Source organism: Phaeovibrio sulfidiphilus (assembly GCF_014861485.1).
GTDB classification, from domain to species: Bacteria; Pseudomonadota; Alphaproteobacteria; order Rhodospirillales; family Rhodospirillaceae; genus Phaeovibrio; species Phaeovibrio sulfidiphilus.
In genome coordinates this window covers 288,357-403,699 of record NZ_JACZHT010000002.1, presented here as the reverse complement: position 1 = coordinate 403,699, position 115,343 = coordinate 288,357, and the positions used below count along the sequence as shown (strand labels likewise).

81 protein-coding genes, 2 tRNA genes and 1 riboswitch (1 of these 84 only partly in view) are annotated in these 115,343 nt (G+C 67.0%); of the genes, 45 read left to right on the top strand and 38 right to left on the bottom strand.

From position 1 onward, the window contains the following. Window positions 1-104: 104 nt before the first annotated feature. From IHV25_RS04655 to IHV25_RS04645, 3 genes are all read right to left on the bottom strand, one after another. Window positions 105-4,841, bottom strand: a complete 4,737-nt coding sequence (locus IHV25_RS04655) for a translocation/assembly module TamB domain-containing protein (RefSeq protein WP_192533935.1) — start codon at window positions 4,839-4,841, stop codon at window positions 105-107. Window positions 4,842-5,024: 183 nt separating this feature from the next. After that, window positions 5,025-7,022 carry an autotransporter assembly complex protein TamA gene (locus tag IHV25_RS04650; protein WP_192533934.1) on the bottom strand — a complete coding sequence of 666 codons (1,998 nt, stop codon included), beginning with the start codon at window positions 7,020-7,022 and terminating at the stop codon, window positions 5,025-5,027. 11 nt (window positions 7,023-7,033) lie between these two features. Beyond that, a complete protein-coding gene (locus IHV25_RS04645) occupies window positions 7,034-7,954 on the bottom strand; it encodes a TSUP family transporter (protein WP_192533933.1) in 921 nt (306 codons plus the stop codon). 941 nt (window positions 7,955-8,895) lie between these two features. Between IHV25_RS04645 and IHV25_RS04640 the strand changes: the two genes are divergently transcribed. Then, entirely contained in the window at window positions 8,896-9,399 is a 504-nt protein-coding gene (locus tag IHV25_RS04640; protein ID WP_192533932.1) for a GNAT family N-acetyltransferase, read from the top strand. Then, window positions 9,396-9,869, top strand: a complete 474-nt coding sequence (locus IHV25_RS04635; RefSeq protein WP_192533931.1) for an Rrf2 family transcriptional regulator — start codon at window positions 9,396-9,398, stop codon at window positions 9,867-9,869. Before IHV25_RS04640 ends, IHV25_RS04635 begins: the two co-directional genes overlap by 4 nt. Window positions 9,870-10,192: 323 nt before the next feature. Here the strand turns inward: IHV25_RS04635 and IHV25_RS04630 are convergent, their stop codons facing one another. Beyond that, window positions 10,193-11,590, bottom strand: coding sequence for a flagellin N-terminal helical domain-containing protein (locus tag IHV25_RS04630; RefSeq protein ID WP_192533930.1), 1,398 nt, complete (start codon window positions 11,588-11,590; stop codon window positions 10,193-10,195). Window positions 11,591-12,210: 620 nt separating this feature from the next. Between IHV25_RS04630 and IHV25_RS04625 the strand changes: the two genes are divergently transcribed. Beyond that, window positions 12,211-13,404: a hypothetical protein gene (locus IHV25_RS04625; protein WP_192533929.1), complete on the top strand. Its 1,194-nt coding sequence runs from the start codon at window positions 12,211-12,213 to the stop codon at window positions 13,402-13,404. Between the two features lie 627 nt (window positions 13,405-14,031). Here the strand turns inward: IHV25_RS04625 and IHV25_RS04620 are convergent. Then, a complete protein-coding gene (locus tag IHV25_RS04620; protein ID WP_192533928.1) occupies window positions 14,032-14,874 on the bottom strand; it encodes an ABC transporter permease in 843 nt (280 codons plus the stop codon). Beyond that, entirely contained in the window at window positions 14,871-15,857 is a 987-nt protein-coding gene (locus IHV25_RS04615) for an ABC transporter ATP-binding protein (RefSeq protein WP_192533927.1), read from the bottom strand. The genes IHV25_RS04620 and IHV25_RS04615 overlap by 4 nt, the downstream gene beginning before the upstream one ends. A 198-nt stretch (window positions 15,858-16,055) precedes the next feature. On the opposite strand from IHV25_RS04615, the gene IHV25_RS04610 reads away from it, so the two are divergent. Continuing rightward, on the top strand, window positions 16,056-17,651 hold the full coding sequence (locus tag IHV25_RS04610; RefSeq protein ID WP_192533926.1) for a peptide chain release factor 3: 1,596 nt from the start codon (window positions 16,056-16,058) through the stop codon (window positions 17,649-17,651). 327 nt (window positions 17,652-17,978) lie between these two features. Here IHV25_RS04610 and IHV25_RS04605 read toward each other — a convergent pair whose 3' ends face one another. Together IHV25_RS04605 and IHV25_RS04600 are read right to left on the bottom strand one after the other, a co-directional pair. After that, complete coding sequence (locus IHV25_RS04605) at window positions 17,979-18,779, bottom strand: hypothetical protein (protein WP_192533925.1); 801 nt, start codon at window positions 18,777-18,779, stop codon at window positions 17,979-17,981. After that, complete coding sequence (locus IHV25_RS04600) at window positions 18,776-19,582, bottom strand: VPLPA-CTERM sorting domain-containing protein (protein ID WP_192533924.1); 807 nt, start codon at window positions 19,580-19,582, stop codon at window positions 18,776-18,778. The genes IHV25_RS04605 and IHV25_RS04600 overlap by 4 nt, the downstream gene beginning before the upstream one ends. Window positions 19,583-20,051: 469 nt before the next feature. Here IHV25_RS04600 and IHV25_RS04595 point away from each other — a divergent pair, with 469 nt between their 5' ends. Next, complete coding sequence (locus IHV25_RS04595; RefSeq protein ID WP_192533923.1) at window positions 20,052-21,059, top strand: NAD(P)H-dependent glycerol-3-phosphate dehydrogenase; 1,008 nt, start codon at window positions 20,052-20,054, stop codon at window positions 21,057-21,059. Between the two features lie 3 nt (window positions 21,060-21,062). Next, window positions 21,063-22,373, top strand: coding sequence for an RsmB/NOP family class I SAM-dependent RNA methyltransferase (locus tag IHV25_RS04590; protein WP_192533922.1), 1,311 nt, complete (start codon window positions 21,063-21,065; stop codon window positions 22,371-22,373). An 11-nt stretch (window positions 22,374-22,384) separates the two neighbouring features. Here the strand turns inward: IHV25_RS04590 and IHV25_RS04585 are convergent, their stop codons facing one another. Beyond that, on the bottom strand, window positions 22,385-22,840 hold the full coding sequence (locus IHV25_RS04585) for an OmpA family protein (RefSeq protein WP_192533921.1): 456 nt from the start codon (window positions 22,838-22,840) through the stop codon (window positions 22,385-22,387). Between the two features lie 384 nt (window positions 22,841-23,224). Between IHV25_RS04585 and pyrH the strand changes: the two genes are divergently transcribed. The 14 genes from pyrH (at window position 23,225) to IHV25_RS04515 (ending at window position 38,600) form a co-directional block, all read left to right on the top strand. After that, complete coding sequence (pyrH, locus tag IHV25_RS04580; protein ID WP_192533920.1) at window positions 23,225-23,977, top strand: UMP kinase; 753 nt, start codon at window positions 23,225-23,227, stop codon at window positions 23,975-23,977. A 38-nt stretch (window positions 23,978-24,015) separates the two neighbouring features. Continuing rightward, window positions 24,016-24,561, top strand: coding sequence for a ribosome recycling factor (gene frr / locus IHV25_RS04575; RefSeq protein ID WP_242018810.1), 546 nt, complete (start codon window positions 24,016-24,018; stop codon window positions 24,559-24,561). A gap of 2 nt (window positions 24,562-24,563) precedes the next feature. Beyond that, window positions 24,564-25,304, top strand: coding sequence for an isoprenyl transferase (locus IHV25_RS04570; protein ID WP_192533993.1), 741 nt, complete (start codon window positions 24,564-24,566; stop codon window positions 25,302-25,304). Between the two features lie 305 nt (window positions 25,305-25,609). Next, window positions 25,610-26,728, top strand: coding sequence for a phosphatidate cytidylyltransferase (locus tag IHV25_RS04565; protein ID WP_192533918.1), 1,119 nt, complete (start codon window positions 25,610-25,612; stop codon window positions 26,726-26,728). 83 nt (window positions 26,729-26,811) lie between these two features. Beyond that, window positions 26,812-28,002, top strand: a complete 1,191-nt coding sequence (dxr, locus tag IHV25_RS04560) for a 1-deoxy-D-xylulose-5-phosphate reductoisomerase (RefSeq protein WP_192533917.1) — start codon at window positions 26,812-26,814, stop codon at window positions 28,000-28,002. 140 nt (window positions 28,003-28,142) lie between these two features. Then, window positions 28,143-29,375 (top strand): RIP metalloprotease RseP, encoded by a 1,233-nt coding sequence (gene rseP / locus IHV25_RS04555; RefSeq protein ID WP_192533916.1) that lies wholly within the window; start codon window positions 28,143-28,145, stop codon window positions 29,373-29,375. Between the two features lie 136 nt (window positions 29,376-29,511). Further along, entirely contained in the window at window positions 29,512-31,839 is a 2,328-nt protein-coding gene (bamA, locus tag IHV25_RS04550; RefSeq protein WP_242018785.1) for an outer membrane protein assembly factor BamA, read from the top strand. Between the two features lies 1 nt (window position 31,840). After that, window positions 31,841-32,431 (top strand): OmpH/Skp family outer membrane protein, encoded by a 591-nt coding sequence (locus tag IHV25_RS04545; protein WP_192533914.1) that lies wholly within the window; start codon window positions 31,841-31,843, stop codon window positions 32,429-32,431. A gap of 117 nt (window positions 32,432-32,548) precedes the next feature. After that, on the top strand, window positions 32,549-33,019 hold the full coding sequence (gene fabZ / locus IHV25_RS04540) for a 3-hydroxyacyl-ACP dehydratase FabZ (RefSeq protein WP_242018784.1): 471 nt from the start codon (window positions 32,549-32,551) through the stop codon (window positions 33,017-33,019). A 194-nt stretch (window positions 33,020-33,213) separates the two neighbouring features. Next, a complete protein-coding gene (lpxA, locus tag IHV25_RS04535) occupies window positions 33,214-34,023 on the top strand; it encodes an acyl-ACP--UDP-N-acetylglucosamine O-acyltransferase (RefSeq protein ID WP_192533912.1) in 810 nt (269 codons plus the stop codon). Further along, window positions 34,020-35,021, top strand: a complete 1,002-nt coding sequence (locus tag IHV25_RS04530) for an LpxI family protein (protein ID WP_192533911.1) — start codon at window positions 34,020-34,022, stop codon at window positions 35,019-35,021. Before lpxA ends, IHV25_RS04530 begins: the two co-directional genes overlap by 4 nt. A 50-nt stretch (window positions 35,022-35,071) precedes the next feature. Continuing rightward, window positions 35,072-36,304: a lipid-A-disaccharide synthase gene (gene lpxB / locus IHV25_RS04525; protein ID WP_192533910.1), complete on the top strand. Its 1,233-nt coding sequence runs from the start codon at window positions 35,072-35,074 to the stop codon at window positions 36,302-36,304. Next, window positions 36,301-37,179: a hypothetical protein gene (locus tag IHV25_RS04520; RefSeq protein WP_192533909.1), complete on the top strand. Its 879-nt coding sequence runs from the start codon at window positions 36,301-36,303 to the stop codon at window positions 37,177-37,179. Before lpxB ends, IHV25_RS04520 begins: the two co-directional genes overlap by 4 nt. A gap of 47 nt (window positions 37,180-37,226) precedes the next feature. After that, window positions 37,227-38,600 carry a phosphohexomutase domain-containing protein gene (locus tag IHV25_RS04515; protein WP_192533908.1) on the top strand — a complete coding sequence of 458 codons (1,374 nt, stop codon included), beginning with the start codon at window positions 37,227-37,229 and terminating at the stop codon, window positions 38,598-38,600. Window positions 38,601-38,932: 332 nt separating this feature from the next. On the opposite strand, the gene IHV25_RS04510 is transcribed toward IHV25_RS04515, so the two are convergent. After that, entirely contained in the window at window positions 38,933-40,390 is a 1,458-nt protein-coding gene (locus tag IHV25_RS04510) for a flagellin N-terminal helical domain-containing protein (protein ID WP_192533907.1), read from the bottom strand. Between the two features lie 688 nt (window positions 40,391-41,078). On the opposite strand from IHV25_RS04510, the gene IHV25_RS04505 reads away from it, so the two are divergent. The 7 genes from IHV25_RS04505 (at window position 41,079) to IHV25_RS04475 (ending at window position 54,203) form a co-directional block, all read left to right on the top strand. Next, a complete protein-coding gene (locus IHV25_RS04505) occupies window positions 41,079-42,308 on the top strand; it encodes a hypothetical protein (protein ID WP_192533906.1) in 1,230 nt (409 codons plus the stop codon). Between the two features lie 1,084 nt (window positions 42,309-43,392). Continuing rightward, entirely contained in the window at window positions 43,393-45,333 is a 1,941-nt protein-coding gene (gene acs / locus IHV25_RS04500) for an acetate--CoA ligase (RefSeq protein WP_192533905.1), read from the top strand. A gap of 56 nt (window positions 45,334-45,389) precedes the next feature. Further along, window positions 45,390-46,397 carry an NAD-dependent epimerase/dehydratase family protein gene (locus IHV25_RS04495; RefSeq protein ID WP_192533904.1) on the top strand — a complete coding sequence of 336 codons (1,008 nt, stop codon included), beginning with the start codon at window positions 45,390-45,392 and terminating at the stop codon, window positions 46,395-46,397. An 829-nt stretch (window positions 46,398-47,226) separates the two neighbouring features. Continuing rightward, window positions 47,227-49,179, top strand: a complete 1,953-nt coding sequence (locus tag IHV25_RS04490; protein WP_192533903.1) for a cation:proton antiporter domain-containing protein — start codon at window positions 47,227-47,229, stop codon at window positions 49,177-49,179. Window positions 49,180-49,463: 284 nt separating this feature from the next. Further along, on the top strand, window positions 49,464-51,617 hold the full coding sequence (locus IHV25_RS04485) for a hypothetical protein (protein WP_192533902.1): 2,154 nt from the start codon (window positions 49,464-49,466) through the stop codon (window positions 51,615-51,617). 817 nt (window positions 51,618-52,434) lie between these two features. Next, entirely contained in the window at window positions 52,435-53,148 is a 714-nt protein-coding gene (locus tag IHV25_RS04480) for a hypothetical protein (RefSeq protein ID WP_192533901.1), read from the top strand. A gap of 344 nt (window positions 53,149-53,492) precedes the next feature. After that, complete coding sequence (locus IHV25_RS04475) at window positions 53,493-54,203, top strand: hypothetical protein (RefSeq protein WP_192533900.1); 711 nt, start codon at window positions 53,493-53,495, stop codon at window positions 54,201-54,203. 424 nt (window positions 54,204-54,627) lie between these two features. Here the strand turns inward: IHV25_RS04475 and IHV25_RS04470 are convergent, their stop codons facing one another. Further along, a complete protein-coding gene (locus tag IHV25_RS04470) occupies window positions 54,628-56,004 on the bottom strand; it encodes a M48 family metalloprotease (RefSeq protein WP_192533899.1) in 1,377 nt (458 codons plus the stop codon). On the opposite strand from IHV25_RS04470, the gene IHV25_RS04465 reads away from it, so the two are divergent. The 4 genes from IHV25_RS04465 to tig all read left to right on the top strand — a co-directional run bounded on the left by IHV25_RS04465 (window position 56,003) and on the right by tig (window position 62,381). Next, window positions 56,003-57,373, top strand: a complete 1,371-nt coding sequence (locus IHV25_RS04465; RefSeq protein ID WP_192533898.1) for a gamma-glutamyltransferase — start codon at window positions 56,003-56,005, stop codon at window positions 57,371-57,373. The genes IHV25_RS04470 and IHV25_RS04465 overlap by 2 nt on opposite strands. 49 nt (window positions 57,374-57,422) lie before the next feature. After that, a complete protein-coding gene (locus IHV25_RS04460) occupies window positions 57,423-58,568 on the top strand; it encodes a pyridoxal phosphate-dependent aminotransferase (protein ID WP_192533897.1) in 1,146 nt (381 codons plus the stop codon). A 959-nt stretch (window positions 58,569-59,527) separates the two neighbouring features. Beyond that, on the top strand, window positions 59,528-60,262 hold the full coding sequence (locus IHV25_RS04455; RefSeq protein ID WP_192533896.1) for an arginyltransferase: 735 nt from the start codon (window positions 59,528-59,530) through the stop codon (window positions 60,260-60,262). A gap of 718 nt (window positions 60,263-60,980) precedes the next feature. Further along, window positions 60,981-62,381, top strand: a complete 1,401-nt coding sequence (gene tig, locus IHV25_RS04450; RefSeq protein ID WP_192533895.1) for a trigger factor — start codon at window positions 60,981-60,983, stop codon at window positions 62,379-62,381. 351 nt (window positions 62,382-62,732) lie between these two features. Here the strand turns inward: tig and IHV25_RS04445 are convergent, their stop codons facing one another. The 10 genes from IHV25_RS04445 to yajC all read right to left on the bottom strand — a co-directional run bounded on the left by IHV25_RS04445 (window position 62,733) and on the right by yajC (window position 76,320). Next, window positions 62,733-63,542: an ABC transporter ATP-binding protein gene (locus tag IHV25_RS04445; RefSeq protein WP_192533894.1), complete on the bottom strand. Its 810-nt coding sequence runs from the start codon at window positions 63,540-63,542 to the stop codon at window positions 62,733-62,735. After that, window positions 63,539-64,585: a FecCD family ABC transporter permease gene (locus IHV25_RS04440; protein WP_192533893.1), complete on the bottom strand. Its 1,047-nt coding sequence runs from the start codon at window positions 64,583-64,585 to the stop codon at window positions 63,539-63,541. Before IHV25_RS04440 ends, IHV25_RS04445 begins: the two co-directional genes overlap by 4 nt. Before the next feature lie 11 nt (window positions 64,586-64,596). Next, on the bottom strand, window positions 64,597-65,454 hold the full coding sequence (locus tag IHV25_RS04435) for an ABC transporter substrate-binding protein (RefSeq protein WP_192533892.1): 858 nt from the start codon (window positions 65,452-65,454) through the stop codon (window positions 64,597-64,599). Between the two features lie 381 nt (window positions 65,455-65,835). Then, window positions 65,836-67,683: a TonB-dependent receptor domain-containing protein gene (locus tag IHV25_RS04430; RefSeq protein WP_192533891.1), complete on the bottom strand. Its 1,848-nt coding sequence runs from the start codon at window positions 67,681-67,683 to the stop codon at window positions 65,836-65,838. 323 nt (window positions 67,684-68,006) lie between these two features. Continuing rightward, window positions 68,007-68,259, bottom strand: a riboswitch (cobalamin riboswitch). A 472-nt stretch (window positions 68,260-68,731) separates the two neighbouring features. Continuing rightward, on the bottom strand, window positions 68,732-70,696 hold the full coding sequence (locus IHV25_RS04425) for an aminopeptidase P family protein (protein WP_192533890.1): 1,965 nt from the start codon (window positions 70,694-70,696) through the stop codon (window positions 68,732-68,734). Next, a complete protein-coding gene (locus IHV25_RS04420; protein WP_192533889.1) occupies window positions 70,686-71,609 on the bottom strand; it encodes a 50S ribosomal protein L11 methyltransferase in 924 nt (307 codons plus the stop codon). The genes IHV25_RS04425 and IHV25_RS04420 overlap by 11 nt, the downstream gene beginning before the upstream one ends. 143 nt (window positions 71,610-71,752) lie before the next feature. Next, window positions 71,753-72,124: an Mth938-like domain-containing protein gene (locus tag IHV25_RS04415; RefSeq protein ID WP_192533888.1), complete on the bottom strand. Its 372-nt coding sequence runs from the start codon at window positions 72,122-72,124 to the stop codon at window positions 71,753-71,755. A gap of 264 nt (window positions 72,125-72,388) precedes the next feature. Continuing rightward, window positions 72,389-73,504 carry a protein translocase subunit SecF gene (secF, locus tag IHV25_RS04410; protein WP_192533887.1) on the bottom strand — a complete coding sequence of 372 codons (1,116 nt, stop codon included), beginning with the start codon at window positions 73,502-73,504 and terminating at the stop codon, window positions 72,389-72,391. 10 nt (window positions 73,505-73,514) lie between these two features. Then, window positions 73,515-75,086, bottom strand: coding sequence for a protein translocase subunit SecD (gene secD, locus IHV25_RS04405; RefSeq protein ID WP_192533886.1), 1,572 nt, complete (start codon window positions 75,084-75,086; stop codon window positions 73,515-73,517). Window positions 75,087-75,873: 787 nt separating this feature from the next. After that, on the bottom strand, window positions 75,874-76,320 hold the full coding sequence (gene yajC, locus IHV25_RS04400) for a preprotein translocase subunit YajC (protein ID WP_192533885.1): 447 nt from the start codon (window positions 76,318-76,320) through the stop codon (window positions 75,874-75,876). A gap of 162 nt (window positions 76,321-76,482) precedes the next feature. Between yajC and IHV25_RS04395 the strand changes: the two genes are divergently transcribed. The 4 genes from IHV25_RS04395 to IHV25_RS04380 all read left to right on the top strand — a co-directional run bounded on the left by IHV25_RS04395 (window position 76,483) and on the right by IHV25_RS04380 (window position 78,571). Next, window positions 76,483-77,382 (top strand): ATP-binding protein, encoded by a 900-nt coding sequence (locus IHV25_RS04395; protein ID WP_192533884.1) that lies wholly within the window; start codon window positions 76,483-76,485, stop codon window positions 77,380-77,382. A 366-nt stretch (window positions 77,383-77,748) separates the two neighbouring features. Then, entirely contained in the window at window positions 77,749-78,285 is a 537-nt protein-coding gene (locus IHV25_RS04390; protein ID WP_192533883.1) for a hypothetical protein, read from the top strand. A 102-nt stretch (window positions 78,286-78,387) separates the two neighbouring features. Next, window positions 78,388-78,464: transfer RNA gene (locus IHV25_RS04385), tRNA-Asp, on the top strand. Between the two features lie 30 nt (window positions 78,465-78,494). Next, window positions 78,495-78,571, top strand: a tRNA-Asp gene (locus tag IHV25_RS04380). 1,336 nt (window positions 78,572-79,907) lie between these two features. On the opposite strand, the gene mltG is transcribed toward IHV25_RS04380, so the two are convergent. The 8 genes from mltG to ssb form a co-directional block, all read right to left on the bottom strand. Further along, window positions 79,908-80,930 (bottom strand): endolytic transglycosylase MltG, encoded by a 1,023-nt coding sequence (gene mltG / locus IHV25_RS04375; RefSeq protein WP_192533882.1) that lies wholly within the window; start codon window positions 80,928-80,930, stop codon window positions 79,908-79,910. Between the two features lie 29 nt (window positions 80,931-80,959). Then, window positions 80,960-82,222 (bottom strand): beta-ketoacyl-ACP synthase II, encoded by a 1,263-nt coding sequence (gene fabF, locus IHV25_RS04370; protein ID WP_192533881.1) that lies wholly within the window; start codon window positions 82,220-82,222, stop codon window positions 80,960-80,962. Window positions 82,223-82,488: 266 nt separating this feature from the next. Next, the gene (locus IHV25_RS04365) at window positions 82,489-82,725 is read right to left on the bottom strand and encodes an acyl carrier protein (RefSeq protein ID WP_192533880.1); all 237 of its coding nucleotides are present in this window, start codon (window positions 82,723-82,725) and stop codon (window positions 82,489-82,491) included. Window positions 82,726-82,879: 154 nt separating this feature from the next. Continuing rightward, a complete protein-coding gene (gene fabG, locus IHV25_RS04360) occupies window positions 82,880-83,617 on the bottom strand; it encodes a 3-oxoacyl-[acyl-carrier-protein] reductase (protein ID WP_192533879.1) in 738 nt (245 codons plus the stop codon). A 26-nt stretch (window positions 83,618-83,643) separates the two neighbouring features. Beyond that, window positions 83,644-84,591 carry an ACP S-malonyltransferase gene (gene fabD / locus IHV25_RS04355; RefSeq protein ID WP_192533878.1) on the bottom strand — a complete coding sequence of 316 codons (948 nt, stop codon included), beginning with the start codon at window positions 84,589-84,591 and terminating at the stop codon, window positions 83,644-83,646. 132 nt (window positions 84,592-84,723) lie between these two features. Continuing rightward, the gene (locus IHV25_RS04350; RefSeq protein ID WP_192533877.1) at window positions 84,724-87,483 is read right to left on the bottom strand and encodes a bifunctional acetate--CoA ligase family protein/GNAT family N-acetyltransferase; all 2,760 of its coding nucleotides are present in this window, start codon (window positions 87,481-87,483) and stop codon (window positions 84,724-84,726) included. Between the two features lie 120 nt (window positions 87,484-87,603). Continuing rightward, the gene (locus tag IHV25_RS04345) at window positions 87,604-87,948 is read right to left on the bottom strand and encodes a zinc ribbon domain-containing protein YjdM (protein WP_192533876.1); all 345 of its coding nucleotides are present in this window, start codon (window positions 87,946-87,948) and stop codon (window positions 87,604-87,606) included. Window positions 87,949-88,047: 99 nt separating this feature from the next. Next, the gene (gene ssb / locus IHV25_RS04340; RefSeq protein ID WP_192533875.1) at window positions 88,048-88,572 is read right to left on the bottom strand and encodes a single-stranded DNA-binding protein; all 525 of its coding nucleotides are present in this window, start codon (window positions 88,570-88,572) and stop codon (window positions 88,048-88,050) included. Window positions 88,573-88,957: 385 nt separating this feature from the next. Here ssb and nifJ point away from each other — a divergent pair, with 385 nt between their 5' ends. The 4 genes from nifJ to IHV25_RS04320 all read left to right on the top strand — a co-directional run bounded on the left by nifJ (window position 88,958) and on the right by IHV25_RS04320 (window position 96,518). Continuing rightward, window positions 88,958-92,536: a pyruvate:ferredoxin (flavodoxin) oxidoreductase gene (nifJ, locus tag IHV25_RS04335; RefSeq protein WP_192533874.1), complete on the top strand. Its 3,579-nt coding sequence runs from the start codon at window positions 88,958-88,960 to the stop codon at window positions 92,534-92,536. A gap of 78 nt (window positions 92,537-92,614) precedes the next feature. Next, complete coding sequence (locus IHV25_RS04330; RefSeq protein WP_192533873.1) at window positions 92,615-93,493, top strand: carbonic anhydrase family protein; 879 nt, start codon at window positions 92,615-92,617, stop codon at window positions 93,491-93,493. Between the two features lie 530 nt (window positions 93,494-94,023). Continuing rightward, a complete protein-coding gene (locus IHV25_RS04325; protein WP_192533872.1) occupies window positions 94,024-95,409 on the top strand; it encodes a hypothetical protein in 1,386 nt (461 codons plus the stop codon). A 308-nt stretch (window positions 95,410-95,717) separates the two neighbouring features. Further along, complete coding sequence (locus IHV25_RS04320) at window positions 95,718-96,518, top strand: VPLPA-CTERM sorting domain-containing protein (protein WP_192533871.1); 801 nt, start codon at window positions 95,718-95,720, stop codon at window positions 96,516-96,518. A gap of 598 nt (window positions 96,519-97,116) precedes the next feature. On the opposite strand, the gene IHV25_RS04315 is transcribed toward IHV25_RS04320, so the two are convergent. Both IHV25_RS04315 and IHV25_RS04310 read right to left on the bottom strand, forming a co-directional pair. Further along, the gene (locus IHV25_RS04315) at window positions 97,117-97,593 is read right to left on the bottom strand and encodes an NfeD family protein (RefSeq protein WP_192533870.1); all 477 of its coding nucleotides are present in this window, start codon (window positions 97,591-97,593) and stop codon (window positions 97,117-97,119) included. Beyond that, on the bottom strand, window positions 97,590-98,672 hold the full coding sequence (locus tag IHV25_RS04310; RefSeq protein WP_192533869.1) for an SPFH domain-containing protein: 1,083 nt from the start codon (window positions 98,670-98,672) through the stop codon (window positions 97,590-97,592). Before IHV25_RS04310 ends, IHV25_RS04315 begins: the two co-directional genes overlap by 4 nt. Before the next feature lie 142 nt (window positions 98,673-98,814). Between IHV25_RS04310 and lipA the strand changes: the two genes are divergently transcribed. After that, a complete protein-coding gene (lipA, locus tag IHV25_RS04305) occupies window positions 98,815-99,774 on the top strand; it encodes a lipoyl synthase (RefSeq protein ID WP_192533868.1) in 960 nt (319 codons plus the stop codon). Beyond that, a complete protein-coding gene (locus tag IHV25_RS04300; RefSeq protein ID WP_192533867.1) occupies window positions 99,775-100,227 on the top strand; it encodes a type II toxin-antitoxin system RatA family toxin in 453 nt (150 codons plus the stop codon). A gap of 93 nt (window positions 100,228-100,320) precedes the next feature. On the opposite strand, the gene IHV25_RS04295 is transcribed toward IHV25_RS04300, so the two are convergent. From IHV25_RS04295 to trmFO, 3 genes are all read right to left on the bottom strand, one after another. Next, window positions 100,321-101,469, bottom strand: a complete 1,149-nt coding sequence (locus IHV25_RS04295) for a ChaN family lipoprotein (RefSeq protein ID WP_192533866.1) — start codon at window positions 101,467-101,469, stop codon at window positions 100,321-100,323. A 121-nt stretch (window positions 101,470-101,590) separates the two neighbouring features. Further along, a complete protein-coding gene (gene thiD, locus IHV25_RS04290) occupies window positions 101,591-102,718 on the bottom strand; it encodes a bifunctional hydroxymethylpyrimidine kinase/phosphomethylpyrimidine kinase (protein ID WP_192533865.1) in 1,128 nt (375 codons plus the stop codon). 39 nt (window positions 102,719-102,757) lie between these two features. Further along, complete coding sequence (trmFO, locus tag IHV25_RS04285) at window positions 102,758-104,137, bottom strand: methylenetetrahydrofolate--tRNA-(uracil(54)-C(5))-methyltransferase (FADH(2)-oxidizing) TrmFO (protein ID WP_192533864.1); 1,380 nt, start codon at window positions 104,135-104,137, stop codon at window positions 102,758-102,760. A gap of 238 nt (window positions 104,138-104,375) precedes the next feature. On the opposite strand from trmFO, the gene IHV25_RS04280 reads away from it, so the two are divergent. The 4 genes from IHV25_RS04280 to IHV25_RS04265 all read left to right on the top strand — a co-directional run bounded on the left by IHV25_RS04280 (window position 104,376) and on the right by IHV25_RS04265 (window position 108,721). Then, entirely contained in the window at window positions 104,376-104,735 is a 360-nt protein-coding gene (locus IHV25_RS04280; protein WP_192533863.1) for a hypothetical protein, read from the top strand. 71 nt (window positions 104,736-104,806) lie between these two features. After that, window positions 104,807-106,327 carry a DnaJ domain-containing protein gene (locus IHV25_RS10420; RefSeq protein ID WP_242018782.1) on the top strand — a complete coding sequence of 507 codons (1,521 nt, stop codon included), beginning with the start codon at window positions 104,807-104,809 and terminating at the stop codon, window positions 106,325-106,327. A 181-nt stretch (window positions 106,328-106,508) separates the two neighbouring features. Then, window positions 106,509-107,624 carry a glycosyltransferase gene (locus tag IHV25_RS04270; RefSeq protein ID WP_192533862.1) on the top strand — a complete coding sequence of 372 codons (1,116 nt, stop codon included), beginning with the start codon at window positions 106,509-106,511 and terminating at the stop codon, window positions 107,622-107,624. Then, window positions 107,621-108,721, top strand: a complete 1,101-nt coding sequence (locus IHV25_RS04265) for a glycosyltransferase family 4 protein (protein WP_192533861.1) — start codon at window positions 107,621-107,623, stop codon at window positions 108,719-108,721. Before IHV25_RS04270 ends, IHV25_RS04265 begins: the two co-directional genes overlap by 4 nt. Before the next feature lie 292 nt (window positions 108,722-109,013). Here the strand turns inward: IHV25_RS04265 and IHV25_RS04260 are convergent, their stop codons facing one another. The 4 genes from IHV25_RS04260 to pgaB all read right to left on the bottom strand — a co-directional run. Beyond that, the gene (locus IHV25_RS04260; RefSeq protein ID WP_192533860.1) at window positions 109,014-110,672 is read right to left on the bottom strand and encodes a methyl-accepting chemotaxis protein; all 1,659 of its coding nucleotides are present in this window, start codon (window positions 110,670-110,672) and stop codon (window positions 109,014-109,016) included. Between the two features lie 457 nt (window positions 110,673-111,129). Then, the gene (pgaD, locus tag IHV25_RS04255) at window positions 111,130-112,407 is read right to left on the bottom strand and encodes a poly-beta-1,6-N-acetyl-D-glucosamine biosynthesis protein PgaD (protein WP_192533859.1); all 1,278 of its coding nucleotides are present in this window, start codon (window positions 112,405-112,407) and stop codon (window positions 111,130-111,132) included. Continuing rightward, window positions 112,404-113,747 carry a poly-beta-1,6-N-acetyl-D-glucosamine synthase gene (gene pgaC, locus IHV25_RS04250; protein ID WP_192533858.1) on the bottom strand — a complete coding sequence of 448 codons (1,344 nt, stop codon included), beginning with the start codon at window positions 113,745-113,747 and terminating at the stop codon, window positions 112,404-112,406. Before pgaC ends, pgaD begins: the two co-directional genes overlap by 4 nt. Next, window positions 113,744-115,343 carry the 3' portion of a poly-beta-1,6-N-acetyl-D-glucosamine N-deacetylase PgaB gene (gene pgaB, locus IHV25_RS04245; RefSeq protein ID WP_197974946.1) on the bottom strand. Its footprint extends 425 nt past the window's final position, so 1,600 of the gene's 2,025 nt are visible here — the last part of the coding sequence; its start codon lies off the right edge, out of view — the gene reads right to left on this strand; it ends in the stop codon at window positions 113,744-113,746. The genes pgaC and pgaB overlap by 4 nt, the downstream gene beginning before the upstream one ends.

The following is a 115,343-nucleotide window of genomic DNA, read 5'->3' as shown; positions in this document are numbered from 1 at the left end:
CACGTCCCGGTGGGACCGCGTCCTGCGCGGCAGCTCCCGGCCAGACGCCCCCCCCGTCCCGGCCGGCGCGCCCGCGGCCCGGCGGAACCGAGGGTCTCCCCGGCTCAGTAGTCCCATTTCCACAGGAGGCCCGCCGCACCGGTGCCCGACGCTCCCACCTGGCTCTCCACACTGATTTCGGGAGTCAGCTCCACCTCGACGTGGACCGCACTTTCGCCGGGCTCCATGCCCTGCACCACGCCGACATAGACGTTCTCGCGCAGATAGGCGCCGGCCTCCAGGGTACTGGAGCCATCCGCACTCTCGCCAAAACGCAGCACATCCAGGCCGAAGGCATCCCGGATCCGGCCCATGATGTCCGTGCCTCCGCTGCCGAAGTCCTTCAGCTGGGCCAGGGCCCGGGCCAGCTGGATCGCCTCCATGGCGGACAGTTCGCCAGAGCTTTTCCCGAACAGAACGTGCGCCACCACCTCGTCCTGGGGCAGGGGCGGATCGGCCTCGAACGCAATCGAGGGCGAGGTGGCGGTTCCCGTCACCCGAACCGTGGCGTCGATCTTGCCCGCCTTGTTGCTTGCCCGGATATCGAGGGCCGGATCAATGGTTTTGCCGCCATCAAAACGGACCACGCTGTTTTTCAGCGAGAAGACCCGGCCCACCAGCTCGATCTGTCCCCGGACGTTCGCGATGGATCCGACGATGGAGGGAGCCGAAGCGGTCCCGCCTACCTTGAGGTCGCCTTTCCATTCCGTATCAATACCCTGTCCGGTGACCTTGACGTGCCCGGGCAGGACCACATGCACATCGAGGGTCAGGGGCGTCTCCTGCGCAACCGCCTCCGCCGGGACCTCTGCCCCCGCCTTCCGGGTCGCGCCCGTGCCTGTTTTTTGCACCCGGCCCGCGCCTGATGCCGATGCGTTTGCGGGCGGCGTCCCTGCGCCTTTCTCCACCACAGGCAGATCTGGGATGGAGCCCCCCAGCGTGTTCATCAGCCGCACCAGAACCCGGGTCGTGGTCACGGTCCCGGTGACCGCTCCGCCGCCCCGGTGCAGCTCCACATGAATGTCCGCATTCGCCCCGGCCTCCACGTCGTCGCGCCGGACCAGCGCGGCGTTCCGGGCGAGAAGATCCACGGACCCGCGGGGACGGGCGAGATCGGCCAGAGCCAGGGTGCCGTCCACGCGCACCGTTCCGCTGTCACCGTCGCCAGCGCGCAGGGAAACGCTCACATTGCGTGCACGGTCCGTGCCCACATCCAGATCCACATCGGTGAGAAGGGTGCCAGTCAGCAGATTTTCATAGCGGGCCTTGCGAAGGGAAGCGGTCCCCTGAATGGACGGCGCACCCAGGGTTCCCCCGGCCTGCACATCGAGATCGAGAACGCCGGAGGCACGGTGCTCGATCAGCGGGGTGAATGCCAGGAGATCCGCAAGCTCAACACCGCCCTGGATGCGGGCCGTGAGCCGGGAGGCGCCCGACAGCGTGGCCCCGTCGCCACCGCCCCCAACCCGAACGGTGGCCACCAGAGGCCGGGCGCTCCCCTCCAGGGTCAGACGGGCGTCCAGCGCCCGGTCCAGGGTTCCCTCAAGGCGGGCGCCCAGGGCCCGGGACGCGGATGCGGTCGAGCGAAGCTCGGGAACAACCAGAGCCACCCGCACCACCGGGTGATCCGCCGTTCCGCTCACAGACGCCGTGCCCTCCAGACGCCCCCCGATCCCGAGACCGGGAGCAAACGTCTCCACCAGGGTCAGGGGAATGGCCGACAGGCGAACGGTCAAAGGCTTGGCCGCGCCCGCGCCCGCGCCCGCGCCAAACGAGCCCGAGCCCTCAATCCGGCCCGTGTCCAGAGCCAGGTTCAGGTTTTCAAGGCGCAGCCCGCCACCGGGCAGGAGATGGAGTGTGGCGTTCGAGGTCTGTTCAAGCCGGTGCGGCCCCACCTGCACACGCACCGGAGACACAACAATCCTCCGGTCCTCCCCGCCCGGGGTCAGCCCCGCGCCCACGCGAACGCTCAGGGGCAGTTCCCCCGTCGCCCCGGCCGCAAGGGCCCCGTCGATCTCGAGCCCGGTTTTCAGGGCGTCCAGGGGACCGGTGGCCGAAAGGGCGACACGGCTCCAACGGGCAATCCCGGCCTGACCGGCCCCAAGGGACAGCGTCGCGTCAAGACGGGCCGCGCCAAAGGGGTCGCGCAGCGTGGCCCGGCCGCCCAGATCCCCGGGCTTCAGGTCTCCCAGCGCCAGCCCGCCACCGGACAGGGACGCATCCAGGGCCGCCGCCGTCTTCCCCCGGGCGGGAACAAGGGCTGCATTCAGGCTCACATGCCCGCGCAGATCGGCGGGCGCACCGAAGGCGGACAGGACGGAGAGATCCGGCACCTCGGCCCGCAGCGTGGCTTTGGACGCCGGGAGAGATCCCAGATCCACGTCCGCCCCCAGGCGGGCGACAGCGTTCGCATAGCGGAGCACGCCCTCGGACACGGCAAGGCGCCCGAACTCCTGCGTAACCTCGAAGGGGATATGAACCTGAAGGGGGCGGCCGTCTATGGTTCCGCCCGCCTCCAGAAGACCGGAGGGACCGCCCTCGTGGCGCTGCACCCGGCCGCTGATGGACAGGCCCTCCAGGGTCAGGCCCGGGCCCTCAAGGCGGTTTGCATTCACGGCCAGGTCAAGGGCGGGATCGGACAGGGGCCCGGTGGCGGTCAGGTCCAGGGTGACCGGATCCCCCCGGAACCCGACGCCGAAACTGCCCGGATCGTCCACCGAGGCCTGGAGAACCGCCTCCAGGCGCCCGGCATCGCCGCCCAGGGCCATGTGCCCGGCCGCGCGGGCTCCGGCACCATTCAGCTCCAGATCCTCGATGCGCAGGGTGTCATGCCCGGGCTCGGTGGAGAACACGACCCGGAGCCGACCCGTCGGAGAGGCCCCGAACAGCCGCCACAGGGGCGGATCCAGGGGGGCCGTTGCTGTCTGGGCCTTCTGTCCCTGCGGTGCGTCCGGTGAAACAGCCGGTGTACCCGGGGCCTGCGCTGTCTTAAGGGTGTCGGGTGCCCCCGCGCCCCCAGCGGCCTCTGTGCCCCGGGATGGTGCGGGCCCCTCCGCCGCGTTTTCGCTTGCGGCCCCGGTTTCCCCGTTGTCCGGGGAGCCCCGGGCCAGATCACCCCGGGCCTCGAGCGCCAGGTCTCCGCTCAGGGGCCAGGCGGTGAACCCGTCCGTTCGGGCCTCCAGCCGGGCGGGTCCGTCCAGTCCGGGCGCCAGGGTGCCGACCTGGGGCACCTCCAGGGTCGCCCGGAAGGGTGCCAGCCGCAGATCCAGAATATCAAAGTCCCCCTGGCCCTCCAGGGACACATCCTTACCGTTCAGGGCCAGAGACACCCCATGCCAGACCAGGCGGCTCAGGTCCGGCGCGACCTCCAGCCCCCCGGCAGCGCGGAGCCGGGGCGTGCCCCCCAGGGCCGCCTCCACGAGGGATCCGGCCACGGGAAGGGCGAACCCGTCGGCGTCGGCCTCCAGGGACAGGTCCACCGCGGCCTTCCCCAGGGCCAGAAGCCCGGTCCGGGGCCGGAGTGTGGCCTTCAGATCCAGATGGTGGGCGCCGATAATGTCGCCAAGAACCGCATCCGTCGCACTCAGGTGCACATCCGCCGTCGCTTTCGCCACGGTTCCCGAGAGGCGCGCCGTCAGGTCCGCCTGTGTGAGCCCAAAATCATCCAGAAACAGGGACACCAGCGAGGGCCCCTTCAGGGCTGCCCGGGTCTCCAGATCGAAGGTCGGAGCGGAGCCGGACAGGTCCACCTGCCCCCCGGCCTCCAGGTCCAGACTGGCGGAGGCCACAGTCAGCTTCGAGAGCCGAACGACGTTCCCCTGCCCCCGGGCCGCCTCCACGTCCAGGCGGGCGCTGGTCCCCAGAAGGGCGCCGAACACCGCGGGCGCCCGGGTCAGGGGCGCGGCGGACAGGCTCAGGGCCCCGGTTTGCTCCCGGTCTCCCAGGGCCAGGGCCAAGGTGCCGCCCACATCCAGGACGTCCTCGATCCGGAAGCCGATGGTCGCATCCCAGCCGGACAGGGGGCCATGCCCGCTCATCTGAAAAGAGAACCCCGCGTGGTCCGGAAAGCCTGCAAGACCGCCCAGAACACCGCCCGCGGGCTCGCTCAGGGACACGGTGAGATCCAGGTTCGCGGGATCGGCCTGAAACAGGGAGGTGATGTCCGCCCTCAGCCCTGCGCCCGCCCCATCGGGCCCGGCCTCCAGGCGCACGCTGGTGCGCAGGCTCCGGCCCTGCCCCTCGGTCTGCCCCTCAAGGGACAGGGAAAGATCGTGCCCCAGAACGGGCGCACCAAGAAAAACCGGGCCAACCTTCAGGCTCCGGATGCTGACCCGCCCAAGAATCGACGGACTGACCCCGATCCCGGTGCCGCTGTCCTCCTTCGGGTCCGGGGGAGCCCCCGGAAGCTCGGGCAGGCGGGTCACGTGAAGCGTGTCGGCCTCCAGCGCGTCCACCGACAGGCGGCCCAGCAGAAGAGCAAGCGGCGTCCAGGACAACCGCGCACGCCCGAGGGACAGCCAGACGCCGTGCGGATCCTCAAGGGTCACGTCCCGCACCACAAGGTCGGACAGAAGGGAGCCCTCGACAGCGCCGATCCGCAACCGCAGGCCCGCGGGGTCGTCAACCGCCTGCTCCAGGGTCTGCCTCAGCCACTCCCTGCCCGAGCGGGTTTCCGAAAGCCAGAAACCGCCCGCCAGCACGCACACAAGAACCGCGCCCAGGACACCGGCAAGACCGCGCAGGACCACTGGGCGCACGCGCGCGATGCGGCTGCGTCCCCCGCCCTGCCCGTTTGCGGACATGATGTGTTCTCCCGGCATGGTTCTGTCACCTCTCCCGACCGCAAACCGGCCTGCACGACACTGGGATCCTCCGACACCCGACGCACCGCGCCACAGGATGCGAGGCCCCCGGGCCGGGCCGGAGCAGATCCGTTCGGGGCCCCGGACCCGTTCCGAAGTCCGGCACCCTTGTGTAATTACGATCTAGAACGCCTGCCCAAGACTTACGTAGATCTGCCATCTGTCGTCCTCGCGGCGGCGGTTGACCGGCACGCCGAAGTCCACCCGAACCGGACCGAAGTCCGTATAGTACCGGACCCCGAGCCCGGTTCCGACCCGCACGGTCTCCTGAAACGAGGGAAACGAGTCCTCACCCACGGCGCCCGCCTCGATGAACGGGACCACACCGATGGTGTCGGTGATCTTGATGCGGAACTCGACGCCGCCGTCCACCGCAGAGCGCCCGCCGATGGGATCCCCCGACGGCCCCAGGGGCCCGATCATCTGGAACCCGAACCCGCGGACCGACCCGCCCCCGCCCGCATAGAGACGCCGGTTCGGCGGAATGCGCGACAGACCGGCCCCGGTGATGGAGGCCACCCGCGCCCGCCCGGCCACCACAAGGCGCTTGTCGAAAAACGAAAGGTAGCCCGACCCGGATACGGCCATGGACAGGAAGCTCGTGTCGTCGTTCTCCACCTTGCCCGAATAGGGAGTCACAAGAAAGGACAGGCGCGTCCCCGTGGTGGGGTCCAGCAGATTGTCCGTGTCATCGCGGGCGAACTGCACCGGCGCGCCCACCAGAATGTGGTTGAAGGACTTCTTGTCCCCGTACTCGGGCCAGGTCAGGTGCCCCATGTCGAACAGGAACCCCGCCGACAGGCGCCAGTGGTCCAGAAACGTGCGCTCGATCCCCAGACCGGCACTGCTCTCGTACCCGGAGTAGGCCTCGTACTCCTTGCGCCCGAAGGAAAAGGTGCCGGTCAGGTTCTGGCGGGGGCTCATGAAATAGGGCTTGCGGAAGAACACGCTCCCGGTCTGCTCGATATAGCCCGCGACAATATTGAGCCGCAGAAGCTCGCCGCTGCCAAACAGGTTGCGGTGCTCCCAGCGCCCGGTGGCCCCGAAGCCGCTGTCCGTGGCCCAGGACAGCCCCCCGGACAGGGTCCTGGGCAGGGCCTCGGTCACCTTCAGGTCTATGGGAACCCGGCCCTCCCCGTCCACGGGCGGAACCGGCCCCAGCTCGATGGTGGCCAGAAGGCGGGTTTCGGAAAGACGCTTGCGGAAGGTCTGCACCTGGCGCTCGTCGTAGGGGGCTCCCGTCTCCCAGGGGCGCATTTTCTGGAAGAACCCGCTGTCCACCTCCCGGTTTCCGGACACCCCCAAGGTTCCGAACGTGGCCAGAGGCCCGGGACGCACAACGTAGGTGACCTCCATGGTCTTCGTGTCGTGATCGACCACCGCCTTGCGGTCCACCACCTCGGCAAAGGGGTATCCGGCCTCTTTCAGGGCGGTCTCGATTTTCCGGTTGCCCGCAAGGACCGGGGAGGCCTCGGCCGGCTCGCCGGTCTTGAGGCCCGAGGCCTCGGGTCCGCACGCCAGAGAGCCCGGGACCGCGTCCCCGCCCCCCTTTCCGTCCGCACCGCCGGCGGGCTCGAGGATCACGCGCGACAGGGTATAGCGGGGCCCGGGAACCACACGGACCGTCACCGCCGCGTTCTGCCCCGAACGCTCCGGCGGACGGATTGCCCCCTCCACCGTACCCGCATAGTAACCACGGGAGCGGAGCGCCTCGCGAAAACGCTCAAGGTCCACATCCAGGCGCTGGCGCAGGCCCTCGAGGGTGGCCGGGGGCTCGTCCTTCAGGGTCTCCATCCGCGAGACGGACCGCAGGAAGTCCTCAAGGTCGCCGCCGCCCTTACCCGCATTCAGGCTGAGATCATAGGGAACCGAGGCGCCGGATGACCCCGCCTTCCCCGGGCGCCCGCCCGTGGCCGAGGGCTCCGGATCCGAGGCGGAGGATGAGACGGGCGGAGGCTCGGACAGTGGTGCGGATCCGGCCGCAAGGGACGCGCTCGGGGCGCTCCACCAGGCGGCGGCCACGACGCCCGCCAGCAGGACGCCACACCCCGGGCGCCGGCTCTTTCGTGTCGATGTAGAGGGGAATGGAGCCGCGTCGGGCCGGGCATTCTCCACGGTCATGGTCCGTCGCTTTACTGAATGGCGGGTTCAAGAGAGAACAGAATCTCCGGGGTGGCCACAAGATCGTAGGCCAGTTTCCCACAAACCGCCAGAACAACAAGAGCGAGCAGAACCCGAAGCTGCTCGCCGCGAAGGCGGGTTCCCGCCCGTGCACCCCAGTTGACGCCGACAACGGCTCCGGCAATCAGGAGCAGCGCAAGAAAGATATCCACCGTGTGGTTGATGGCCGCGTGCAAGATCGCGGTGATGATCGTCACAAAAATGATCTGGAGAAGACTGGTGCCCACAACCGTGCGGGTCGGCATGCCAAGGATGTAGATCATGGCCGGGATCATCAGAAACCCGCCGCCTACGCCCAGCATGGCCGCAAAAGCCCCAACCACAAACCCCACCAGGAGCGGCACAAGGGCGCTGATGTAGAGCTTGGACTGGCGGAACCGCATCTTGAACGGAAGGCGGTGCATCCAGCGCCGCCGCGGCCCTGATGACCGCGCGGTGCCCCCGGAGCGGGCGCGGCGGAACCAGGACGCCAGGCTCTCGAAGAACATCAGCCCGCCCACAGACCCCAGAAACACCACGTAGCCAATGGAGATGAAGGTGTCCACCTGCCCCGCATGGCGCAGCAGGGAAAACAGCCAGACCCCGAGGGCCGCGCCAAACAGACCACCCACGCTGAGGACCAGCCCCATGCGCACGTCCACATTGCCTGCACGCATGTGGGCAATCACACCGGTGACCGACGAGGCCACGATCTGGTTCGCCTGGGTTCCGACCGCCACAGCCGGGGGCACGCCGTACAGGATCAGAAGGGGGGTGAGAAGGAAGCCGCCCCCCACGCCGAACAGGCCGGACAGATAGCCGACGAAAACCCCCATGCCGAGAACGGGAAAAACGTTAACGGCCATCTCGGCGATAGGAAGATACAGCTGCACCGCGCGCCATCCAGGGTGGAACCGGCAGACACCGGAAGGGAAGACGCCGCCCCCCCGAACGGGAGAACGGCCAGGACGGGAGCAAGGACCGGCGGTCCGGCTCGGGAAGGATCTGCCCGGGGAAACACCCAGGAAAAGCAGACCCTCCAAGTCTAGTACAAACAGGGCCTGCGAAAAAACCGCAAAAAGGGGCCCGAGGCCCCTTTTTTTCCATCGGACTGCACCGGGAAGACCCGGAAATCAGTACCTTTTTTCAAGCGCCGAAGCATAGCGCGCCCGATGAAAGGCGCCATCAAGACGGACCCGGCGCCTGCCAAGCCTCCCATCGACAATTCGCACAGCAACAGCGAACAAAAACACGACAAGAAGTATCTCGACCATGCCTCTGCATTCCACTCCTTTTGACCGGATTACAAGGACCAGAAAAAGTACACCAGATTTGGTAACAACAACTACATATGGTGAAAAATCCCGGTCCGTTAACTCAATATATACCTTTTCGGAGGCCGGGAAATCAAGGTCAGCACCATTACAAACAAGAAAAACAGACCAGCCCCTACACACACTGACCGGGAAAACGAGCACCAGGAACGCGCGTGACGCAAATCGTGTCGTTTTGATTATACTAAATACAGACTTAAGGCTTTACGACCTCGCTCCGGATCTCCAGTCCCGGGTGAAACGCCGCGCCCCGTCCACGCAGCCCCGCCCCGGCGCCGCCGAAATTGGCGGGACTCGGCCCACCTTTCCGGGGCCTGACCGATGAGTAGAAAAACATAACTTGCCCTCCCTGTTCAGTTGTGTATACATCGGTTCATGCGTAGCCCGAAACCGGGTGCCCCGCAGCCCCTGCGAACACCCACTTTCGGCATACATACCTTCAGACATGACGCCGTGTCAGTGCCGAAAACAAGTAAAGAAAAACAACGGACTGGAACACCATGTCGAATCTCACCCTGTGCCGGACCTCCGGCCCGCCGGCGTTTTCCGTTCGGCCGGCCCTTGTCAGCGACATCGAGGCGGTCTCCCGGCTTGACGCCACAAACGCCAACGCCCCCCTGCGCGAAACCTCCGAATTCGGGATGGACCGCTGGCGGGAGTACTTCAAGCGCTACGGCACCGGACGCCCGCGCCGGCACTTCCTGGTGGCCACCACCGAGGCAGGCTGCGTGGGCTTCGCCCTGGGCGAGGTCCGCACCCTGGACTACACCAGCGCCCCCTATGCCTGCGTGTCGGCCCTGTTTGTGTCGCCGTCGTGCCGGGGCAACGGCGTGGGCACTGCCCTGTTCGAGGCCCTGTGCGCCCGCTTTCTCGGCGACGGTGCCCGGAACGTGCGCATGATGGTGCCCTGCGTTGGCGGTGCCGAGACCCCCATGGCGTTTTGCCGCCAGCTGGGGATGAAAACCGGAGGGTACATCCAGTTCGAGAAGGGGCTGAGCGCGTGAAACTCCAGACCTCTACCCTGTATGCCCTCATCGCCATGCTGGAACTGACGGCCCGCCCGGATGAGTCCGTATCGGCCTCCGAGATCGCCCAACGGCACAACCTGCCCCTCAGCCACCTGGCCAAGGTGCTCCGGGAGCTGGGCAAGGCCCGGTTTGTCGAGGCCTCGCGCGGCATCGGCGGTGGCTACCGCCTGGCCTCCCCGGGCCGCAAGGTGACCTTGCATGACGTGATCTCGGTGTTCGAGCCGACACCGCGGGCGGGCACCAATGGAGCGGGGCAGCCGATCCTGGGCAGCACGGCGGAAAGCGCCGCCCTGGACGCCTTCTTCCAGGAACTGGGCAGCCTGCAAACCGCCCTTCTCGCCTCCATGACCTTCCACACGCTGGCACGGGCCGGAGCCCGAGGCAGCCGTGAGGAGGACAGCGCTCCGGGCGCCAGCCTGACGGCCTCCCTGCGGGCCCGGGCCTGACCCCTCCCGGGGCCTGAACCGGCGCCACAACCGGAGCCAAACGGCTGCGGATCCGGACTCCCGAACCGGGGGTTCCGGCACGCGATACCGGACGCGCGGGAACCGGCGACCGGGCCCCGCACCGGATCCACGCGCACCCCAGCCCCCACGCGCACCCCAGGCCCCCACGCTTACCCCAGGTCCCACGCTTACCCCACGCCCCGGGCAGTCCCCATCGCAGCCCTCCGCGCCCCGGGCACAAAAAAAGCGAGCGGGTTTCCCCGCTCGCCGGTCCGGCCCGAAAGCCGGTGTTCGTGAAAAGCCCCTCCGGGAGGGCGCGCGCCCTAGAAGAGACGCAGCACCGCCTGGTCGGACTGCTGCGAGATCGACAGGGCGATCACACCCAGCTGCTGTCTGGTCTGCAGGGCCAGCATGTTCGCGGATTCCTCGTTCATGTTCGCATTCACGAGGTCGGCCGCGCCGCCTTTCAGGGTGTTCACCGTGTTGTCGGTCCAGTCCTTGCGGATGGACATGATGGACGAGTAGTTACCCAGCTCGGCAGCGTAGGCGCGAACCTGGCTGCGGGCCGTATCGACCGTGGCAATAAAGTCGTCGATCTTGTTGGTATCCACCGTTCCGTCAGTGCGGACCCAGTCCTTGGCCGACACGGTTTTGGCCTTGGTACCGTCCACCAGACCGGTCAGGATCGAGCCAAGAGCCCGGGCCTGCACGTCGATCTTGCGGTTCTTGTCCTGCTCGGAGAAGATCACCGTCAGACGCTCCGGGGCGATGAAGCCCTGCTTGTCGGAGTACTTGTCCTGATTGGCGGCAACCTCGTCGTTGACGGCCGTCTGCCGGATCGTGTTGTAGGTGTCGGCGCCAAGAGCGTTCTTGGTCGGGTCCGTCAGATCCGTATCAGCCACCAGGGTCGTGGCATTGGCCTTGATGAAGTCATCACGCACCGCGGCCATGTCAATCTTGGCTGCGGAGGTGTCATCGGTCGCGAGGTAGTAGTTGTCGCCCGATTTGTAGACCTTGCCGGCGGTCAGGGTGGCTTCACCCAGGTCCGTTGCCGACTTGGTTTCCGAGGTGATGTACTTGCCACCACCCGATTTGGTAATGTCGGAGTCCGCCACACCGTAGTCCGTGTTCGCGGCGATCTTCAAGGTGGTGCCGTCGGGGGGGGTCGCGGTTCCGAAGAAGTCCGCGCCTTTTTCCTTCAGGGCCTTGTCGAAGGCGTCACCGGCATACTGGTTTCGGACATCGGCATTGACCACATTCAGGGCGGCCTTACCGGCATCCGAGTTCACATCGACGTTGTCAACGGCCTGTACCAGGTTGATACCGTCGTAGTTCGTATCACCGGCAAGCTGGACGATCTGCCCCAGGTTGTCGTTGATCTGCTTGATGTAGTTTTCGCGAACCTTTGCGTCTTTTTCGGCACGGGCCGACTGGGCGGCTGCCTTGGCGCTCTTCAGAAGGCTGTCGACCTGCTCCAGCGAGTCAACGGCCTCCTTGATCACGTTCACGCCGTTCTGGATATCGCTCTTGATATCCGAAAGGTCGGACGCCCGGTTGGTCAGGTTACGGTTCTTGAAGAAGGCCATCGCGTCGTCAAGAGCCGAGTTGACGGCCTTGCCGGTCGACAGCCGGTTCTGCGTGCGATCAACCAGCGATTGCGTATTTTGCAGCGCCAGAAGGTTCGACATTGCTGCAGAGGAAAGCGTTACTGAGCTTGCCATGGTTCAATCCCTTTCTAGGATCTGTGGTGTTTCATGGCGGGCCTCATTCAGAGCGCCCGTCTGCCCCCGGAGAGCCCGGGAGGCATGTCCGCAGTGCGCGGCTGGTCCGAGATGTGGTGGGGCAAAAACGCCGGCGCAACCCTTGAACCCGGTTCCAGAGCACGAAAACACCCAAAATCACCCACGCAACTCATTGATTTTGAATTGTTTTTCTTGAAACGTGTCTTTCTCGTAATCAAATACACACAGATCTATGGTATTTTATTGCGTGTAACGGCGGACAGGGGGCAGGCTTGCCCCGCCCGGAAACCGCACTCCCTGCACCCCGGCAGAACCCCGTCGGCGCAGGGGGGGGGGGGGCACAGGGAAAACCGGGCGCTCCCGGGCGCCGTTTCCGGCCCGTCCACGCCGCGCCCAACGCCCCGCACAGCCCCGGGCGGAGGAGACGGACCGCCCCGAAGCGGCTTCGGGCACTCAACCCTTGTGTGAATTCGCGGACAGAATTCTGGACCTGCGGGCTCCGCCCCCCGATATACCCCCTGCGACGAAAAGTCGGCCTCCCCGCCCCGGACGACAGGGGCAGGAGGTCGAGGGGCAGAACGCCCGGGGAGACTCAAGCAATGAATATCTCACCCCTTCTGGCATCGCTGATGCCCGATACCTCCAATGGCCCGCCCAACCCGCTGACCGCAAACACCTCGGCGCTCAATCCCTTTGCGCAGATCGGTCTGAAGCAGCAGGCGGTGCGGCTGTTCGAGGAGATGAACGACAAGAAGCAGCAGATCGGCGACAAGTATGACACCCAGACCCAGGGACTGGATCTGGACGAAAAGCGCATCTACACGGTCATGCGCGATCTTGCGGCTGCAAAAACCGGCCTTGAGGAAGGTCTGAAGGGCATTGATGATATCGACAAATCCCTTCTGGACATGCGCTCCGCGGTCACCGGCATTGAAGACGCCGTGAAAGCGGGGAACAAGGACGACATCGAATACTACAAGGAAAAGTATGATACCGCGCTGGCGAAGATCAATGAGGCCGCGAACGACTACTCTTCGGACAACAACCTCATCGGTTCTCCCCAGAACTGGGGCGACTGGTCTCCCAACTCGGTCAGCTACCGGCCGACTGTGAACTCACCCGAGGACACCACCATCAAGGGGGCCTTCCTGGGGTCCGACTTCCGCATCGAGATGGACGACGGCTCGGTCTGGGTTCCCACCTACAACGGAACCTCGACAAACCTGGGCTCCGCCGGCGAGATCACCCACTACGATGACTACAACCAGTACAATCCGCAGGCCAGCGGCGGAAAGGGGGACTCGGTCTCCTTCCAGGACCTGACCGTCAAGGAGCGCAACGGCGACACCGTCACCCTTGCCTACACGAACGCGGACGGAAAAGAGGTCACCATCACCGGCACCCTGAAACAGGGCGGCCTGGGGGTTGCCCCCTCGTTCCTCTACGACGTGAACAACCCGGACGATCTCGCGAAAATGCGCGACGACCTGTCGATGGCCACCTCGAAGGTGTTTATGACAAAGACCTCCCTGGAGAATGACCAGGCGAGCGTCGCAAAGGCCGAAAAGGCCTACTCGGACGACGTTCAGGGGATCGCGAAGGAACGCGAGAAGATCGCCAGCCTCAAGTATGTCGACCAGCTCGAGCTCGAGGACGACTACAAGCGCCAGTACGACGTGATGGCCCAGCACTACGCGATGATGAGCCAGCAGCAGCAGGCCTACGTGCAGATGTTCCAGTCCACGCTGAATGCCTACAGCAAGAACAACCCGTTCGTGGACTTCCTGGCCTGAGGCCAGCGACTTCCTGGCCTGAAAAGCCAGCGGCTTCCCGGCCTGAAGCCAGCGGCGTGCGGGCCCGAGACCAGCATGCCCACCCTTTCCGACCGCGCCCCGAACAGGCCCGGCCGGTGAGACACCGGGAGCGGGAACAGTCCGCCCCCGGCTCCCGTCCCGACTGCAGGCAGGATGCCGAACGGCAACGGGGACGGGAACTCCGGTGGCAGCCCCGGGCGGGCCGCTGCCGGAGCCAGGATCCGCAAGGATGAAATACGGCAGGGGACCGGATCGTCACCCGGTTCCCAAAGCCCGAAGGGGCGGCTTCGGAGAGGGGGCCGCCCCGTTTCCTTGCCGCAACCGGACCCGATCCCTGCGGGCGCGGCGCGCGCCCGGAGGCGGACGCCCCACCCCCAAAAAAAGCCGAAAACAGGCCCTGAAAGGGCGGGAAAACCGGACTGGGAAGACCTGTCAGTCCGCGTGAGGTCTCGCCAACAACTATCGGAAAATGAAAAGATTTTTACGGACCTGAACCCGGAGCCGAACCACCCCTGCCGGGCACCCCGCGCACCACAGCCGGGGACCGACGACAAGACACCGGGCGCCCGACACGGGGGACCGCCACAGCGGCCGACGCGGGGGCTCTCAGCCCCGGGCGAGTGGCAGCCCCTTCTCGCGGCGCTTCACACGCCGGACCCCGCCCCACAGGATCAGCAGCACCACACCGGCCGTAATCCCCAGCGCGGTCAGATACCGGGTGTCGGCGAAGCACTCCAGCGGACCGCCGTAAAACGGGGCGCGCAGCAGGATCATGGCCCAGGTGAACGGGTTCACATACATGACCCCCTTCAGGATCGCGGGCGCACTTTCCAGGGGGAACAGGGCCGAGGACAGGAACCACAGGGGCATCATGACCAGCATCATCACCCCGTGGAAGCCTGCGGTGGACTCCATGGACCAGGCCACCAGAAATCCAAACCCGGTGCAGGCGACTGACAGCACCGCAAGGGTCACCACAATCATCACCACGGACCCGGGGCCGATGTGAAACCCCATGAAGGGGATGGCCAGCAGCAGGATCGAGGCCTGGATCATGGCCACCATGGTGCCGCCCAGAACCTTGCCCATGACGATGGACAGCCGGGAGACGGGCGCCGCCATCACGCCCTGGAGAAAGCCCTGGTCCCGGTCCTCGATCAGGGTGATCGTGGAGAAGACGCTGGCGAACAGGACCATCATGGCCAGCATGCCGGGGTAGAAGTACTCGGTGTAGGTCATGCCGCCGCCGGCGAAGGTCCCCGCATCAAAGGACGGCGAGAGCCCCGCCCCCAGCACCAGCCAGAACAGCAGGGGCTGCCCGAGGGTTCCCGCCAGCCGGGCGGGCTGCCGGACAAAACGCAGCAGGTCGCGCCGGGCCAGAGCCAGGGTCGCATCGCGGGTTGTGGCGCGGAACGTCGGAGTTCCGGCAAACGGGGTCGGGGACGTCATGATGCCAGATCCATTTGCGGTTTGGGCACGAAGGGGGAGGTTCCGGGGCCGGCGCCGGTCAGGTGGACAAACACGTCATCCAGGGTCGGCTCCCGCACGGCGACCCCCGTGATCTCGTCACGGAACGAGTCCAGCACCGCATCGATCAGCGGAACCGGGGGCTCGTCGCGCCCCAGCTCAAGGCGGATCTCGCTGCCGCACAGCACGCAGGAATGGCCCAGCCGCTCCGCCACAGAGGGCAGAAGGGCGCGGGCCCGCTCCTCGGACGGGGTGTTCACCACCAAAACGTTGCGCCCCAGCCGTCCGCACAGGGCAGCCGGGGTGTCATGGGCCAGCAGGCGCCCCTGGGAGAGGATCGCCACCCGGTCCGCGTTCTCGGCCTCCGAGAACACATGGCTGGTCATCAGGATGGTCATCTCCCGCTCGCGCTTCAGGCGAGCAAGCTGCTCGAGAAACGAGCGCCGCGCCGCCGGATCCAGGCCGGTGGTGGGCTCGTCAAGCAACAGGACGGAGGGCGCGCTCATCAGGGCCTTGGCCAGCTCCACCTGCCGGGCCAGACCGCCGGACAGGGTGCCGACCCGGTCGGGCAGGCGATCCGTCAGGCCGCTCCAGGACAGGGACTCCCGGATCCGGTCGCGCAGCACCCGCCCGCGAAGGCCGAACAGGGCTCCGTGCAGGGAGAGGTTCTCCTCCACGCTCAGATGCCTGTCCAGGGCCGGGGACTGGAACACGACGCCCAGCAGGGCCCGCGCCTGGGCCGGAGCCGCAAACAGGTCGAACCCGCCAATCTCGACCGAGCCCCGGGAAGGCAGCGCGAGACCGGAAAGAAGACGAAAAAGGGTGGATTTGCCCGACCCGTTCGGTCCGGCAAGGATGGTCATGGTTCCGGCCGCGATATCAAGATCAAGGCCGTCAAGCGCCGTGCGCCCCTCGCGGGAGCGCCCGAGGGCGTAAACGTACGACAGTCCACGAATACGAATCATTTCCGCCTGCCTGTTTTCCCCTCGACGGGGGCTTCCGGACACTGCCGGGAAAAAAAGCTGGTAATCGGGGCCCGGCCTTGCGAAAGTCCCGCTGCCCGGACCGGGGCTCCGCGGCCCTTGCCGACAGAACCGGTTAAGGCGGGTTTTCCCCCTTGTCCATACTTTTTTCCGTCACTTCCTGTTTTCCGGCCCCAGTCCATGAGCTTCATCTCCGACAAAATCGACCAGCGGCGGACCTTCGCCATCATCGCCCACCCTGACGCGGGCAAGACCACCCTGACGGAAAAGCTGCTGCTTTTCGGGGGCGCCATTCAGCTTGCAGGCGCTGTGAAAGCCCGGGGGGAGGCCCGACGCGCCCACTCGGACTGGATGAAGGTGGAACGCGAGCGTGGCATCTCTGTGGCGTCCTCGGTCATGAGCTTCGACTACACCGGCTGCGCGTTCAATCTGCTGGACACACCGGGGCACGAGGACTTCTCCGAGGACACCTACCGGACGCTCACGGCGGTGGACTCCGCCGTCATGGTGATCGACTCGGCCAAGGGCATCGAGGAGCAGACCCGCAAGCTGTTCGAGGTCTGCCGCCTGCGCGATGTCCCCATCATCACCTTTATCAACAAGCTGGACCGGGACGGGCGCGAGCCCCTGGACCTTCTGGACGAGATCGAGCAGACCCTGGCTCTGGACGTGACCCCGGCCACCTGGCCCATCGGCATGGGACGGGACTTCCTGGGCTGCTATGACCTGCTGTCGGACCGGCTGGTGCTGATGGAAAAGGGCGCAAAAGGCGCCCTGCCCAAGGAGGGCGAACAGTTCACCGGGCTGGATGACCCGAAGCTGGCGGACCGCCTGCCCTCCCACGCCTATGAAAAGCTGGTGGAGGATGTGGAGATGGTGCGCGGCCTGTGTCCGCCCTTCGACCGGGACTCCTATCGGGCCGGGCACCTGTCCCCCGTGTTTTTCGGCTCGGCCGTGAACAATTTCGGTGTGCGCGAGCTGCTGAACGGCATCGCGGAGATGGCGCCCTCCCCCCGGGTCCAGAACACCACCACCCGCGAGGTTCTGCCGGACGAAGACAAGGTCACGGGCTTTGTCTTCAAGATCCAGGCCAACATGGACCCCAAGCACCGGGACCGGATCGCGTTTGTGCGCATCTGCTCGGGGCACTTCAAGAAGGGCATGAAGCTGACCCATGTGCGCACGGGCAAGCAGCTGACCATGCACGCGCCCACCCTGTTCCTGGCCCAGGACCGGGAGCTGGCCGAGGAGGCCTTCGCCGGAGACATCATCGGCGTGCCCAACCACGGGCAGCTTCGCATTGCCGACGCGCTGACCGAGGGCGAGTCCCTGTTTTTCACCGGCATTCCCAGCTTTGCCCCGGAAATGCTGCAAAAGGCGCGCCCCAAGGATCCCCTGCGGGCCAAGCATCTGGGCCGTGCCCTGTCCCAGCTGGCCGAGGAGGGCGCAGCCCAGGTCTTCAAGCCCCGGATCGGCGCGGACTGGATCGTGGGCGTGGTGGGACCGCTGCAGTTCGACGTCCTCGCGGACCGGATCCGGACCGAGTATGACGTGCCCGTGATTTTCGAGCCGACCACGCTCTACACGGCCCGCTGGGTGAGTGCGGAGGATCCCCGGGTGCTGAAAGCCTTCGTGGATGCGAACCAGGGGGCCCTGGCGGACGACCACGACGGCGATCCGGTCTTTCTGGCCCGAAACGCCTGGCACCTTGACCGGGCGGCGGAGGACTACCCCAAGGTCTCGTTCCACAAGACCAAGGAGCACACCGGACTGTAAGGTCTGCCCCCATCAGCCAACAAAAAGGGCCCGGCACACCGCCGGGCCTTTTTCTTTGCCCGCACGACAGGCGGACGGTGAGTCTCGGGCGGCCGAACGCCGGAGTCTGGACCCCCGCAGTCTGGACCCCCTGAGTCTGGAACGCCGGGGTCTGGAACCCGGACGGTGGGGAGGAAGACGGGGGCCGGGCGCCGGGGCGGCGGGGCCCTGTTGACCGCGGCACCAGGCCTCCCCCGTTTCAGGCACCCCGCATTGACAGCGATATTTCCGGCAATACCTCCGGCTGTGCGCCGCTGTCGGGCCCAAACGACCGCCTGCGCGGCCGGCTCAGATCCGACCCTGCCCCGGGTCAGCGGGGTGCGCCGCTCCAGTTCCCGGCCGCACCCGATGCCTGCGGCGCGCGACCGCCCCCGCCCCGGCCAGAGCCGTACCCAGAAGAACCAGGGCGCCCGGCAGGGGGACATCGCTGAACGTCACGCTGAACCCGGCATACTGTCCGCGGAAATCAAGACCATCCAGCGAACCGTCCAGGAAACCGCCGATCGTTCCCGACAGGGAGAGAACATAGTCGCCCGATTCCAGGTAGGCCCAGACCGCCGAAAGATCCCCCATGCCCGCTTTGCCATCCAGGACGCCCGTCCAGTTCACCCCGGGCCCCTGCAGGGTAAAGGTCAGCCCGTTCCCCGGGAGGTCCATGTACAGATCTTTGCCTCGGGCCCCCGTGGGATTCGACGCGCCGAACTCCAGCCCCATGGCCTTGTGAAGCGTAAAGGGAATCTCCAGACGGATATTCTGCTTGTTGTCCCAGTCCGGATACCTGTACGGCGAGGGCAGGCTCATGCTGGGCCAGCGCATGCTCCAGTCGTCGTGCTCAACAAAGTTGAATCGCAACTCGCTGGTCGAGCTCCACCATTCTCCGCCCCCGTAGCGCTCGTACTTGTGCCCGACATACAGGGCGCCCGCAATAAGCCCATAGGAATGATACATGTTCACTGTTTCAAACCGATAAACGTACGTGTCCTCCGCAGCCCGGGAGGACGAGGGCGCCAGCGTCGCTCCGAGAGCCACAGCAAGAAAAAGAAGCGGGACCACGAAGCGGGCCCTGATCGTCGTGACAAATCCGTTCATGATTTTTCCTTCCCCGGCTGGGACTGCGCCCGTGGGCATCCGGGCCGGGAGGGGCTTTTCCGCCCCCCGGTCCCGGCCACCGCCCGGTGCCTGCGGCGCGCGACCGCCCCCGCCCCGGCCAGAGCCGTGCCCAGAAGAATCAGGGCGCCAGGCAGGGGGACATCGGTCTCGACAACTCCCACACTGAACATGAGAAAGTTCCCGCTGAACGACCAGGCATTCACGGATCGGTCCCCGAAACCACCGACCACTCCCGACATGGACAGGACATACTCTCCCGGTTCCAGATACGCCAGCTTGTGGGTTTCCCACTCGTTCAGTGCCGGGCCACTCGAGATGGAACGCGACCAATCCACACCGCGCCCCTTGATATTGAAGACAATCCCCTCGCCCTCAAAGGGCACATAATCATCGGGAGCAATGCGATACTCGGGAATCGACAGTCTCAGCTTCAGAGCCATAGGCTTTACGAGCGTGAGCGGAACCTCAAGCCGGATCCCGAGGCTCTTGTTCCAGTCGGTCCCACCCCCCGGCACAGGAAGCTTGTGGATCATTCCGCCATCAAGTTGAATCTGGCTGACCGGGGTTACCTCGGGGTTCCACGGTGGACCAACGTCCCGACCAACCATAAGCCGGCCCGAGAAACCGTATGACGTGTTCACCGTCACCCTCTCAAATCGGTGAAAGTAGGTGTCGTCCGCCGCCCGGGAGGACGAGGGCACCAGCATCGCTCCGAGAGCCACAGAAAGAAACAGAAGCGGGACCACGGAGCGGGCCCTGATTGATTTGAGAATTCCGTTCATGATTTTTCCTTCCCCCGGCAAAGGGTGCGCCTGCCCGGATCCTGCCTCGGGTGGTTCGTTCGGGCCCTCCCCCCGCGCGGGGCCACGACCTGCCACCGGGCCCCCGGGAGAGCAGCAAGCGCAACCGCTCATTATCGTTGTGTTGTCTGTGAATTGAGACTGCTCGGGACGGCCTGTGCGGTCAAGATGAATTACATCCCATAGGCGCATTTTCGATGAACCTCGACCCGAAGGGGTGTTGGCCGGCAGGGCAGCCGGAAGCCCCTGCCCCTGTGCCTGTGCAGCCCCAGTCCTCCAGCCTGTGGAACGCTGGGGCCCCATGACAGCCACTGCCCCCGAAACGGTTCGCGCACCCGCAATCCGGAGCGGCGGCCCCGGCCGGTGCAGCCCCCAAACCCGTGCCCGGAGCGTGTCCTGCCCCCGGTTTCCGTCTTCCCCCGGACGGGCAAACCCGCTATAAAGCACTCCCATGAGCGAAGTTTTTGAAAAACTCGGTGTGATCGGCGGAGGGGCGTGGGGAACCGCGCTTGCCCAGACGCTGTGTCGTGCCGGCCGGTCCGTTACCCTGTGGGCGCGCGAGACCGAGGTCGTCGGCGATATCAACGCCAACCATGTCAACAGCCTGTTCCTTCCGGGCGTGCCCCTGGAGCCGACCCTGAGGGCCTCGGGAAGCCTGCTGGAGATCATCGCCGACGCGGAGGCGGTCCTGGTGGTCTGCCCGGCCCAGGCGCTCCGCAGCGTGCTGGAGAGCCTCGCGGACCGCTGGCCCGCCGGGGTTCCGGTGGTGCTGTGCGCCAAGGGGATCGAGCAGAAATCCGGCATGATGATGACCGAGGTCGCCGCCGAGGTTCTGCCGGGAATCCCCCAGATGGTCCTGAGCGGGCCCACCTTCGCCCACGAGGTCGCCCTCGGGCTTCCGTCCGCCGTGACCGTGGCCGCCCACGACATCGCGCTGTCGGAGAAGTTCGTGCGGACCATCAGCACCCCGACGTTCCGTCCCTATGTGTCCGTGGATCCGGTGGGCGCCGAAATCGGCGGCGCCGTGAAAAACGTGCTCGCCATTGCCTGCGGCATCGTGGAGGGGCGCAGCCTCGGGGAAAACGCCCGCGCGGCGCTTCTGACCCGGGGCCTTGCGGAAATGATCCGCCTTGGCCGCGCCCTGGGCGCCCAGGCGGAAACCCTGGCCGGCCTGTCCGGCATGGGAGACCTGATCCTGACCGCCACGTCGACCAAGTCCCGGAACTTCTCGGTGGGGTACGGCCTGGGACAGGGCGGAGCCCTTGACGAGATCATGGGCAAGCGCCGGTCTGTGGCCGAGGGCGTCCACTCGGCGCGGGCCGTGGTGGAGCGCGGAGCCCTTCACGGGATCGAGATGCCGATCTGCCAGGCAGTGGACCAACTGCTGCAGGGCCTGATCGACGTGGACAGCGCCGTTGCCGGCCTGCTGAACCGTCCGCTCCGTTCCGAGCTGGGCTGAGCAATGGCCGAGACCGCAAGCCTTTCGCGCGCCGCCGCCCACGACATCCTGCTGGACGTTCTGGGCGAGGGTGTCCCCTTCGATGACGCCTTCGACCGGGCGACCCGGGCGCTCGGCCCTCGGGACCGGGCCTTTGTGCGCCTTCTTGTGGCGACCACGTTCCGCCACATGGGCCGCCTCGACGCCGTTTTGAAGCTCTACCTGGACAAGCCGGTTCCCAAGCGGGCGGCCGGCGCACGCCACCTGATGCGCCTGGGCGCTGCCCAGCTGCTGTTTCTGGGCACTCCCGCCCACGCAGCCGTGGCCACAGCCGTGGAGGCGGCGCGGATGCGCGGTCTTCAGGGATATGCAGGCCTGATCAACGCCGTGCTGCGGAAGGTGTCGGCCGAGGGCACCCGCCAGATGCGGGCCATGAACGACCCCCTGCTGGACTACCCGAAGTGGCTGACCACCGCGTGGACCGAGGCCTGGGGAGAGAAAACCGCGACCCTGATCGCCCGCGCCTCCGCCAGGGAGGCCCGCCTGGACCTGACCCCCGCCGACGGCAATGCGGCCGCCCTTGCCGAGAAGCTGGGCGGAACCGTCGTCACGCCCTGGGGATCGGTGCGCATGCCTGCCGGCCCCCACGATGTGCCCCGGCTTCCCGGCTTCCGCGAGGGGGAGTGGTGGGTGCAGGATGCGGCCGCCGCCCTTCCCGTCCACCTCATGGGCGACCTGAAGGGCCTGCGGGTCCTGGACCTGTGCGCGGCACCCGGAGGAAAAACCCTCCAGCTCGCCGCCGCCGGAGCCAGGGTCACGGCCGTGGACCGCTCGGATGCCCGCCTTGCGCGCCTGCGCGACAACCTGAAGCGCACCCGCCTGGGCGGCGATGTCCGGGTGATCTGCGCCGATGCGGCGCGCTGGAGACCCCCCGCCTCCGACGGGCCCTTTGACTGCGTCCTTGTGGATGCCCCGTGCTCGGCCACCGGCACCCTGCGGCGCAACCCGGACCTGGCCTGGATCAAGGGCGCGGGAACACCCGCCGACCTGAACCCCATCCAGGATGCGCTGATCGACAGCGCCGTCGAGCTTCTGAAGCCGGGCGGCACGCTGGTCTACTCGGTCTGCTCGCTTCAGGATGAGGAGGGAGAGCCCCGAGTCGAGGCCGCCCTTGCCCGTCATAAGGGACTGCGCCGCAAGGCCATTGATCCCTCGGCCCTTCTGCCGGACACCCCGGTGCTCACGCCCGCAGGCGACATCCGCCTGTTTCCGTTCCACCTGGGCGAGGCCGGGGGCATGGACGGGTTCTTCGTGGCCCTGCTGACCCGGGACTGACGGCCCGGCTCCTACCACACGATCTGGATGTCCACGCGGCTGTTTTGTGCATCGTCCTCGTGGATACCCAGATGGTCGGAGGGCCCGTTGCCGCCCCGCCAGAAGGTGGAGATGTATTCCGGGCGGATGCCGTTCTTGCGAAGCTCGTCCCGGACCGCCTCGGCCCTCGCCTTCGACAGGCTGAGAGACGCCTGCGGATCCAGGCCGGTCTCACCGAAGCCCACCACCCGAAGACCGGTCGCGTTCTGCCGCTTCCAGTAGCGGGCGATCTCGGCGATCCGGGCCTTCTGCCGGGTGGAGAGCGAGGCCGCCGACGGCTGGAACGCCACCGTGTAGCGGTCAGCCCCCGTGCTCTCGGGGGCCGGAGTCCCGGCAAACCCCGGAACCTGGGCTGCGCCCGCGTCCACAAGAAGCGGACCGACGCCGACAGCGAAGGAAAGAAGGAGAACAGTCATGATTCTGGACACGTTATATCTCCTTGGAAAGCCCTGCCCGGGTGGAAGTCGTTCCACACACGCTCACCGTGTTTTCAGGCAAGGGGTCATTCTGTAGTAGCTCCAGAGTGGTTGCCAAGATCTTTTTTCAGAAAAGACAGGGCACCGCGCCCCGAACAGCGGTCCGGTGCCGTCCCAACCGCGGAAAACCGGGACTTTGGCGTGCGCCTGCCGGGCCTGCCCGCTGCACCCGCGCCCCCGCCCCTACCGGAATGTCTGTAGGGCAGCGGGCAAAGGCAGCGTTGCGGATGTTTGGGCCTCGCCTTTTTGTTGGCTCTCGCTTATGATTACCGACCCGTTTTCCGGGTTTTTCCCACATCTGCCGTACTATGTGATGGTTTTTTATCGAGGTTTCCAATGACGTCTGATTCACAGGGTTCCCGCCCGCCGCGCTACAAACGGGTTTTGCTGAAACTCTCGGGCGAAGGGCTTCTGGGGAACCGGGAATATGGCCTGGACCTCGAGATGGTCAACCGCATCGCGGGCGAGATCAAGAACGCCCTCGCCACCGGCATCCAGCTGTGCGTCGTGATTGGCGGCGGGAACATCTTCCGTGGCGTCTCCAAGGCCGCCGAGGGCATGGACCGCACCAGCGCCGACTACATGGGCATGCTGGCCACGGTCATGAACGCGCTTGCGGTCCAGAACGCCCTCGAGAAGCAGGGGGTCCAGACCCGGGTCCAGTCCGCGATCCCCATGTCCATGGTCTGCGAGCCCTACATCCGCCGCCGGGCGATTCGCCACATGGAGAAGGGCCGTGTGGTCATTTTCGCCGCCGGGACCGGAAACCCGTTTTTCACCACCGACACGGCCGCGGCCCTGCGGGCAGTCGAGGTCAACTGCGACGCCATCCTGAAGGCCACCCAGGTGGACGGCGTCTACTCCGCGGACCCGAAAAAGGTACCGGATGCGGTGCGTTACGACCGCCTGACGTTCTCGGACGTGCTCAAGCAGGACTTGCGTGTCATGGACACGTCCGCAATTGCGCTTGCGCGGGAGAACAAAATCCCTATCGTCGTGTTTTCCCTTCACTCTGCGGGCTCCCTGTGCGAGGTTCTGGCCCGCCGGGGACTGTTTACCGAGATCTGCTGTGACACCGAGAAGGAGTAATGCCCGTGGCTGATGACACGTCCGCTGATTTTTCCAAGATGAGAACCGACCTCAGGAACCGAATGGAGAGCTCTGTCGATGTCCTGAAAAAGGAATTCGCGGGCCTTCGCACCGGACGTGCGTCCATTGCCCTGCTGGATCCGGTGATGGTGGACGCCTACGGTCAGATGGTTCCCCTCAATCAGGTGGCGACGGTCTCCGTGCCCGAGCCCCGCATGATCTCGGTGCAGGTCTGGGACCGCTCCATGGCCAAGGCCGTGGACAAGGCCATCCGCGACGCGGGCCTGGGCCTGAACCCGGCCTCGGACGGGCAGCTGATCCGCGTCCCCATTCCGCCGCTCAACGAGGAGCGCCGCAAGGAGCTCACCAAGGTCGCCGGCAAGTACGCCGAGGAGGTCCGCGTGGCCATCCGCAACGTGCGCCGCGACGGCATGGACCAGCTCCGCAAGCTGGAGAAGGACGGCCTGATCAGCGAGGACGAGCAACGCAAGTTCTCGACCGACGTCCAGAAGCTGACCGATGACATGATCCGCGCCGTGGACGAGGCTCTTGGCGTGAAAGAGCAGGAGATCATGCAGGTCTGATGATGACAGCCCAATCTCCACTTTCGGGCACCCGAGGTCCATCAGACGGACATCCCCTGCATGTCGCCATCATCATGGACGGAAACGGCCGCTGGGCCCGGGCCCGGGGACTTCCCCGGACCGCCGGGCACCGCAAGGGGGCCGAGTCCGTCCGTGCTGTTGTCGAGGCGTCACCGGGCCTTGGAATCACGCATCTGACCCTGTTCGGGTTTTCATCGGAAAACTGGAAGCGTCCCCAGAGCGAGATTTCTGACCTCATGTCGCTTCTGCGCTTCTACCTGAAAAGCGAGCTCCGGAACCTTGCGAAACACAACGTCTGCCTGAGGGTCATCGGCCGGCGCGACCGCTTCAGCCAGGATGTGCTGGACCTGATCGCGGAGGCCGAGCATGAAACCGGCCAGGGCACCGGGCTCCAGCTGACCATTGCCCTGAACTACGGCTCCCGGCTCGAGATCGTTGACGCGGTCAAGGACATCGCGCGGGAGGTGGCCGCCGGAACCCTGGATCCGGAGACCATCGGCGAGGCGGACGTGAACCGCCACCTGACCACCCGGGATCTGCCGGATCCGGACGTGCTGATCCGCACCTCCGGGGAGCAGAGAATCAGCAACTTCCTGCTGTGGCAGGCGGCCTATGCGGAACTGGTGTTCTCGCCCGTCCTGTGGCCCGACTTCAACGGCCAGCACCTGGCCGACGCACTTGCGGACTACCGCACCCGGGAACGGCGGTTCGGGGGCGTCTGACGCCCTCCCCGCTTCCCCTGAACTGCCCGGCTGCCCTAGAGCCCCTCGGGGCCACCCCCGGTGGCTTCCACCTGCGCCCGAGCCCCGCCGGGCCGCACCCGGAGGCTTCCACCTGCGCCCGAGCCCTGCCGGGCCGCACCCGGAGACTTCTGCCCGCCCCCTGCCCTGCTTTGGATCGGTCTCCTCTCCCCTGGGACGCGCCCGCCCCGTTTTTCCCCCGTCCGGAGACACGAAGCGCTGGCATCCGGCCGCCCGGGCGGATAAAACCGGAGTCCGTCCTCCTGCCGCGAAGGAAACCCGAAGCCATGCTCATGACCCGCGTTCTCTCGGCCCTTGTTCTCGCGCCCCTGTTTCTCGGGGTTGTGTGGCTCGGCTCCCCCTGGTTCGAGGCGCTCTTTGCCCTCATGGGGGGGATCATGGCCTGGGAGTGGTCGCGGATCTCGCACCGGGGCCAGTTCACTGCCTCCGGGCAGGTGATGGGGTTCACCCTGTCCCTGATGATTGCCCTGACTGCGATCCTCCCCACGGTCTGGCCCACCGAGTGGCGCGAGATGACCCGGGAGGAGGTGGGACTGGCCGCCCCTGCCCCTGCCACTGACAAGGCGGCCGAGAGCGCCCCCATCGGACCCGACACCCGGTTCTACGGGTACTATGCCCTCAACCCGCTGACCGGAGGCGAGATCGAGCTGGGACGCGGACGGGTCGGGCCCGGTGTGTTCGGCGGCCCCCGCGACGAGCTGACCGACGCCAACATCCGCGATGTGTCCCGGACCCTGGCCCTTCCCATGATGCTCTGGGCGGGGCTGCTTCTGGTGCCCGCCGCCGCCGCGGTTCTGGTGCTCGAGCGGAAAAACCGCGAGAGCCGGTGGTGGGACGTGACCGGCCTCCTGTATCTGGGGGTCACGCTGCTCGCGCTTGTCTTCTTCCGGGCCGCTGCGGGCTGGATCCCGTTCCTTGGGCTGCTGGTGATGGTCTGGGCCACGGACACGGGCGCCTATTTCGCCGGACGCGCCATCGGGGGCGCCAAGCTGGCGCCCCGCATCTCCCCCAACAAGACCTGGGCGGGCCTGGTGGGCGGAGCGGTGTGCTCGGGCCTTGCGGCCACGCTTGTGCTGCTGGCCCGCGATGTGCCGCCCCAGGCCCAGGCCCTGATCATGGTGGCTTTTGTGGTCGGAGCGCTGGTTGCGGTGGTGGCCCAGGGCGGCGATCTCTTTGAGTCCTTCCTGAAGCGCCGCTTCGACCAGAAGGATTCCAGCCACATCATCCCCGGGCACGGAGGCCTTCTGGACCGCTTCGACGGCCTGCTGGCCACGGCGTTCCTCCTTGTTCCCTTCCTGGTCTGGCTGTTCCAGAACCCGGGGCCGGTGCGTCTTGGCGGCCACTCGCTCATGATTCTGCCCCCGCTGACCGGCACGATCTGGTAAAAAGCCTCCTTGGCGTTTGCGGGGAAAACCGCTAGAACCACGCATACCGGCGACTGGCGCACGACTAGAGAAAGGGTTCGATCATGGGAACTGAGACCGCGAAACGGCGTGTCACGATTTTGGGCTCCACCGGCTCGATTGGAAAGAACACGATCGATCTCATCAGCCGCAACCGGGAGCACTACGAGGTCGTGGCGCTTTCGGCCAATTCCCGGGCCCGGACCCTGGCCGCCCAGGCCATCGACCTCGGCGCAAAGTTTGCCGCCGTTGCGGACCCCGGCGCCTACGCCGAGCTGAAGGACGCCCTGTCCGGAACCGGTATCGAGGCCGCCGCCGGCCCGGAGGCCGTGATCGAGGCCGGAGCCCGCGAGGCGGACTGGACCATGGCCGCCATCGTCGGCGCCGCCGGTCTGGAGCCGACCCTGGCCGCCGTCCGGCAGGGCCGCACCGTGGCCCTGGCCAACAAGGAATGCCTTGTCTGCGCGGGCGAGCTGTTCATGAAGGAGGTGGCCCGCTGCGGCACCCGTCTCCTGCCCGTGGATTCCGAGCATAACGCCATCTTCCAGGTCTTCGATGCCGAGCGCGTCCAGGCCATTGACCGCCTGATCCTGACGGCCTCGGGCGGCGCCTTCCGAGACCTGTCCCTTGAGCAGATGAAGTCCGTGACCCCCGAACAGGCGGTCGCCCACCCCAACTGGTCCATGGGCGCCAAGATCAGCGTGGACTCCGCGTCCATGTTCAACAAGGGCCTGGAATTCATCGAGGCCTACCACCTGTTCGGCCTGCCGGCGGACCGCATCGAGATCCTGGTGCACCCCCAGTCCGTGATCCACTCCATGGTGGCCTACATCGACGGGTCGGTTCTGGCCCAGCTCGGGTCTCCGGACATGCGCACCCCCATCGCGTTCTGCCTTGCCTACCCCGAGAGAATGGCGGCCCCCGTGCCCCGGCTTGACCTTGCACAGCTTGGGCGCCTGGACTTCCGGGCCCCGGATGCGGAGCGTTTCCCGGCGCTCAGGATCGTGCGCGAGGCCCTGCACCAGGGGGGCGTGGTTCCCACGGCCATGAACGCCGCCAACGAGGTTGCGGTGGCCGCCTTCCTGAACCGGGAGATCCGTTTCCTGGATATTCCCGTTGTGGTGGAGGCGACCATGGGCGAAATTGCCCGGACGTCCACAACCGGAGGCACCCTTGATTCCCTCGACACCGTGCTCGCGGTGGACCGGGAGGCGCGTGTGTGCGCCCGGGAAAAGACCCACGCCCTGGCCGAGTAACCCCGTCCTTTTTCAGGCGGGGATGACTTTTTAATGCACATTCGTTTGTCTTTCCCGCGCCTGAGCCCTATTGTCAGCGTTTGCCGCGCCTGCGGCAGCCCTCCCCGTGTTTTCTCTCAATCACGACTGGATTTCCGTTCATGCCAGAGACCCCCTCCCCGTCCTCTGCGGGCGACGCCCTTGAGTCCGCCATCAGCGCGGTGTCCGGGACCGCAAGCGAAGCGACCGGGTTCTGGGCCAGTGCGGGGGATGTGGGCTTTATCCTTCTCGGGTTCCTGATTGTCCTGTCCATCGTCGTGTTCGTTCACGAGATGGGACACTTTCTGGTTGCCCGGCTGAACCGGGTCCGGGTGGAGACCTTCTCCATCGGCTTCGGCCCGGAGCTGGGCGGCTTCACGGACCGTCACGGCACCCGCTGGAGCCTCTCGGCCATCCCCATGGGGGGCTACGTCCGTTTTTTCGGCGATGAGGACGCCACAAGCGCCACCGCCGACAAGGAGGCTCTCAGGGAGATGACCGACGCCGAGAAGGCGGTCTGCTTCCAGTACAAGTCGGTCATGCAGCGCTTCGCCATTGTTGCCGCGGGACCGCTTGCCAACTTCGTGCTGGCGATCGCCATCTTCTGGGGCGTGTTCATGGTCTGGGGCCAGCTGCGTCCGGAAGCCCGGATCGCCGAGGTGGTGGACGGCATGCCCGCACAGGCCGCGGGCCTTCGGGCCGGAGACCTGATCGTCTCCGTGGACGGCCATGACGTGGAGGCGCGCCAGGATGTGCAGCGCACGGTCATGCTCGCGGGGGACCGGGCGGTGAAGGTCACGGTGAAACGTGACGGCGCCCTTCTGGACTACGACGTGCCCGTTACCGCGGTCATGCGCGGCGACGCCCTGGACAACAAGGTGAAGATCGGCCAGATCGGCATCATCTTCACGCCGGGCAGCGAGGCGGACCGGGTCCGCCTGGGACCGGTCGAGGCCCTGGGCGAGGGCTTTGCCCAGACCGGCGCCCTGGTGGTGGACACCTTCCGCTTTGTGGGCCAGATGATCACCGGCTACCGCTCCACCGAGGAGCTTCGGGGCCCGATCACCATCGCCCGCATGTCCGGGAAGGCCCTGGAACAGGGCACTCTGGGCTTCCTGATGTTTGTCGCCCTTCTCTCGGCGAACCTGGGCCTGATCAACCTTCTGCCGATCCCCATGCTCGATGGGGGACACCTGGTGTTCTACACCTGGGAGGCCCTGAGGGGGCGCCCGCTGAGCGACCGGGTGCAGGAATGGATGCTGCGCTTCGGTCTGGCGGCGGTGCTGACGCTGATGGTCTATGCCACCTTTAATGACATTGTCCCGCAATGGCTCGACAAAGTTAAGGGGCTTTAATTACTTAAATGTGACACTCGGCGCACTATCGCCTTGGAATATTGTGCCTGTTGCGGTACGTTCGCAGAGTGACCGATCGGATTATTCACACCTCGCTCGAAGGGCTTAGTTCAACGATATGGGAGAAAATGGAAAGATGGCCTTCAGGCGATTGTTTCTCGCTCTCACCGGTGTCGCTGTCGCAACGGGCGCACCCGGGTTTCCGGTGCCCGAGGCGTTTGCCCAGAGCCGCGCGTCCGCCCACTCGGGAGCGGTCGTCAGCCGCATCATCGTCGAGGGCGCGGAGCGGATCGAGCCTGAAACCGTCCGGACCTACATGACCCTGCGCGAGGGCGAGCCCTACAGCGCCTCGCTTGCGGACGCCTCTTTGAAGGCCCTGTTCGACACGGGCCTCTTTGCCGACGTCACCATCCGTCTTGAGGGCTCGAGCCTTGTTGTGAAGGTGATCGAGAACCCCATCATCAACCAGGTGGTCTTCGAGGGGAACAAGCGGGTTCCCACCACAGCCCTTGAGGGCGAGATCCAGCTTCGCCCCCGGGTGGTGTTCACCGAGTGGCGGGCCCAGGAGGACGTGCAGCGCATCCTGGACCTCTACCGCCGGTCCGGACGCTTTGCGGTGTCCGTCGAGCCCAAGCTGATCAAGCTGGACCAGAACCGGGTGGACGTGGTCTTCGAGATCAACGAGGGCCCCTCGACCACGGTGAAGGGGATTTCCTTCGTTGGCAACTCCCGCTTCAAGGCGGGCGAGTTGCGCGAGGTCATCATGACCTCCGAGGAAACCTGGTACAAGTTCCTGTCCTCCACCGACACCTACGATCCGGACCGGGTCAACTACGACCGCGAGCTTCTGCGGCGCTTCTACCTGAAGCGCGGCTATGCAGACTTCGAGGTCCGCTCGGCCATTGCCGAGCTCTCCCCCGACCGCCAGAGCTTCTTCATCACCTTCACCCTGCACGAGGGCGAGCGCTACCGCTTCGGAACCATCGAGGTGGAGAGCAACCTGGAGAACCTGGATCCGGCGGTTCTCTACAAGATGATCGAGGTCAAGAACGGCGACTGGTACGACGCCAAGAAGGTCGAGGACATCTCCGAGAGCATCTCGGAAGAGGTGGCCAACCTGGGCTACGCCTTTGTGGATGTGCGCCCGCGGGTGACCCGGGATGCGGAAAACCGCGTGATCTCCATCGTCTTCGAGGTCAACGAGGGCCCCCGGGTGTTTGTCGACCGCATCGACATTCAGGGCAACGTGCGCACCCACGACGAGGTGATCCGCCGCGAGTTCCTGATCGCCGAGGGTGACGCCTTCAACTCCTCCAAGATCCGCCGCTCCCGCCAGAACGTCCAGGACCTGGGCTTCTTCGAGACGGTGGACGTGTCCAACCAGCCCTCCCCCGCCGCCGCCGACCGCACCACGGTCGTGGTGGACGTCAAGGAACGCTCCACCGGCGAGGTGTCCTTCGGCATCGGCTGGTCCAGCTCTGTGGGCGCGCTCGTTGAGGTGGGCGTCCGGGAGCGCAACTTCCTCGGACGCGGCCAGGATCTGCGGGCCTCGGTCTCCTGGGCGCAGCGGCGCTCGCAGCTGGACCTGGGCTTCACCGAACCCTACTTCCTGGACCGGAAGCTGGCCGCGGGCGTGGACGCCTACGCGGTCGAGCGCGACCTCCAGGACGAAAGCTCCTACGACTACCGCTCCATCGGGGGCGGGGTGCGGTTCGGATGGAACTACAATTCCGCCTGGAGCCACTCGGTGCGCTACAACGTGGAAAAGATGAAGATCGAGCACGTCGCCTGGGACGCGTCACGCTTCATCCGCGACCAGAAGCGCAACACCACCACCTCGCTGGTGGGCCATGTGCTGACCTATGACCGCCGGGATTCCCGCCTGAACCCCACCGAGGGCTATTTCGTGTCCCTGTCCAACGACGTGGCGGGCCTTGGAGGCACCGAGGCGTTCCTGCGCAGTGACATCAAGGCGGCCTACTACCTCCCCGTCGGCGAGATTCTGGACTGGAACCCGGCCTGGAACTTCAATCTCCAGGGACAGGCCGGCTACATCTTCGGCCTTGGCGAGGACGTGGCCATCAACCAGCGCTACTTCCTGGGTGGAACCAACCTGCGGGGCTTCGAGTCCGCCGGTGCCGGCACCCGGGATCCCCAGACCGAGGACGCCCTCGGCGGAAACTGGATTGTCACGGGAACGGCCGAGTTGGGCATTCCCCTGGGCCTGCCCGAGGATATCGGCATCACCGGACGCCTGTTCACCGACGTTGGCCTGTCCGGAAAACCCGACAAATATGACGCCAAACTTATGGACTGGGATGCATCACCCCGTGTCTCGGTGGGCTTCGGTCTCACCTGGGTGTCGCCGGTGGGGCCCATTGCCGTGGACTTCGGCTTCCCGATCATGAAAAAAGACTACGACGAGACCGAAACGCTGAGGCTTTCCTTTGGATCGAGGTTCTAAAATGCTCAAGCAGACATGCCGCGTTTTTGCGCTGCTCCTCCTTCTTGCGGTCGTGCCCACGGGTGTCACGCGCGCGCAGACTCCCGCCCCGGCTGATTTTCCAAATGCCACCATCGGGGTGATGGATCTCCAGAGGATCATGGGCGAGGTCACGGTTGGCTCCTCCATTCAGGCGGAGTATGACCGCTACCTGCAGAAGTACCAGACCGAGGCCATGACCGAGGAACGGGCGCTCCAGCAGGAGGCCCAGAAGGTCATGGGCGGCAAGGACCAGACCAGCGAGGCCGCCGTCAAGCGTCGCCAGGAGTTCGAGCGCAAGGTCAACGCCTTCCGCATGGGCGTGTCCCAGAGGCTGGGCAAGCTCGACCGCGCCCTGTCCCTGGCCCAGGGAGAGGTCTACAAGGTCATTATCGAGAAATCCCAGGAAGTGGCTCTTGAGCGGGCCATCAATCTGGTTCTCTACAAGCACCAGACCCTGCTTTTTGACCCGCGCATGGAACTGACCGACGAGGTTCTGAAGCGTGTCAACGCCAGCCTGACCTCCGTGACCTTCACGGATCCCGAAACCCTCCCCGACGTTCCGGGCAAGTAGGATTTCGCGTTTCACCCGGCGGGTCTCATCCGGTTTTCCGGACGAGGCCCGCCTGTTCCTGTTATCCAAACCACATGGATCCGCCCGTCGGGGCGAATCTCCATGGAGACTTTCAGCATGACCGAGGCGAGCGCTCAGGTTGTCGAGAAAATCGACATCCACGAAATCATCAAGATGATCCCCCATCGCTACCCGTTTCTTCTTGTGGACCGGATCGTTGATGTGATCCCCGGCGAAAGCGGTGTGGGAATCAAGAACGTCACCTACAACGAGCCGTTCTTCCCCGGGCACTTCCCCGGCCGTCCGGTCATGCCGGGCGTGCTGATTGTGGAGGCCATGGCCCAGACCGCCGGAGCCCTGGTGCTCAAGGCGCTCGGGTCCGCGGCCCACGGTGTGCTGGTCTACTTCATGGTGATCGAGAACGCCCGCTTCCGCAAACCCGTCGAGCCGGGTGACCGCCTGGAGCTCCATGTTGTGAAAACACGGCACCGCGGCAAGGTCTGGAAGTTCGACGGCGTTGCGAAGGTGGATGGCGCCGTTGTGGCCGAGGCCTCCTTCTCCGCCATGATCGACGACGCAAAAGAGTAACCCCCCGGGACGCCTGTTCCGAGGGAGCAGTACTCCGGACCGGACCGTGTGCCCCCGTGTGGGGCCGCGGTCACATTCGGAGCCGGATTTTTTATACCGGATCGGGGCGAGCCGTGCTCGCAAACACAGGGGCTACGACGGACACCCCGCCGCCCCGGCCCCGGTCCGCCCGTGCGAAAAAGGTAGCACCCACAATGCCCAAGATTCATTCGACTGCACTTGTCGAACCCGGGGCGGAAATCGCTTCAAGCGCCGTGATCGGCCCCTACTGCACCGTCGGGGCAGAGGTCGTCATCGGCGAGAACGTGGAGCTTGTCAGCCACGTTGTGGTCAGCGGCAGGACCACCATTGGTGAGGGGACGAAGGTCTATCCCTTTGCCTCCCTCGGCCTGCCTCCCCAGGACCTGAAATACCGGGGCGAGCCGTCGCGCCTCGAGATCGGACGGCGTAACACCATCCGCGAGCACGTGACCATGAACACGGGCACCGAGGGCGGCCAGATGGTGACCCGGGTCGGCGACGACGGCCTGTTCATGATCGGCGTTCACGTGGCCCATGACTGCATCGTGGGCAACCGGGTGATCATTGCCAACAACGTGCTGATGGCCGGACACGTCGAGGTCGCGGACTACGCGGTGCTGGGCGGCGGCTCCGCCATCCACCAGTTCACCCGCATCGGCAAGCTGGCCATGATCGGCGGCCTCTCGGCCATTGGCGCCGACGTCCTGCCCTTCACCACCGCCCTGTCCGGTGGCACGGGCCGCAACGGCCAGATTGTGGGGCTCAACATCGTCGGCCTGCGCCGGGCGGGCTACACCCGCGAGGACATCGCGAACCTTCGCGACGCCTTCCGCCTTCTCTTCTCGGGCGACGCCATTGCCGAGCAGAAGGCCCTGATGGTCGAGCGCTGGCCCGACAGCGCGCCGATCAGCGATGTGGCCGCGTTTCTGGACACGATTTCCTCGCGCGGCCTGGTGCGTCCGGGAGACGACGTCGAGGTATGATCCGAGCGCGCACCCTCCAGGCCAACACCGGAGCGGGAGCCGGCGCCGGAGCCGGATGCGTGTCCGGCCCGGCGTCCGGCCCGGCGACAGCCCCACGGCCTCCCCTGGCCATTGTTGCCGGGGGCGGGGATCTTCCTCGGCGGGTGATGGAGGCCTGCCGCCGCGACGGACGGGACTTTCTCCTCGTGGGCATCGAGGGCCATGCGGACCCGCAGGACTGGGAGGCCACTGTCCCCCAGATGTGGATCCGCCTGCCCCGGGCCCTGTCCGCCCTTGACGACCTGCGGACCCGGGGTATCGCGACCATCTGTCTGGCCGGATGCGTCCGGCGTCCCTCGGTGGCCGAGCTTCTGCGCCTGATTCCGGACCGGCGGACCGCGGCCTTCCTGATGCGCGCCGCCCGCCATGCCCTGGGGGACGACTCCCTTCTGCGGGCCGTGGTCCGGGAACTGGAGACCGAGGGCTTTACTATCGAGGCCTCCCATGAGGTGATCGGCTCGGTTCTGGCCCCCGAGGGCGTTCTGGGCTCGGTCGCGCCGGATGACGTGGCCCTGCGCGACCTCCGCTTTGCCTTCCGCCTGGCCAAGGCCATGGGCGAGCTGGACGTGGGCCAGGGCGCCATAGTCCAGCAGGGCATTCCCCTTGCGGTGGAGGCCGTCGAGGGCACCGACGCCATGCTTGCGCGGGCGGGTGACCTGGCCCGGGAGGGCCCCGGCGGCGTGCTGGTCAAAACCCGCAAGCCCGGGCAGGATACCCGGGTCGATCTTCCCGCCGTGGGCGTGACCACCGTCGTCAATGCCCGGGCGGCCGGCCTGCGGGGCATTGGCCTCGAGGCCGGAGGCACCCTGGTGATCGATCTGGACCGCATGGTGAGAAAGGCCGACGAGCTGGGCCTGTTTGTTGTGGGCCTGGGCCCGGACGACATCGGCATCGGCAGCGACAGCGTTACGGATATCGACACGGGCACCACAGGCGGCGAAAGCAACGGGAACGACTGATCCGGGAGCCGCCGCCCCACTCTTCTCCACCCCTGCAGCCGAGGTAAGACATGCCCCCGCATCCCTCATCGCCCGCCCTTGGGGACACCGCAGCGGACGCCCGTCCCCTGCGCGTGTATATCGTTGCAGGCGAGCCCTCGGGCGACCAGCTCGGGGCTCTTCTGATGAAGGCTCTGGTGCGCCAGTCCCCCGGCCGGGAGATCCGCTTCGCAGGCGTCGGGGGCGAGCGCATGGCGGCCGAGGGGCTCACGAGTGCGGTGCCCATGGAGGATCTGGCCGTCATGGGCCTGATGGAGGTTCTGCCCCGGGTCCGGCGCATCATGGCGCACCTCAAGACCGTGCAGGCGGATATTGCCGCCTTCCGGCCGGATGTGGTGATCACCATCGACTCCTGGGGCTTTACGGGCCGCCTTCACAAGGCTCTGAAGGCGGCGAGGGATCCGGCCCTGCGCATTCACTATGTCGCACCCATGGTCTGGATCTGGAAGGAAGGCCGGGCGGCCAGCGTGGCGGCTGTGGTGGACCACCTGCTTGTCCTGTGGCCGTTCGAGCCCCCCTACTTCCTGCGCCACAACCTGCCCACCACCCACGTGGGGCACGCGGTCATCGAGACCGGCCTTGGGGACGGGGACGCCGGTGCCTTCCGGCTCCGGCACGGGATCGGCGCCGATGCGCCGGTGCTCGTGGTTCTGCCGGGCAGCCGCAAGGGCGAGATCCGCTCCCTTCTGGGGATCTTCGGCGAGACGGTCCGTCTCCTTGCCGAACACCACCCGGACCTGCGCGTGGTCATTCCAGCCCCCGAGCACCTGCGCGAGCGGATCGCCCGCGCGGTGGACGACTGGCCCGGAGATCCGGTGGTCGTGACCGGGGCAACCGAGAAGGCCGGCGCCTTTGCCACCGCCCGGGCCGCGCTCGCCGCCTCGGGAACGGTGTCGCTGGAACTTGCGCTTGCGCGGGTGCCCCACGTCGTCGCCTACCGGGTTCACCCGGCGACCGCGTTCCTTCTGCGTCGCCTCTTGTCCGGAGGCGCCCGTTTCGTCAATATGATCAACGTCCTTGTGGAGCGGGAAGTGATTCCCGAGATGTTGCAGGAAAAAGCGAACCCCCGGGACTTGTATGCTAGTATACTTGACCTTCTCGAAAACGACGCGGTGCGGACCGCGCAGGTGACAGGTATGGACGAGGCGCTGGCCCATCTTGCTGGCCCCGGAACGGGGCTGCCCAGTGAGGCGGCGGCGCGGGTCATCCTCCAGCTTGCGGGGACAGGGGACACGACAGAATGATGACAGAAACCAGACTGCGGGAGCGGGCCCGGGCCAGCGGCGCGGCGGCGGACCGGATGGAACGGACCAATCCGGAGCAGTCCTTCCAGTACCGGATGGACCAGGCCTACGCCCTGGGGGACCTGGGCGGGCTTTACGGCGACGAGGAGGCCATGCGTCACTGCGTGGAGATTTTCCGCACCGAGGCCCCCCGTTTTTCTCCGGAGCTGGACCTCGAGGGCTGGGTGGCCATCATGAGTTGCCTTGCGACCTCTTTGTACCGTCGCGGACTGGTCTTTGAGACGGGGAGCGGCACCCTGCTGGAGGCCATCGACCTCTACCGGCTGGTGATCTCTGTTGGCGGAGAGAGCCGCACCCTGCTCCAGAACCTGGCCAACGCTCTTTATGCCCTCGCCACCCGGGACCGGAACTTCGATCGGGAGATGGAGGCCGTCGAGGCCCTGGACCGGGCCGCCGCCGCCTGGGACAGCCGCCCCCCGGTCCAGGAATGGGCCGCACTGCAGGAAACCCTGGGCATGCTCCTGTGGCAGGTCTGGGAGGCGGACCGGGGCCGTGCCAACGCGCTCAAGGGCTCGGCCCAGGGGTTTGCCTGCGCGCTCCAGTTCTACAACGAGCGGGAAACGCCGCTCCAGTGGGCCGTCACCCTGAACCGCTTTGCCGCAACGCTTTACTGGCTGGGCTATTTTGAAAGCGACCTGGAGAGCCTGCGCGCCGCCCGGGAAGCCGTGTCGGACTCCCTGCGGGTGTTCCGCGCGGACACCTTCCCCGACCAGCACAGCGCCGCCACCGTCATGATGACCGAGATCGAGACCATGATTTCGTTTGTCTACCAGCACCTCCAGCAAAACCAGCCGGACCCGCACCATCACGCCTGAGGGGACCGGGCCGTGCGCCCGGTCCGCGAACTCGAGGGGAGTTGTCCGTGCACTGTTTTCATCCCGGGATCCTGCGCGAATACGATATCCGCGGCATCGTGGGCGAGACCCTCTTTGCCGAGGACGCCCGGGTTCTGGGGCAGGTCTTCGGCACCGTGCTGAGGGACACAACGCCCCACCCCCACGTGTTTGTCGGACGTGACGGACGCCTGTCCTCCCCGGAGCTGTGCGACGCGCTTGCCGAGGGGCTCCTGTCCACGGGGGCCCGGGTCTCGGATTTGGGGATCGCCCCCACACCGCTGGTCTATTACGCCCACATGACCCGGGAGTCGGACGGCGCCATCCAGGTCACGGGCTCCCACAATCCCGCCGGTCACAACGGCTTCAAGATGATGCGCGCACGGCGCTCGCTCTCGGGACGGGGCGTGGCCGAGCTGGGCTACCTGGCCTCCCGGGGGGCGTTTGCCTCCGGTGCGGGAGAGCGCCGGCGTGTCGACCTCCAGCCCGCCTATGTGGCCGAGCTGCTGCGGGGCTGGCCACCGGGCGCCCGGCCACTGCGGGTGGTCTGGGATCCGGGCAACGGGGCGGCGGGGCCATGCGTGGAGGCCCTGTGCGCGCGCCTGCCGGGCAACCACCACGTGATCAACGCCGCCGTTGACGGGCGCTTTCCGGCCCACCACCCGGACCCTGCGGATCCGGCAACCCTGACCCAGTTGCAGGACGCCGTGGTGCGCCTGCAGGCGGACGTGGGGCTGGCCTTCGACGCGGATGGCGACCGTCTGGGCGTCGTGGACCCCACCGGGCGCGTCCTGCCCGCGGACCTGTTCCTGCTTCTCCTGGCCCGGGGGGTTCTTGCGCGCCATCCGGGCACCGCTGTGCTTGCGGACGTGAAATCCAGCGATGTCCTGTTCGAGACCCTGCGCGCCATGGGCGCCCGCCCGGTCGTCTGCCGCACGGGGCACACGCTGATCCGGCGCAAGATGGTGGAGTTGGGGGCGCTCCTTGCGGGGGAAATGAGCGGCCACGTGTTTTTTGCGGACGCCTACCACGGTTTTGACGATGCCCTGTATGCCGCCGTGCGGGTGCTGGGGGAAGTCGCCGCCCTGGACGGGCCGCTGTCCGAGTGGGTGGGTGCCCTGCCGCCGCGGGCCACCACGCCCGAGATCCGCATTCCCTGCGCCGACAGCCGGAAGTGGGCGGTGGTGGAGCGTGTGCGCGAGCGCCTGCGGGCGGAACGCGCCGACGTCTCGGAGATTGACGGCGTCCGGGTGCGCCGCCCCGGCGGCTGGTGGCTATTGCGGGTGTCCAACACCCAGGCCGCCCTGGTCGCGCGGGCCGAGGCCACGGATGCCGCAACCCTGGACACGATACGCAACGACCTGGACGCCTACCTGAATGCGGCCCTGAACGCCGTGCCCTGACGGGGGGATTTGGACCGCTGCCAGACCGGAGTGGGCGGTTGCCTGAGCGGGGCTGATCCGTTCCCCCGGGGAACGCCTGCCACCACCGGGAATCTAGCCGTCCGGCCTGGAGCAGCCGGCCGCGCCCGCACGACGGTGCCAACCGCCACGCACCCCACATCGAAATGCACCCGAGCCGCCACACGACCGGCCGTTACAGTCCCTCCGCCGGGGACGGGCACAAAAAAAACGAGCGGGAGGAACCCGCTCGTTTCTCTGGCCTGACGAAAGGCCGAAGGTCGGTGACCGGAACGGTCCGGAAACGGGCGGCGAACCGCCCGCCGGAACAGATCCTAGAACAGACGCAGGACGGCCTGCTCGGACTGCTGCGCGATGGAGAGCGCAATCACACCGAGCTGCTGGCGGGTCTGCAGTGCCAGCATGTTGGCCGATTCCTCGTTCATGTTGGCGTTGACCAGATCCGCACCACCACCCTTCAGGGTGTTGATGGTGTTGTCGGTCCACTCGGAACGGGTCGACATGATGGACGAGTAGTTACCGAGCTCGGCAGAGTAGGCCTGAACCTGCTTGCGGGCCTTCTCGACGCTCGCGATGAACGCGTCGATCTTGTCCGTATCGACAACCTTCGGGCCGTTCACATCCCCAGCAACCTGGGGCTTGTGCCAGTCATCAACCGTGATTTCCTTGGCCCCGTTACCGTTCACCAGACCGGTGAGCAGCGAGCTCAGAGACTTGGCGTTCACATCGATCTTGCGGTCACGGTCCTGCTCCGAGAAGATGACCGTCAGACGCTCCGGCGCGACGTATCCGTTCTTGTCCTGATACGCTTCGCGGTTGTTGGCAACCTCCTCGTTCACGCGGGTCTGAAGATCACGGGTATCGGTGCCGCCGCCGGACACCAGATTTTTGACCTTCTCCTTGCCGACGAGCGCGCTGTTCGCGTCAAGAGAACCGCCCGAGGCTGCGTTTGCTTTCGAGACGAGCTCGTTTTTCAGAGCAGCAGTGTCGACCTTCGTTCCCTTTTTTGCTTCCGTAACGAGGTAGTAATTGCCGTCGGTGTGTTTCTTGACCTTACCAACAGCCCCGGAGTCCCAAGCCTCGATGTTCTCAAGCTTGGACGACTCATCAAGGGCATCAGTCAGCGTGACATCCTTGGTGCCGTAGTCCGACTGCGCTTTGACCTTGATTTCCTTGGCGCCCGTTCCCTTCTCAAAAAGGGCCTCACCCTTTTCCGCAAGGGCCGCGTCAAAGGCCTTGCCCGCGTACTCCGTGCGTTTTTCGTTGGTCAAATCGGCTTCGGTCAGGGTGCTGCCGGCAGCGAGCTTCGCTTTCGCCGCTTCTCCAGCATCCGTGTCCAGCCCCACATCCTTGACGTTCTGGATCAGGTTGATGCCGTCGTAGTTGGAGTCCGCCGCCAGCTGGACGATCTGCTCCAGCGTGTCGTTGATCTGCTTGATGTAGTTCTTGCGGACGTCGGCATCCTTTTCCGCCTTCACGGACTGGGCGGCGGCCTTGGCGTTCTTCAGGAGGGAGTCGATCTGCTCGAGAGAGTCGACCGCTTCCTTAATCACGTTCACGCCGTTTTGGATGTCTTTCTTGATGTCGGCCAGGTCGCTGGCGCGATTGGTCAGGTTGCGGTTCTTGAAGAACGCCATCGCGTCATCAAGCGCCGAGTTCACCGCCTTGCCGGTGGACAGACGGCCCTGCGTGCGGTCCACGAGGGACTGCGTGTTCTGCAGGGACAACAGGTTCGACATGGAGGCGGAGGAGAGGGTCACTGCTTTAGCCATGGTTCTATCCCTTTCTAGGATAAAAATGTTTAGCATGGCGGGGCGTTTTCAGGGCCCCGCCCCCCGGGTTTGCCCGAGGGTAGGTTCCGTAAAAAACGGAGTCCCCGGAGGCCGGGGACTTTCGGGTGTCGTCACGCACGCTCCAACCTGAAGTTTCTTTAGGCCGATGCATGCCACCCGATTTTGGACCATAGCAAAGAGACCATAAGGAGTCAATTGAATGAGAAAAAGTGAGGGAAATCGAAGAAAAACACGAAAAAGCCCGCCCGCCGCCGTCGCCACCCCGGATCCTGAACTGCGGATGACGGCGGGGAGAAACGCCCTGTTTTACTGAATAAATACAAGAAAAAACCCGACTCGCGCAGACATCAACACGCGCACCAAGACAAAGAAGGCCGATTCCCTCCCCGGCCCGGGGCGGCCCGCAAACCGGGCTTTTACTTTCGCGCGACCGGTTCGCCCGGAACAGACAGGACAGACCCGGAAAAACGGGCGGTTTCACAGGGGCATTACTGCCGGATCCCACCCCTGATTTCTTACCCCCGCAACGACCGGAAGCACCGACTCCACTTCCAATGTGGACAGTTCCTGTCCTTCGCGATACGATGGCCGTTCGACAGCACTTCCCTTATTCAACTGCCTCCGACATTCGGACGGTTCCAAGCAGAATGCCAGGGAGACTCCGGAAATGGCCATTTCCCCCCTTATGTCGTCGCTGATGCCCATGAGCTCGCGAATCGGGCCGAATGCCCTGACAGCACGGCCCTCGACACTGAACCCGTTCGCCGAGGCCGGAATGGGGCATCAGGCGGCCCGGCTTTACACCGAGATGGAGGGCGAGAAAGAAAAGGTCGCCCTCGAGTACCAGGCCCAGGCCAAGGCGCTGGATCTCGATGAAAAGCGGATCTTCAGGGTCATGAAGGATCTGGCGACCGCGAAGACCGGCCTGGAGAAAGCCCTGAAGGGCAAAAAGTATGGACCCCATGGAATCGAGACCGTCGAGAAATCCATCGAGGAGATGCGAACGGCCCTCGGAAACATGGAGGAGGCCCACAAGGGGGGCAACCAGAGCGACCTTGCGTATTACAAGTCGAAGTACGACAACGCCCTCGCCCGCCTGAACGATGCGGCCAACGACTACAACTCCTCCAACAATCTGATCGGCTCGCCGCGGGACTGGGCGGTGTGGGCCCCCAACTCCCTGGAGTATCGGGCCAGGCCGAATGCCCGATCCGACTCGACCATCAGCGGCCAGTTCCTCGGCTCGGACTTCCGAATCGAACTCGACGCCAAAACGGTCTGGTCACCGTCGTACTACGACGCAACCACCTCCACCGATGTCTCGCAGGGCACCTACGGCTCGGGGGGCAACCTCACACTCTACAAGGACTACAACCCGCACCAGCCCCACGCGAGCGGCGGCAAGGACAAGACCGTCGCCTTCAAGGATCTCACCCTGGAGGAGCGCTCGGGAGACCAAATCACCCTGAGCTACAAGGACGGAGACGAGACGGTCAAAATCACCGGCACGCTCAAACAGGGCGGGCTGGGCGTTGGCCCATCGTGCCTCTACACGATGGACGAGAAGGGCTTCGAGGCCATGCGCAGCGACCTGTCGTCCGCCGGCTTCAAGGTCTTCGCCGCCAAGACGGCCTTCGAGGGCGACCTGCGCGCGCTCACAAAAGCCGAGAAGCGATTCTCCGAAAGCCTCAAGGACATCGCAAAGGAACGCCAGAAACTCGCCAGCCTCGAGTATCTCGACAAGCAGGACGTCGAGAAGGAATACCGGCGGCAGTTCGATGTCATGCAACAGCAGTACGACGTCATGACCCAGGCCCAGCAGGCGTATGTCCAGGTGTTCCAGTCCACCATGGTGTCCATGGGCAAGAAGAACCCGTTCTTCGATATCATGGGCTGACGGGGCCCGAGACAGGGGCAGACAGGGCGTCCCGCCCGCCCCCTGAAGCTGGTTCCCGGGCAAAAGACAGGGCAGATCCGGCGGTCATGACGCCGTTTGGAGGCTGGCGCCCTGTTGGGAGCGCGATGCCGTGCCCTTCCAGGGGCGTGCGGCCACCCCTCGACACTGAAGGGCCCGATGCGCGTACGTGACGACGCATCACCGACACTGAAGGGCCATGCGAGCCCCCCGCTTGCCGCCTCTTTTGCTGTCCGCTCCCGCGCAACAGGCGTCGGGACAGGCCGACAACCGTCCCCTTTCCCCGCGCCAGACAGCCGGACAGCGCTCGGGAATCGGCACCACACCACGACAGCCCCACCCCAGGCCGCGTCCGCGCAACAGCCGCCGCGACAGGCCGCGTCGGGGTGACTGGCGCCTGTTGCTGCACCCCTCCCCGCACCGCGCCGGACATCGCTAATAACCGAACGCTGAAAAACCCACCATAAAGACCCGAGCGCGGAGAGCGCGCCCGGACAGGCCGCGCCCCTCCCCCTACCCCCCCCCCAGCGGTAACGCCGACTGTAGCGGGACCGCGGAACCCGCGCGGGAAGCACCGTCCAGCCTGCCCACGGCGGGACCGCCCCGTGCAGTTGAGCCGATCACCCGGCCGGTTCCACACCCGATGGGAATGCCCGCCCGACGGGCGCAGAGCCAAACTCCCTCCGAACGGGCCTGCGAGGCAACGCCCTTTTCCGCACGCGGGAGGGCCTGAAACGGGGTCAACGGAAGCGCGCCTGGAAAAAGGTGAACGCCCCGGCCCCGATCGGCCGTCCCCGCAACTCCGGGCCCCTCCTCCGTGGCCCCGGGCACGGGTCCGCCCCGCATTCCGGGCGCTCTGGACATCTCTCCCGGTGCGGTTCTTTTTTTGCTTTTCTTGTCCGGGGCGGGCGGCTATGCTCCCGACCTATAGCTTCGCACCGCAAGCTTTTCGCTTTCCGACCCCGGGGACACGGTACCCCACCAAGCCCGCAGGAACGATCCTGCGTATAAAAAAACAAGAAAGCCGCCTGAAAATAATGGCTTTTGCAGTTCAGGAAGATCCAACATGACCGATGAAACTCTTTTTCCCGTTCCTGAGGCCCTGGCATCGACCGCCCATGCCAACGCCCAACGTTATAAGGAAATGTATGAGCACTCCATCAAAGACCCGGAAGGTTTCTGGGGCGAGCATGGAAAGCGCATTGACTGGATCAAGCCCTACACGAAGGTCAAGGACACCTCCTTCGACCCCCACGACGTTCACATCCGCTGGTTCTACGACGGAACCCTGAACGTCTCGGCGAACTGCCTGGACCGGCACCTTGCGACCCGCGGCGACCAGACCGCCATCATCTGGGAAGGCGACGACCCCTCCAAATCCGAGTACATCACCTACCGCGACCTGTACGAGCGGGTCTGCCGCCTGGGCAACGCCATGCGCGAGATGGGTGTGAAGAAGGGTGACCGGGTCTGCCTTTACATGCCCATGATTCCCGAGGCCGCGGTGGCCATGCTGGCCTGCGCCCGCATCGGAGCGGCGCACTCGGTGGTCTTCGGCGGCTTCTCGTCGGACTCCATCCGCGACCGGATCCAGGACGCCGAGTGCTGCGTCGTCATCACCGCCGACGAGGGGCGCCGCGGTGGTCGCACCTTCGCCCTCAAGAGCACGGTTGACCGCGCCGTCGAGCAGTGCCCCTCCATCCGCAACGTGATCGTTGTGCGCAACACCGGCAACGACGTCAACATGGCCGCCGGCCGGGACGTCTGGTACCACGACATCGTGGCCAACCAGCCCACCGACTGCGCGCCCGAGGAAATGAACGCGGAAGACCCGCTGTTCATCCTGTACACCTCCGGCTCCACCGGAAAGCCGAAGGGCGTTCTGCACACCCAGGGCGGTTACCTGGTGTACGCGTCCATGACCCACGAGTACGTGTTTGACTACCGCGAGGGCGAGGTTTTCTGGTGTACCGCCGACGTGGGCTGGATCACCGGACACAGCTACCTTGTGTACGGCCCGCTGGCCAACGGCGCGACCACGGTCATGTTCGAGGGCATTCCCACCTACCCCACCGTCTCGCGGTTCTGGGAGGTGGTCGACAAGCACAAGGTCAACATCTTCTACACCGCCCCCACCGCCATCCGCGCCCTGATGCGCGAGGGCGAGGCTCCGGTCAAGAAGACCTCGCGGGCCTCGCTGCGGATCCTGGCCACCGTGGGCGAGCCCATCAACCCGGAAGCCTGGCTCTGGTACTACCACGTTGTGGGGGATGCCCGCTGCCCGGTCATTGACACCTGGTGGCAGACCGAGACCGGCGGCCACCTGATCGCCCCGCTTGCGGGTGCCACGGACCTCAAGCCCGGCTCGGCCACCACGCCGTTCTTCGGTGTCCAGCCCGTCATCGTCGACGGGGAGGGCAACGAGCTCAGCGGCGCCGTGGAGGGAGCCCTGTGTATCGGGGATTCCTGGCCCGGGCAGATGCGCAGCGTCTACGGCGACCACGACCGCTTTGTGGACACCTACTTCAGCACCTACAAGGGCTACTACTTCAGCGGCGACGGCTGCCGGCGCGACGAGGACGGCTACTACTGGATCACCGGCCGCATCGACGACGTGATCAACGTGTCCGGTCACCGCATGGGAACGGCCGAGATCGAGTCCGCTCTGGTGGCGCACCCGAAGGTGGCGGAATCCGCGGTTGTGGGCTACCCGCACGACATCAAGGGACAGGGCATCTACGCCTACGTCACCCTGGTGAGCGGCGAGCCGGAGTCCGAGGATCTGCGCAAGGAGCTTGTGCAGTGGGTTCGCAAGGAAATCGGCCCCATTGCCACGCCCGACGTGATCCAGTGGGCCCCCGGCCTTCCCAAGACCCGCTCCGGAAAGATCATGCGGCGCATCTTGCGCAAGATCGCCGAGAACGACTATGATTCCCTGAGCGACACATCCACGCTGGCGGATCCCTCGGTCGTTCAGGATCTTATCGAAAGCCGCCCTGCCACCTGATTTCCGGCCCCCGCTCGGGCACCGGTTCGTGCGGGGGCAACTACAAGGAGTCAGGAATGCCCGTTCTGGTGACCGGATCTGCGGGATTTATCGGAAACGCCCTTGCGTTCCGCCTTCTCGGGCAGGGGAACCGGGTTATCGGGGTTGACTGTTACACACCCTACTACGACGTGGGCCTGAAAGAGGCCCGCACCCGCAGACTGGAGGCCTTCCCCTCGTTCTGCGAGGAGCGGATCGACCTTGCGGACTCCGGGGCCGTCCTTGACGTGTTCAAGCGTCACCGGCCCCGGCTTGTCCTGCACATGGCCGCCCAGGCGGGCGTCCGCTACAGTATTGAAAACCCGAAAGCCTACATGGACTCCAACCTGGCCGGCACCTTCTCCGTGCTGGAGGCCTGCCGGGCCGTGCGCGTCGCGCACCTGGTCTATGCGTCCACCAGCTCGGTGTACGGCGCCAACACGACCCAGCCCTTCAGCGAGCACCATCCCGCCGACCACCCGCTGACGTTCTATGCGGCCACGAAGCGCTCGGGCGAGCTCATGGCCCACTCGTATGCCCACCTGTTCCGGCTCCCGGTGACGGCGCTACGCTTTTTCACGGTCTACGGTCCCTGGGGACGCCCGGACATGGCCCTGTTCTCCTTCACCGCCGCCATCCTGGAGAACCGCCCGATCCCCGTGTTCAACAAAGGGCAGATGGTCCGGGACTTCACCTACATTGACGACATCGTGGACGGCGTCCTGCGGGCCACCGCCTGCCCGCCCGAACCGGACATGGCCGCGCGCGGCATCCCCGACCCGGCCACAAGCCCCGCCGGGCCTTTCCGCATCTTCAACATCGGAGCCTCCCAGCCGGTGGAACTGCTGCGCTACATCCGGGTTCTGGAGCAGGCGCTTGGCAAGGCGGCCATCATGGACCTTCAGCCCATGCAGGCGGGTGACGTGCCCTCGACCTGGGCCGACACCTCGGAGCTGGCGGCGGCCACCGGCTACGCGCCGTCCGTCTGCGTCGAGACGGGGGTCCGCCGGTTCGTGGACTGGTACCGCACGTTCTACAACGTCTGAGCCCACGCCCCGGCTTTCCGGGAAAGGCAGCCGGGCCACGGGACGCACCCACGACATCCTCCCCCCCCCTTGCCGGGAGGGGAGGACCGAAAGCCGTAACGCGGGACGCTCCACCTTCTGGCACGGCCCACCCGAGCACGACAAGGGGCCCCGGGGAAAGCTCCCCCTCCCGGGTCGGAAAATGGAGACCATCCGGCGGAATGCTGTCCCGCGCCCGCTGGTCGGAAAGCGGACACCGGAGACAGGAAAACACCATCCTCAGGGGAAAGGGCACCTCCCCGGAGACAGCGGACCGGGCCTCCCGTGTACCCGGACGGTGCGCCCCAGACCCGCGCCACCCGGAAGAGCAAGGCTCCCGGCCGGCCACACCACGCGGCAACGCGGTTGGCACCCGTCCCCCGCCCCAAGCGAGCACCGAGGAGGCCAGCCTCCCCCGGTCACGCCCCCCGGCGTTACACCCGAGCCACCACCCGGCCCCGGCGGGCACCGGGGAGGCCCGCGCCGCCACCCCGGTCACGCCGAACCCCAGAGCACCGCACCGGGCCCCGCACCGGGCCCGGCGCCCGACTCCCCGACCACTCCACCCCGTGAAAACCGGACCCGGTGGCCGCGAACACCCTCCGGAGGCCTCCACAGCCGTGATTTGCCGCTTTATTTCGCCCAAAAGCGACCGCCCCCCTTTTCAGAGCCGCCCTCATTTGTGACAATGCCTCACGCTCCGGTAGAGGTCTCTCCCTCCCGGCAGCGTGACGCCAGACGCCCCGGCCTCCCCGGATCTCCCCCGGGCCTCCCCGGATCTCCGACGACGACACAAACGTGAAAGAGTGACATGACGAACGAGCCGTTCCTGACCGCCACCGCAACCAGTGCCGTTCAAGACGCGGCTGCCGTCGCCACCGGGGCGGCCAATGCGGCCGGAACACACGATGTCCCTCTCGTCGCCACCATCGCCATGAGCCTGCTGGTGGCCCTGGTCCTGGGCTGGATTGCCGCGCGCCTGAGGATGTCCCCCCTGGTGGGCTACCTGATGGCGGGCATTTGCGTCGGGCCCCACACCCCGGGCTTCGTGGCCGACACCACCATGGCCCGCCAGCTCGCAGATATCGGGATCATGCTGCTGATGCTGGGGGTCGGCCTGCACTTCTCGGTCCGGGATCTCTGGGCCGTGAGGCGCATTGCCGTGCCGGGGGCCATCGGGCAGATCCTGACGGCCACCTCCATCGGAACCTGCCTCGCCCTGATCTGGGGCTGGAAACCCATAGCGGGCTTTGTCTTCGGCCTGTCCCTGTCGGTGGCCAGTACGGTGGTCCTTCTGCGGGCCCTTGAGAACCGCAAGGCCGTCCAGACCCATAACGGGCGCATTGCCATCGGCTGGCTGATCGTGGAGGACCTGGCGATGATTATCGCCCTGGTCCTGCTGCCGGCCATTGCCGCCTTTGCCACCGGGGGCGATGCGGGAGTGCTGTTGAACGGCCAGGAAACCGCACCGGCCCTTCCGGCCCGGCCCGGCTCCTGGTTCTCGACCCTGATCTCGATTGTATCGCTCTCGTTCCTGAACAACTTCCTGCCGACCCACATCATCTGGGTCGCCCTCGGGGTCACCATCCTGAAGGTGGCGGTGTTCATCAGCCTGATGCTGATTGTCGGGCGCCGGGCCCTGCCCTGGCTGCTGGAGCGCGCCGCCCGGTTCGGCTCGCGCGAGCTGTTCACCCTGACGGTTCTGGCCCTTGCCCTGGGGATTGCGTACCTGTCCTCGGTGCTGTTCGGGGTATCGGTGGCCCTGGGCGCCTTCTTCGCCGGGGTGGTCATGAGCGAGTCCAAGCTCTCGCACCAGGCGGCGGAGGACACCCTGCCCCTGAAGGACGCCTTTGCGGTCCTGTTCTTTGTCTCCATCGGCATGCTGTTTGACCCCACCATCCTGATCGAGGAACCGCTGCACGTTCTGTCGGTGGTCGCGGTCATCGTGGTGGGCAAGTCCCTGGCCGCGTTCGGGATCGTGCTTCTGTTCCGCTACCCCGTGTCCACGGCGCTGACGGTCTCGGCGTCGCTGGCCCAGATCGGCGAGTTCTCCTTCATCCTGGGAAGCTTCGGCATCTCGCTCGGGGTTCTTCCGGTGGAGGGCCTGACCTACATCCTTGCGGGAGCCCTGATCTCTATTGCCTTCAATCCGGTGGTGTTCTGGCTCCTGGGACCGATTGAGCGCATCATCCGGAACCGCCCGGGCATGCACTCACTGGACAAGCGGGTGCGCCGCAATCCCCTGTCCCGACTTCCGGTCACGGTGGATGAATCCCTGCTGGAGGGGCACGCGGTGATCGTGGGCTACGGACGCGTGGGCTCCCTGATCGCCCGGGCCTTCGACATCGCCAACGTCCCGTTTGTGACCATCGAGGAAAACCCGGGCTGCGTGACCGCGCTGCGCCAGAAGGGCCAGATCGCCCTCATGGGAGACGCAACGGACCCGTTTCTGCTGGAGGAAGCGCATATCGCCCGGGCCCGCCTTCTGATCGTGGCCATTCCCGACAGCTTCATGGTGCGCCAGGTGGTCCAGAGCGCCATCGCCATGAACCCGGGCCTGACCATCACGGCCCGCACCCATGACGAGTCCGAACGCTCGTTCCTGGAGCGCTCGGGCGTGGACCGGGCCATCATGGGCGAGCAGGAGCTGGGGCTTGCCATGATGGCCTTCGCCCTGCGCAATGTGGGCATGGATGACGCCAGCGCCGACAAGATGGTGGATGACTTCCGGGTGGGGCTCCGGCCGGTGCGCGAAACCGCCTGATCACGGCGCGTTCCAAACGACGGGGCGCCTGTGTCTCTGGCGCCCCCTCCCCGTTTCGCCTCACGCAGCCTGGCGGCCCCGGCGGGGGCGGCGGGCCGTTGTCTCCCTCCGCCTGCCTGCCCATCCGGCCAACAGCGCACAGCGCGAACCGGCCCGTCATGCACGGATGGATCCCTCTCGCCGTGGGCTCGACCTGTGATAGAATGATTCCATGCCGCTCACGACGCGCGTCCCGAAGGGGCGGTCCCGGACCGGAGGCGGCCCGATCGCCAAGGAGTCTGTCCATGCGTGCTGTGCTGTTGCGCCCCCTTGCTGTGGGGGCAATTCTCGGAACCGCTGTGTTGGGGGCACCGGGTTCTCCGGTAGCCGCGCCGCCTGAGGAGCCCGCCCTGAAAAGCATCCTCTACTCGACCGGCGGGGTCGCCCTGTTCGAGTACGAGGCGCCGGTCAAGGGCGCCGGAACCCTGAGCCTGACGGTTCGCCTGGACCAGGTGGCGGACGTGCTGCGCTCCCTGTCTGTCTCCGACCCGGCCGGAGCCCCGGCCTACGCCCGCCTTGCCGTCCGCTCGCCGCTGGACGAGCGGTTCCGGGATCTGCCCTTCAGCCGCCAGGATCTGGACTCCCTGCCCCGCCTTCTGGAGGCTCTGAAAGGCGCCCGGGTCGCGGTCAGCGGCCCCGCCTCCATTGAGGGCCAGATTGTCTCGGTCAGCCAGGAGCTGACCCCGGTTCCCGGAACCGACGAGGTGATCGTCCGCCACCGGCTGGGTGTGTGGTCGGACAAGGGGCTGGGGCAGGTTCTGGTGGAGGACATCCGCAGCCTGAACTTCCTGGACGACGGCGTGCGCAAGGCCGTTGACGATGCTCTGGCGGCCCTCGAGGGCGCCCGGGAGAAGGACACCCGCACCCTGACCATCACCCTGGCCAAGGGGGAGACCCGAACCGTGCGCCTTGCCCATGTGGCCGAGGTGCCCCTGTGGAAAAGCAGCTACCGCCTGACCCTGCCGTCCGAGGCCCGGGCCCCCACTCCCGCCCCGAGCCCGGCCCCCACCCCGGGCCCGGCCCGGGAGCGCCAGACCGCGCGCCTTGCCGGCTGGGCCACTCTCGAGAACCTCTCGGGCCAGGACTGGACCGATGTGCGCCTGACCCTGCTTTCGGGCAATCCGGTCACCTTCCGCCAGGATCTGTACAGCCCCTACCATGTGGTCCGCCCGACGGTCCCTGTGGAGGTCTATGGCCGCGTGCTCCCGGCTCCCGACGCGGGGGCGTTCGGCCTCGCGGACAGCTCCGTCCTTCCGGGATCCGGGGCCCAGGAGTTCCAGGCCCGCAAACAGGGCCTCGCCGCCCCAAGCCCGGCGGTCGCCACAGCCGGCGCGATGCGCGAGCGCAACAGCGGCCCGGAAACCGATTCCTTCCTTGCCGCCGACGGGTTCGACATGCCGGATCCGCTGGCCACCGAAGTGGCGGACATCACGGCCCAGGTCCTGTTCACCCTTCCGGGCCCCATCACCCTGGCCAGCGGCCAGTCGCTTCTGGCGCCCCTGGTGGACGAGGCGGTCCCGGCCGAACGGATCGTGCATGTCATGCCGGCGAACGGGGCCCTGACCCCCATGGCCGCCGTGCGCCTGGAAAACGCAACCGCAAGCGCCCTGCCCCCGGGACCGGTCAGCCTGTTCCAGGAGGGGCCCGGCGGCCTTGCCTACCTTGGGGACGCGCGCCTTGGCGTCTTCCCGAAGGGCGAGACCCGGCTTCTGGACTTTGCCGTGGACAACGAGATCACGGTCATGACCGAGGCCCGGCCCTCGCAGCAGACCGGCGGCCTCTCGGCCTCGGGCGGAACCCTGCGGGTGAAACGGGTGGAGCGCATCGTGACCACCTATCATCTGCGCTCGGCCGCCGATGTGCCGCGCACCGTGGTGCTGGACGTCCCGAAAATTCCGGGCTGGACCTTCAACGCGCCTGACGGGATCCGGGCCACCGAGGCCACCTCGTCGAGCCACCGGCTGACCCTGGTGCTGGATCCGAACAGCGAGGTCGCCCTTCCGGTCACGATGGAACGCACGACCTTCGAGAGCATGGCCGCCCACCAGCTGGATATCGACACCCTGGCCGGACTGTCCTCGGACGGCGCCCTGTCGGACGCGGAAAAGGCCGCCATGAAGACCCTCACGGAGGCCGCGTCCAAAGCCGCGGGCGCCCGGGACGAGATCGGAAGGATCGCCAGCGATCTGGCGGACATTTCCTCGGCCCAGGAGGACATCCGCGACAACCTCGGAGCGGTTCCCAAGGGCTCGGATCTGCAGAAACACTTCCTGGCCCGGATGACCGAGCTGGAGACCCGGCGCGCAGACCTGGAAAAGAAGCGCGACGCGGCCCGGAAAGTGGAGACCGATGCCCGAAACGCGCTTGAGACCCTGATCCGGACCCTGGATCTGCCCTAGGGACAAGGGCCCCGGGCCGGCGGGCCAACCCAACGGCGGCGGGCCAACACCCCGGGCCAGCGCCGGCGGGCCAAAACCCCGAACCCGGGGCCACCACGCCGGCGGACCACCACCGGACCCCGCACACCGGGCGCGACAGACCCCTCGCGCCCGGAACGCCGCCGCTGCCGGGGCAAAGGACCGGACACCCCGCCCCGGCCCCACCCCACACGCAGCTCCCATACGGTGACGGACAGCGTCCCGGCCAGAAGACCGCGCTCCCTCAGAAGGGCCGCCCCCCGGCCCTCTCCCCGGGCCGGTGAGGCCCCATCGGATCCCGCCTCCCGGAGCGGCGCCGCCGGGTCGTGACGGCCCTTCGCCACCACACACGCTATAGGCGATCTGACACGCAATCGGCCCCTCCACCGGAGACGGGCGAAGAGCCCGGCGGAACGCCACCTGAGCGTGAAAGGCACGCGTAAAGAGAAAATCCGCCGCCTCGATTCGGCCTCACGACCCCTTCAGACACAACGATTTTCCGAACGCGCACCTCCCAAACCACACCCCTTGGGTGTTATTATCAGAAACTTCTATATCAACTCGCAATTGCAGGTGCAGATTCATTACAAATACGCGAATTCCGGGGGGCCTCCTTTTTTAACACGATCTGACTGTTATATTAAAAAGGCCTGACAGGGAATTAAGGCAACGGCCTCCCACCGGACCCCGGTAAATTTTGCAGCACCGATCCTGTGGCACGGCGACTGTCGGTTCCTCTGTCAGGCACCCAGCACCCCTCGCCGGGACATCCCGGCGGACTGCACCTGATGAGGATGACATGATACACCCCACCATCCGCAGGAACCGGCTGCTTGGCGCCGTCCTGGGGGCGATCGCCCTCCTGGCGTCCACAGCGTTCGCACCGGCCACAGCCAGCGCAGCGGACTACTCGCTGAATATGGGAAGCTTCGGACAGGCCGGGAAGCCATGGGACGCCTCCACCGTGGTCCTGAACGGCGAATTCTGGAGACCCTTTGAACGCGAATCGGTCAAGCACTACCTCTGGGGCAAACGACCGGACAGGACCACCTGGGAGACCAGCTTCTATTCGGCTCCCAAGGGAAGCGGAAACACGGCCGCCACCTTCAGCGACGCCTACAGCTTTTCCCTGAAAACCGCCGCATCCATGGCCTTCAGCCTGCGGCTCTGGGAGAACTCGACCCGTGACTTCACCGATGGCCTGCTTTCGGTCAAGCTCGAGGGCCCGAACGGCTTCCTGAGAACCTCGGACGTGTCCACCGCGGAGCGCTTCTCCACCCTGTGGGCCAACCTGGAGGCCGGGAACTACGTGCTCAGGATCTCGGGAGCCTACACCCCCGAAATCAATCCCGAGAGAGGCAAGTTCCACATCGGATATGTCAGTGGCATGACCTTCAGCGAACCGCTTGGTGACGTGCCCCTGCCGGGTGCCCTTGTCCTTCTGGGCACGGCCCTTGCCGGTGCCGGTATCACGGCGCGCCGGACAGCAAAAGCGGCAAAAGCAGAGGCGTGACGCCCTCCTGACAGAGCCGGATCGGGCCCGGAGGTCTTTCGGGCCCCTTGACCGGAACACCGGGATCCGCAAGCCCCCGTCCACCGCGGACCTGGGGGCGGGACCGCCGGTCGGACCTGCCTGCACACGTGGATACATGCACAGGAATTCATTTTAACCTCTCGCAATGAGAGCCCCTCCCGTCACGGCCGGCGTGAATTGAATGACAGTCACCCCACCTGCCGGACGGCAACCCTGCGGCTCCCGGCGAGCCCCGAAACACTGCTTTCCAGGTCACCCGCACGGACACGACGACCGACCGTCCCACCGGGCGGACCTGGCACACAGATTGTGATGAGGATACAATGTTCCATACGCCTGTCAGCCGGAGTGCCCTGTCCGGCCTGCTTTTTGGCGCTGCAGCCCTGTTTGCCTCTGCCGTGTTTGCTCCGGCGACGGCCGAGGCCAGGGACTACCGGATCAAGCTCGGAAGCTTCAGCACCTCCCTGTCGGAGAGGGACGCCAACGGCGCCCAGCTGACCGGTATCTTCCAGAAGTACGACAACAAGAAGGATCTGCTCCACCTTGTTGCGGGCAAGAAAGCCGGATCCGACAGCTGGCTTACGGAGGTGTTCACAGCCCCTGTGCCCTCAGGCTCAAACCAGGAGTTCTCGGATTCCTACAGCTTCAGCCTGAAGACGGGAGCAACCCTGTCCCTCACCCTGAGCCTTGGCGCCCAATCCCTTGACGTCGCTGACAAAACCCTGATCGTACGCCTTACGCGGGCGGACGGGACACAGGATGTCCGGACGGCTGGCACCCACAACACCTCGCTCCATGTCTTCTCAAATCTCGCAGCCGGAGACTACACGATGAGTATCGCGGGCGCCTACGGAGCGGAGGGAAAATCCCTGGATCTGACGGGATACCGGGTGAGCTATGATGCGAGCATGAGCTTCGGCGAGCCCGTCGGCGACGTGCCCCTGCCGGGCGCCCTGGTCCTTCTGGGCACAGCCCTGGCCGGTGCCGGTGTCACGGCGCGCCGGAAAGCAAAAGCGGCAAAAGCAGAGGCGTGAGGCCGCCCTCCTGACGGAGCCGGATCGGGCCCGGAGGTCTTTCGGGCCCGTTGACCGGAACACCGGGATCCGCCGGACCCCGTCCACCGCGGACAAAGGACCGGGACCGTCAGGAGGCAGCGCCCTGTCAACAGGGCCGGACGCCCCTATCCAATACGTGTTGCAGAAAGGCCCGGAACCGCAGTCCCGGGCCTTTTTTCCTTTTGTGTCCGCCCTTCAGGGCCCTGTTCTTTCCGGGCCGCACGGCCCTGCCGGTGCCGGGCCGCCACGCCACCCGCCCTGCCCGCCCACGTGGCGCTCTCACCGGAGAGCTCGGCCGGAGGACACGGCGCGCGAGGGCGCCCGGTCCCAACCGTGCCCCAAACGGGGAGCGTCCCGCCGTCCCGTCATCCCGGGCCTTTACAGGCCCCGGCGCCCGAAGCGTCTACAGACCGCGGCGCTTGATCTGGCGCTCGGCCTCCGCCTCCAGATCCTTCAGGCGCACCCGTTCCTTCGCACCGGCGGGCAGTTTGGCCTCGGCGCGCTTTGCCTGGATCTGCGCCTCCTTCGGATCCCCACGCGAGAGGGACATTTCGGCCATGGCCCAGGCCGCCCGCCCCTCGTCCGACAACCCGCCATAGGCGTTTGCCAGCTGCCGCCAGCCGAACGGGTTGTCCGGCTCCATGGTCAGGGCCGCCTGGGCCGCCGTGCGCGCGGCCTCGAAATTGGCCGTCCCGCCCAGCTCGTTGTTCACGTGAGCGAGGGCGATCAGAAGCAGCGGCTCGGTGGGCATGAGCCGGGTTGCGGTGGCGTAGGACGCCTTCGCCTCCTCCAGCCTCTGGTGCTCGAAGAGCATCTGGCCCCGAAGCTCATGGAAATAGGCGTCCCGGGGAAACTCGGCGATCAGCCCGTCCAGCAGGGGGAGAGCCCGCGAAAGGTCCGACATCCGGTAGTAGGCAATGGACTGGGCATAGCGCCCCGCCACGCTGGTATCCCGACCAACAGGATAACGCTGGAGCGTCTGGGAGGCGGGCTTCAGAAAGGCGAACAGCTTGGCCTTCATCCGGGCAAACGAGGTCCGGTCCTGAAGCGAGCTCTCATTGGCGCTGTACGCGGACCGGGCCACATGCTGGGCGATCAGGTCCATGCGGTCCTGGGTCAGGGGGTGGGTCCGGGTGTAGGCGTCCTTTGCGTCGGAATAAAGAACCTCCTGCCCCTTCATGACCTCGAAAAAGTTCATCATGCCCCGGGCGGACTGGCCGGTCTGCTCCAGCACTTTCAGGGCGAAGGAGTCGGCCGCGTTTTCCTGGGCCCGGGTGAAGGACAGGAAATCCCGCCCGGCCGCATGGGTGGACCCCAGAAGGACCGCCGCGCCCAGGTCCGGGCGTCCGGACGCCATGCCCGCCACCGCGCCCGCGATGGCTCCGATCAGGCTTGTCACCTGGGCCTGGAACATCTGGTCCTGCAGCCGCAGCAGGTGCCCGCCGGCCAGATGCCCCACCTCGTGGGCCAGAACGCCCTTCAGCTCGCCCGGATCCTCGGCGCGGATAATCAGACCCGAGTTGATGAAAACCCGCATCTCGGTGGTGGCGAAGGCGTTAACGGAATCATCGTTGACAAGACGGAATGTTACGGCAGACTCCCCGATACCGGCGGCGCGCAGCAAGGGCGCCGCGTAGTCCCTGAGGGTATGCTCGATCTCCGAATCCCGGATCAGGGAGACGCCGCGCGCCCAGGCATGTCCGGGCGCAAGCACAAGCGCCACTCCGAGAAAAGCGAGCACCAGGCCCGCCACCGCTCTTGAAGGAACTGAAAAGCCCATGCTGAATACTCCGCCCGCGAGACACGTTTCTCCCGAAAAAGCTAGGGACTTTCGCCGGACCCGTCAATCATCGAGACATCTGGCATCGAGACCTCTGGCATCACGGCTTCTGCCGTCGGGACGTCCGGCATCAACGCCTGCGGGCTCCGGCAAGCGCTCGGGCTGGGGCTGGGGCCGGGCCCGCCTGGCCGCCCTTCTTCTTGGCAGCGCGGGCGCCCTCCTTGCGGGCTGTGCGGAACACCGGGCCCCGGGAACCATCGGCTATGTCCAGGGGTTTTCCGGGCTTGTGACGGCGGACGAGCCGCGAGCGGTTCTTGTGGCCCGCGATGTCCTGTCCTCGGGCGGGAACGCGGCCGACGCCGCCGTTGCCCTCGCCTTCACCCTGGGGGTGACCTATCCGGTCGCCGCCGGGATCGGATCCGAGGGAACGTGCCTCGCCTGGAACGCCAAGAACAATACGGTCGAGAGCCTGTCCTTCAATCCTTCCGCACCGGGAACCGCCATGACGCCGGCACTGGCCCGGGGCCTTTATGCGCTTCACGCCCGCCACGGCTCCCTGCGCTGGGAGGGCCTGCTGGTGCCCTCCGAGAACCTGGCCCGGTTCGGCTTCCCCGTCTCCCGGGCGCTGCACGCGCGCCTGGCCGAGATGCCGCCCCGGAGCGCGGGCCCGTCCGGCTCCGCCTATGACGCGCTGCGCATGGCCCGGGAGGGGGACACGGTCCGCTTCCCGGACCTGGCCAGCACCCTGGGCAGCCTGAGACAGCAGGGCCCGGGCGTTCTTCATCGCGGCCCCATTGCCCGCGAGGTTCTGGCGGGATACAGCGCAACAGGCCACCGCCTCTCGCAGGAGAGCCTCCAGGACGTCCTGCCGGCCTGGGCCCCGTCCGAGGGCACGAAGCTGGGCAACGGACGCCTTCACGCTCTCTTCGGAAACGGGAGCCCCGCCGCCAGCGCCGGGACCACCACCTTCTCGGTCGCGGACCGCAGCGGCAACGCCGTCGCGTGCATCCTGAGCCTGGGCGCCCCCTTCGGGACCGGAGACGTGGTGCCCGGACGCGGCTTCCTCATTGGCGCAGGCGGGAGTGTCCCGGGCCAGGCCCTGCTTCTGGTCAACCAGAACAGCAAGGAGTTCCGGGCCTCCGCCAGCCAGGCGGACACGGGACCGGCCGGGGCCCTGCAGTCGGTCGTGGAAGCCCTTGACGAGGGCACACCCCCGGCAGACGCCATTCGGGACGCGGCCCCGCCGACCGGTGCCTCGGCCCGGGTCAACGTGCTGTCGTGCCCCGAGGGGATTCCGCCCAACCCGGCCAGCTGCCGGGCCCAGGCCGATCCGAGGGGCTCCGGCTACGCGCTCCAGTCCGGGCTGTAAGGCCCCGCGCGCCCGCCACGTTCCCGACCGCTCACACATTGGATCCTCGATGACACTGAAAATCGCCCGCCGGGGCCAGATCCCGCCGTTCCTCGCCATGGATTTCCTGAGGGCCGCCGCCCGCCGGGAGGCGCAGGGAGCCCACGTCTGCCACCTGGAGGTCGGCCAGCCCGCCAGCGGCCTCCCGCCTGCGGCCCTTGCGGAGCTGGGCAAAACCCTGGCGACGGAGCGGATGGGCTACACGGTGGCCCAGGGGATCGAGCCCCTGCGCCACGCGCTGGCCGACATGTACGACACCGTCTATGGGGTCAGCGTCGATCCGGAGCGGATTGTCCTGACCTGCGGATCCTCGGGCGGATTTGTGCTGGCCATCCTGGCCGCGTTCGAGCCCGGCGACCGGGTGGGGATCACCTGCCCGGGCTACCCCGCCTACCGCCACATGCTGAGCGCGCTCGGCTGCGAGCCCGTGCCCATCCGCGTGGACGCCCGAACCGGCTACCGCCTGACCGCGGCCGCGCTGGAGGCCGTGGATCCGCCCCTTGACGGCCTGATTGTGGCCAGCCCCGCCAATCCGACCGGGACGGTCATCCCCGGGCCGGAAATGCAGGCCATCATGACGGTCTGCGACGCCCGGGGCATTCGCCTGATCAGCGACGAGATCTACCACGGCCTGACCTACGCGGATCCCGCAACAACCGTGGCCGGGCTTTCGCCCAACCCCATCGTGGTCAACAGCTTCTCCAAGTTCTACTGCATGACCGGCTGGCGCCTGGGATGGGTGGTGGCACCGGCCGAGCTGCTGCGCCCCATGGAGTGCCTGGCCCAGAACCTCTATATCAGCCCGCCGACCCTGTCCCAGCATGCGGGGATCCTCGCCCTGCGCCACCGGGCGGACTTCGACGTCCTGCGGGAGACCTACGCCCGGAACCGCGCCCTTCTGTCTGCGGCCCTGCCGGAGCTCGGGATCCGGCATTTCGCCCCGGCCGACGGCGCGTTCTACCTGTATGCGGATGTCTCGGACATCACGTCGGACAGTCTGGCGTTCTGCGAGCGCATGCTGGAGGAAACAGGCGTCGCGACAACGCCTGGCCTGGACTTCGATGACGGGGAGGGCTCCCGGTTTGTCCGCTTCAGCTTCTGCACCACCACGGCGGAAATCGAGGAGGCAGTCCGACGGCTGAAAGCCTGGCTCTGAACACGGGTCTCTGAAAACGGAGCGCTGAAGGACAGTCCCCCGGAAAGGGGGCCGCACGGGTCCGGGCCCGGCGTCCCTGTTCCGTGGCATCGGCTGCGGTGCGGGAGGACAGGAACAGCCGCTGGACAGACGACGGCGCAAGCCGCCAGGATCCCCCACGCCGGGCCTCTACAGGGAAAGCGAAAGGGGCAGCCACAGGGTCAGCCACAGGGACGGCAGCCCCGGCATGCAGACGGCAACACCCCCCGGAACGGCAGCCCGGAGCCCCCGACGCGCGGCCCCCAACCCGCCGTTCTCCCGAGCCCGGCACACGGAAGCCCTGACAGGAACGCCACCGCGGCCCGACGGTTCGCCCCAACGGTTCGCCCCGACGGTTCGCCCTGCGCACACGATCCGAACACACGATCCACATATGGGCGGGCCCTGACACGCCGCATACTCACGCCCTCCCGACAGGGGTGCCCCCTTGAACGAGAACGCGGAGCACAAATATCCAAGAGTAATCCGGCAAAACAGCCCATATTGCGGGCACCCTTCCGGACGGCGGGCTTGCGGATCCCCCCGGCGGCACCGCCGTTTGAACGTAAGCCTTGCCGTTTCGGCTCCCAAGTGCTTACGATCAGAGTCAGAGCGACGATTCAGGACCGTGCCGGACCGCAAGCGCCCGATTGCCTCCCCGGCTCCGGCGGCAGCAGTTCCCGGCTGCCCCCGTGTCCCTGTTCCGCAGCCCGGTGTCCTGGACAGTCCGGGCGGCCCCGCCGACGCACGCGCCATACGGTGTGCCGCTTGCAGGGCCTGACCCTCCGCGCCCCTTACCGGGGCCAGACTCCGCCCCCTGTTGCGACGCGCAAGCCCCTGCGCGCCGGGGCGTCAACGACCCTGTACCCCCGGAGCGCCGGTGCCCCTCGCTCCGGAGCGACGTTCAGCCTGCGTCTCTTGTCTACCCAAGGGAGTCTCCTGTGGATCAACCGGATCTCACACCACCCCGCTTCTTTTTCTCGCCCCCGGCCATGCCCTGCCCCTATCTTCCGGGGCAGACCGAACGCAAGGTCGTGACGACCCTCTCGGGGAGCGATGTCGACGGGCTTCACAACAGCCTGTCCCTTGCGGGCTTCCGGCGTTCCCACAACATTGCCTACACCCCCGCCTGTCTGGGCTGCTCGGCGTGCATCCCGGTTCGGATCAACGCCACCGACTTCGTCATGACCCGGTCCTTCCGCCGCACCCGGGATATGAACACCTCCCTGAGGGGCACGCTGGAGAAGCCCGAGGCGACCGTGGAGCAGTACCACCTGTTCTCCCGCTATGAAAACGACCGGCACAGCGATTCCGACATGGCCCTGATGGGCTTTTTTGAATACCGGGCCATGATCGAGGACAGCCCGATCGAAACGTCGCTGGCCATGTTCCGCGATCCCGAGGGCCAACTGGTGGCCGCCTGTCTGGTGGACCACCTGAACGACGGGTTCTCGGCCGTGTACTCGTTCTTCGACACCACACTGCCGGCCCAACGCAGCCTGGGCACCTGGATCGTCCTCTGGCTTGTGGAGGAGTGCCAGAGACAGAACCTCCCGTACGTGTACCTGGGCTACTGGGTGAACGGGAGCCGGAAGATGGACTACAAACGCCGCTTCCGCCCGCTGGAGGCCCTGGGCCCCGACGGCTGGGCCCCCCTCACGATCCCGGACCCCTGAGCCCTACGCTCCCCTTCCCTCGTCGCCCGCGGCCCCACCCGGGCCACCGCACGCCATAAGACCTTGGGCGCCCCTGCCCCGCCGCAGCGCCCCGCAGCACGCCCCCGGCCCCGCGGCTGCCCCGACCCGCGCGCCCGGGAACCCGGGCCATGCCCCCGGAGCGGACCGCACGCCCGACCACGGTAGCGGGTCACCGCCCTGCCCCCTCCGCCCGCCCGGCGCGGCTCCATCCCCGGGACAGCCACCCTCCGGCTGCACAGGCAGCCCCGGGGCTGTCCGCACCGCCGGTTTGCAGCCCCGGCGGGCCGTATTAGGTCTTGCATTCCGAGTACCGGAGCGAGTATCGTCCGCGCGAGGACGAATAGAGTACCGGCGTGCCGTGCCGATGTCCTTTGTGGTTTCCCGGACGGAACATGGAAAAGCCGGCTTTGATCCCGCGGGTTTCGGCTTTGCACAGTGCGCCGGGGCACGGACAGCCGGTCGCTCACAGGAGCGGTTTCCCGGTCCGGACACCCCCGCGCCAGCCCCGAAGGGGGCTGTGGTGGCCTGTTTCTCGGGTACGGCACGTTCAAAGGGTCGCAATCAAAGGGTCGCAATCCGGTCCTTTTACTGACCAAGTCGCTGGCCAGAGGCATTCCCTCCGGCCATTTTGCCGTTTTCGGGTGTGTCCCCGTCCCGTTGTCATCCAACAAAAAAGAGCATCAAGAGAACCGTATCCATGCAGCTCACCGAAACGCTTAATGACTCCCTCAAGCGGGAATTCACCGTGTCCCTGTCCGCCGAAGAGGTGAAGGAGCGCATCGACGCCCGCCTTGACACGCTCAAGGACCAGGTTCGCCTTCCCGGCTTCCGTCCTGGCAAGATCCCCATGTCGCTGATGCGGAAGCGGTATGCGAAAGGCGCTCTCGGAGAGATTGCGGATGCCGTGGTCAAGGAAGCCCTGGACGACCTGACGGACAAGCAGGGCCTGCGCCCCGCCACCCAGCCCAAGCTGGATGTGGAGGGCGAGCTCTCCGAAACCGGTCCCATGACCCTGAAGATCAGCTTCGAGATCCTCCCCGAGATCCCCGAGCCGGACTTCTCCTCCATCAGCCTCGAGCGCGAGGTCATCACGATCGACGAGACCACGATCGATGAGACCCTCGAGGAAATGCGCTCCTACGCCAAGGAGTTCGAGAACGCCGGTGCCGACGCCGCCGCTGAGAACGGAAGCGTTGTCGAGATCGACTTCATCGGCCGCATCGACGGCGAGGCCTTCGAGAACGGCAGCGCCAACGGCCACGACCTGGAGCTGGGCTCCGGCCAGTTCATCCCCGGCTTCGAGGAGCAGCTGATCGGCGCCAAGGCCGGCGACAAGCGTGACGTGACCGTGTCCTTCCCCGAGGACTACCCGGCCCCGACCCTCGCGGGCAAGGAAGCCGTGTTCGAGGTCACCGTGCACGCGGTCAAGAAGGCCGTCCTGCCCGAGCTCGACGACGCCCTGGCCAAGACCATGGGTGCCGACACCCTGGACGCCCTGAAGGAGCAGATCCGTACCCGTCTGCGCGCGGACTACGACAAGATCGCCTTCGACCGCCTGAAGCCCCGCCTTCTGGACGCGCTCGCGCCGCTGGTGGACTTCCCGGTGCCCGAGAGCATGCTGGAGATCGAGTTCTCGACCATCTGGCGCGAGATCGAGACCGCCCTCAAAAATGACACCCTGGACGACGAGGACAAGGGCAAGTCGGAAGACGAGCTCCGTGCCGAGTACCGGGAGATCGCGATCCGCCGCATGCGCCTTGGCCTGCTGCTGGCCGAGACGGGCCGTCGCAACAACATCACCATCTCCCGCCAGGAGATGAACGAGCTGCTCCAGCGCGAGCTGCGGAACTTCCCGGGCCAGGAACAGCTGGTCCTGGACTACTACCGCAACAACCCCAACGCGGTGGACCACCTCCGTGCGCCCCTGTTCGAGGACAAGGCCTGCCAGTACATCCTGGAGAAGGCCAAGGTCACCGACAAGCCGATCACCATGGCCGAGCTGCGCGCCGAGATCGAGGGTGCCAGCGCCGAGACCGAGGACAAGCCGAAGAAGACCCGCGCCCGCAAGAAGAAGGCGGACGAGGCGGCCTCCGAGTAAGGTCCGGGTTCAGGCCCCTCCGGCTTCGGCCGCAGGGGCCGGACGACGGCAGAAAACAGAAGCCCCCGGTTTTTCCGGGGGCTTTCTTTTTGCAGGCCCGTCGCAGGATTTGTGCGGGATTTGTACGGGACTTTCGCAGGCTGGTCCGCTGAGCCCCGCCAGCCCCGGGCACGATCCGGCCACCCGGATCAGCGCGAACACGATCACGCGCCACCGTTATCCGGGCGCGTCACACCGGAAACGGACGCCAGGGGTGGTCCGCCCCCCGGGGCACGCATGCGCCCTCCCAGGGGAAAGACCTCCACCTCCCCCTCTCGGGGGGACTGCCCCCCTCCGACACCCGGCGGCCGCTCAGGGAGCGAGACCCGTGATCACAACGGCCCCCGTATCGGCACAGCGCCGCCCCTCCACCCCCCAGACCTGACGCAGCAGGGCGGGGGTCAGAACGTCCGCGGCCGCGCCCTGCGCCACCAGCTGCCCCCGGTCCAGAACGCACAGCCGGTCGGCATACCCGGCCATCAGGGACAGGTCATGGTCCGCACAGACCACCGTGCGGCCCTCCTCGCGACACAGGGTCTGCAACAGGGCGCAGATCTCGATCCGGTGACAGACATCCAGACCGGCCAGAGGCTCGTCCAGAAGCAGAAGCCCCGTGTCCTGGGCCAGGGCCCGGGCCAGATACACGGCCTGCCGCTCTCCGCCCGACAGCTCCTCCAGGCTCCGGTTCCGCCAGGCTCCGATCCCCAGACGCTCCAGCGCCCGGTCCACCGCCTCGATATCCGCGGGCGCGGGCCGGAAGCCCATGCGGGGCGTGCGACCAATCAGAACCGCCTCGAACACGCTGATAGCAGCCGGAACGGTCAGCTGGGGAACGTAGGCCAGACGCCGGGCCCGGTGCCCGGGCGCCACCCTCCCAAGCGGTGCGCCGTCCATCTCCAGCGCACCGGCCCGAGGCGGCAGGATCCCGGCCAGGGTCCGCAGAAGGGTGCTCTTGCCCGAACCGTTCGGGCCCAGAAGCCCGACAAAGCCGCCCGGCCCGAGTGTCAGGCTGACGGGCCCGAAGCGCGTCCGGCGGTCCGGACCGAAGACCAGGTCCCGGGCCTCGAGACACGGCACGGACGCCCCGAAGACGGGCTGCGCGGGGGATACACGCGCCCTCATGAGCCGCCTCCCCACCAGTCCCGGCGCCGGCGCAGCAGAAGGAACAGGAAGAACGGGCCGCCGATCAAAGCCGTCGCCACACCCACGGGCAGTTCCTGGGGCGCAAACAGGGTCCGCGCCAGCGTGTCCGCGCCAAGAAGCAACAGCGCCCCTGTCAGCATGGAGGCCGGAACCAGCCAGCGGTTGTCATGTCCGAAAATCAGGCGGGCCATATGGGGCGCGATCAGCCCCACGAAGGCGATGGCCCCGCAGGCGGACACCACAACCGCGCTGATGAGCGCCGAAAGCCCCAGGGTGACCAGACGCAGACGCCGCACGTTGATGCCCGCGGAAAACGCCGTCTCGTCCCCCAGGGCGAGCGCATTCAGCTTCTGGGAGATCCCCAGAAGGACGACGGCACCGGGAACCAGGACCAGGCTCACCATGGCCACCCGGGATCCGTCCGCGTTCCACAGGCTGCCAACGCCCCAGAAGACCATGGCCCGCAGATCCTGCCAGGGGGCCAGGTACTGGAGAAAGATGGTGGCGCCGGAGAAAATGAACCCCACCGCAATTCCCGCCAGGATCACGGTTTCCCGGGAGGCCCGGCGGACCGTGGCCACAAGCCAGGCAATCAGGGTGGCGCACAGGGCTCCGGCAAAGGCACACAGGGCAATGAGGATGTCTCCTGCTACAAACTGGAGCCGGGAGCCGGCAATAATGGCACACGAGGCCCCGAAGGCCGCCCCCGCCGACACGCCGAGAACCGAGGGCGACACCAGGGGATTGTTCAGAACCGCCTGGGTTCCCGCTCCGGCAACGGCCAGCCCCGCTCCGGCCAGGATGGCCAGCGCCACCCGGGGCAGACGCACCTCCCACAGGATGGCGCCCACACCGTCGGAGGTTTCGGGCGACCACAGGGCGCCCACCGTCTGCCCCAGGCTCAGGGACATTGTCCCGGACGCAAGGGCCAGAAGCGTCGTGCCCCCAAGAACCAGGGCCAGAAGGACCAGCCCCAAAATCCGCAGGCGCTCCGGGGTCCGATTGAGCGTTTTCGATGTCATCCCGGGGCCGCTCATGGGACGATCAGAGCCGTGTCAGGGGGAAGGTCCGAAGGCGCGATACCGTAAACCTCGGACAGAAAGGCCCGGTAGCGCGCGGGCACATCCACCCCGGCGAAGGCCTGCGGATGCAGGCGGGAGGCAAGCAGCGCCGCTCCCCACATCGCCCGGGGCCCATAGGTCAGGGGGCCGTCCATGGTGATCACCGGGATATCGCCGAACGCCGCCTCCCGCACAAAAGCCGCATGGGCCCGGGCCAGGGCCTCGCTGTCGGGATCCGCCCCCTCCGGCGGGACATGAAGGATGAAGTCCGGACGGTTGGCCCGAACCCACTCCCGGGACACCACCGGGAACGGCCCGTCAAGGTCGGCGGCCACGTTCCGCGCGCCGGCGGTTTCCAGGGTCAGGCGCCGCGATGCGCTGGAGAAGGTGAAATAAAGCCCCGCCGCCCCGGCCACAATCAGGCCGGATGGCCTGTGCTTCCCGTCCACACGGGACAGGGCCCCGGAGAGAAGTTCCCGGGGCACGGACACGGCCCGGTCCAGGAAGGCCTGCGCCCCGTCCCGGTGCCCGAAACGCTCCCCCAGCGCCACGGTGGCCCGGACCATGTCCGAGGTCTCGTAGACGTCCATCGCCTCAACCGGGATGTGGTGGGGGGTGAGACGCGCCCCGAGACTGGCAAAATGACCGTCAGACAGGACCAGATCAGGACGCTGGCGGACAATGGCCTCCAGGTTGGGCCAGGAGGCATCCCCCATGTCCGGAGCCTTCCGCACGGCGGGAGGAAAGGTGGTCCACCGGGTGCGTCCCACGATCCGGTCTCCCAGCCCGATCCCGTAGAGAATTTCAACGATCGGGCCTCCCAGGGCCACGATCCGGGGTGAGGGGGACGCGCTTGCGTCCGGGCGAGCGTCCGGACGGTTCTCCGGGGGTGTATCCGGGTTCCCGCCCCCGTTCGCCGCCGGGCGAGCTGAAGGGCTTCCGGTCGGGTTTCTGGCCGGGTGTGCACCCGGATTTTCCCCCGGGGGCCCAGCCGGCCCTGCTCCCGCCTTTGTCCCCGTTTTCGCGTCCGCATTCGCCCCCGGGCTGCCGTCCGCGCTGACGGCCGGACCGGCTGTGGGTCCGTCGGCCGTTGCGGTTCGCGCAACGCCCGGGACCGCCAGCGCAAGGCACAGCAGGAGCGGAAGAAGAAAAGCCGGCCAGGGGGTGCGTCTGTGTCGACCTGTCATGTCCTCCGCTCCCGATCCGTCGGCCTAGAACGTGACCCGAAGACCGCCGTAGGCGGCGATCCCGGGCATGCCATAGCCCTGGACCGTATAGGTCTTGTCCAGCAGGTTCTCGACCCGGCCGTAGACTTCCCAGTTCTCGTTCAGCGTCCAGGAGGAGGCCAGGTCAACCGTGAAGAACGAGCCGTTCTTGTGATTGGGCCAGGTGCTGATGTGGGAGCTCTGCCAGCGCCCGGAGACGGACACGGACAGGGGCTCGAGAGGCCGCACGGTCAGCGTGCCCACCATGCGGCTTTCCGGAAGGTCGCGGTCCGTTTTCCACTGCCCGGCCGCATCCGTCGAGCGGGAGCGCGCGTGCGTGAAGGCGGCGCTCAGGTCCACCTGGTCGAGCGGGCTGGCGCTGGCGGACAGCTCGAAGCCGTGGACCCGGCTCTTGCCCCGGGTGACGTAGGCATACGAGGGGCTGTCCCACGCGATCCTGTCACGGTACTGGGTCAGGAACACCGAGGCCCCCAGGTGGGCCCGCCCGTCCCAGAGGCTCTGCTCCACGCCGCCTTCCCAGCTCAGGGACTTCTCGGGCCGGAGGTTGGGGTTGCCCACAGTCACCACACGTCCCGTAAAGTAGTTGTAGCCCCGCCCGTACAGCTCGTAGGGCGAGGGCGCCCGATAGCCGCTGGCCACCGAGCCGTAAACCCGGGTGGCGGTGGGGAACAGGTAGGACAGCCCCGCATCAAACGTGGAGTGGGACTCGAACTCGGAGTGCCAGTTGTAGCGCCCGCCCAGGGTCAGGTTGAGGCGGTCCTCCAGAAAGCCGAACAGGGCCTTTCCGAACACCGCGTAGTTGCCCACCTTTTCCTTCAGCGTAATGCCCGGAGTTCCGTACACCGCGCTGGGAACGCTCTTCTGATAGAACTTGTCGCCCTCGTATTCCAGGCCGGCAATCAGGGTCAGGGCGTCCACCGGACGGATAATGTTCAAAGCCTCGGCATAGACCGTGTCGCCGTTGAACAGGTCACGGCCCTTGCCGTCCTCCCCGGAGCTGGAGTTGAGCCCCCGGTAGCTGCGTTCCGTTCGGGTGTAGGCCACCTTCAGGCGCGAGGTCCAGATGTCCGAGAACTCGTGGGACAGGGTCAGGCCGTTCAGATAGAGGTCGGCCCGGTTGTAGTTCCCGTCCCCCGCCGCGTACTGGTGCCCCGGCACGGTCAGACGGTCGGTGACGGCCTTGGACAGGCTGGTGAGGGAGGTCCACTCCAGCGTGGTGCTGTCACCGAGGCGCACGCCCGCACCGGCCGTGGTTCCGGCCTGCTTCGCCCACAGGCCCCGATAGCCGTCGGTGCTCATGGCCTGGGGGGAGGCGTGGGCGTACCAGGCGGGGCCGCCGTCGAGACCGGCGCTGCCATAGGACACGCTGGCGCCAGCGCGCCCGGTCCCGAAGCTGCCGCCCTCCCCGTACACGCCCGCCTTCAGGCCCTGCCCCCACTTGCCCGACGGCATGAGGCTGATGACACCGGCCATGGCGCTGGAGCCGTACAGGCTGCTTTCAGCACCCTTCAGAACCTCGACCCGGTCAAGGGCGCCCTGGGCCAGCCCGAAGTTCGCCAGAAAGCCCTGGAAGCCAAGCTGGATGTCCGCGATGTCCCGAAGGGGAATATCGTCAAAGCGGTACTGGGTCATGTAGGCGCGCCCGCCCCGAATGGAGACGCTGCTCATGCGCCCCGGGCCGCCCTGGTTGAGGGAAAACACCCCCGGCGCCTGGTCAAGGGCCCCGAGAAGCCCGTTGACCTGTCGGGTCTTCATGGCCTCGCTGCTGATCACATCGACCGAGCGGGTCAGGCGCCAGACGGGAACCTCGGTCTTGGCGGCCGAGACAACCACGTCGGGGAAAACAAGACCGGTCGTAACCGGCGGGGGGGTGGATACGGCAGTCTGCTCCCCATCCCCGGTCCGGGCGTGGGATGCTGATGCAAGGGAACAGACGGCAAAAGCGAGACACACTGGTCCGCTCAGGCTGCGTGAAAGAGCCTTTCGCATGGCGGGATCTCCTGAAAAACCGCGTTAGCAGGAACCTTATGGAACCGGGCGAACGTCCGGTGCCGCACTGCGGTCCTGCCTGCCTGTTTTTCGGGACTGCCGGGAGCACCTGGTCAAGGGCCCCTCCGGAAAACCACGCCACGCCGGTCGCGAGTGCACCACCCGGGCACGTCCGGTACATCGCGGTCGGTCTTCCGACTTCCGGATCATCCGAAAGACCGCTCGCCTTCCCACCCTCTGTCCTGTCCGGCCCCAAAGCGGGGCGCGGACAAAAACGCTTGGGCAGTGGCGTCCCCCATCGTGAGGGATCATCGGCCTTCGTCCCCGGTTACGGCGGCGGGTCCGTGCCGGAATCTCACCGGCTTCCCTGCTTCGGACAGGTCAAACCTCTCCGAAAGCACCGCAATGCGCAGGCACTCTAGGCGAGGGTCAGGATGTCGTAAAGGTGAAAGATGAAAATTCGGTAAGTCCACACCGGCCCACCGCCCTGAAAACGGCGGGTAGCGGGCAACCGGAACCGGGTAACGGGCAACCCGAAGGGGGTGCCGGAAGCCCCGGGGCGGATACCGGGAGACCCAATCCGGATGCCGGAGAACCCGGACAGAGGTACCCGGAGACCCGATGGGGATACGGGGAAACCTGGGCGGGGCCCGACGTCCTGTGAGAGGGAGGAGCCCCCACGGGTCACGGGCTGCACGCAGGAAATGCAGGCGGAGGGCAGCGCCGGGGCCAGACAGTGTCCGCGTGCAAGGCAGCCGGGTGGCGCCGGCGTCACCGGATCCGCGCGTGAGCCCCAGTGACGGATGCCACCGCAGTGTCCCCTACGCGCGCGCGCCGCGGCCCGACGGGCGGGCGCCACCGCGCCCCGGGCACGCAAAAAGCGGTGGAAGCCCTAGCAGGCCCCCTCCACCAGCGGCGCACAGGCGGACTCCAGCCAGCGCTGTTCCTCGTGGCCAAGAAGCGGCGCCAGGACCGTGCGGACCCGCTCGTGATAGGCATCGACCCAGCGGCGCTCGTCACGGGACAGGAGACGGGTCTCGATCAGGGACCGGTCATAGGGGACGAGGGTCAGGGTCTCGAAGGTGAGAAGGTTCCTGTCCTCCTCGCTGTGCCCCGTGAAGGGAACCACGACCACCAAGTTCTCGATCCGGATTCCGAACTCGCCTTCCCGGTAGTAGCCCGGCTCCACGGACAGGATCATGCCCGGTGCAAGGGGTATGGACGGACCGGACTTGCCAATGCGAACCGGACCCTCGTGCACCGAGAGGTAGCTCCCCACGCCGTGTCCGGTCCCGTGATCGTAGTCCAGGCCCTTCTGCCACAGGAACTGGCGGGCCAGGGCATCCAGGGCGGTGCCGGTGGTGCCGCGGGGGAACACGGCCCTCGACAGGGCAATGTGGCCCCTAAGCACCAGCGTGTAGCATTCGCGCACGATCTGGCTGGCCTCCCCGACCCCGACGGTGCGGGTGATATCGGTGGTCCCGTCCGGATACTGGCCGCCGCTGTCCACCAGGTAGACGTCACCCGGGGCCAGGAAGCGGTCGGCGCCGGGAAGCGCCCGGTAGTGGGGCAGCGACGCGTTGGGGCCGGTGGCCGAGATGGTGGGGAACGAGGGTTCCCGGAACAGGGGATCCTCCTCCCGGAAGGCGTCGAGCCTGCGGCCCAGATCGACCTCCCCCACCTGCTCGCCCAAAGACAGCCGGCGCGACAGCCAGTAGAGGAACCGGGTCACCGCCAGACCATCGCGGACGTGGGCGCTGCGGGCGCCCTCGATCTCGGTTGCGTTCTTGCAGGCCCTGGGCAGGGCGCAGGGATCGGGCTCGCGCACCAGGGTCGCGCCGACCTCCTCCAGCCGGTTCCAGACCCAAAGGGACGTCCGGCCCGCATCAACCGACACCGTGCGCACGGCCAGACGGTCAAGGGCCGGGCCCAGCATCTCCGGGGCCTGAAGGGTCACCCCCTCGCCCAGATGGGCCTGCAGCTCGGGCGTGACCGAGCCCGGGTCCAGGAACAGGTCCACGGATGCGTTGGCGTACAGGATCGCGCTGGCCAGAACCACAGGGGTGTAGGGGATGTCGCGCCCCCGGATGTTCAGAAGCCAGGCCACGCCCTCGGGCGAGGACAGGACAACCGCGTCCTCACCGCGTTCCCGCATGCGCGCGGCCAGCTCCGCCCGCTTGGCACTGCTGGCCTGACCGGCATGGGCAAGAGGATGGGGCTCGGCCGGACGGGCCGCGCAAACCGGACGGTCAGACCACAGGGCATCCACCGGATTGTGTCCGCACGGGATCATGGCCGCCCCCCGGGCGCGGCAGGCCGCCTCGAGGCGCTCGAACAGCTCGACGCTGACCTGCCAGGGATCAAAGCCGATGCGGCTTCCGGGCGAGACGTTGGCCTCGATCCAGGCGCCCAGAGGCTCCGTCGTGACGTGACAGACGGCGAACACGGCGCTGTCCACCTGGGCCCGGGCCTGGACCGTATAGCGGCCGTCCACGAACAGGGCCGCGCGGTCGTTCAGGACAAGGGCCTCGCCGGCGGAGCCTGTAAACCCGGTCAGCCAGGCCAGGCGCTCCATGGACGGAGGCAGGAACTCGTTCTGGAAGGCGTCGGTGTGGGGCAGGTAGAACCCCGCAAGGTTTTCCGAAACCAGCCAGGCCCTCAGGGCCCGGACCCTCTCCGCCAGGAAGTGGCCGGGCTTGCTCGCGGGCGCGCAGGCGTGACGCTCCACCAGAGGGGCGGAGGCGGACAGGCGAAGGTTCTGCCCGGGGAAGGCCACCGGGCGGTCCTGAGCCCCGGATTCCCGGGCAGCGGTCTTGCGGGGATCAGCCCCCGTCTCCGGACGCGACTCATTCGTCATCTTCACTCCTTTCCCCACACGGGCGCCGGACGACCAGGGTCGACCACACGCCCACCTCAATCCTCTTCTCGAGCACAAGGTTCCGGGCCCGATAGGCGGCAATCACCATGGGCGCCTGGCGGGTCAGGAGACCGGCCAGAACGATGCGCCCCCCGGGAGCCAGAAGGGAGGCCAGCCGGGAGGCCATGCCGCACAGGGGCCGGGCCAGAATATTGGCCAAAATCAGATCATAGGGAGCCCGTGACCGGGGCAGCCGCCCCGAGGCCCCGTTGCCCTGGGCCGTCTGGACCAGGGACGAGAGGCCGTTGATCCGGGCATTCTCCCGCGCCACACGGACCGACTCCGGATCGATGTCGATGGCCAGCACCGGCACGCCCCAGGCCCGGGCGGCGGCAAGGGACAAGATCCCCGAGCCACAGCCCACGTCCAGGATGTTCTGGAAGGTGTCACAGCGGTCCAGCATCTCCAGCGCCTGGAGACAGCCGTAGGTGCTCTGGTGATAGCCGGAGCCAAAGGCCGTGGCCGCGTCAATGCACAGGGAACGGGCACCCACAGGCGGAGTGCCCTCGAAATGGGAGCCGTGAATGAAGAACCGCCCGACCTCGAGCGGCGGAAACGCGATTTTCGAGAGCGCGAGCCAGTCCCGGCCCTCCAGACGCTCGACCAGGATTTCCGGCTCGGCCACCCGGACGCTCGCAGCGGCAAGGGCGACGGGGGTCTGGATTCGCCACTCGTCGGGGCGCTCCTCGAACAGGGCCTGGAAGGTCCAGAGATCCTTCTCCTCGTCCGCCTCCAGCAAGGTGATGGACACGGCCTCGTCCTCGAACGCGGCCTCAAGCGAGGCAAGGGCGGGACGCGGAAGGGTCACCTCGAGTTTCCAGAAGGACGGGGGGGACTGGGGGGTAACAGGCATAAAAGGGCTCCGATGCCGCAGAAAAAGGGGCGTGCTGATACGGGTGTTACAAAAGTACACAAAAAGAGTGAAGCTCTTGCAACCCCGGCGCTTGAAATTGGATGTGGGACGGAGAAGACGGGATCGCCAGACCCCGCGTGTATTCAGACCGCAATCAGGGCCGCGCCCACGGGGCGGTCCTCGCCCTGGAGGGCGTTGAACGTGCGGCAGGCCGCGCCGGTGGCCATGACCTCGACGGTCAGGCCGGCCTCGCGGAAGTGGGCGGCAAGGGCCGGCGGCAGGAACTGCTGGCGCTCCCCGGTTCCCACAAGAAGGAAATCCAGCTCACGAGCCCGCTCGAAGGCGGCCTGGAAGGCATCCCGGTCCAGGTCGTCGAAGGTCACGGGGCTCCAGGGCTGGACGCCCCAGGGGAACACAAGAACCGAGCCGGAAAAAACGTGGCCGCCGAGACGGAAGCCTCCGTCTCCGTAAGCGGTGATGACCGTCCGTCCGGTCACGGGTTCCATGGGCTGCATGGTCGGGAGCCTCCAGCAATCTGTTCCGTCGTCCCGTCAACCGCTCGGGGGACGGGACAGTGAGACGCGGTGTTGGGGATGCGAACCCGAAGGGCCGCGGCCGCAGCGCGCCGAACGCACTCTCCAAAGGGGGATGTGGTCACCTTTGGAAGGGGGGTGCGCCGGTCCGAACCAACTTGTCCGGGCCGGGGCACACGTCGTGTCACACCGCCACACAGGGGCGGCCGGGATCCGGGGCACCCGAAAGCGCCCCGGGATCCTGCATCAGGGCTTGCGCCGGGGACGGCCGACCACCGGGCCGGTGCGACGCCCGCCCTCACGGGTGGGGGAGGCCCCATCGTTGCCCAGGAACTCGGCTTCCGCCCGGGCGGCCCGGAACGCAAGGTCCGCACCGCTGGCGGCCTCGAGCTCGGTGCCGTCGGCAAGACGGGTGCGGCCCGTGCGCGCATCCGGCGCGGCCTTGGGCGTGTCGCCCTCCCCGCTGCGCGAGAAGCGGAAGTACAGCAGGGCCGGAGCCGAGATGTAGATGGACGAGTACGTCCCCACAAAGATACCCCAGATGATCGCAAGGCTGAAAATCCGGAGCACGTCGCCGCCGAACAGGAACAGGCACAGCAGCGCAAGAAGGGTCGTGCCACTGGTCATCACCGTGCGCGAGAGCGTCCGGTTGATGGACAGGTTGATCACCTCGGGGATGGGCATCTTCTTGTAGCGGCGCATCTCCTCGCGCATGCGGTCGAAGATGACGATGGTGTCGTTGATGGAGTACCCCGCCACCGTCATCACCGCCGCGATGGACGTCAGGTCGAACTGGACCTGAAGCAACGAGAAGAAGCCCACCGTCACAAGCACGTCGTGGATCAGCGCCAGAAGGCATCCGAGCGCGTACTGCCACTCGAACCGGAACCAGAGGTACACGGTCATGGCCAGCATGGCGCACACGACCGCGTAGATGCCGTTGCGGACCAGCTCGCCGCCCACCTTCGGGCCCACCAGCTCGGTGCGGCGATAGTCAACCCCGGACCCCAGAAGCTCCTTCACCTGGGCGAGCGCCGCAATGTCGGCCTCCTCGCCGCCGGGCTGGAGCGGAATGCGGATCATAAGGTTGCGGTCGTCGCCGCCGAAGGTGGTCAGGGAAATCTCGCCAGCCACCCGGTTGTTCAGATCCGAGCGCAACTGGCCCAGATCCCGGTTGTTCTCGAGACGCGCCTCCACCAGCACACCGCCGGTGAAGTCGATGCCGAAGTTCAGGCCCTGGACCGCGATCGAAACCGCGCACACGACCATAAAAATACCCGAGAAGATGAACGCGACCCAGCGTCCCCGAATAAAATCGATCCGGGTATTGTCCGGTATGAACCGGAGGGGAAAAAGTGCCATGACCCTCACCTCAAAGCGGAATGGTTTTGGGCCGCGCACGACGCAGCCAGACGTGAATGATCGCGTGCGTCACCATGATCGCCGTAAACATGGAGGTCAGCACACCGAGCGCCAGCGTCACCGCAAAGCCGCGAACCGGGCCCGTCCCGAAGTAGTAAAGGAGCATGGCCGCAAACAGCGTGGTGATGTTCGCATCGAAAATGGCGGAGAAGGCGTTGGTAAAGCCCGTCTCCACAGCGTTCACCGGTGTTCGCCCGCCCATGGCCTCCTCGCGTATGCGCTCGAAGATCAGGACGTTCGCGTCCACCGCCATACCGATGGTCAGGGCGATACCCGCGATGCCCGGCAGGGTGAGGGTGGCGCCGATGGCTCCGAGAAGCCCAAGCAGAAGCACGATGTTGACCATCAGCGCAAGGCTGGCAAACAGGCCGAACAGACCGTAGCACACCACCATGAACACAAACACCGCACAGGCGCCCAGAACCGAGGCCAGTTTGCCCGCGTCGATACTGTCCTGTCCGAGCCCGGGGCCGACCGTCCGCTCCTCGATGGGCGTGAGCGGAGCCGGAAGGGCACCGGCGCGCAGCAGAAGGGCAAGGTCCGCCGCCTCCTGGGAGGTGAACGTACCGGTGATGATGCCGCGACCGCCCGTGATGGGCTCGCGGATCCGCGGCGCGCTGATGACCTTGCCGTCAAGGACGATGGCAAGGAAGCCGCCACCGTTGTCCGTGGTCACCTGGCCGAACTTGCGGCCGCCCACCGTGTCGAACTGGAAGCTGACCGCGGGAGCACCCTTGTCGTACTCGATCCCCGCCTTGATCAGGTGGTCACCCGTCAGCTGGACGGCCTTCTTGACCGCGTACCAGGGAACCTCGCCCGCCCGGCCCGCCTCGGCGTTGGGCAGGATCATGGACCCGTAGGGCACACGCCGGTTGGCCAGATCCTCCTCGGTGACACTGGTGTCCAGCAGGTGGAAGGTCAGCTTGGCGGTCTTGCCGATCAGGGCCTTGACGCGCTCGGGATCGTCGATGCCCGGAAGCTCGACAATGATGCGGTCCGCGCCCTGGCGCTGGATGGTGGGCTCGCGGGTTCCCGTCTCGTCCACGCGGCGGCGGACGATGTCGATGGACTGCTCGATGGCCCAGGTGCGCTGGTTCTCGATCTCCTCGGGCGAGAACTGGATCCGGACCTGCCCGTCCTCCCCGGAGGTGAGAAGGGCCCCGGCGCTGGCGGCCTGGCCGCGCAGCAGGCGAAGCGCGCGGGGGCGCTCCTCCTCCGAGGGGATCTTGAGCACCACCGCATCCCCGTCGACCTTGAGGCCGGTGTAGGGGATCCGCTCCTTGCGCAGACCCGTGCGGGCCTCGTCAAGAAGGGAGTTCAGGTGCTCCTTCATCAGCTCCTGATACTCGACCTGGAGCAGGAGGTACGAGCCCCCCTGGAGGTCGAGGCCCAGGGTGATGGGCTGGAACCAGTTCGGCCATTCGGCCGCCCGGTCGCGAAACGCGTTCGGAATGGTGAAGATGAGACCCGCCAGCGATACCAGGATCACCAGGGTCATCTTCCATCTGCCATAGGACAACATGCGTTCTTCGCTTTCTTTGTTTTCGAAGACAGAGAGCATTCCAGAGGCACAGGGACCGTCGGGCAAAAGGGCACCGGCGGGCAGCGGGCCCGTTCAGCCGGCCCGCAAGGCTCTGGATGTGCGGAAGAGGGCCTCCGGCTGCGCCCACGCTCCAGGGGGAGCGGCGCGGCACGGAAGGGGCTTCGGGGCAGGTGTCAGATCAGACGCTGCGCCCGAACGCCGGACAGGCGCCGGATCGCCAGCTGGCTCCGGGTTCGGCCTGGCACTCGAACCGGTCATGGCCGGGGCCGGGACGGGTTCGCGGGGCGTGGAACCCCTCTGCGGGAGCCCGGACGCTGGACACACACGCACCGGAGACCGGACGGGGCCGGACACCGGACACAAAGGCATGGGGGCTTTTGGGATTGCTGCCGGGGCAGATCACCCCGGACCGGGCCAGGAGCGCCCCGACCGTCTCCGCCGCGCCCGAACGCTCTGCCGGGCGGCGGGTCTCTCCGGGCACGCCTCCGGACGCCTTGCCGAGCGTGGAAACGGGGGACACGCTGTGCACGCCCACGCCCGCCGCCTGCCAGACAAGCGCAACCCCGGCCAGTCCCAGAAGGACGGCCAGGGCCAGAGTCCATTTCTCATCGGTCCGTGGGCCCGGTCTCAGACGAGACGGCGACCTGCCTCCGGACGGAAGGGCGGACGAAGCCGCCCCACCGGAAACAGGGGGCCCGGATACGGTGGACCCGGACCCAGCAGGCCCGGGCACAGAGGACCGGATGGCGCGCAAGCGGAGCAAGGGCTACTTCTTGTCCAGAAGGCCTTTGAGCTTCGAGGCACTGCCGCTGGCCGCCTCATCAGCCTTTTTCGTCTCCGCGGTCGCCTCGGCGGCCGGCTTGCCCTTGTCGCCGCCGGCAGCAGCGCCGTCGCCGTGGGTCAGAACCGTCGCCACCATGTCACGCATGACACGGACACGGACGTTCTCGGCCACCTCGACCAGAAGCTCGGCCTCGTTCTCGACCTTGATCACCGTGCCGACCACGCCGCCGCCGGTCACGATCCGGTCCTTGCGCTTGATCGAGGCCAGCATGGCCTTGTGCTCTTTCATCCGCTTCTGCTGCGGACGGATGAGCAGGAAGTAAAAAACGACGACGATCAGCAGGAGAGGCACGAACGACTCGAACCCTCCGCCGAGAAAACCGGCACCGGCCCCGTCGGCCGCTTGCGCGTAGGCGTCAGAAATCAGCATGAAATCCTCGAACATCCGCAAAGGTGTGAATGAAAGCCCGGACGCACATGCGCCTTGCCGGGATTGAAGCGGGCACTATACTCGGCCTTTGGTCGCTTGCAAACACCTAGACGACCGAGCATTTCCACAGCGTTGTCAAATCTTGCAGGGAAGCCGGACAAAATGGAAGGGACTCTTTTCTCCACCCCCGGCGCAGACGGCGCCACGCCGCTTTTGCGCCGCATCGCCGAGGCCCTTGAGCGCCTCAGCCCGCCGCCGCCCGCCGCCCCCGACCTGGACGGTGCGGACGCCTTCATCTGGTCCCCCGCGACACAGGACGTGCAGCCGGTGGCCCGAATCAACCGGGTCGACCTGACGCTTCTTCAGGGGCTTGCGCACCAGAGCCGCATCCTTCTGGAGAACACCCGTCATTTTGCGGCGGGCCTGCCGGCCAACAACGCCCTGCTCTGGGGCGCGCGGGGCACGGGAAAATCCGCCCTGGTCAAGGCGGTCCACGGCGCGGTGAACACGGAGCGCGATCAGGCCGGGCAGCCCCGGCTGGCCCTGGTGGAGATCCACCGGGAGGACATCGCCACCCTTCCCGCGCTGCTGGCGCGGCTCTCGAGAGCGCCGCGCCGGTGCATTCTTTTCTGCGACGACCTGTCGTTCGACTCCCATGACACCAGCTACAAGTCCCTGAAGGCGGTTCTGGACGGAGGCATCCAGGGGCGCCCCGACAACGTGGTGCTTTATGCCACGTCGAACCGGCGCCACCTCCTGGCCCGGGAGATGATCGAGAACGAGAGCTCCACCGCCATCCACGCGGGCGAGGCCGTGGAGGAGAAGGTCAGCCTCTCGGACCGCTTCGGCCTCTGGCTGGGCTTCCACAACATGGACCAGGACACCTACCTCGCCATTGTCGAGGGCTACGTCCGCCACTACGGCCTCCTGGACGGGGACTGGGACGCCATCCGGCACAGCTCGCTCGAGTGGGCCCTCACCCGGGGATCCCGATCCGGGCGCACCGCATGGCAGTTCATCCTGGATCTGGCCGGAAAGAAACAGACCCGCCTCAGCCCCTGATCCAGCGACCCGACTCGCATCCCGACCCCCGCAGAGCCTGCGGGGGTTTTTTTGTGACTCCACAGGGGCCTGCGGGCCCCGCAGGACACGGGAAACGCCCTGCGCCCGCCGGGAGTCAGGTGGAGAACGGACCCCATCTTCCTCCCCACGCATGTCACAGACCGAGCACAGACCCCAAAAACGGTTTTAAATCCGAAGGTTGCCCGAAGTTCTTTACGGGTGTGTTTGTCAACAACCACAGCCTTGGGGAACAACGCGCTGCCGGCGATGCTTGCATCCGGTTGCCCGTTACTTTATATTTTTGAGATGAGCGGAACTGGGTTTACCGCCCGGACACGCATTTCGAAATCAGGAGGGCAGGAAGCCATGTCTGGACACGATATCCGTTTCGCCGGGACCGCGGCATCCCGGTCGGCCTACGCACCGCTGGACACATCCCTTGCGACCGGCATGCCGGCCGCGCCGACACCGGCCGCCGCCACAGGGCAGACTCCGTCGGAGTCTCTGGTGAGCCCGATCAAAATCAATCCCCGGACCATTCTCGATCCGGACCTGTACGTGAACGTGGCCCAGTTTGCCTGGGGCGACCAGATCTCGTTTCAGGTTCCGTCGCGTGAGCGCGTTATTGCCTATCAGGAGCTTCAGGCCGCCCAGACGACGAAAGAAACCGTCGTCCAGCCCCGTGAGGTCGCCGAGGCCAACGCGATGACCCGCGAGGCCACCCATACGGTGGGAGATGGCGCACCGGAAGTTCAGGCAGCGGCCACCGTGGTCGCCTCCACGGCACCGGCCATGGTCTCCACGCCGGCGGATACGGGAACCGTGCGCCGCGAGGACAACGCCAATCCGTCCGGACGCCCGCAAACCACACCCACCGTGCACAAGGTCGATCTGGAGGGCTGAGCCCCCGAACTCCGGCACGAACAGGAAATACACCCGACCCGAAAAATAATGCTTGCCTGCCGGGCGCGATACGGCTAGAAAGCGGCGTCCACGCAGAAGGAAGCGGGTGTAGCTCAGTTGGTTAGAGCGCTGGCCTGTCACGCCAGAGGTCGCGGGTTCAAGTCCCGTCACTCGCGCCACTTCCTTTCTGCCTACGCGGTTTATGCTGCGCGGGTGTAGCTCAGTTGGTTAGAGCGCTGGCCTGTCACGCCAGAGGTCGCGGGTTCAAGTCCCGTCACTCGCGCCATTTCCGGAAGTCCCAAATTGGGGGCGTCCCAATGGCCGCGCGATCCCCATGTTCACCCGGCTGACGGGTTTTCCAGTCAGTCTTAGCGACGGCGCGGTTTGTTCCCGGCCGACTTCGCATGGACGCTGCCTGTGTGGTCTGACAGGCCCCTGCCGGTGACCGCCAAACGCGACTCCCGGCCGCGTCCGACGAGGCATGCCCGCATCCCCCTGCTCTCCAAACTGACTGGCTTTCCAGACACGCTCTGGCGCCCGCGCGGTCTGGTCCCATGCCGGTTCGCATGCGCGTGCCTGTTTGATCTGACAGGCCCCTGCGCACCCCATCTCACGGTGGCCGCCACGTGCCCCGTCCGACGGTGTTTCACCCCCCTGACGTCGACTTGAACGATACACCCCCGGCTCCTCCCGGTCGCCCGATCCGATCCACATCGAGCCCTTTCTGCGCTGGTTCGGATGCACCCCGGCCTTCAGGTGCGATGCCCCTGCACGGCTTCTCCGACGACTCCCGCACGAGCCCTCCGGGGCCGCAAAGCGCTCCAGGAGGCAGACACACACCCGGTAAAGGCAAACAGGGCCCGGACCGCAGGATCCACCCGCCCGGCCCGGACAGCTCTCACAGATGGGATCAGGACAGGTCTGCAGCTCACCGCTACGGGCCCGCCAGAGGCGTTGGGGAAGCACGAAGGGTGATCCATGCGCCCCACAGCCCCCCCCCTGTCATGGGCCTCCCAACCTGCCCCAAAAGGCGCCCCGCCCCCGTCCGGCGATCAGAGCCCGATCACAGATGCCGGGCCTCCCGCGAAGCCGGACCGTGGGCAGGGTTCAGGAAGGCGCTGACAGGAACGGAATGCGCACACAGATCCCCCACGGGACCACACTGCGGGTGCGGCCGGCATGCAGGGAAGGGCCCCTGGCAGGGTCATGACGCGGCCGGGAAACACGATGGGGGGCAGCCCCGTGGCGGCTCACAACGCGGATCCGCCCGGCACGGGGCAAGGGCCCCTGACAGGATCAGGACACGGTCGGGGAACACAACACGGGCTTACGCGGGCCTCCTGGCGGGACTTAGCACGCGGAACCGCCCGGCACGCGGCCAAGGCGTCCGCTGGAGCAGCGGCGCGCGCCGGGCACCACCGGGCGCAGGCACAGCGGCCCTGACGCCCGGGTACCCTCCCCCGCCCCGATATCCGCACCCTCCGGCTCAAAAAGCGGCCAGGCGTCCCCTGGGCCAGCGGCGCGCGCCGGGCACCACAGGGCGCACGCACAGCGGCCCTGACGCCCGGGTACCCTCCCCTGCCCCGATATCCGCACCCTCCGGCTTTGGGGCCTCACCCCATTTACGGGGCGGGCTGGGACGCCTCGGGGGCCGGGGACGGCTGCTCGGCGCGCAGGCGCCGCCAGGCCCGCACATTGCGGTTATGCTCCTCCAGGGTCTCGGCAAAGGCGTGCCCGCCGGTGCCGTCGGCCACAAAGTAGAGCTCCCGGGTGTTCTCGGGGTGGAGAACCGCCCGGATGGAGGCAATGCCGGGATTGCAGATGGGGCCGGGAGGCAGGCCCGCATGAACGTAGGTGTTCCAGGGGTGGTCGGCCTGCAGGTCCTGGCGGGTCAGGTCCCGGGACAGGCGCCCGAGCCCGTCGGACAGGCCGTAGATCGTTGTGGGATCGGACTGGAGTGGCATGCCCTTGCGCAGGCGGTTGATGAAGACCGCCGCCACGCGCGGGCGCTCGCCCTTCATGCCCGTTTCCTTCTCGACGATGGAGGCAAGGACCAGAGCCTGCTCCGGGGTGGAGAACGGAAGATCGGGAGCCCGGTCCTTCCAGAGGGTGTCCAGCGCCTCGGTGCGGGCCTGCCCCATACGGCGCAGAACGCTGTCGCGGGTCTCGCCCCGGGTCACATGGAAGGTTTCCGGCAGAAGGGCCCCTTCCGGAGGCGTCAGGGTGATGTCACCGGTCAGCACATCCGACTCACGCAGGAGGTCCAGAATGGCCCGGGTGGTCAGCCCCTCGGGAAAGGTCAGGGAATGGATCACAACGCGACCGGACACGAGCTGGTCCAGGACATCGCGCATGCTGGCTCCGGCCGGGAACTGGTATTCCCCCGCCTTCAGGGAGCCGGCCTTCCCCTCCAGGCGCGCGCCCAGGCGAAAGGTCAGGGAGCCCGACACAACGTGGGATCCGGCCAGCTGGTCGGCGATCCGCGCCAGACCGGCCCCGGGAGGCACCACAAGGGTGACGGGCTCGGCCGCCGGGCCGGGAGCGTCGAGGGCGCGGACAAGCCACACATACCCCCCGAAGGCTCCGCCGACGGTAACAAAAACCAGAAGCCCCAGAGCAAACAGCGCATACCGGAGATACCGCATGATCCGGGGCTCCTGAAAAAATCCGCGCGTCAGGGAGCGCGCTTGAAGAGAACCGACGCGTTCGTGCCGCCAAAGCCGAAAGAGTTGGACATGGCGTAGTGAATCTCGCGCTCACGGGCCTTCAGCGGCGTCAGGTCAATATCGCAGCCTTCCGACGGCTCGTGCAGGTTCAGGGTCGGGGGGATCAGGCTGTTGCGCATGGCCTGGATGGTGTAGATGGCCTCCACCGCTCCGGCCGCACCCAGCAGGTGCCCGACCGCCGACTTGGTCGACGACATGGACAGCTTCATGGCGTGGTCACCGAACAGGCGCTTGACGGCCTTGACCTCGACCTCGTCCCCGGCGGGCGTGGACGTGCCGTGGGCGTTGATGTAGTCCACCTGGTCGGCGTTGACGCGCGAGTTGCGCAGCGCGCCGGTCATGGCCCGGCAGGCGCCCGCCCCGTCGGGGGACGGCGCGGTGATGTGGTTCGCATCCCCGGACAGCCCGTAGCCGAGCACCTCGGCGTAAATCTTGGCGCCACGCTTCTTCGCGTGCTCGAGCTCCTCGAGGATCACAACACCAGCGCCCTCGGACATGACGAAGCCGTCGCGGTCCTTGTCCCAGGGGCGGGAGGCCTCGGTGGGGGTGTCGTTGAAGTGGGTGGACAGGGCCCGGGCGGAGGCAAAGCCCGCCATGCCCAGACGGCACAGGGGAGCCTCGGCGCCACCGGCCACCATCACGTCCGCATCGCCGAACGCGATCAGGCGGGCGCCGTCACCAATGGCGTGGGCGCCGGTCGAGCAGGCGGTGACCACCGCGTGGTTCGGGCCCTTGAAGCCGTAGCGGATGGACACATGACCCGACACCAGGTTGATCAGGGCGGCGGGAATGAAGAAGGGGCTGACCCGGCGCGGGCCGCTCTTTTCCAGCTGGATGGAGGTCTCGGCAATGGTGTTCAGGCCACCGATACCGGAGCCGATGATCACGCCCGTGCGCTCCTGCTCCTCCTCGTCGGTGGGGGTCCAGCCGGCGTCCAGAATGGCCTCGTGGGCGGCGGCCAGACCGTACAGGATGAAATCATCCATGCGGCGGCGCTCTTTCGAGTCGACCACCTCGTCCGGATCCAGCCCCCAGGGGGCCTCGCTCCGCATGGGAACCTGTCCGGCAATGCGGGCCGGGAGGTCGGACACGTCGAATCGGTCAATGGCGCGAATGCCGGACTCACCGCGGGTCAGGCGGTCCCAGTTCACATCCACTCCGCAACCGAGGGGAGTGATCATTCCCATGCCGGTGACGACGACTCGTCTCATTCTGCACCTCATATCCGGATCAGGCCTATCGCTCCCGAGCGCGAGGCCGGGGCAAGAAGCGATACGCGTTTCTGCCAAAGGGTTGTGGCCGGGGCCGGGCAATCACGGCCGGAGGCCAGAAAACAGTTTCCCGCACGCAGGCGCCCGACCGACGCGCCCCGGACCCGCCTGGAACAGGCGGTATCCGAGACTGACGCCGAAGCGCACACCCGCCCTGCCGGAGGCAGAAAGCGGGAATGCCGGACACAGGTCAGGAGAAGAACAGCTCAGGCGCTGTGCTCCTTGATGTAATCGATCGCGTCCTTGACGGTCAGGATCTTCTCTGCCGCGTCGTCAGGGATCTCGCAGCCGAATTCCTCCTCGAAGGCCATGACCAGCTCGACGGTATCGAGGCTGTCGGCTCCCAGGTCATCGATGAAGCTGGCGTTCTCGGTGACCTTGGCTTCGTCCGCACCCAGGTGCTCGACAACGATTTTTTTCACGCGCTCGGCGACGTCAGTCATATCTGTCTTATCCTTGGAATTTCAAAGACGGTGGTGGAAAGCCGGACCCCCAGCCCCCAAAAATGGCAGGGGACAACAGGGTCCGACGGGTTTTTGCCTAGCATACTTGACCGGGGTTTACCAGTCCGGAGAAGGACGCAGGCCGGAGTGGCGATCAGATCATCGCCATTCCTCCGTTCACGTGCAGGGTCTGTCCCGTGACGTAGGCGGCCTCGTCGGACGCGAGATAGACGACCGCCGCGGCAATCTCCGCGGGCTCGCCCATGCGTCCGGCGGGAATGCGCTCCGCCATGGTCTTCTTCTGCTCGTCGGTCAGCTTGTCGGTCATGGCCGTGGTGATAAACCCGGGCGCGACGCAGTTGACGGTGATCCCGCGGGCCGCGACCTCGGAGGCCACGGACTTGCTCATGCCGATCAGGCCGGCCTTGGAGGCGGCGTAGTTCGCCTGGCCCGGGTTTCCGGTCACACCCACAATGGAGGTGATCTGGATGATCCGGCCGCGGCGGGCCTTGACCATGGGCTTCAGGGCGGCACGGGTCAGCCGGAAGGCGGCGCTCAGGTTGACATCGATCACCGCATCCCAGTCCGCATCCTTCATGCGCATGGCAAGGGTGTCGCGGGTGATGCCCGCGTTGTTCACAAGGATGTCGAGCCCGCCCATGGCGGCCTCGGCCGCGGGGATCAGGCCGTCCAGGGCCGCCGGGTCGGACAGGTCACACGGGAGGATGTGCCCCTCGCCGGGCAGGGAGGCCACGACCTCCTCCAGCGCCGCCATGCGGGTTCCGGTGATGGCCACCACCGCGCCCCGGGCGCTCAGGGCGCGGGCGATTTCCGCACCGATGCCCCCGGATCCACCGGTGACGAGAGCCTTCTTTCCGCCGAGATCAAACATGGTCTGCTTTCCTTCCGTGCTCCGGCTCAGATCTGCCGGGCGAAATCCTCGATATCTTTCGGTGTGTGCAGCGCGAAGGCCTCCAGGTCGGGGGCGATGCGCTTGGCGAGCCCGGAGAGAACCTTTCCGGCCCCCAGCTCCACAAGCCCGCTCACGCCGTCCTGGGCCATGAAGGCCACACTCTCGCGCCAGCGCACCGAGCCCGTCACCTGCCGGACCAGCAGGGAACGGATCTCCTGCGGCTCGGACACCGGAAGGGCGGTCACGTTGGCGATCAGGGGCACGCACGGCGCATTCACGCTCACCTCGGCCAGGGCGGCCTCCATGACGCGGGCTGCCGGCTCCATCATCCGGCAGTGGAACGGGGCGGACACCTGAAGGGGCATGGCCCGCTTCGCGCCCTTCTCCTTGGCCAGCTCAATGGCGCGCTCGACCGCGGCCACCGAGCCGCTGATGACCACCTGGCCGGGGGCGTTGTCGTTGGCGGCCTCGCAGACACCACCGGGAACGTCCTGCTCGGCCTGCTGCACCACGGCGCAGACGTCCTCGAAGGACAGACCCAGGATCGCGGCCATCATGCCCTCGCCCACCGGAACAGCAGCCTGCATGGCCTGGCCACGGGTGCGAAGAAGGCGCGCGCAGTCCCCGAGGGACAGGGCGCCGGCCGCCGTCAGGGCCGTGTACTCGCCCAGGGAGTGTCCGGCCACGTAGCGGGCCTTGTCCTGAATGCGGATGCCGTCGCTTTCCAGAACCCGCACCACGGCCATGGACACCGCCATGATCGCGGGCTGGGCATTCTCTGTCAGCGTCAGGACATCGATGGGCCCCTCGAACTGAAGCCTGGAAAGGTTGCAGCCCAGGGCCTCGTCGACCTCCTGGAAGACTTCCCGGGCACAGGGGAAAGCCTCGGCGAGCTCGCGCCCCATACCGACAGCCTGCGATCCCTGACCGGGAAAAACAAATGCTCGCACCATAGTCACCCCGTGAGTTCAAGTCCTGATAGTTTTGAAAACGCGGGGCGTAGAAAAGCCCCCCGCAGCCTGGATTGTCAAGCCCAACCCGAAAAACATCGGGGTCTTCGGGCCGGTTCTCGCGGATTCCGAGCGTCAGGTGCGCAGGCAGGCCTCGTCGGCGGCCCGCACAAGGGTCTGGGTGTCGGCGAAATCCTCCGGCGCGAAGGCCGAGAGATCCAGCCGGAGCTCCACCGTGTCCTCGTCGATCAGGCCCACCTTCCGGAAGCCCAGGGACTCACAGAACCTCAGCATTCTGCGGTTGTCCCGCAGGACCTGGCCGTCCATGTAGCGCGTGCGCCGCTCCTTGCAGTAGCGGATGATCTTGAGCATCAGAAGGCGCCCGAGCCCGCTTCCCTTCAGGTCGGAGCGGACCACGACGGCAAACTCGGTGGTCTCGTTGTCCGGATCCGTCAGGGCCTGGACTGAGCCCAGAATGCAGGGCTGCCCGTCGTCCTGGATCAGCTCCGCCACAAAGGCCATTTCCCGGGCGTAGTCGATCTGGGTCAGGCGGGCCATCTGGTCGTGGGGCATGGCCTTGACCTGCCCGAAGAACCGGAAGCGCGCGTCCTCGGGGGTGAGGGCGGCCACAAAGTCGTAGTAGGCGGCCTCGTCCTCGGGACGGATGGGGCGCACCATCACCGTGCGGCCGTCGCGCATGACCTCGGTGGATTCCAGCTGGGACGGATAGGGGCGGATGGCCAGACGGTGCGGCCCCCGGGTGCGACCCGGATCCAGGCGCATGCGCGCATCCACCGCCAGCACCCCGTCGGATCCGGCAAACAGGGGGTTGATCTCCATCTCCACGATTTCGGGAATGTCGATCAGCATCTGTGACAGCTGGATCAGGGTCAGGCAGATGGCATCAATGTTGACGGCCTTGTGGTCCCGGTACCCCTCCAGCAGCCGGAAGACGCGGGTGCGCTCCAGCATGTCCCGGGCCAGGGCCATATTCAGGGGGGCCAGGGCCACGGCCTGGTCGCGGATGATCTCGACGGCGGTCCCCCCCTCGCCGAACAGCAGGACCGGCCCGAAGATGGGATCGGCCGTTGCGCCCACGATCAGCTCGTGGGATCCGGCGCGACGGGCCATGTGCTGGACCGTGAAGCCCTCCAGCGCGGCCTCGGGATAGGTGGAGTGCACCCGCTCGGCCATCTCGCCGGCGGCCTTCTCCACGTCCTCGGGGGTCTGGAGATCGAGAACCACGCCCCCCACGTCCGACTTGTGGGTGATGGCGCGCGAGACAATCTTCAGGGCGTAGGGCCCCTCCATGGTGCGGGCGACCTCGGCGGCCTCCTGCGGGGTCCGGGCGATGGCGGTCTCCACCACCGGAATGCCGTAGGCCTCGAACACGCCCTTGGCCTCGGGCTCGCTCATGGTCAGGTTGCCCTGGGCGATGGCCTCGTCGATGATCTCGCGCGCCTTGTCCAGATCCGGCTCGAACTCCTGCGAGCACGACCGGGGCGTCTCCATCAGCATGTGCTGGTTCTTCCGGTAGGTCACCAGGTGCATGAAGCCCTGGATCGCATCATCCGGGGTGGGGAACGTGGGGATCTCGGCCTCGGTGAACTGGGCGCGGGCCTCCTCCACCTGGTCGTGGCCGACCCAGCAGGTGAACAGGCTGGCGGAGCGGTGGCGCTTGGCCACGTCGATGACCTCCCGGGCAATCTCCAGGGGCGCCGAGAGCGCATAGGGCGCGTAGACCACCAGGACCGCATCAACCTCGCGGGCCTTGAAGAGAACCTCCATCACCTTGCTGTAGACCTCGGGCGACGCCGCGCCGCCCAGATCCACCGGGTTCGCGGACAGAAGGGTTCCGCCCGGCAGAACCCTGGCCAGAGCCTCCTTCGTTTCCGGCTCCAGACGGGCCAGGGTGCCACCCTGGGTCACCAGGCTGTCCACCGCCATGACCCCCAGGCCGCGCCCGTTGGTCACCACCGCAAGCCGGGGGCCCCGGGTCGGACGACGGATGTGGGCCAGGGTCTCCACCGCGGAGAACAGCTCCTCAAGGGAGTACACGCGGAGCATGCCGGCCCGCTGGAAGGCGATGTCGTAGATGGCATCCGATCCGGCCAGGGTACCGGTGTGGGAGACCGCCTGGCGGACCTCCTCCATGCCGCGACCGGTCTTGATGACGATCACGGGCTTGTTGCGGGCGGCCGAGCGCCCGGCGGACATGAACTTCCGGGTGTCAGTCAGGCCCTCGATGTGAAGCAGGATGGCCCGCACATCCACGTTCGAGGACAGGTAGTCGATCACATCGCCGTAGTCGATGTCGGTCTTGTTCCCCAGGGAGACGAAGTGAGAGAACCCGATCCCGTGGCCCCGGGCCCAGTCCAGGACCGAGGTGCACAGGGCGCCCGACTGGGAGACGAAGGCCACCTTGCCCTCCAGCGCCGGGCGGGTGAACACGGAGGCGTTGAGGCCGATCCCCGGCGTCTGCACCCCGAGGGATCCGGGGCCCAGAAGCCGCATGCGGGATTCCCGGGCGCAGGCCAGAAGGCGCTCCTCGAACATGTGGCGCTCGTGGCGGGAGGTGCCCTCCCCCATGTCCGACATCACAACGCAGACCTTGGCGCCCTTCTGCCCCAGGGACAGGACCGTCTGGGGCAGCGTGGCCGGCGGCGCGCACAGAAGGGCAAGATCCGGGGCGACCGGCAGAGATTCCGGATCCGGATAGGCCAGCACTCCGGCGATGGCCTGGGCATCCTTTGTCACCGGCATGATCGGCCCGGCAAACCCGGCCGCCAGCAGGTTGCGCATGGCCAGGTAGCCGAGCGTGTCCGGCTTGTTAGAGGCTCCGACAACGGCGACGGACGCCGGTTCAAACAGCGAGGAGAGAAAACGGACGCTCATTGCCGGTGCCTCCATTCAGGCCGGAACTGGGGAGTGCGGGACCGCGGGGAGGACGGCCTGCCCTTTGGCGTGGGGCCGTCCGGACCGCCGGTCCCGGAGTTCGGGGTGCCAGACGGACCCCTAGGCTTTCTTCACGAACTCGGACTTCAGGGCCATGGCTCCGAAGCCGTCGATCTGGCAGTCGATGTTGTGGTCACCGTCCACAAGGCGGATGCTTTTCACCCGGGTTCCCTGCTTCAGGGGCGCAGACGCCCCGCGGACCTTCAGATCCTTGACCAGGACCACGGCGTCGCCGTCGGCCAGAACGGTCCCGAAGGCATCACGCACGACCGGGGCACCGGCGTCGTCGCCCGCGGGCGCGGCAGAGGGATTCCACTCGTGGGAGCATTCGGGACAGATCAGAAGCTCGCCGTCCGCATAAACGTATTCGGACCGGCACTCGGGGCACGGGGGCAAATCGGCCATCGTCAGGGTTCTCCTCCCGGCACGGGGCCGGTTCTCATAGACTCATGGGGTCGGGGACAGGGGACGTCAGACGGGGGACTGGGCGCGGGGACGCGCGCCTCAGAACGGGATGTCGTCATCCAGATCGGGCCCGCCGCGCGACGGCTCGGCCGGTCCGCCCCGGTCCCAGCCCTGGCCGCCGGAGGATCCGCCCGCGGGAGCGCCGCCGCCCGAGGACCGGAAATAATCGTCCTCGCCGTAGCCGCCCTCCTGGAAGCCGCCACCGCCGCCACCGGGCCGGTTGTCGAGCATGGTCATCTCGGCGCCGGGGCCCTGGAGGACCACCTCGGTGCTGTAGCGATCCTGCCCGCTCTGGTCCTGCCACTTGCGGGTCTGGAGCGAACCACACAAATAGACCTTGGAGCCCTTGCGCAGATACCGCTCGGCGATATCGGCCAGGGGCCCGAAAATGGCCACCGAGTGCCACTCGGTGCGCTCGCGCCGCTCGCCGCTCTGGCGGTCCTTCCAGGACTCGGATGTGGCGATGCGCAGGTTTGTGACCTTGCCACCGTTCTGGAACGTCCGCGTCTCCGGGTCACGCCCGAGGTTGCCGATCAGAATGACCTTGTTTACCGAACCTGCCATAGCCCCTTTTCTTTCTCGATTCCGGTGTGTCCCGATGCCCGTCACCCCCAGCCATTCCATTCCCGGTTCTCCACCCTTGCAAAGTGCGGATACCCGCCCGGGACCGAAACAGCGAAATGCGGGTTGTTGCGTGAGACTCTCACCCTTTGTACAAAAATTGCGATTTTGCCTTGCATCAGACTTGTTAGGAACACTCACCTCTGATACCAGAGGGGTCTTGCGAGGCTCGGCCATGATAGGCGAGAGGAAAATAAAAATCACCCACCGGAGTTCGCTTGAGGCTTTTTTTTCGAAAAGCCGTTCCAACTGTCCCCAAAACCTTCCCCGGAACGCCCTGAAAAATGACGTTCAAGACCAGACATGAAAAACCGAACAGGAGGCCCTTATGAATAACGCCCCGATGATCACGGTTGACGGCAACGAGGCGTGCGCATCCGTCGCGTACCGCCTGAGCGAAGTCGCCGTGATCTATCCCATCACTCCCTCCTCGACCATGGGGGAACTTGCCGACGAGTGGTCCGCACGGAAGAAGCCCAACCTCTGGGGCGACATTCCGCAGATCGTGGAAATGCAGTCGGAGGGCGGAGCTGTGGCCGCGTGTCATGGCGCCATTCAGTCGGGGTCTCTCGGGGTGACCTTCACGGCCTCCCAGGGTCTGCTCCTGATGATCCCCAACATGTACAAGATCGCCGGCGAGCTGACCCCGTTTTGCGTTCACGTGACCGCCCGGACCATCGCGACCCACGCCCTGTCCATCTTCGGAGACCACTCCGACGTGATGGCCTGCCGCCAGACCGGCTTTGCGATGCTGTCCTCGGGCTCGGTCCAGGAAGCCCAGGACCTGGCCTGCGTCGCCCACATCGCCAGCCTGAAGAGCCGCATTCCGTTCCTGCACTTCTTTGACGGCTTCCGCACCTCCCACGAGGTCTCGAAGATCACCGCCCTCACCGACGACCAGCTGCGCGAGATGGTTGACGAGAGCATGGTCCTCGAGCACCGCTCCCGCGCCCTGACCCCGGACGCCCCGGTGGTCCGCGGCACCGCGCAGAACCCGGACACCTTCTTCCAGGCCCAGGAGGCCCGCAACCCGTGGTACCAGGCGTGCCCGTCCATCGTTCAGGAGACCATGGACCGGTTTGCGAAGGTCACCGGGCGCCGCTACAGCCTGTTTGACTACGAGGGTCACCCGGAGGCCGAGCGCGTCATCGTGATCATGGGCTCCGGCGGCGAGACCGCAGCCGAGACCGCCCGCTTCCTCGTGAGCCGCGGCGAGAAGGTCGGCGTCCTGCGGGTGCGCCTGTTCCGCCCGTTCTGCGTGGATTCCTTCGTCTCGGCTCTGCCGGTCAGCGCCCGCTCCATCGCGGTTCTCGACCGCACCAAGGAGCCCGGCGCCCTGGGCGAGCCCCTGTTCATGGACGTGGTCGGCGCCCTGTCGCGGGCGAACGAGAAGGGCCTGGGCACCGCCCGCGCCCCGAAGGTCACCGGCGGCCGCTACGGCCTGTCGTCCAAGGAGTTCACCCCCGCCATGGTCAAGGCCATCTTCGATGACCTGGCCAAGGACGACCCCCGTCCCGAGTTCACCGTTGGCATCAACGATGACGTGACCCACCTGTCCCTGCCGTACGACCCGTCGTTCTCCATCGAGTCCGGCGACGTCACCTCGTGCATGTTCTGGGGTCTGGGCTCGGACGGCACGGTCGGCGCCAACAAGAACTCCATCAAGATCATCTCCGAGTGCCACGAGAGCGGCGGTCCGGAGCTCTACGGTCAGGGCTACTTCGAGTACGACTCGAAGAAGTCCGGGGGTATCACCATCTCGCACCTGCGTTTTGGCCCCCACCCCATCAAGGCCCCGTACCTTCTCCAGCACGCAAGCTTCATCGCCTGCCACGTCTTCGAGTTCCTGGAGAAGATCGACGTCCTCGCCAAGGCCGAGACCGGCGCCACGCTGCTCCTCAACTCGCCCTACGACAAGGACACGGTCTGGAAGCACATCCCGGCCCCGGTCCAGCGCCAGCTGATCGAGCGGAAGATGCGCCTGTTCGTCATTGACGCGAACAAGGTGGCGGTCGAGGTCGGCATGGGCCGTCGCATCAACACCATCATGCAGGCGTGCTTCTTTGCCCTTGCCCGGGTTCTCCCGGCGGACGCGGCCATCACCGCCATCAAGGACGCCATCCAGAAGACCTACGCCCGCAAGAGCCAGAAGATCGTCGAGGCGAACTTCCGCGCGGTGGACGCGGCCGTGGCCAACATGTTCGAGGTGGCCATCCCGGCCGTGGCCGACGGTCCCGACTGCCCGTCCGCGGTCGCTCCCGAGGCCCCGGACTTCGTGCGCAACGTCACCGCCATGATGCTGGCGGGCAAGGGCGACCTGCTGCCGGTCTCGGCGTTCCCGCCGGACGGCACCTGGCCGACCGCGACCGCCAAGTGGGAAAAGCGCAACATTGCCCAGGAACTCCCCGAATGGGATCCGGACATCTGCGCCCAGTGCGGCAAGTGCATGCTCGTCTGCCCCCACGCGGCCATCCGCGCCAAGGCTGTCGACCCGACCCTGGTGGAGAACAGCAACGAGCTGAAGCACGTTCCGTTCAAGGGGACGGGCACCATGAAGGGCAAGGAATACGTCCTTCAGGTCTCCCCCGAGGATTGCACCGGCTGTACCCTGTGTTCCGTGGTCTGCCCCGCGTCCTCCAAGGAGATCCCGGGTCACAAGTCCCTGGACATGAAGCCGAAGCTCGAGATCTTCGAGAAGGAGAAGGCCGCCTGGCAGGCGTTCGAGGCGCTGCCGGAGCTCTCCCGCGAGGAGATCAAGCCCACCGTGCGCGCCAGCCAGTTCGGCCAGCCTTTGTTCGAGTTCTCGGGCGCCTGTCTGGGCTGCGGCGAGACCCCGTACATCAAGCTCCTGACCCAGCTCTGGGGCGACCGCATGATGGTGGCGAACGCGACCGGCTGCTCGTCCATCTACAGTGCGAACCTGCCGACCACCCCGTATGCGGTGGACGCGAACGGACGCGGCCCGTCCTGGTCCAACTCCCTGTTCGAGGACAACGCCGAGTTCGGTCTGGGCTACCGGATTGCGCTCGACCAGCACCGTGCGGAAGCCCGGCGCCTGCTTGAGGCTCTGGCACCCAAGCTGGACGGCGTCCTTGTCGAGGGCATCCTGGCCAACATGAACCTCAACGACGAGGTCTCGGTGGCCGCCCAGCGCGAGCGCATCAGCGCGCTGAAGGCTGCCCTGGCCACCATGAAGACCAACGAGGCGCGCCTCCTGGAGAGCCTTGCGGACTACTTCGTGGACAAGGTCGTGTGGATCGTTGGCGGCGACGGCTGGGCCTACGACATCGGCTACGGCGGTCTGGACCACGTCCTGGCCTCGGGTCGCAACGTGAACATCCTGGTCATGGACACGGAGGTCTACTCCAACACCGGTGGCCAGCAGTCCAAGGCAACCCCGCTGGGCGCATCGGCGAAGTTCGCCGTGTCCGGCAAGGCCCTGCCCAAGAAGGATCTGGGTCTGATCGCCATGTCGAACGGACAGGTGTACGTTGCGAACATCGCGTTCGGCGCCAACGACAACCAGACCCTGCGGGCCCTGGCCGAGGCCGTGTCCTACGACGGTCCGTCCCTGATCATCGCCTACAGCCACTGTATTGCTCACGGCTATGATCTCTCGAAGGGCCTCGAGCAGCAGGCCGGAGCGGTCGGAAGCGGCTACTGGCCCCTCTACCGCTTTGACCCGCGCAAGGTCGCCGAGGGCCAGCCCGGCCTGAGCATCGACTCCCAGGGCGGGAAGAACAGCCTCAACGACTACATCGCCAACGAGGGCCGCTACCGCGTGACCCGCGAGCAGGATCCGGAGACCTTCCAGCTCATGGTCCAGGCGACGGAAACGGAAATCGCCCGCAAGAATGCGCTGCTGCAGTATCTTGCCGGGAAGTCCGCCGATCCGGCCGGAAACTAAAGTCGTTGACGAACCGTGACAGGGGCCGGAGTATTCTCCGGCCCTTTCCTTTTTGCCTCACGCGAAGAGAGACACTTCATGAAACAGACTTTTCTTCCCGCGCTTGCGGCGGCTGCCCTGCTTGCCTTTCCGGCCCTTGCCAGCGATCCGCCGACGGCCCCCGATGCCCAGGTGCCCGCCGGCGAGGTTGTCGTAACCGAAACCCCCGACGCGGACGGGGCCACCACCGGGGACGCGACAGAAGCGACAGAAGCGGCGGAAGCGGCGGAAGCGGCGGAAGCAGCAGACGCAACGGACGCAGCCGAGGCCATCACGGCAGAGGAACCCTGGCGTGCCTGTCCGGAAGGGGTCTCCCCCATTGATCTCCCGGCGAAGGACAGCGTGGCGACCACCTCCCAGCGCCCCTACCTCATCAAGTACGGCTACGCGGTGTTCGGTGGCCACCAGTCGGTGACCGTCCTCAACACGGGGAACGACCTCGTTGTGGACTTTGGCAAGAGCGACCTGGTCCTGAACCTCAATGACCGCCGCTACCAGCTTGTCAGCGCTCACTTCCACACGCCGTCGGAGCACCTGATCGGCGGCCAGCGGTTCGCGGGCGAGATCCACTTCGTCCACAAGGAGAAGAACGGGGACGGCATGGCCGTCGTTGCGGTCATGGTGAAGGAGGGCACGGCCCACTCCACCCTGGGCAAGCTGTTCTCCAATCCGCCGGACGCGGGGAAAAAGCGCACCGTGCGCGTCAGCCTGGGCAAGCTCTTCCCCTTCTCCAAGTCGGGCTACCTCTATGAGGGAAGCTCCACCACCGAGCCCTGCGTGGACGGCGTCACCTGGCTGGTCCTTCCCGAGCCCCTGACCATGTCGCGCCAGCAGCTCGAGGTCTTCGAGAAGCGCTTTGGACCGAACGCCAGCGCCCCCGTCCCCTCGGAGGGCCGGAATATCCTGTTCGTCGAATAGGCACAGACCCGCGGCCGGGGCGCCTCCCCATGGCGGCCCCGGCGGCACACGGATGGCGGCCGGCGGCCCAACGGCACTGCCTCGCCTCCTCCCGGAGCCGTCGCGGACATCCCGCTGGGATGCCCGCCGCACCCGACAGCACCCACGCGCACCCCCCACTCAGGATTGTTGATGGCCTCGCCGCTGACAGGACGGCGGAACCGGAATGCCTGCGCACACGGTTTGCGTCCCCAAAGGGAGCCCCGCACCGCCGCGCCTTCCTCCCCGAGGCTCCGGAGACCCGGCGCCCCGTACAGAGCGCCCGGATCCCCGTCCCGGCCCGGCCCAGGGCGTCCCGCGCCCCCCCCCCCTCCTGTACCCTCGCCCCCACCGCCGGGCCCCCACCGGCACCCACGCGCGCACCCTCAGCCGGTCCCGATACAGTCCCGGGATGCATCGGGCCGCCTGCCGCCATTAAACGTTCCGAAAGATTTGCCCCCGTATAACAGACAGGACGCGGACAATTACGACCCAGCGGAGGAACGGTCGCCATGGCGGAACCCGGTTCCGGAACGGCTTCGACCGCCGGTAAAGGAAAGGCACTGACCCCGGGCCGTCTGGCCGGCGCGGGAGCGGTAGCCTGTGTCGTTCTGGCCGCAGCGGTTCTGGCCGCCGCCTCCCAGACCCCGGCACCCGCCGGCGGAACGGGGCCCTCCTGGCCCCTCCCGGGCGTGGAGGCGCCGGAACCCACCCTTGGGGTGACCTTCGAGCAGCTTGACGGTCTTTACACCGGACTGGGAATGCGGGTCCGCCCCTTCGAGGACAAGACCACGGACGGCACCGTGTGGCTGGCCACGTTTCCCGACAGCCTGCGGCTGGCCGTCCAGATCCGAGCCATTGGCGCGCACATTGGCGAGATCAGCCTCGTCGGCACCCGGTCCCTTGATGACTCCGCCCCTGCAGACAGCATTCGGCAGGCCATGCAGGAGACCCTCCGGCTGGTCTTCCCGGACTGGGACAACGCGCAGGGGTGGCTGAGCTCGGCCATGGAGTCCGGAGCCTCCACGCTGGAGCGCGACGGACGCACCGTCCGGTTCCGCACGGCCGGAGACCACATTCCCTCGCTGCTGATCACCGGACTTGCGACCTCCGGGGACACTCCGAGGCCTGTCACCGCCGCGCGCCCCCTGGAAAAACTGCCCGCGCGACCGGCACCGGACCGGCTGCGCAAGGACAGCCGCCCGAACCCGCCCTCCGCCGGAGCCGGACCCGACGGAACCCCGCCCCCATGGCTTGCAACCGAACCGGCCACCCAACACGGCCGGGACAGCGCCCTTGCGTCGCCCTCCCCCGCCGGAACCGGCACCGGGGAGGTCGCCGGAGAAAAACCCGCGCAGGCCCCTGCCACAGCCGTGTCGGAGCCTCAGGGCCCGGAAACCGGCCCGAACAGCGCTCCCGGCCCCACCCCGGCCACAACCGCTGCCAAAGTACCCGGCATCGGTATCACGGTTGCTCAGCTTCAGGCCCTTCTGGACCGGGAGGCCTTCCAGACCACGTCCCGGAAAGCCTGGGAGGACACGACCGAGGGATCCACGGGCACCCGTTTCCCCGAGTTCATCGAGACCGGCACCGGAGGCGGCACCGTGCGTGTCCTTTACTACACCATGCTCGACGTGGACACGAAAAGCGCCAACCGGACCCGGGCCGCGGAGATCATGGGCGAACTGCTGGCGCTCGCCTTTCCCGACTGGCCGGAAGCCTCCCTGGTCCCCGACGAAATTATCCGCGAGGGGGAGGCCGTCAGGAAGGGCCTGGCGGCGAAACGGGACGGGCGCCTCATCCAGATTGTGTGGAACACCGATGACGCAAACGGCGGAAACCTGATCTTGCGCCTGTCACTGGAGGCACAACCGGCCCGGGCGGGCACGTCGCCCTAGCGCCGTGACGGCCCCCTGTCCGACACGACCATCCGGCCCGGCCGGCCGTCATACACTCCTGAAGAGCGCCCGTCCGGCCGCAAAACCCGGGCCGATGTGACTCCGGACCAAACAGGCACCCGCGCGTGTTTTATTACGACTAGCGTGTCAGGTGTATAATACATGGAATTCAGGGATAATTAATGATAGCATGATAGCGTTGACACGTTAGCCGGGCTGCGCCCGATTTAAACACCAACCAAGAGTATTATCACGTCTGAAACAGGCCCTGGCGTTGAGCGGGGCGCCTGAACCCGGGGAGAAGAACAATGAAACACAGAAAACAGAGAGGGGCCGTACTGCGCTCCGCTGCGGCCAGGGCCCTTGCGGTCGTTGCCGCGCTTTTCATGGTCGGACTGACGGTCGGAGAAGCCTCCGCCGCGACCGACAGCCCGTCGTGGATCAACTTCAACGGGGTGCACAACCGAGGACACATCGGAACCCTCAGGCACGGCGACAACGGCTGGGCCTATTCCGAGTACGAGTTCTGGAACCGCGTTGGCGGAAAGGATGGAATCATCCAGCAGTCCGGCCTGACCGGGGTGAACAACCCGACCCGCGGCGTCCAGCTCGGCAAGCGGATCGAGGGGCTTGCCCAGAACTCCACGAAGGGCTTCGGCAACACCTACAGCTTTGCGCTGGCCGAGGCCTCCAGGGTGACGATCAAGCTTGCCATCGACCGCAACTGGGACGACTCCAAAAACTGGAACAGCAGCTACGGCAAGGGCGCCCTCTACAACTTCATCGACAACGGTTATGGAAACCAGCTGATCCTGAGCCTCGACGGACAGTCGGTGCGGATGACGACAGGCCTTCCCTCGGCCGCCGACAGCCTGACCCTCGAGTTCGCCAATCTGCCCAAGGGAGACTACATTATCTCGGTCTCGGGCATCACCGGCTGGATCAAGGATCGCATCCCGGGCTTCTCGGATGTCCACATGGCCTACAACCTGGACATCAACGCCTATGAGACGCCCCTGCCCGGTGCCCTGATTCTTCTGGGTACGGCCCTCGCAGGGGCCGGCGTGGCCGGCCGGCGCCGCTCGAAGAAAGTGGCCGCCGCCCGCTAGGGGACCGGAGCCCGGCCCGCGCACGTCCCGGAACCCCCGAAACGTGTGCCCAGGACCGGGCCCGACAGAACACGCTCACGGGCGATGCCGCTCATCCGGCAGGACGACGAAACCACCGGAGACACCGCCCGAACACCGCATCAAGCCAGCCATTCTCGCCACAACCGCCCGGATCATCACTCCCCCGCACCCCGGAGAGGGACTAACCCCAGGGACCGGTCTGAACGCGGCAAGGCTGCGAAACCAGGAAACGTACCCGTCGGCCCCCTCCGGGCCGGCGGTTTTTTTTGTGCCCGAAGGAGCCTCCACACGCCCAAAAAGACGGGCGCACACCCGGGAGGACGGCCCCGGAGCCCCGGAAGGTCAAAGCAGGCGGCGGGGAGTGCCCCCAACGATCCACCCGAGGGCCTTACTCTCCGGGACATCCAAAACCGCACCCCCGTTTCCCGGTGCGGCTCCAGTGATCCACTCGAGAGCCCCACCCTGCGGGGAAACCAAAACCGCACACCGGCTCCCCGGAGCAGCGCGTGTTGAGCGAACACAAGCACTCTGCGGGAAAAACCAAAACCACAGACACGTACGACGCGCGGTCTCGGTCCTAGGTCTCCGGCCCGGTCCCGCCTCCGCCGTCCCCGTCCAGCGCAATCACAAGGCGCGAGCCGCGGACCCCGGTCACCACCACCCGGGTGCCCGCGCCCGGATCCCCGGCGCACTCCACGATCCAGAAGGTATCGTCCAGCCGGATCCGCCCCGCTCCGTTGACGACCGGGCTTTCGAGAACCGCGCGGCGCCCCACATACTGGTGGAGGCGCCGGTTGAGGGTTGTGGTGTCCGAGGGCCGGGCGCGACGGATCACGCGACGCCCCACAAACAGGGACACGGTTGAGATCCCGCAGAAGGCAACGACCTGAACCGGCCAGCCCAGGTCGGGAAACGCCTGGGCAAGAACCCCGCAGGCCAGGGCGCCAATCCCGAACCAGATCACGTAAACGCCGGGAAGCAGAAGTTCCAGGGCCACAAGCCCCAGCCCCAGCACGTACCAGTTCCAGTACAGGGGCTCGAGAAGACCGATCATGACTGGGGCCCCGACGGCGGCAGGCTGCGGTGCGTCGGGCCTCCCGAGGACCAGGGAGACCCGCTGCCCGGAGCGGCCGGCCCGGCACCACCGGACCCGCGGCTGCCGGAGACCTCGGACGCTCCGGAGCCCGCCGGGAGCGCGCCGCGCGTTGCGCGCCCGGCATCGGCGGTGCGAAGGCTGCCCGCGCCATTCAGAAGCTCGGCAATTCCGCCCAGGGATCCCAGAAGAGCCGAGCTCTCCATGGGCATCATCAGCACCTTCTGGTTCGGCGCGCCGGCAAGCTGGATAATGGAGTCCACATACTTCTCGGCGATAAAGTAGTTCAGCGCGTTGAGGTCACCCCGGGCAAGGGATTCTGAGACCATCCGCACGGCCTCGGCCTCGGCCTGGGCCTGCCGCTCCCGCGCCTCTGCCTCGCGGAAGGCGGCCTCCCTCAGCCCCTCGGCACGCAGGATCTCCGACTGCTTCAGGCCCTCGGCCCGCAGGATGGCGGCCTGCTTGTCGCCCTCGGCGTCCAGAATGACCGCCCGCTTCTCCCGCTCCGCTTTCATCTGGCGGGCCATGGCATCCACCAGATCGGACGGGGGGCTGATGTCCATGATCTCGACCCGGGTCAGCTTCACACCCCAGGGGTTGGTGGCCTCGTCCACGACCGCAAGAAGGCGGCCGTTGATCTCGTCCCGGCGGGAGAGAAGCTCGTCCAGGTCCATGGACCCCATGACCGTCCGAATGTTGGTCATGAGCAGGTTCAAGATGGCGAACTCAAGATTGGTCACCTCATAGGAGGCCTTCTCGGCCTCCAGAACCTGGTAGAACGCCACGCCGCTCACCCGGACCATGGCGTTGTCCCGGGTGATGACCTTCTGCTCCGGGACATCCAGAACGTTTTCCATCATGTTGATTTTTCGGCCCACCCTGTCAATGATAGGCCAGATAAGGTTCAGCCCCGGGCGGAGCGTATGAGTGTAGCGGCCGAAACGCTCGACCGTAAACTCGAAGCCCTGCGGCACGAACTTGACCGACAGAACAAGAAGAAGAACCTGAACAACAACCAGGATCCCAATAAAAGAAAGCATGTCACCGACCTCCGGCACGCACGCCCGCAAAGGGAGCGCCCCCGCTGGCACACGGGGAAAGAAAGACGACTCGCCACTGGAATTTACCGCGCTTCCTGCCCATAAAGGACGGACACACGCCTCCAGAGAAAGTACCTCCAGTATGTCGGAACCACGATCAGCCTGTCAGCAGGAAAGCGCCTCCCCGGGAGCCGCCGAGCCCGCCTTTCCCGGCCGGGGCCCGAAGCCGGCCTGGCTGAAGGTGCGCGCCCCGGTCTCAACGGTTTCGGCCGCCGCCCTGGAGCGTGACCTGCGGGCCAGGGCCCTGCACACCGTGTGCGAGGCCGCCGCCTGCCCCAACCGGGGCGAGTGCTGGTCGCGCCGCCACGCGAGCTTCATGATCCTGGGAGACCTGTGCACCCGGGCCTGCCGCTTTTGCAACGTGCGCACCGCCCGGCCCCACGCCGTCGACCCGGACGAGCCCGACCGCCTTGCGGACACGGTCCAGAACCTGGGGCTGTCCCATGTGGTGATCACGTCGGTCACCCGCGACGACCTGCCCGACGGCGGCGCCGCCCACTTTGCGGCCTGCGTCCACGCCGTGCGCCGGGAAAGCCCCGAGTGCAGCATCGAAGTCCTGACCCCGGACTTCCGGGACAAGCCCGGCGCCCTGGAAACGGTTCTGGAGGCGCAGCCGGATGTGTTCAACCACAACATGGAGACCGTGCCGCGCCTGTACCCGACCGTGCGCCCCGGCGCGACCTACGCCCGGTCCCTGGACCTTCTGCGGGCGGCGAAAGCGCTGCGCCCCTCGGGCTTCACCAAGTCGGGCCTGATGGCGGGGCTGGGGGAGACTCCGGATGAAATTTGCGCGGTCATGGACGACCTGCGGGAGGCGGATGTTGATTTTCTGACCATCGGGCAATATCTGCAACCCACCAAGGCGCACATCGAGGTCGAACGCTACGTGACCCCCGAGGAATTCGACACCTGGGCCGAGCTGGCTCGAAACCGGGGATTCCTTGTGGTACAGTCAACCCCGCTCACCCGATCTTCCCACCACGCGGACCGGGCCTACCGGCTTTTGAAAGCCGCCCGACTCGCACAGCAGGAACAAGGCTGAATGCCCACCCACTCCGAACGGCGCACCCTGCCCTATTCGCCCGAGCAGCTCTATTCCATGGTCGCGGACATCGAGGCCTACCCCAAATTCCTGCCCTGGTGTCTGGGCCTGCGCATCCGCAAGCGGCAGGACAACGTCATCTGGGCCGACATGACCGTCGGCTTCAAGATGATCCGGGAGCGGTTCACCTCCCGGGTGACCCTGACCCCGGGAGAGCGGATCGACGTGGCCTACACGGACGGCCCGTTCCGCTACCTGGTGAACCACTGGATTTTCGAGCCCGACGGCCGTGGAAACACCATCGTTGATTTCCACGTGGACTTCGAGTTCCGCTCGGCCCTCCTGGGCAAGATCATGGGAGCCTTCTTCCATGAGGCCGTGCGGGTGATGGTCACCTCGTTCGAGCGGCGGGCCGCCGTCCTTTACGGCCCCGGATCCCGGCGCGCCGGCTGACGGCCCGGGGCACAAGGCCGGAAACGGGTTCCATTCGGGGCCGCCCCCGGCGCCCCTGATGCCACGGCGCCCGCAGCGGCGCCTTTGAGGCCCCTACGACCCCCGGGGACTCTGGGAGCCTTTGGACCCCCGGGCTCCATCCGACGGCACACCCGACGGCGCCGATCCCCCGGACCCCGACCCCGAACCGGACGGCAGGCCAAACGCCGCGCACGGATCCGGTCGCTGGGGAGCGGGAGCAAACCACATCACATCCCAGGGCCGCGCCCCGGTTTCCTCCTCCGCCGCCCCGCCGGGGGACTGTGACGACACCTCCAGAAGACCCACCGAGAGCACCCGCAGCGACGGCGCCAGGGACGACAGAATCCACGGCGCTCCCCGGTCCGTGCGGGCATGGCCAAGCCCGGTAAGGATCACCACCGGGCGGGCGCCCGGATCCGCCTGCAGGGCCTGGAGCGCCTCGTGGGCAAGGGCCCCGTCCCGAAGCCTCTGGGCGTTGACCATGCCGGGGATCATGACCGCCGGCATGTGGCCGCAGTGGGCGGCCTCAAGCTCCTGACGGAGCGCGTTTTCAAGAAAGCGGGGCATGGGGCGGTCAAGCCCCAGGGCCGACACGGTCTCCGTGGGCAGGCTGTCCACTCCCTCGCGCACGACCTGGCGCAGACGCTCCCGGGAGGGACTGCCGGGGCGGATCTCCAGCCCGTGATCCCGGGCCAGACGGAACACATCCGCAAGCGGCGCAAAGGGGCCGCGGCCTGTCTTCTCCCAGTCCAGGCTGGCCGCCAGGGCCTCGGGCGGGCGATCGGGCGCCGCCCGCCAGGACGAAAGGGCCGGGACATCCGCCCCGTCAAGCATCTCCACCACCAGCGCAGGCCGCCGCCCGGCCCGGACAAGGGCGTCCACCACCGCAGTCTGGAACTGCCGGTGCCAGGGATTGTCGTGGCGCTCGCCCAGAACGACCACGTCGCTGTCCAGAATACGGGCAAAAAGCGCCGCGGAACCGAGGGGCGCATCGGAGCGCCGGTCCTCGAGGGTTCCCGCAGGCGGCGTGCCCGGGGCCGGAGACACGGGAGCCGGAGACACGGGATCTGCGGGCGTGGAGGCCCCGGACAGGGGGCCCCCGGGGGTCTGTGAGGGCGTTGCGGCCGGAGCCGCCACGTCGGGCAAATGAAGGGCCGCCCCACCGGAACAGCCCGCCATCAGCGCAAGAACCGGCAGAACCGCTGTAAAAAACCGTCCCATGTCCCCTGTCCTCCCGTCGTGTCCCTGTCCGAGCGTTCCCTGGCGCCCAAGCGGGGCGGACAGGCCCGCCGGTCTCCCCCCGGGACACCGGCGTCAGCGCATCCGCCCTCAGGCGCGGAGTCTAGCGCCCGCGGTCGCCGTGAGCGTGGCCGCCACAGCAGCCGCCCCCGTGGGCGTGGTCGTGGCCATGGTCGTGGTGATGCCGGCCACCGCCACCGCAGCAGCCCTCACCGTCGTCATGACCGTGCCCGTGACCGCCACCGCCGCCACAGCAGCCCTCGCCGCCGTGGTCATGGCCGTGGGAATGGCCGTGGCCGCCACCGCCGCAGCAGCCACCCTCGCCGTGGTCATGACCGTGACCGTGACCACCGCCACCGCAACAGCCCTCACCGTGGTCGTGGCCGTGATCCCCGCCCGGGTTCCACAGGGCGTGGAAGTGGTGCACCGGACCGCGCCCGGAGCCATCCCCCACGTTCAGCTCGTCCGCGTGCAGAAGGGCGCTGAAGAGATAGCTCTTGGCCAGCTGGACGGCCTCGGGAAGCTCGTAATAGGGCATCAGGGAGGCAATGGCGCTGGACAGCGTGCAGCCGGTGCCGTGGTCGTTGCGGGTGCTGACCCGGGGCGCTGCGTAGCCGATCAGATCATCCGGACCGGCCAGAAGATCGATGGACTCGTCACCGTCCAGGTGGCCGCCCTTCAGCAGAACCCACTTCGAGCCGAGCCGCAGAAGCTCCTGGGCGCAGATCTTCATGGCATCAAGGCAGTCCGGCTCCTCGATGCCCAGAAGGACACCGGCCTCCGGAAGGTTGGGGGTGATGACGGTGGAGACCGGGACCAGAAGCGTGCGCACGGCCTCGACCGCATCGTCCGCAAGAAGGGAATCGCCGCTCTTGGCCACCATCACCGGATCCAGGACCACGTTGCGGGCCTTGTACTTCTTGATCGCATTGGCGATCACGGCCGCGATTTCCGCGTTGGCCACCATGCCGATCTTGACCGCATCGACGCGGACGTCCTCGAACACCGAGGCAAGCTGGTCGCCGACGAACGCGGGCTCCATGGTCCGGTAGGACTGGACGCCACGGGTGTTCTGCGCCACCACGGCGGTCACGACGGACATGCCGTAGCACCCAAGGGCGGAGAAGGTTTTCAGGTCCGCCTGGATGCCTGCCCCACCCGTGGGGTCGGTGCCGGCAATCGTCAGGACGTTGGCAATGGCGCCGTCAGCGGCGCTGAGGTTGGAAGGCATGAGTTTCTGCTCCTTGTTGCTCTCGGGCGTTTGACTTGTTCAAGACGTTGCAGGCAGCCACCCGGCCAGGGCGTCAAGAGCCCGTTGCGCAAGGGCTGCCTTTTTCTCGCGCCCGCGCAGGGGCCTTGGCCTGCGGCCCTCGAACGGTCCCTCGGGTGCCGCCAGAGGCGGAAACAGGCCGAAGTTGATGTTCATGGGTTGATAGGTCTGCGCGTTGGCGTTCACCGTTATATGGGACAGAAGTGCGCCCAGCGCCGTAGTTTCCGGAGGCTGGGGAAGAGACCGGCCCAAAAGATCGAAAGCCGCGAAAACCCCCGCGAGATATCCGGTCGCGGCACTCTCCACGTAGCCCTCGCAGCCCGTGATCTGGCCGCAAAAACGGATGCGCGGATCGGCCTTCAGGCACAGGCGGGAATCCAGAAGCCTCGGAGCGTTCAGAAACGTGTTGCGGTGCATGCCCCCCAGGCGGGCGAACTGTGCGTTCTCAAGGCCCGGGATCATGCGGAAGATGCGGGTCTGGTCCCCGTAGCGCAGGCGGGTCTGGAAGCCCACCATGTTGTAGAGGGTGCCCAGGGCGTTGTCCTGGCGAAGCTGGACCACCGCGTGGGGCTTGTGCTCCGGATCGTGGGGGTTGGTCAGGCCGACCGGCTTCAGGGGGCCGTGGGCCAGGGTCTGGCGACCGCGCCGGGCCATTTCCTCCACGGGCAGGCAGCCGTCGAACCAGGGAATACCCTCCCACTCCCGGACCGAGACGGGGTCAGCCTCCAGAAGGGCGTCCACAAAGGCCTCGTAGGTGTCCCGGTCGAGGGGGCAGTTGATGTAGTCCCTGCCCTCGCCCCGGTCGTAGCGCGACTGGTACCAGACCTTCGAGAAATCGAGGGACTCTGTGTGGATGATCGGGGCAATGGCATCGAAGAAGGACAGGCTGTCCTCGCCGGTGTACGCCCGCAGGGCACCCGCAAGGGCATCCGAGGTCAGCGGGCCCGAGGCCACGATCACCGGCCCGTCCGGGGGAAGGGCTGTCACCTCCTCGCGGCGGATCTCGACGTTCGGATGGGACTCCAGAGCCCGGGTGATGGCCGCGGCAAAGGCCTCCCGGTCCACCGCAAGGGCACCGCCCGCGGGAACCTTCGTCTCGTCCGCGGCCTGAAGGATCAGGGAGCCCGCCTTGCGCATCTCCTCGTGCAGAAGCCCGACGGCGTTGCCGAACGGGTCATCCGAGCGCAGGGAGTTGGAGCACACCAGCTCCCCAAGGGCAGCCGTCTGGTGGGCGGGGGTCATGCGCCCCGGGCGCATCTCGTAAAGGGTCACCGCAAGACCGCGGGATGCGGCCTGCCATGCGGCCTCGCTGCCGGCCAGACCGCCGCCGATAATCGCAAGACGGGGCCGGGAGTTGTCTGAAATCTGTGAACCGGACATGGGGAAACTTCTTTTGCTGTCTCCGGCCTGCATCGTCCGGAGTCTCGTTTTTGGACGCCTACACTAAACCAGGATCCGGCCTTTCGCAAAGCCCCATGCGTCCCGATGAGGGTCCGGGTTGCAGGAAAAAGCCCATACCCCCGCAATGGAAGCCACGCTATAGTATCTGCCGGAATACAGACTGGACCGGACCCGGGGATGACCCGATCCGGCAAGCCACCCCGTCCGGAGATGTGTGATGGAGTCCAGACGCGACCTGCTTTCCCTTCGCCCCAATCCCGCGCCCCATTGGGATCACCTGTCGATTCTGCGGGATCTGCCCGTGGCGCTGCACAACAAGGTGTCCCTCCAGTACATCCCGGACCGCCATCTTCTGGACCCGGTCAGCTTCCGGCACTATCTTGCGGTCCTGTCCAGCATCCCCTGGCCCGGCCCGGAGGAGCTATGCCTCGCCATTGCCGACGACGTGTCCAACCAGGTCATGCCCCGGTGGCTGCAGGTCACAGTGACCTTCAGCTCGTCCGACGGGCAGCAGAACCAGGCGGTAGCCCAGGACACCCAGCCGGGGTGGAGCGGAAAGCCGATCATCCCGCTCTGACGGCCTGAGGCGGTGCCCCGCTTCCAGACCTGACCGGCGAACTGTCCGTTTTTCGGAGGAACACCCGTTCGATGGGTAGAAGACCCACACATGACCCGAGAGGATACTACCGGGTTCTCGGGCTTTCGGCGGATGCCTCGGAAGCCGAGATCAAGGCCGCGTACCGGAGAAAGGCCCTGGAGCTGCACCCGGACCGCAACAGCAGCCCGAACGCCGCCGCCGAGTTCCATTTTCTGAGCACCGCCTACAGGGTTCTCTCGGATTCCCGGCTGCGGGTGGCCTACCACAACGACGAACTCGACGCGCGGGGCGACCACCGCACCCGGCGCAACCCCAGCCGCAGCAGCGCCACAGGGGCGGCGGCACGGGCCAGCCGTGCCTATGCGCGGGCCTCGGGCGCCGGCTCACGCGCGGGCGCAGGCAGCTCCGGCGCGGGCACGGGCACGGGCGGGAACGGCTGGCAGGGCTCGGCCCCCGGAGGCAACGGAGCCCAAGGCACAGGGGCGGACCCGGGCGACGACAGCGACAGCGCCACCGGCAGGGGCAGCGGCTCCCGGACGGGGCCCTTTTCCACCCTGCCCCCGCTGCGGGTGTGCTCGTCGTGCAGGAATGTGACGGCCCAACCCCGCTATGTGATCTTTCCCCGGGTGACCGGCCGCAAGAACCGGGTGGTGCGCGATACGGTCTCGGGCGTGTTCTGCAGCCGCTGCGCCGATCGCACGGCCCTGGCCACGGCCCTTCACAACTGGGTCCGGGGCTGGTGGGCCCTTCCCTCCGGCCCGCCCCAGACGGCTCTGGCCCTGTGGACCTGCCTGCGGGGCGGGATCCGCCCGGGCCGGGAGAACCACGCCCTGCTGATGGAGCAGGCACGCGCCTTCGAGGCGCGGGACCAGCGCGAGATCGCCTGGAGCCTGGCCTCGGATGCGGCCCGCTATGCGCCGGGCAAGACCGAGCGCCAGAGTGCCGAACGGCTCATGGACACCCTGGCCGCCCGGGGCGAGGTGCGGCGGCTGCGCAACGCCTGGCGCAGGCGTGGCCCGGGGTTCTGGCTCCAGATCCTGTTCCCCATGGTCCTGGTGCTGTTCACACTCATGGTGGCGTGGCCCTGGCTGCGCGAGGATCTGCCCTTCTCCCGCACGTGGGATCCGAAAGCCGCACACACCGCCGTCGCCCCGGATCCCTCCCAGCTCTATGTGGACGCCCTTCTCCAGTCCTCCCCCCGGGAGGCCGGGCCGAACGGACGCCTCCACGCGATCCTGTCCCCCTTCGTGATTGTCCGGCTGGGACCGGGGCGCGGCTACGGCGAGATCGCCCGCCTGCGCCAGAACACCTTCGTGATCCTGGTGGACCAGGCCGACGACGACTGGGCCCGCATTGTCACCCGGGACGGCATCATGGGCTGGGTGCCCCGCAACGCCCTTCTGTCCGTCGACACCCGGGACAATGACGCCCCGGCACCGGCGAGGGAGCCCCTGCCGCCACAACCACCGCCCCCGTCACCGACCCAATCACGGTCACCGTCACCGCCGCTGCCACCGGGGTCCGGGCCCGTGTCCCCCCTGAGGCATGGCTCCGAATTCCCGCGGCCCTGAAATCGGGGGCGCGGCCCTGTCCCCGCACAACAGGCGGGAAAACCAGCGCCGCTTGTGTTAAAATCACTCCATTGTGCTGCTTTGGTACCCGGCGACCCTCCGGGATGCGCCCCACCCCGGCGCCGGGACAGGCGGCCCGAGATCCGGCCTCCGTGCCCGGGGTACAAGGAGCAGACTGTCCATGAAGGTTCTTCACATTGCGGAAACCATCCGCGGCGGCATTGCCACCCATCTGAACGCGCTGATTCCCGGCCTTCAGACCCATGCCGGCGAGGACAACATCCGCTGCCTGGTTCCGGACGCCCACGCCGCCGATCTGGACGCGGTCCCCGCGTCCGCGATCCGGACGTTCCGGCGCCCGTCCCGGCTTGGGGGCCTCGCGCCCTTGGTTGTGGCCTCGGTCCGGGAGATCCGGGACTGGAAGCCCGATGTTGTCCACCTGCACTCCAGCTTTGCCGGCGCCCTGATCCGCCCCATTGCCGCCCTGACCCGGGCCCGGGTGGTCTACACCCCCCACTGCTGGTCCATGGCGCGGGAGACCGACCCCCTGAAGATCCGGGCCTACGGGACCATCGAGCGGCTGCTGTCGCTCCTGACCGACCGGATCGTGGCCGGATCCACGGACGAGGCCGTGGTGGGCGAGCGCGCCGGAATAGCCTCATCGCGGATCGCCCTGATTTTCAACGGCCTCCCGGCAACGCCGCCGGCCTTTGCCCCCGGGGAGCGCACGGACACCCGCCTGAAGCTCCTGTTCATCGGACGCCTTGACCGTCAGAAGGGCGTGGACATCCTCCTGAAGGCCATCCGCCCCCTGCAGGACCGGGTCAGCCTGGAAATTGCCGGAGACGCGGTGGTGGCGGACTCGTCGGTCTCGTTCGAGGGCCTGACCAACGTCACGCGCCTGGGCTGGATCTCCCCGGCGGAGGTCTCCCGGCGCCTGTCCGTGTGCGATGCCGCCGTGCTGCCGTCCCGCTGGGAGGGCCTGTGCTATGTCCCCATGGAGGCCATGCGGGTCTCGAAGCCGGTGCTGGCGGCCCGGGTGGGCGGACTCAAGGACCTGGTCCTGGACGGACAGACCGGCTTCTTCTTCGAGCCCGAAAGCCCCGAGGCCCTTCAGACGCTTCTGGAGGGGCTTGCGCCCGGAGACGCGCTCGCGGCCATGGGCGAGGCCGGGCACCGCTACTTTATGGACACGTTCACAGCCGAGAAGATGACCGGGGCCACCTGGGCCCTGTACCGCGACCTGGTCGGCGGAGCGGTGCAGCTCCCCCGGAACCAACCCCGAAAGGAAGGATGACGGACACGATGGAGTGTGTGATCAACGGCCGCTTTCTGGGCCGGACCCTGACCGGTGTGGACCGGTACGCCTACGGCATCCTTCACGAGATTGACCGGCTTTTGGACCTTCGCGATCCGCTTGTGGACGGCCTGCGCTTTACGGTGGCGGTGCCCTCCCGGGTCCGGGCCCGCCCCTTCCGGAACATGTCCTACGAGACGGGCCCGGGAACCGGCTACCTGTGGGAGCAGTGCGTGCTGCCCTGGATGGTGGGGCGCCGGACCCTGCTGAATTTCTGCACCGTCGCGCCCCTTGTGCGAACCGGCTATGCCACCATCCACGACGCTCATGTGTGGCTGGTCCCGGAGGCCTTCTCCCGGTCCTTCCGGCTGTCCCAGAGGATCCTCCTGCCCCTGATCGGTCACCGGGCGAAGAGGGTGGTGACTGTATCGCGGCACTCCCTCAACAAGCTGGTCGAGTTCCATGTGGCACCGGCCGGAGCCATCACCATCATTCCCTCGGCACCGAACACCTTCTCCCGGCTGGATCCGGGCGCCTCCCGGTTCGCCGCCGCACCACCGGCGGAGAAATATATCCTGATGGTGGGCAACGACTCTCCCAACAAGAACATGGAGATGATTGTCCGGCTGGCCCCGCAGCTTGCCGAGCGCGGCATCCATATCTGCATTGTCGGGCCGGCGGGGAACCCGGTCTTCGGCCGGGTCGGGCGCGACGGCGGCGCCCAGGAGACCGTCCACCGCCTGGGCTACGTGGACGACACGGACCTGGCCTGGCTTTACGGGCATGCGCTGGCGTTCGTTTTTCCGTCCTTCGAGGAGGGGTTCGGCCTGCCGCCGCTGGAAGCCATGAGCCAGGGGTGCCCCTGTGTGGTTTCCAACACGGCGGCCATCCCGGAGGTCTGCTCTGACGCCGCGCTGTACGCCTCCCCCCGGGAGCCGGACGCCTGGCTGGAGCGGATTGTCCAGGTGGACAGCGACGCGGACCTGCGCACAGACCTGGTGATGAAGGGCTTCGAGCGGGCCCGGTATTTCACCTGGGAGAAAAACGCCCGCCTGTGGCTGGAGATGATCCGGGCCGGAGCCGAAGCCGGGGCCTGACCCGGGGTCGGAACGGACACCGGGGCTGAGTCTGGAGCTGGAGCCGGAGCCGGACCGAACGCGCCCGCACCTTGGGGCCGGGGACTGACCTGACGCCGGGGGCGAGCCCCTCCCCGGCGACGCGAGACGGATCCTCCGAGATAAGGGACCGATCCTCCTGCCCACGAGTCTCATCCGGGCCGGGGTCTCCGGCGCGCCGCCCCGTGCCGTGTGCCCGGCGCCTGCGGATGCATCGCAGAGCTGGGGCCTCCGGTGTCACGCACCAAGGAAGCCGGCGCCCCGCCCCGAGCCCTCAGGTGTCGCGGATGTCCTCCAGGAACTGGCGCACATCGGCCTCCAGCGCCTCGCACTCCCGGCGGAGCTTGTCCGAGGCATCCAGAACTTTCCGGGACTCGTCGCGGGCGCCGGACACCGCCCCGCCCACATCCTCGATCGCATCGTGCACGTGGGTGGTCCCGTCCGAGGCCTGGTGGGCATTCAGGCTGATCTCGCGGGTGGCGCTGCCCTGCTCCCGGATGGCGGTGTCGATGGCCTCGGTCACATCCTTGATCCCGGAAATGGTCTTGTGGAACGCATGGATGGACTCAACCGCCGAGAGGGTGGCCTCCTGGATTCCCGAGACCTGTCCGCCGATATCCTCCGTCGCCTGGGAGGTCTGGTTGGCCAGGTTCTTCACCTCGCCCGCCACCACGGCGAACCCCTTTCCGGCCTCGCCGGCGCGGGCGGCCTCGATGGTTGCGTTGAGGGCCAGAAGGTTGGTCTGGGAGGCGATGTCCGTAATCAGCTTGACCACCGTCCCGATGCGCCCGGCCGCCTCGGACAGGCTGTGCACCTCGTCGAGGGAGCGGTTGGCGTCCCCGATGGCCCGGTTGACCACGGCCACGGAGGTCTGGACCTGGCGCTCGATCTCGGAGATGGAGGCATCCAGCTCCTCGGCGGCGGCGGCCACGGTCTGGACGTTCTCCGAGGCCCGGTGGGCTGACTCCGAAACCGTCAGGGTCCGGTCCGTGACCACATCCGTGGCCCCCAGAAGGCTTGAGGCGGTCTCCTGGAGCACTCCCGCATGGGCGGCGACGGCACTGAGAGAGGCCGCAACCCGGGTCTCGAAGGCCCGGGCCTGGGCGGCAATGTGCTCCGCCCGGGCGGTGCGGGCCGAGCGGTCCTCCGCCATGACCCGATCCGACTCCCGGCTCTCGCGCAGCCGGTTGCGGAAGACCTCCAGGCTCCGGCCGATGTTGGACACCTCGTTGCGACCCCAGCGGTCCGGGAAGTCGATCTCCAGGTTTCCGGCGGCCAGGGCCTCCATGCGGCGGATCTGGTCGCCGATCCGCACCGTCAGGCCCCGGGAGACCAGGAACCCGATGAGCAGCACCGCAAACACCGCAACAGAGCCCAGTGCGGCGATCTCGAGGAGCGCCCGAGCCGTGTCCTTCCAGATGTCATCGACGTACACGCCCGTTCCGATCATCCACCCCCAGGGGGCAAACACGCCGGCGTACCCCAGCTTGGCCACCGGCCGGGTCTGTCCCGGACGGGGCCACTGGAAGGCAAGGAAGCCGGACCCCGAGCGCGCGGACTCCAGCAGGGCCTCGGTCACCGGGCTTTTGAGCTCGTCCGTCCCCTCCGCGTCCTGGCGAAACGGATGGGCCACAAGATTCAGGTCATAGGTATAGGCGTAGAAGTACTCGTCCCCGGAATAGCGCACGCTGCGGATCTGGTCCCGGGCCAGGGACTGGGCCTGCTCCAGGGTCATGCGACCGGAGCGCACCGCAGCATCCAGCGGCTCGAGGGAGGAGATGACGCTCTCGGTGGCGCTTCGGATCTCCAGTTCGTAGCCGCGGGCGATCTTGTCGTGGACAACAAGAACCGTAATGACCGCAACAATCAGCGTCGCCACAGCTGCAATCAGGGGGATGAGAAGAACCTGATATCTGATGGGCCAGTTTTTCATCGCTTTTTCCAGTATTGCCAGAAACAGGACCACACACGCGAACCGGGCAGGCCCGGACAGAACTCCGTCTCGGCGTCCGCCGGCCACCCCGGTGACACGGCTCCCACGCCTGCAAAAGAGGCCCAAGCTTCTCACAGAACCGGGCCGGAAATCCACTCCCCGGGCCGGCGAAAACGCGAGGAACCGCCGAAAAACCGGGGAGAAAAACGGCGGGAAACAAAGACTTTCCCGCACGGCGGGTCAGCAGGGGCACCCCTCCCCTTCGCGTGGCAAAACCCCTTTCCGCCCCCGCCTGCCAAAACGCAACCCGTCGGCGAACACCAACCCGCCACCGGACCCGGGGCCCAGGGCATGCGCGGCACGCCCTCAGCCTGGGGGCCGCCAGGCCCGACGCCCGGAGCCCCCCGGCGCGCGCCCTCGCCCCAGCGGGCCGCCAGGCCCGACGCCCGACGCGCCCTTACCCGGGCGGCGGAGCCGGAGCACCTCCGCTCCCCTCCGAACCGGATCCGGAGGAGGGATCGTTTGACCTCCGCTTCCCGATGGGGCCCTGAAGGCCACGCGAAGACGGATCCGACGCCGCCCCCCGGCCCGCCCCGGCCTCGGAAGTCCCGGCGGGAGCCCCAGAGGGAACCGGGGGAACCTCGGGAACACCCGGGACAGCCCCGGGAGGAAGCTCGGGAGGCACCACCGGGCCAATCATGCTGTCGGGCGGGAACACCGGCGGGCCTGAAAACGCCTCGGACCCCGCAGCCCCCCCCACAGGGGCCACCACGGGGCCGATCATGTCCACCCGGCTGGCGGACGGCAGCAGCGGTTCGGGATGAGGGGCCGCTCCCGGGGGCGACCGCGGGACGGGCGGCGGTCCGGCCCGGGGAGCGGACAGAAGGATGGCCTCCGCAGGGGGCTCCGCGCCCCGGATGCCGGCACCACCCCGGGGCTCCGGACTCCCGCGCCCGGACCCGGGCATTTCGGGCGGGAGGACACCGGGGGGGAGAGCGCCGGAAGGCAGGATGCGGGGGGGAACCGCCTCCGTGCCCGCCCGTGCAGGCGCCACCGGCGGCGGCCCCACAGCGGTCACGGCGGCGCCGGCACCGGCACTCGCGGGCACAGGCGCCTCACTGTCCGAACTCGGCGCCAAAGCCGCCGCACTCGCAGCCACAGGCGGCACACTCGCGGTCGCGGCCAAAGCCGGATCCGGGGTCACAGCCGATGCGGCCACACTCGGGGGCATACCCGACACGCCCACCACCAACGGAGCCGCGGCCAGCGCTCCCGCCGCCTCATCCGGAGCGGCCATGCGGTGCAGCCGGTTTCCGACCTCGGCGAAGGCAAAGCCGCCGCGGGCATCATTGTGGATGGTCACCACCTGAAACATCGGGAGCATGCTGAGGGTCTCGAGAGGCACATGGAAGCTCCGGGACAACTCCTCGGGGGACAGGTCGTCCCGACGCCTGCGCTTCTCGACACGGCCCCGGAACTGGTTGTACTTGGCCCACAAGATCAGGACCGCCCCGTTGAACAGGCAGACCAGGACATAAAACGAGATCAGGGTCAGGTCATGGAGGAACACCGCCGCCAGGGGCCGCGGGCCGACCGTCGGCTCGCTTTCCAGGGTGAAGATCACACCACGCCAGAACAGGTAGCCAAACAGCAGCCACGCAAGGACCGTCAGGAGCATGTCCCTGATCACAAGGGAGCGTCGTGGCTCCACGATCAGAAGCGGGTGCGTGCTCATGAGGTGTCCTTGCTGCGGGCCAGCCCCCGGTCGTCGAAGGTCCAGCGGGCCCGCTTCTTGTTGGTCACCAGCATGGCCTTGGGAAACGCGGCCACGGTGGTCAGCATGTTGAGCATCCAGAACGCGAACGGATACCAGATGATCCAGACCACCCACTTTCCAATATCGTGCTCGTAGATGCGGTCGATGTAGAGACTGACGGTGAACTGGATCACGCAGGCGGCCGCAAGGACCATGCCCGTAAAGGCCGGGGGCAGAAGATCCTGGACCTGAAGGGAGTCCGGCATGATGAGGAAGAACCCCAGGACATACAGAAGCACCGACGTCGCGTAGCAGAAGGACCAGAGTGTGGACAGGACAAACTCGAAGAAAATGGTCCACATACGCCGATGGCGCCACGCCCAGATTTTCGTGCTGTTCTTCAGGAAGATCTCGGCGCCGCCCTGGGCCCAGCGCAGCCTCTGCTTCCACAGGCCCTTCAGGGTCTCGGGCATGAGGATCCAGCACATGGCCCGGGGCTCGTAGAACACGGGCCAGTGCCTCAGCTGGAGCTTCCAGCTGATGTCGATGTCCTCGGTGATCATGTCCGGGCTCCAGTAGCCCACGTCATCCAGGGCCCGGCGCCGGAAGGCCGCCACAACCCCCGAGACCGTGAACACCTGGCCGTAGATCCGCTGGGTGCGCTTGATCAGCCCGATAATGGACGAGAATTCCCCCACCTGGATGCGCCCGACCAGCGTCGAGCGGGTCCGGATCCGGGGATTGCCCGTCACCACCCCCACCCGCGGGTTCATCAGCAGGGGAAGGGCCAGGTAGGACACCGCCCTCGGGTCGAGCATGGCGTCCCCGTCGATGCACACCAGGATGTCGCTGCGGGCCGTCATGGCCGCCATGCGAAGGGCCACCGCCTTGCCCTGGTTCTCGGCCAGATGCAAAACCCGAAGGCGCGGATCCTCGAGCGCCAGGCGGTCCAGGATTTCAGCGGTCCGGTCCCGGGAGCCGTCGTTGATCGCGATCACCTCGATGTTGCGGTGAACGGATGCCAGCGCCGCGGTGATGGTCTCGACGGCGTTCAGTTCCTCGTTATAGCAAGGGATCAGGACGGAAACCAAGGGGTTGCCTGGCAGGGGCTCGGGCATGGTCTCCCGGGTGAAGTTCCATTTCCGCTCACGGTAGACCATGAAGTACAGGCCCCCCGCCATCCAGATTCCGGACATGAACAGGGGGTAGAGGAACACAAAGTACATAACATTGGACGAGTGAAAAAATAACGCGAGTACAAACGGGCCCAGCGCTGCAAAAACAAGGGATCCGATCCCGATGACCCGTTCCGTGTTCATCTCGCGTGCTCTCCACCACGAGAGAAGTATGCTCCAATCCCGTTAATGTCTGGTGAATTTGTGTAGAAATCGTCCGGGTAGTAGCCGAAACTCCGGGCTCCCCGGGCTTCCAGGCGCGCCATCCACCCGGCCAGAACGGCGCTGTCCACCGGCATGGACGGATCCGACCGCCAGTCCCGGGACTGAAGCTCGAAGACCGTGCGCTCCAGCCCGCCCGGACGCCGGGCAACCGTGTCCACCATGCGGTCCAGCCAGGGGAGGATCTCCGCCTCGGGAACCTGCTCCATCAGGGGCATGGCCATGGGCGCGGTCCAGTCGTAGGTCTCCAGGAACTCATCCAGGTTCTGGGCGAACCAGGCCTCGCTGTCCGGGTTGAGCACCGGGTTGGCGAAGATGTTCCGGGCCGTGCGGATCCCGGGGCCCCGGATGGCCCGGACCCGGTCCGTCAGCTCCCGGGTGAAGGCGCTCAGGGTCCGGGTCTTGAAACGGGTCCACTGGCGGAAGGCGGCCCCGTCCATGGCCCGGATGCCCTCCAGCGTCCCCGGAAGGCCCGCCGTCGTATACGCGGCCAGGGCATCGGGGCCCACGTCCTCGAAGTCGCTCAGGACAAGGTCGTCGTGATACAGAATTCCCTGGAACGGGGCGTGACGGGCCAGATCCCCGTACAGGGACAGGACGCGGGCCCGCACCGCGGCGCTGTAGGGGGACAGGCGCCGGTAGGGGTGGGAGCCCACATCCACACCGGGCGCGTCCCGGTGGAACGCCAGAACCCGCGGCAAGGCGGGATCCATCTCGAGGGCCAGGACCGGCATCCACGCATACACGTCAACCCGCGCCCGGGAACGGAGCTGCCAGGACACCCGGCTGAACAGGTCGCGGCGCACCGGCAGGACCGAGTTCGGGAAATAGACCTCCCGGATATTGCCGTCGGCCCCCGGATCGGCGAAAGCCTGAAGGAAGACCGTCGTGGGGCCCAGATCCCGGATGCGCTGGACCAGAAGGTCCAGATTGCGCTCCTCCTGCACCGGATCGGGGTCGTGGACGTAGTCCAGGTCCACGTGGACCACCCGCATCACCGGAGGCTCCCCGATGGAGGCCAGGGCGCGCTCCAGCGCGGCGGAGTCATCCCCGTTGCCCACGAAATAGCGGGGCACATCCAGAAGACGGCCGGTGCTGGCCAGGCCCCGGTCCAGGGTCAGGGCCAGACGGTAGTGATTTTCCGCGAGGATCCCGAGGGTCTCGCCGCTGGCCTCGCCGTAGGGCCAGACCCAGACCCGGGGCGCACGGCCGGTCACCGCCTCGATGCGGCGGGTCATGCGGTCCACATCGGCGCGCACGCGGGCCCGGAAGGCCGCGTCATCCTCGTAGGTGCCGGTGGCGGGATCATAGATCCGGTAGGCGGCCGCCGGGAGCGCATTGCCCCTCGGGTTGGCCACAACGCCCCGGTGCAGGTTCCAGGAATGGGAGGCAATCTCCACAAGGCCGCTTGCCGCCATCTCGGCGATCTCGTCCCATGTTCCGAAGACCGAGCGGTCTGTGGGCACGCCGCCGAAATCGACGGTCTCGCCGTCCGGGGTGTCGATCCAGAGCCCCACC

What these genes read in the sequence shown, in the direction of transcription:
- IHV25_RS04655 (WP_192533935.1), bottom strand. Translation starts at nt 4,841, where the DNA reads ATGTCCGCAAACGGGCAGGGCGGGGGACGCAGCCGCATCGCGCGCGTG.
- IHV25_RS04650 (WP_192533934.1), bottom strand. Translation starts at nt 7,022, where the DNA reads ATGACCGTGGAGAATGCCCGGCCCGACGCGGCTCCATTCCCCTCTACA.
- IHV25_RS04640 (WP_192533932.1), top strand. Translation starts at nt 8,896, where the DNA reads ATGTCGAATCTCACCCTGTGCCGGACCTCCGGCCCGCCGGCGTTTTCC.
- IHV25_RS04630 (WP_192533930.1), bottom strand. Translation starts at nt 11,590, where the DNA reads ATGGCAAGCTCAGTAACGCTTTCCTCTGCAGCAATGTCGAACCTTCTG.
- IHV25_RS04625 (WP_192533929.1), top strand. Translation starts at nt 12,211, where the DNA reads ATGAATATCTCACCCCTTCTGGCATCGCTGATGCCCGATACCTCCAAT.
- IHV25_RS04620 (WP_192533928.1), bottom strand. Translation starts at nt 14,874, where the DNA reads ATGACGTCCCCGACCCCGTTTGCCGGAACTCCGACGTTCCGCGCCACA.
- IHV25_RS04615 (WP_192533927.1), bottom strand. Translation starts at nt 15,857, where the DNA reads ATGATTCGTATTCGTGGACTGTCGTACGTTTACGCCCTCGGGCGCTCC.
- IHV25_RS04610 (WP_192533926.1), top strand. Translation starts at nt 16,056, where the DNA reads ATGAGCTTCATCTCCGACAAAATCGACCAGCGGCGGACCTTCGCCATC.
- IHV25_RS04605 (WP_192533925.1), bottom strand. Translation starts at nt 18,779, where the DNA reads ATGAACGGATTTGTCACGACGATCAGGGCCCGCTTCGTGGTCCCGCTT.
- IHV25_RS04600 (WP_192533924.1), bottom strand. Translation starts at nt 19,582, where the DNA reads ATGAACGGAATTCTCAAATCAATCAGGGCCCGCTCCGTGGTCCCGCTT.
- IHV25_RS04595 (WP_192533923.1), top strand. Translation starts at nt 20,052, where the DNA reads ATGAGCGAAGTTTTTGAAAAACTCGGTGTGATCGGCGGAGGGGCGTGG.
- IHV25_RS04590 (WP_192533922.1), top strand. Translation starts at nt 21,063, where the DNA reads ATGGCCGAGACCGCAAGCCTTTCGCGCGCCGCCGCCCACGACATCCTG.
- pyrH (WP_192533920.1), top strand. Translation starts at nt 23,225, where the DNA reads ATGACGTCTGATTCACAGGGTTCCCGCCCGCCGCGCTACAAACGGGTT.
- frr (WP_242018810.1), top strand. Translation starts at nt 24,016, where the DNA reads ATGAGAACCGACCTCAGGAACCGAATGGAGAGCTCTGTCGATGTCCTG.
- IHV25_RS04570 (WP_192533993.1), top strand. Translation starts at nt 24,564, where the DNA reads ATGACAGCCCAATCTCCACTTTCGGGCACCCGAGGTCCATCAGACGGA.
- IHV25_RS04565 (WP_192533918.1), top strand. Translation starts at nt 25,610, where the DNA reads ATGCTCATGACCCGCGTTCTCTCGGCCCTTGTTCTCGCGCCCCTGTTT.
- dxr (WP_192533917.1), top strand. Translation starts at nt 26,812, where the DNA reads ATGGGAACTGAGACCGCGAAACGGCGTGTCACGATTTTGGGCTCCACC.
- rseP (WP_192533916.1), top strand. Translation starts at nt 28,143, where the DNA reads ATGCCAGAGACCCCCTCCCCGTCCTCTGCGGGCGACGCCCTTGAGTCC.
- bamA (WP_242018785.1), top strand. Translation starts at nt 29,512, where the DNA reads ATGGCCTTCAGGCGATTGTTTCTCGCTCTCACCGGTGTCGCTGTCGCA.
- IHV25_RS04545 (WP_192533914.1), top strand. Translation starts at nt 31,841, where the DNA reads ATGCTCAAGCAGACATGCCGCGTTTTTGCGCTGCTCCTCCTTCTTGCG.
- fabZ (WP_242018784.1), top strand. Translation starts at nt 32,549, where the DNA reads ATGACCGAGGCGAGCGCTCAGGTTGTCGAGAAAATCGACATCCACGAA.
- lpxA (WP_192533912.1), top strand. Translation starts at nt 33,214, where the DNA reads ATGCCCAAGATTCATTCGACTGCACTTGTCGAACCCGGGGCGGAAATC.
- IHV25_RS04530 (WP_192533911.1), top strand. Translation starts at nt 34,020, where the DNA reads ATGATCCGAGCGCGCACCCTCCAGGCCAACACCGGAGCGGGAGCCGGC.
- lpxB (WP_192533910.1), top strand. Translation starts at nt 35,072, where the DNA reads ATGCCCCCGCATCCCTCATCGCCCGCCCTTGGGGACACCGCAGCGGAC.
- IHV25_RS04520 (WP_192533909.1), top strand. Translation starts at nt 36,301, where the DNA reads ATGATGACAGAAACCAGACTGCGGGAGCGGGCCCGGGCCAGCGGCGCG.
- IHV25_RS04510 (WP_192533907.1), bottom strand. Translation starts at nt 40,390, where the DNA reads ATGGCTAAAGCAGTGACCCTCTCCTCCGCCTCCATGTCGAACCTGTTG.
- IHV25_RS04505 (WP_192533906.1), top strand. Translation starts at nt 41,079, where the DNA reads ATGGCCATTTCCCCCCTTATGTCGTCGCTGATGCCCATGAGCTCGCGA.
- acs (WP_192533905.1), top strand. Translation starts at nt 43,393, where the DNA reads ATGACCGATGAAACTCTTTTTCCCGTTCCTGAGGCCCTGGCATCGACC.
- IHV25_RS04495 (WP_192533904.1), top strand. Translation starts at nt 45,390, where the DNA reads ATGCCCGTTCTGGTGACCGGATCTGCGGGATTTATCGGAAACGCCCTT.
- IHV25_RS04490 (WP_192533903.1), top strand. Translation starts at nt 47,227, where the DNA reads ATGACGAACGAGCCGTTCCTGACCGCCACCGCAACCAGTGCCGTTCAA.
- IHV25_RS04485 (WP_192533902.1), top strand. Translation starts at nt 49,464, where the DNA reads ATGCGTGCTGTGCTGTTGCGCCCCCTTGCTGTGGGGGCAATTCTCGGA.
- IHV25_RS04480 (WP_192533901.1), top strand. Translation starts at nt 52,435, where the DNA reads ATGATACACCCCACCATCCGCAGGAACCGGCTGCTTGGCGCCGTCCTG.
- IHV25_RS04475 (WP_192533900.1), top strand. Translation starts at nt 53,493, where the DNA reads ATGTTCCATACGCCTGTCAGCCGGAGTGCCCTGTCCGGCCTGCTTTTT.
- IHV25_RS04465 (WP_192533898.1), top strand. Translation starts at nt 56,003, where the DNA reads ATGCTGAATACTCCGCCCGCGAGACACGTTTCTCCCGAAAAAGCTAGG.
- IHV25_RS04470 (WP_192533899.1), bottom strand. Translation starts at nt 56,004, where the DNA reads ATGGGCTTTTCAGTTCCTTCAAGAGCGGTGGCGGGCCTGGTGCTCGCT.
- IHV25_RS04460 (WP_192533897.1), top strand. Translation starts at nt 57,423, where the DNA reads ATGACACTGAAAATCGCCCGCCGGGGCCAGATCCCGCCGTTCCTCGCC.
- tig (WP_192533895.1), top strand. Translation starts at nt 60,981, where the DNA reads ATGCAGCTCACCGAAACGCTTAATGACTCCCTCAAGCGGGAATTCACC.
- IHV25_RS04445 (WP_192533894.1), bottom strand. Translation starts at nt 63,542, where the DNA reads ATGAGGGCGCGTGTATCCCCCGCGCAGCCCGTCTTCGGGGCGTCCGTG.
- IHV25_RS04440 (WP_192533893.1), bottom strand. Translation starts at nt 64,585, where the DNA reads ATGACATCGAAAACGCTCAATCGGACCCCGGAGCGCCTGCGGATTTTG.
- IHV25_RS04425 (WP_192533890.1), bottom strand. Translation starts at nt 70,696, where the DNA reads ATGACGAATGAGTCGCGTCCGGAGACGGGGGCTGATCCCCGCAAGACC.
- IHV25_RS04420 (WP_192533889.1), bottom strand. Translation starts at nt 71,609, where the DNA reads ATGCCTGTTACCCCCCAGTCCCCCCCGTCCTTCTGGAAACTCGAGGTG.
- IHV25_RS04415 (WP_192533888.1), bottom strand. Translation starts at nt 72,124, where the DNA reads ATGCAGCCCATGGAACCCGTGACCGGACGGACGGTCATCACCGCTTAC.
- secF (WP_192533887.1), bottom strand. Translation starts at nt 73,504, where the DNA reads ATGGCACTTTTTCCCCTCCGGTTCATACCGGACAATACCCGGATCGAT.
- secD (WP_192533886.1), bottom strand. Translation starts at nt 75,086, where the DNA reads ATGTTGTCCTATGGCAGATGGAAGATGACCCTGGTGATCCTGGTATCG.
- yajC (WP_192533885.1), bottom strand. Translation starts at nt 76,320, where the DNA reads ATGCTGATTTCTGACGCCTACGCGCAAGCGGCCGACGGGGCCGGTGCC.
- IHV25_RS04395 (WP_192533884.1), top strand. Translation starts at nt 76,483, where the DNA reads ATGGAAGGGACTCTTTTCTCCACCCCCGGCGCAGACGGCGCCACGCCG.
- IHV25_RS04390 (WP_192533883.1), top strand. Translation starts at nt 77,749, where the DNA reads ATGTCTGGACACGATATCCGTTTCGCCGGGACCGCGGCATCCCGGTCG.
- mltG (WP_192533882.1), bottom strand. Translation starts at nt 80,930, where the DNA reads ATGCGGTATCTCCGGTATGCGCTGTTTGCTCTGGGGCTTCTGGTTTTT.
- fabF (WP_192533881.1), bottom strand. Translation starts at nt 82,222, where the DNA reads ATGAGACGAGTCGTCGTCACCGGCATGGGAATGATCACTCCCCTCGGT.
- IHV25_RS04365 (WP_192533880.1), bottom strand. Translation starts at nt 82,725, where the DNA reads ATGACTGACGTCGCCGAGCGCGTGAAAAAAATCGTTGTCGAGCACCTG.
- fabG (WP_192533879.1), bottom strand. Translation starts at nt 83,617, where the DNA reads ATGTTTGATCTCGGCGGAAAGAAGGCTCTCGTCACCGGTGGATCCGGG.
- fabD (WP_192533878.1), bottom strand. Translation starts at nt 84,591, where the DNA reads ATGGTGCGAGCATTTGTTTTTCCCGGTCAGGGATCGCAGGCTGTCGGT.
- IHV25_RS04350 (WP_192533877.1), bottom strand. Translation starts at nt 87,483, where the DNA reads ATGAGCGTCCGTTTTCTCTCCTCGCTGTTTGAACCGGCGTCCGTCGCC.
- IHV25_RS04345 (WP_192533876.1), bottom strand. Translation starts at nt 87,948, where the DNA reads ATGGCCGATTTGCCCCCGTGCCCCGAGTGCCGGTCCGAATACGTTTAT.
- ssb (WP_192533875.1), bottom strand. Translation starts at nt 88,572, where the DNA reads ATGGCAGGTTCGGTAAACAAGGTCATTCTGATCGGCAACCTCGGGCGT.
- nifJ (WP_192533874.1), top strand. Translation starts at nt 88,958, where the DNA reads ATGAATAACGCCCCGATGATCACGGTTGACGGCAACGAGGCGTGCGCA.
- IHV25_RS04330 (WP_192533873.1), top strand. Translation starts at nt 92,615, where the DNA reads ATGAAACAGACTTTTCTTCCCGCGCTTGCGGCGGCTGCCCTGCTTGCC.
- IHV25_RS04325 (WP_192533872.1), top strand. Translation starts at nt 94,024, where the DNA reads ATGGCGGAACCCGGTTCCGGAACGGCTTCGACCGCCGGTAAAGGAAAG.
- IHV25_RS04320 (WP_192533871.1), top strand. Translation starts at nt 95,718, where the DNA reads ATGAAACACAGAAAACAGAGAGGGGCCGTACTGCGCTCCGCTGCGGCC.
- IHV25_RS04315 (WP_192533870.1), bottom strand. Translation starts at nt 97,593, where the DNA reads ATGATCGGTCTTCTCGAGCCCCTGTACTGGAACTGGTACGTGCTGGGG.
- IHV25_RS04310 (WP_192533869.1), bottom strand. Translation starts at nt 98,672, where the DNA reads ATGCTTTCTTTTATTGGGATCCTGGTTGTTGTTCAGGTTCTTCTTCTT.
- lipA (WP_192533868.1), top strand. Translation starts at nt 98,815, where the DNA reads ATGTCGGAACCACGATCAGCCTGTCAGCAGGAAAGCGCCTCCCCGGGA.
- IHV25_RS04300 (WP_192533867.1), top strand. Translation starts at nt 99,775, where the DNA reads ATGCCCACCCACTCCGAACGGCGCACCCTGCCCTATTCGCCCGAGCAG.
- IHV25_RS04295 (WP_192533866.1), bottom strand. Translation starts at nt 101,469, where the DNA reads ATGGGACGGTTTTTTACAGCGGTTCTGCCGGTTCTTGCGCTGATGGCG.
- thiD (WP_192533865.1), bottom strand. Translation starts at nt 102,718, where the DNA reads ATGCCTTCCAACCTCAGCGCCGCTGACGGCGCCATTGCCAACGTCCTG.
- trmFO (WP_192533864.1), bottom strand. Translation starts at nt 104,137, where the DNA reads ATGTCCGGTTCACAGATTTCAGACAACTCCCGGCCCCGTCTTGCGATT.
- IHV25_RS04280 (WP_192533863.1), top strand. Translation starts at nt 104,376, where the DNA reads ATGGAGTCCAGACGCGACCTGCTTTCCCTTCGCCCCAATCCCGCGCCC.
- IHV25_RS10420 (WP_242018782.1), top strand. Translation starts at nt 104,807, where the DNA reads ATGGGTAGAAGACCCACACATGACCCGAGAGGATACTACCGGGTTCTC.
- IHV25_RS04270 (WP_192533862.1), top strand. Translation starts at nt 106,509, where the DNA reads ATGAAGGTTCTTCACATTGCGGAAACCATCCGCGGCGGCATTGCCACC.
- IHV25_RS04265 (WP_192533861.1), top strand. Translation starts at nt 107,621, where the DNA reads ATGACGGACACGATGGAGTGTGTGATCAACGGCCGCTTTCTGGGCCGG.
- IHV25_RS04260 (WP_192533860.1), bottom strand. Translation starts at nt 110,672, where the DNA reads ATGAAAAACTGGCCCATCAGATATCAGGTTCTTCTCATCCCCCTGATT.
- pgaD (WP_192533859.1), bottom strand. Translation starts at nt 112,407, where the DNA reads ATGAGCACGCACCCGCTTCTGATCGTGGAGCCACGACGCTCCCTTGTG.
- pgaC (WP_192533858.1), bottom strand. Translation starts at nt 113,747, where the DNA reads ATGAACACGGAACGGGTCATCGGGATCGGATCCCTTGTTTTTGCAGCG.